This window comes from Streptomyces rubellomurinus (genome assembly GCF_000961885.1).
Taxonomy (GTDB): Bacteria; Actinomycetota; Actinomycetes; order Streptomycetales; family Streptomycetaceae; genus Kitasatospora; species Kitasatospora rubellomurina.
On sequence record NZ_JZKH01000026.1, the window covers coordinates 1 to 90,909 of the forward strand.

The window sequence follows — 90,909 nt, forward strand, 5'->3', positions numbered from 1 at the left end:
GCGTTGGCGCCCAGACCGTAGACGGTCTCGGTCGGGAGGGCCACCAGGCCTCCGGCGCGCAGCACACCGGCTGCCTTCTCGATGTCACTGGGTAGTGCCGTCATACCCGCCATCCTCTCACCCGGTCGAAAGCCATCACGCCGCACCAGGGGCACACGGCTATGGCGACCCGGCTCAGCGTAGAACCCGCAGGGCCCTGCCCAGGCCGGCCCCGGTCACCGCCGGCCGGCCGGGGCCGGCCTCGCATCCCAGGCCGGAGGATCCTGGAGTCGATACGCGGACGGTGACCACATGCGGTCACCCCGGATCCCGGGGATCTCAGCCGGTCGAGTGACCAGTGACGTCGAACGTCAAGCTGAGCGTCACACCGTGGCGTCGGCCGGTACCTCCACGCCGCGGGCGGTGACCAGGTGTGCGGTGCCGTCCGCGAGGCGGTAGGACAGGCCGACCACGGCGGTGCTGCCGGCTTCGACCGCGTGGGCGAGGGTGCGAGAGCGCTCCAGCAGTAGGTCGACGGTGTGCCGGACGTTCTCGGCGATGAAGTCCGCGTCCTCGGTGCGCCCGGCGGCCCTGGCAGCGAGAACGCTGGGGGTGACCCGCTCGACCACGTCGCGCACGTACCCGCGCACGGTGGTTCCGTCGGCCACGGCGGCCCGGGCCGCGGCGACCGCGCCGCAGGAGTCGTGGCCCAGCACCACCACGAGGGGACAGCCGAGCACGCTCACCCCGTACTCGATGCTGCCCAGCACCTCCGGACCCATCACGTGACCTGCGGTGCGGACCACGAACAGGTCGCCCAGCCCGCGGTCGAAGATTATCTCGGCGGCCAGACGGGAGTCCGAGCAGCCGAACAGCACCGCGAACGGCGCCTGCGCGGGCGCGGTCTCGGTACGGCGGGCGGCGTCCTGGTTCGGATGCTCCGGCACCCCGGTGACGAACCGCTGGTTGCCGGCCAGCAGCGTCTCGAAGGCTTCCCGGGGCGTCAGGGGCGGCGTGTCAGTCATGCCCGCAGCCTACGACCCTCCTCCGCACCCCGCACGGGCGGCACTACCTCCGGGCCGATCACTCTGTCGTGGCCATGACCGCGGCGGACTGGGGCCCGGGCGTCCGGCGGCCCAGGGCAGCCTTCGGTGCGTTCTTCCCCGGGTCTCCCTTGGCTGCGCCGAGTTGGTGGTCATGGCCGCTTCAACGGTCGCGGCGGTTACCGCAGTTCCATGCCGGATTCCAGGCTGTTCCTCAGTGCCAGGATCGCCGTCATCGGCACGTTCAGTTCCAGTCGGCCCGCCACCATCCCGGTCGCCCGGCCGATCGGCTCGTCGGCGAACGCGGCCGAGAACAGCCCGAGCATCACGATCGCGACCTCCAGCAGGGTCTCGTCCACCCGGATGCAACGCGCGTCCTTTCCCGGCGCGAGCGGTAGCTGATCAACAAACACGGCGAGTCGATCCCGCTCACCACGGTCCATTGCAGTCGTCATGCGAATGATCCTCGGCACGGCAACCGTCGCCCGCAACACAAAGCTCCTCGACCGGACGCGGGATCGCTCTGCGACCCAGCCGATGTTGATCTGCACCGGGCCGTGACCGACTTATCATGAACCCAACGGATGATGAAGGCATCGGTGTCCGAGTCCCGGGTAGCGGAAGTCAGCCCGAGGCTCGGCAGTAATCGCCCCGACTGGCCTTGCGCCTGGCGGCGTCATCGTCGGCGTGTTGGCGGGACGGTCCCCGCGGTGGGCCGGCGGGCGGGGATACTGCGGTCATGGTGAATCGACTGGTCCATGCCCAGTCGCCGTATCTCCAGCAGCACGCCACCAATCCTGTGGACTGGTGGGAGTGGGGAGAGGAGGCGATGTCAGAAGCAGCAAGGCGGGACGTACCCATCCTCCTCTCGGTGGGGTACGCATCCTGCCATTGGTTACAGCTTCTGCGACGACCCATCAAATGGTGCCACGTGATGGCCCACAAGATGTGTCGCTCGGGTCCGGGGACCCCAGGTGCCAGAGGCACTGCAGAGAACTCCTGTCGAGATCGAACCCAGTGCACGCCCCTTTCGCATCGCGAGCCCAGGAGCGACCGGCGTGAGTCGGCGGCGTGGCGTTGCCACAGGTCAGAGGGGGTCCTGCAGGTCCCTGCGCGAAGGTGTCGTGGGCATCCCGGCTTCGGTTGAGGAGGGGCTGTCGGCGGCAGTTCGTAGGGTGCCCGCATGAACATCGATGATCTCTCTTGGCAGGCGCGCCACCATGGTGGCGTCTACCCGCGGATGGTGCGGACCCTCCTCGACCTGGGGCAGGTGGAACTGCTGGTCCGGGCGGCGCGGGAGCGTGGGGACTGGAACTGCGCGGAGGCAGCGGCCCGGGAGTTGTGTGCGGCGGGCGAGTTCGACCGGGCGCTGGCGCTGGTGGGCCCGTTCGCGGAGGTCGGCTGGCGGCCCGCCGCGTGGGTCACCGCCGAGATAATGATCCACCGGGGCGAGGGTGACGAGGCGCTCGCGATGATGCGCCCGGACGAGGCCAGGCTGGGTGACGGCCACGTGTGCGCCAGCTGGGCCGAGCTGCTGTCGAAAGCCGGACGGGTCGAGGAGGCCGTCGACGTCCTCACGCCCCACCTCGGGGAGTACTGGCTCCGCTCCCGCCTGGTCGAGATCACCGAGGGGCAGGGATGCGACGACCTGGTCCTGGACGTGCTCACGCAGGAGGCGAAGCGCATGGAGCCTGCCGAGAACGCGGCGTGCCAGGGGTGCGGTGAGTCCTCCTGCGGGACGCGCCGGACCGACCGCTGGGAGGTGCTGCTCCTGATCTCCCGGGTGCTGGAACGGGCGGGGCGCACGGACGAGGCCGTCGAGGTCCTGCGCGCCGAGTGGGCCTCGGGCCGGCGGCACCCCGTCAACTTCCCGGAGTACTTCGCGGAGCTCCTCGCCCGGCAGGGCCTGATCGATGAGCTGAGGGCCCTCGCCGCCGAAGACCGCCGTTCCGCTCTCGACGTGTATGCGAAGGCGCTGGAGGACGCGGGGCGGGCGGAGGAGGCGGAGACCGTGCTGCGCGAGGGGATCGAGGCCCATGACCATCCGAAGGACCGGGCGGCGCTGATGCGCCTCCTCGTCCGCCAGGGGAGGGTCGACGAAGCCGTCGAGACCGGCCGGCCCACCTGCGAGTACTACGACTGCTGGAACTTCCTCCACTGGGCGCTGGAACTGCTCGTTGACGACGGCCGACCCGGCCGGGCCCTCGAACTCCTGGAGGGGCTCACCGACGAATACGTCAAGGAGCACCCTGACCAAGTCCACCACCTGCGGCTCTGGCTGCTGGGCGAGGCCGAGCGCTGCAAGGAGGGCATCGCGGAGGCCACCGCCCTCAACGAGCGGGAGCCGGGCGAGTGGGACACCGCGCTGGCCCGGCTGCTGGAGCAGGACGGCCGGACGGAGGAAGCCCTCGCACTGCTCCGCTCCTCCAGCCACTACTTGGTCCACCACGACTTGCCCGACATGCTGATCAGGCACGGCCGCCCGGCCGAGGCCCTCGACTCCATTCCGACGATCGCCGAGAGTCGCGCGGCTGCCGAACGGCGGGAGCGGGAGGCGGCGGAGCAGCGGGAACAGGACGATCCCTGGGCTGCTACGGGCGAGTTCAGCCTGGAGCCCCCGTTCTAGCCAGGGGCGCCGCGGTCGAACTCCGTTGAGAATCGTCGAACTTCGGTGGGACGGGACAATCTTGACCGTTGCCACCCGACCTTGACCGATGCGGGGTTTCTGTCACTTGATCTTGACTGGTGGGTGGGGAGGCAGTGTGGCCGACCTGTGCCCGCCTGCTGTTGCGACTGGTGCGCCGGGCACGGAGGTCAGGGAGTGGTGCTGGGACTGGGGGTGCTGCCGGCGTCGAAGGTGATGGTCTCGGGCTTGGAATCCCCGTAGCAGCCCGCGTCGAAGCCGGCCCGGTCCAGGCTTGCCTGCTTCGACGGCGACAGTTCGTTCCACTCTGCGGCGCAGGTCTCCGCGGACGGCTGGCGGCCGCGGTGGGTGATGGCCGTGAAAGCGGCGGCGCCAGCGAAGGCGGACTGAACCCGGTCCGCCACCACCGGCGTGGCTGCCGCGGAGGGTGACGATGAAACCGGTGCGGACATCGACGGAGCAGGCCGGGTGGCCTCAGGCTGGGTGGCCTCAGGCCGGGCGGATGAGCATCCTGCCGACAGGACAGCCAGGCCGATGATGGATAGGGATGCGGCGAGCTGTGTGATCTTCTGCATGAGGGCAGAGAGTAGCTGACACGTGCCACTTAAAGGTCCTGACAGAGGCACTGGACGTGGCGGTGAGTGATCAAGCAGGTGGCGAGGCCGAGGAAGGCCTCGTGGATGTCGTCGCGTCGTTCCCGGCGGATGCGAAGGCGGCGGAGGGCGCGCACCGCGGCCGGCGCCGGCGAGCCGGGTCTTGCCTGCGCCGGCCGGCCCTGGCGGCCGCACCGGTCCGATTCGCCCGGCCCGCGGACGTCGGCGGACGCCAGCGCGTCGTCCGGCGAGGGGGAAGGCCTCCACAGATCGAGATCAGGACGCGTGGGGGCGTAGCGTGGTGACGGTGACGAGCCGCGCAGAGAGCGGAGCGGAGGTGCGTCTGGCGGAGCTGGTGGCCGCGCTCTCCCTGGGCGTGGACCTGGGCTTCGGCCAGCCGATGGAGCACGTGCTGCGCCAGTGCCTGATCGCGTTGCGACTGGCCGAGCGGCTCGGCCTGGACGACGACAGCCGGATGGTCGTCTACTACACCGCGTTGCTGGTCAACGTCGGCTGCCACTCGGACGCGCACGAGCAGGCGAAGTGGTTCGGCGACGACATCACGCTGAAGTCCGGCAAGTACGCCTACGAGCAGCGCAGTCTGGCGGGCGCGGCGGCGACGCTGCGGCTGATCGGATCGGGCAATCCGCCGCTGCACCGGTTCCGGGTCGGCCTGGAGTTCACGCTCGGCGGGTTCCGCGATCTGAACGGGATGATCAACACCCACTCGGCGCTGGCCCGCGAGCTCGCCCGGAGACTCGGTCTGCCGGAGGCCGTGCAGGAGGCGGTGGCCTGTTCGTACGAGCAGTGGGACGGACGCGGCTGGCCGGGAGAGCTCAAGGGCGAGGCCGTGCCGCTGCCCTCCCGGCTCGCTCAGTTGTCCGAGTACGTCGAGGTGGCGCACCGGATCGGCGGGACCGGCGCGGCCACGGAGCTGGCCAGGCGTCGGGCGGGGACGCAGTTCGATCCCGGACTCGTGGCCGAGCTCTGCCGGGCGCCCGAGGAGATCGTGGGCGGGCTGGACACGGTCCGTACCTGGGAGGCGGTGATCGGGGCCGAGCCCGCGCTCGGCGTCCGGCTCGGCGAGGAGGAGTTCGACGCGGCGCTGCTCGCGGTCGCCGACTTCGTGGACCTGAAGTCCCCCTACACGCTGGGCCACGGCCGTGCCGTGGCGGCGCTGGCCGAGGCGGCGGCGCTCGGGCTGCGGATGGATCCGGCCGAGGTGACGACGCTGCGCCGGGCCGGCCTGGTGCACGGCCTGGGCCGCCTCGGCGTCTCCAATGCGATCTGGGACAAACCGGGACCGCTGGGCGCGGGGGAGTGGGAACGGGTGCGGCTGCAGCCCTATCTGACGGAGCGGATGCTCCGGCAGTCCCCGGCACTCGCCCCCCTGGGCGAGGTCGCCGTGCAGTACCGCGAACGGCTGGACGGCTCCGGCTACCCGCGCGGGCTCGCGGGCGGCGCGATCTCCTGGCCGAGCCGGATCCTGGGCGTCGCGGACGCGTACCAGTCGATGATCGAGCCGCGCCCGCACCGGGCGGCGCTCCAGGCGGCGGAGGCCGCCGCGCAGCTGCACGCCGAGGTCGCCGCCGGACGCCTGGACGGCGAGGCGGTCGCCGCGGTCCTCGCGGCCGCCGGGCACCGCAGGCCGCGGCGCGGCGCCGGACCCGCGGGCCTGACCACCCGCGAGATCGACGTGCTGCGGCTGCTGGCCCGCGGCTGCTCCAGCAAGGAGATCGCCGCACAGCTGGTGATCTCGCCCAAGACGGCGCGCAACCACATCGAGCACATCTACGCCAAGATCGGGACCTCGACCCGGGCCGCGGCCTGCCTCTTCGCGGTGCAGAACGGTCTGCTCTGAGAGCGGGGCCGACTCCGGAACGACGGCCCGACGGAAGGTGCCGAAGATGAGGCATCCGCCCCATGTGCCGGGCACGGCACGGGCCTAACGTCGAGGCAGAACGTCGGACCGTGAATCGAGGCAGTCATGGGCGTCAGAAGCACACTGCTCGCGGTGACCTACGACCGGATGATGGCCAAGGCCGAGCGGCAGGGCTTGGCCGACCTGCGCCGCCGGTTGATCGCCGAGGCCAGCGGCCGGGTACTCGAAATCGGCAGCGGCACCGGGGCCAACCTCGCCCTCTACGGCGAGGGCGTCGAGTCGCTCACGGTCACCGAGCCCGAGCCGGCGATGGTCCGCCGGCTGGAGCGGCACGTCGCGGAGCGGGCTCCGCGCACCACGGTCCTGCGGGCGCCGGCCGAGGACCTTCCGTTCGAGGACGACAGCTTCGACGTCGTCGTGTCGACGCTGGTGCTGTGCGGGGTGAGCGACCAGCAGCGGGTGCTGCGCCAGCTCGGCCGGGTGCTGCGCCCCGGCGGGCGGCTGCTCTTCCTGGAGCACATGCGCTCGGAGGACCCGAAGGCGGCCCGCCACCAGGACCGGATGAACTGGCTGAACCGGCTGGTGGTCTGCTGCGAGTGCAACCGTCCGACGCTCGACTCGATCCGGGCGGCCGGATTCGTCGTCGACCACGTCGAGCGCCAGGTCTTCCCCGCGAGTCCGTCCTTCGTCGGCCCGGCCGTGTTGGGCAGCGCCAGGCTCCCCGCAGCGACCCCGCCCGGACCCGACGCGGCCACGGCGGTGCCGGAGACAGCCGTGTCGGAGACGGCCGCGGGTGGCTGAAGGGCTGTGCGGATGCCGTTCCCGTCCCGCGGCGAGCAGGAAGACGACACCCTCGGAACAAGTGATCTCCGCCGGTATGCCGAGCGGTGTCGCACCGGACGCCGGCGGCATGCCGGAGAACCGTCCGCCGGTCACGGCGCCGGGGGTGCGGGGGGATGGTTCCCCGGCGGCCGGGCTCGATGCAGGCCGCCAGCAGGCCACCGCCTCCACCACCGCACCTGTGCTCGCCGCCTGCCCGAGCGCTGGCCGGAGGGCCTGCGGGTGTACCGGATTCCCTCCGCCCTCAGCTGAGCTGCTGGGCCAGTCCGACGATGATGCCCTCGGGGCCGCGCACGTAGCAGAGGCGGTGGCTTTCCTCATACTGCGCCAACTCGCCGACGAGTTCGGCGCCGTGAGTGCGCAGGCGGGCAACGGTGTCCTCGATGTCGTCGACGGCGAACATGACGCGGTGCGTGCCGAGAACGTTGTGCGGCTTGTTGCGCGGCCCGGCGCTGATTGCCGCGGGGCTGCGGTACTTCGCCAGCTCAAGTCGGCTGTGACCGTCCGGGGTCCGGAGCATCGCGATGTCACAGCGGACGCCGTCGAGTCCAGTGCACTGGTCGGCGACTCGGCCCTCGACCTCCGCCCTGCCCTCCAGCTCCATACCGAGTTCTACGAAGAACGCGATGGCGGCGTCCATGTCCTCGACGACGATGCCGACGTTGTCCATCCGCTGAATTGCCATGCTGATTTCTCCCTGTTCCGCCTGCGGCCGGCCCGGAGAGGGCCCTCTCTGGTGAGGGGTCTTCCGTTCCTACAGGACCTGCGTACCTCCCAAAGTATTCGCTGGAACGGACTCCCCCCAGCAGCACGAAGGCCCAGCACGACGTACGGTCCGTGCCATGAAGGGCGACAAGACCGACGTCCAGGGTCGACCCGCGTCGCTGGCGGCCACGGCGAAGGCCGTCACCGGGTACCTGCTCTGGATGCGCGATGATGCAGGACGCAGCCGGACGGTCCCGGTCGCGGTGACCGGCCGCCTCGGCCCCGCCGGCCACCCGGTGTATGCCGACCAAGACGGCACGGTGCAGGTCGAGATCACCGACGACGGTCGTCACCGCGCCCTCACGGTGAGCCCCTCCCCGATCATCGTTGCCAAGCCGTTGGTCTAGCAGCGCTCGGGCCGGTACTGCCCCGCGCCGTGCGGTCATCGAAGACATGGTCGCCGCTGGTCGTACGCCCGCTGTGCAGTACGTGCAACGGCTTCGCGGTACGACGGCGCACCGAGCCACCTGGCGTGGGCCGGTATCCGCAGGTATCGGCAGCCCGGCCGAGGCGGATCGTGGTGCCGGTGGTGGTGGCGTGCGACGGACGATCGGGGTTGGTCGGATGCGCTGCCTCGCGGTCAGGAGGAGAGAAGGTCGCGCATGCGGGTCCGTTCGGCCCGGGAAGACGCGGCGGGGCGGCCGGCCGTCATGCCGCCGTCGACTGCGAGATCCTGCCCGGTCACCAGGCGGCTGGCGTCGCCGGCGAGCCACAGGACGGCCGCGGCGATGTCGTCGGTGCGGACGGTGCCGGGGAGCGGCTGGCTGGAGTCCAGCATCGGCTTGAACGCCTCGGCCACGGACATCGCCGTCGCGTCAGCAGCCGACGCATCGGCTCCGGAACCCTTGGCGAAGATGCCCGTCGGCACGAAACCGGGGGACACGCTGTTCACGCGGACCTCGTGCTCACCCAGGTCCACTGCCGCGCACCGGGTGAGGTGGAGTGCGGCGGCCTTGGCGGTCGAATAGTCCAGGCCGGACCAGCCGGCGATCTTTCCCGCCAGGCTCGCCACGTTGATGATGCTTCCCGAGCGCTGGGCCACCATCTGCCGTCCGGCGTGCTTGATGCCGTGCATGACGCCCGCGACATGGACCGCCAGTGTCCGCGTGAACACGGCAGAGTCGAAGTCGGTCACCGACGCCATGTTCCCCGGCCCGCCCGCGTTGTTGACCATGATGTCGAGCCGCCCGTAGCGCTCGACGGCGTGGCCGACGAGTGCCTCGACGTCCGCCTCGACCGATACGTCGCAGCGCACGAAGGTCGCCGACTCGCCCAGTGCCGCAGCCCGTTGGTGCCCTTCGTGCTCGCGGCGGCCGGCGAGGACGACGTGGGCGCCCTCGGCGGCGAAGACCTCCGCAATGCGGGCTCCGATGCCGCTCGTCGCCCCGGTGACGACGGCGACCTTGCCGTGCAGACTCTTCATGTCGCAACTCCGGTGTCGGGTCCGAGGCAGATGCGAGCGGACCGGGGACGGCAAATGTTGATCATCATCATTGGCCATCAGGGACCCCTGAACAAATCACGCCGTCCGGCGAACGGGATCGCCGCGCGGCAGTAGCTGTGGCGGCGGGCGGCTGCCGCCGACGAACGGGTGAACGGGTGAACCGGCGGCGCGGCGGGCCGGCGCGGACGGGCGCGCGGACGGGGGAGGGGCATGATCACCGGGTTCACCCCCGACCCGGCCGGAGGCCGCGATGCGGATTCTGCTCCTCGCGAGCGCCTACAACAGCCTCACCCAGCGCGTCCACGCGGAACTGCGGGACCGGCGGCACACGCTGGAGGTCCATCTCGCGGACGGCGACGAAGCGCTGCGGGAAGCGGTGCGCGCCTTCGGCCCGGACCTGGTGGTGGCGCCGATGCTGACGGCGGTGATTCCCCCGGACGTCTGTGCGGCGGTCACCTGCCTGATCGTCCATCCGGGCCCGCCCGGGGACCGGGGGCCGTCCTCCCTCGACTGGGCGATCCACGAGGGGGCGGTCGGCTGGGGGGTGACGGTCCTGCGGGCCGAGGAGGAGATGGACGGCGGCGCCGTGTGGGCGTCGGCCGCGTGCCGGCTCGCGCCGGCCGGCAAGAGCGACCTCTACCGGAACGAGGTCTCCGACGCCGCCATGGAGGCGGTGCTGCTGGCGGTCGAGCGCTTCGCCTCCGGTATCCACGTCCCCCAGCCACAGCACGGGCCCGGCTGGCGGGCGGTGAACCGCACCCGGCCGTTCTTCCGCCAGGAGCTGCGCCGGATCGACTGGGCCGGCGACCCGACCGAGGCGGTGCTGCGCAAGCTGCGCGCGGCCGACTCCAGGCCGGGCGTGCTCGACGAACTGCTCGGCGGCCAGTGGTTCCTGCACGGCGGCCACCCGGAGCACGAACTGCGCGGACGCCCCGGAGAGCTCCTGGCCACCCGTGCCGGGGCGGTGTGCCGGGCGACGGCGGACGGTGCGGTGTGGATCCCCGAACTGCGCCGGCGCCGCGACCCCGGCGGGCCCGCCACCATCCGGCTGCCGGCCGTCACCGCGCTCGGCACGGCCCTGTCCGGCGTGCCCGGACGGCCCGCGCCGCTGATGCCGCCGCCGGACGGCCGGGTCTGGTCGGACCTCAGCTATCGGGAGGAGGGACCGGTGGGCTTCGTGCGCTTCTCCTTCCCCGGCGGCGCGATGAGCACCGACCACTGCCGGCGCCTGCTGGCCGCCTACCGCTTCGCCGCCGGCCGGCCGACCTCGGTGCTGGTGCTGGGCGGCGGGCGCGACTTCTTCGCCAACGGCATCCACCTCAACGTCATCGAGGCCGCCCCCGATCCGGCCCGGGAGTCCTGGGAGAACATCAACGCCATCGACGACCTGGTCGCCGAGGTCCTGACCACCACCGACCGCTTGGTCGTCGCCGCCCTGGGCGGGAACGCGGCGGCCGGCGGCGTGATGCTCGCCCTGGCCGCGGACGAGGTGTGGTGCCGCGGCGGCGTCGTCCTCAACCCGCACTACCGGCTGATGGGCCTGCACGGGTCCGAGTACTGGACCTACAGCCTGCCGCGCCGGGTGGGCGCCGCCCAAGCCGCCCGGCTCACCGGGCGGGCGCTGCCGGTGAGCGCCGCCGAGGGCCTGCGCACCGGGCTGGTGGACCGGGTGCTCGACTGCGGCCCGCAGGAGTTCGGCGGGACGGTCGCCGCCCTGGCCGGCCGGCTCGCCGCACTGCCCGCCCTGCAGTCCCGGATCGCGGCCAAGAAGGTCACCCGGGAGGCGGACGAGCTGCGGCGACCGCTCGCCGATTACCGCCGCGCCGAACTGGCCGTGATGCACCGGCAGTTCTTCGACCCGTGCGCGCCGTACCACGCGCTGCGCGCCGCATTCGTGCGCAAGCAGCCCCCGCGCGGCAGCCGCTGAGTGCGCGCAGTGGGTCATCCGGACGGCCGTCCCGGCTTGCGTCCCCTCGGGGGACCGGCCATGTCCTCTGAACCGGCGGCCCCGCGGAAGTGCTGCTAAGAAGAAGTTCGAGCCGATTTGTCCGGCTCCCGTTTCTGAGGAGGCATCCTCATGGGTGCTGCAGCAACGACCGCCGCCGACCTGGGCGCCGTGCACATTCTCTGGATCAACGCAGGCCTGAGCTGCGACGGGGACTCGGTCTCGCTGACCGCGGCCATGCAGCCGAGCATCGAGGAGATCGTCACCGGCACACTTCCCGGCCTGCCGAAGGTCGCCGTCCACTGGCCGCTGATCGACTTCGAGTGCGGCCCGGTGCAGGGCGCGGACAACTTCGTCGAGTGGTTCTTCAAGGCGGACCGCGGCGAACTCGACCCCTTCGTCCTGGTCGTCGAGGGTTCCATCCCGAACGAGACGATCAAGAAGGAGGGCTACTGGTGCGGCTTCGGTGACGACCCGGCCACCGGCCAGCCGATCACCACCAGCGAATGGCTGGACCGCCTCGCCCCCAAGGCGACCGCCGTGGTCGCCATCGGCACCTGCGCCACCTACGGCGGCATCCACGCCATCGCCGGCAACCCGACCGGAGCCATGGGCGTGCCCGACTACCTGGGCTGGGACTGGACCTCCAAGGCCGGCCTGCCGATCGTCTGCGTGCCCGGCTGCCCCATCCAGCCCGACAACTTCTCCGAGACGCTGACCTACCTGCTCTACCAGCTCGCCGGATCCGCGCCGATGATCCCGTTGGACGACAAACTGCGCCCGGCCTGGCTGTTCGGCGCGACCGTGCACGAGGGCTGTGACCGCGGCGGCTACTACGAGCAGGGCCAGTTCGCCACCGACTACGGCACCCCGGAGTGCCTGGTGCGGCTCGGTTGCTGGGGCCCGGTCGTCAAGTGCAACGTCACCAAACGCGGCTGGACCAACGGCATCGGAGGCTGCCCCAACGTCGGCGGTATCTGTATCGCCTGCACCATGCCGGGCTTCCCCGACAAGTTCATGCCGTTCATGGACCCGCCGCCCGGCTCGCGGGTGTCCACCGGCGCCAGTTCGGCCTACGGGGCGGTGATCCGCCGACTGCGCGCGATCACCGCGCGGACCGTCGACAAGGAACCCAAGTGGCGCCGGACCGGCAGCCGGCTGACGACCGGGTACCGCCCGCCCTGGTGAACCCGCAATCCCCGCGTTCCGCTCGCCCCCGCAACGGGGCGGGCGGGCCGCTGTGCAGACCCCAACTGAGACGCTGAGAGAAGGGCACGAAAGAAACGATGGCACCGACGACCCGGACGGCCGGCGACGGCAGCGGTCTGGTGGAGATGTCCTGGGACCCGATCACCCGGATCGTGGGCAGCCTGGGCATCCACACGAAGATCGACTTCAAGCAAAAGAAGGTCGCGGAGTGCTACAGCACCTCCTCGGTCTTCCGCGGCTACAGCGTCTTCATGCGCGGCAAGGACCCCCGCGACGCGCACTTCATCACCAGCCGGATCTGCGGCATCTGCGGTGACAACCACGCCACCTGTTCGGTCTACGCCCAGAACATGGCCTACGGGGTCAAGCCGCCGCACCTGGGCGAGTGGATCATCAACCTCGGCGAAGCCGCCGAGTACATGTTCGACCACAACATCTTCCAGGAGAACCTGGTCGGGGTCGACTACTGCGAGAAGATGGTCCGCGAGACCAATCCGGGCGTGCTGGAACAGGCCGAACGCACCGAGGCCCCGCACGCCGCCGACCACGGCTACCGGACCATCGCCGACATCATGCGCTCGCTCAACCCCATCGAGGGCGAGTTCTACCGCGAGGCGCTCCAGGTCAGCCGCTACACCCGGGAGATGTTCTGCCTGATGGAGGGCCGCCACGTGCACCCCTCCACGCTCTACCCCGGCGGCGTCGGCACGGTCGCCACCGTGCAGCTGTTCACCGACTACCTGACCCGCCTGATGCGCTACATCGAGTTCATGAAGAAGGTCGTGCCCCTGCACGACGACCTCTTCGACTTCTTCTACCAGGCCCTGCCCGGCTACGAGGAGGTCGGCCGCCGCCGCGTCCTGCTCGGCTGCTGGGGCAGCCTCAACGACCCCGACCACTGCGACTTCACCTACCGCAACATGACGGACTGGGGACGGAAGATGTTCGTCACCCCGGGCGTCGTCGTCGACGGAAAGCTCGTCACCAACGACCTCACCGAGATCAACCTCGGCATCCGCATCCTCCTCGGCAGCTCCTACTACGAGGACTGGCAGGGCAAGGAACTCTTCGTCACCCACGACCCCCTCGGCAACCCCGTCGACCCCCCCCACCCCTGGAACCAGCACACCATCCCCGCACCCCAGAAACGCGACTTCGACGACAAGTACAGCTGGGTGATGTCCCCCCGCTGGTTCGACGGCAAGGACCACCTCGCCCTCGACACCGGCGGCGGACCGATCGCCCGCCTGTGGTCCACCGCCCTGTCCGGACTCGTCGACATCGGCTACGTCAAGGCCACCGGGCACAGCGTCCAGATCAACCTGCCGCGCTCCATGACCAAACCGGAAACCACCTTCGAGTGGAAGATCCCGCAGTGGAGCAACGCCCTCGAACGCAACCGCGCCCGCACCTACTTCCAGGCCTACGCCGCCGCCGCGGCCCTGCACTTCGCCGAGAAGGCACTCGACGAGGTCCGCGCCGGACGCAGCCAGACCTGGGAACGGTTCGAGGTACCGGACGAGTCGATCGGCTGCGGCTTTACCGAGGCGGTACGCGGGGTGCTCTCCCACCACATGGTGATCCGCGACGGCAAGATCGCCAACTACCACCCGTACCCGCCGACCCCGTGGAACGCCAGCGTCCGCGACAGCTTCGGCACCCCCGGCCCCTACGAGGACGCCGTCCAGAACACCCCCATCTTCGAGGAGAACAGCCCCGACAACTTCAAGGGCATCGACATCATGCGCGCCGTGCGCAGCTTCGACCCCTGCCTGCCCTGCGGCGTCCACATGTACGTCGGCGGCGGCCGGACCGTGCAGACCATGCACGTGCCCACCGGGCTGAGCGGACTCACCGCATGAGCCCGGTGACCGCGATGACCCCCGAACAGGCCGGAACCCGCATCCAGCAGGCCCTCGACCGGCTGGCCGGCGCCGACGCCCAGGAGGCCGGCGAACACCTGGTGCGCGAACTGATGACGCTCTACGGCGACGCCCTCGCCCACCTCGTCCGGGCCCTGCCCCCGGCCGCCCTGGCCCCGCTGCTGGACGAGCCCGCGCTGGCCGGACTGCTCGTCCTGCACGACCTGCACCCCGAGGACACCACCACCCGCATCACCCGCGCACTCGCCACCCTGCCCGAACCCGTCGAACTCGTCGGCTTCGACCCCGCGGACGGGATCGTCCGGCTGCGCCGCACCCGCTCCGGCTGCGGATGCGCCGAACAGGACATCGAGGACGCCCTGGCCTGCCACGCACCCGAGGTGACGGCCGTCGAACTCGACCGCGCCCCCCAGCTCCTGCAGATCGGCTCCCGGCCCCCGGCGGAGACGCGATGACCTCCCGTCAGCTCGACCGCCCCGGAACCGCGCTGCTGCGCCGACTGCGCGAACCCGCGCCCCCGCAGCCGCAGCGCTGCGAGTTCTGCGGCCACCGCCTGCCCGCCGGACACCGCCACCTGGTCGACGCCGACCAGCAGGCCCTCACCTGCACCTGCACCGCCTGCGCCCTGCTCTTCCAGCAGCCCGGCGCGGCCGGCGGCCGCTACCTCACCGTCCCCGACCGCTACCTCGTCGACCCGGCACACTCCCTCGGCGAGAACACCTGGACGGCCCTCGGCATCCCGGTCACCACCGCCTTCCTGCTGCGCAACACACGCCGGCAGCGGCTCGTCCTGCTCTACCCGGGCCCGGGCGGCGCGACCGAGAGCGAACCCGACGAGAGCGCCTGGCAGGCCGCGCTCGGCGACAGCCGCCTCGCCGCCGAACTGCGGCCCGACGTCGAGGCACTGCTGCTGCGCCGGACCGCCGACACCACCCGGTGCTTCCTGGTGCCCGTGGACGTCTGCTACGAACTCGTGGGCCGACTGCGGCGCTGCTGGAAGGGCTTCGACGGCGGCGCCGAGGCGCAGGCCGAACTGGACGCGTTCTTCGCCCGCATCGACGGCCGCTCCCGCCCCCTCCCCGAGGACGGCACCCGGTGACCACGATCTCCTTCACCTGCACGGGAGTGCGCGCCGACCCGTACGCCGCCGGGCCCACGCTGGTCTTCCGGCTGCGCATCACCGCCCCCGCCGACACCCGGGTCCACGCGCTGGCCCTGCGCTGCCAGCTGCGGATCGAACCGGCCCGCCGTCGCTACGCCGAGGCCGAAGGGGAACGCCTGGCCGACCTGTTCGGCGAGCGCGAACGCTGGGGCAGCACCCTCCACCCCGTCCAGTTCGCCCACGTGCCGCTGCTGGTCACCGGGTTCACCGGCGAGACCGAGACGGACCTGGTGGTGCCCTGCACCTACGACATGGACGTGTCCGCCACCCGCTACCTCGCCGCGCTCGACGACGGGCAGGTGCCGCTGCTGCTGCTCTTCTCCGGCACCGCCTTCACCGGGCCCGGCGGGTTCCAGGTCACCCCGGTGGCCTGGGACCAGGAGGCCACCGTGCGGATGCCGGTGAAGGTCTGGCGCGAGGCGATCGACGCACACTTCCCCGGCTGCGGCTGGCTGCGCCTGCCCGGCGCCCTGATGGCCGAGCTCCTCGCCTACCGCTCCCGCCGGGCCCTGACGTCCTGGGAGGCGACCGTGCGGGAACTGCTCGCGACGGCCACGGCCACGGAGGCGGTCCGGTGACCGGCACCGCCCGCGAATCCGGGGCGGGATTCGCCCACGCCCGGCAGATCGCCGACGCCGTCCTGTTCGAGGGGTACGTGCTCTACCCCTACCGCGCCTCCGCCGCCAAGAACCGGCTGCGCTGGCAGTTCGGCGTCCTCGCACCGCCGCGCTACGGCGCCGACAGCGGCGAACACTCCCACCAGCGCACCGAATGCGTGATGGAGCCGCGCCCCGGGGACCGGCTCGCTGTCGAGCTGCGCTTCCTGCGCCTGCAGCGCCGCACGGTCCAACAGGCGTGCGGCAACGGCGCCTTCCGGACCGTCGAGGAACTGGAACTGGCGGACCGGGTCCTCGTGCCATGGGACGAGGGCATCGAGGAACGCATCGAACTGTCCATCCCTACCGAGGAGTTGACCGAGCGCGAGGTCGTCCGCGAGTTCGACCTCGCCGCGGGCGAGGAGATGGAACTGCTCACCCGCGACGGCGCCGTGGCCGGCCGTCTGCTGCGCAGACGGGAACAGGCCCGGGGCCGGCTGCGGATCACCGTCCGCGACGTGCCCGGCCCCTACCGGGCACAGCGGCTCACCGTCCTGGTGGAGAACACCTCTCCCTGGGCTCCGCCCCCCGGCACCCGGCGCGAGGCAGCGCTGGCCCGCGCCCTCGTCTCGGCGCACCTGTTGCTCGGCCTGGAGCGCGGCTCCTTCCTCTCGCCGACCGACCCGCCCCAGTGGGCGGCCCAGGAAGTCCGGGCCTGCCGCAACGAGCACACCTGGCCCGTCCTGGCCGGTCCGCCCGGAAGCGCCGGCGTGCTGCTCTCCTCACCGATCATCCTGGAGGACCACCCTCACATCGCCCCCGAGAGCCCCGGTGCGCTCTACGACGCCACCGAGATCGACGAGATCCTCGCCCTGCGCACCGCTGCCCTGACCGAGCGGGAGAAGCGCGAGGCCAGGGGCACGGACGAGCGCGCCGGCGCGGTGATCGACCTCGCCGACTCGATGCCCCCGGAAATCCTGGAACGCCTGCACGGCGCCGTGCGCGGGCTGCGCGAACTCACCGACCCCGCACCACGGGCCGAGCACCCCTGGTGGGATCCGGGCAACGACCCGCAGGTCGACCCCGCACGGGACCGGGTGATGATCGACGGCCGACCGGTCGGCGCCGGCAGCCGCGTGCGCTTGCGGCCCGGGAGGCGCCGCACCGACGCCCAGGACCTGTTCCTGCACGGACGCACCGCGCTGGTGGAGGCGGTGCTGCAGGACGTCGACGGATCGGTGCACCTGGCGGTCACGGTCGACGACGACCCGGGCGCCGACCTGTGGCGCGCCCAGGGCCGCTACCGGTACTTCCAGCCGGACGAGGTCACCGTGCTGGAGGGAGCGTGAGCACCGGGCAGCGGGACCGCACCCTCGTCGCCGGCATCGGCAACATCTTCCTGCGCGACGACGGCTTCGGCGTCGAGACCGTCCGCCGCCTCGCCGCCCGGGACCTCCCGAACGGCGTGGAGGTCCTCGACGTCGGCGTGCGCGGCGTCCACCTCGCCTACCAACTCCTCGACGGCTACCGGACGCTGGTGCTCGTCGACGCCACCGCGCGCGGCGGCACCCCCGGCACCGTCTACCTGATCGAGGCGGACTCCGGCCCCGTGGAACCGCCCATGCTCGACGGGCACCGGATGGGCCCCGACGCCGTGCTCGCCCTGCTCGCCACCTTGGCCGCCGGCACGGGCGCCACCGCACCCGGGCGGGTGCTGGTGGTGGGCTGCGAGCCCGCCTCGCTGGAGGAGGGAATCGGGCTGAGCGCCCCGGTGGCCGCCGCCGTCGACAAGGCGCTCGACGTGATCCTGCAGGTCCTCGCCACGGATCCGCACCCGCACAGAGAGGCATCACCATGCTGAAGAACCTGGCCGGCGCGGCCCTCGCCGCCGCCCTCGCAGCCCTGATCTGGCAGAACCTGCCCGACCTGAAGCGCTACCTGCGGATCCTGCGCATGTGACGGCCCGCCTGTGCGGCTGGGCTGCTGTGCCGCGAACGGCGTAGCCGTCGGCGCGGCTGCGGGCCGCAACCGCCACCAACCCCTGTAATGGCCTTGATCACACGCGAGGCCCAGGACGGGCCCGCGTCTCCAGGGGGTGCCGAACGGCTCCGGCGGCGGAAAACGGGACAGATGCACGAGATGTCGATCGCGGCGGCCATCGTCGAACAGGTGGAACGGGCCGCCCGTGAACACGGCGTCGACACCGTGGCCGCCGTCCGCGTGCAGATCGGCGAACTGGCCGGCGTCGTCCCGGCGGCACTCGACTTCTGCTTCGAACTCGCCTGCGCCGAAACCCTGCTGGCCGGCGCCGTGCTGCAGAGCGAGACCGTGCCCGCGCGGGCACGGTGCACGCCCTGCGGCGCCGAGTGGGACGTCGGCATGCCGCCCGAGCTTGGCTGCCCGGACTGCGCCGGCTCCCGCACCGAGCTGCTGACCGGGCGTGAACTGCAGATTCTCGCCGTCGAGTGGGGCGGGCGGCCGGTGGACGCCCGCGCCGACCAGGGAGGCTGAAACCCATGTGCCGTACCGTCGATCTCCGGCAGGCGGTCCTCGCCCGCAACGACGACGACGCCCGGCGGCTGCGGGCCGAACTCGCCGCGCGCGGCACCGCCGTGGTGAACCTGCTGTCGAGCCCGGGCAGCGGCAAGACGGCCCTCCTGGAGGCCGAACTCGTGCTCGCCCGGGACCGCGCCGTGCCCGTCGCGGCCCTCACCGCCGACCTCGCCACCGACAACGACGCACTGCGCCTGGCCCGTTCGGGCGCGCCGGTCAAACAGGTGCTCACCGACGGCCTGTGCCACCTGGAGACGGCGATGCTGCGCGGTCACCTGGACGGCTGGCTGGCGCCGGGCACCCGACTGCTGTTCGTGGAGAACGTCGGCAACCTCGTCTGCCCGGCCTCCTACGACCTCGGGGAGTCGCTGCGGGTCGTCCTCGCCTCCGTCACCGAGGGCGAGGACAAACCGCTCAAGTACCCGACCGCGTTCGGGCTGGCCAACCTCGTCCTGGTGACCAAGGCCGACCTCGCGGCACCGGCCGGGTTCGACGAGGCGGCATTCCGGTCGAACGTCGCACGGGTCAACCCCGGCGTGGAGGTGCTTCTCACCTCGGCCCGCACCGGGCAGGGCGTCGGGACGCTGCTGGAACGGGCACTCGCGGTGCTCGACGGCGAACCGGTCCACCGGCCCGTGATGGCCACGGCCCCGCGCGCCACCGGCCACGAGCACCCGCACCCGGCCGCGGACCGGACGTGACGACGGCCCCGCCGTCGGCCGCGCCCGAACGCCGCCGGGTGGCCGTGCGCGGACTCGTCCAGGGCGTCGGGTTCCGGCCGTTCGTCTTCACCCTCGCCACCGAACTCGGGCTCGCCGGCAGCGTCACCAACACCGGCGAGGGCGTCCTCGCCGAGGTCGAGGGAAGCCACGAAGCGGTGGCCGCGTTCTGCCGGCGGATCGTCAGCGACGCACCCCCGCTCGCCGACGTCACCGCCGTGGAACACCGGACACTGGCCCCCACCGGCACACCCGGCTTCGTCATCACACCCTCACGCCCCGACGACGGACCGCACCGCACCCTGATCCCGCCCGACACCGCCACCTGCACCGACTGCCTCGCCGAACTGGCCGACCCCGCCGACCGCCGCTACCGGCACCCGTTCATCAGCTGCACCAACTGCGGGCCGCGCCACACCATCGTCACCGCCCTGCCCTACGACCGCGCCAACACCACGATGGCGGCGTTCGCGATGTGCCCCGACTGCACCCGCGAGTACACCGACCCCGGCGACCGCCGCTTCCACGCCCAGCCCGTCGCCTGTCACACCTGTGGGCCCACCCTCAGCCTGTCCGTCCCCGGACTGCCCGTCCTCGACGGCGAGGAGGCCCTCGCCGAGGCCCGGCGCCTGATCGCCTGCGGGGCGGTCCTGGCCGTCAAGAGCATCGGCGGCTACCACCTGGCCTGCGACGCCACCAACGCGGACACCGTCGCCTTGCTGCGCCGACGCAAGCGGCGCGGCGACAAGCCCTTCGCGCTCATGGCCCGCGACCTGCAACAGCTCAGGGCCCTGGCCCGGTCGGGGGCCGTGCGACTGGGGCCCGTCGAGGAGGAGGTCCTCACCGGCAAGGTGCGGCCGATCGTCCTGTTGCGCCGGGGCCCGAGCCGGCCGCCGGAACTGGAGTCCGCCGCCCCGCGCAGCCCCGACCTCGGCGTGATGCTGCCGTACACGCCGCTGCACCACCTCCTCCTCGCGCCCCCCGGTCCCGCACTGCTGGTCATGACCAGCGCCAACCTCTCCGGCGAGCCCATCGTGACGGACGACCAGGAGGCCCTCACCCGCCTCGCCCCGCTCGTCGACGGATGGCTCACGCACAACCGCGCCATTCACGTGCCCTGCGAGGACTCGGTGGTGCGGATGGTGGACGCGGACCTGCTGCCGGTGCGGCGCTCGCGCGGCTACGTCCCGCTCCCCGTGCCCCTGCCCCTCCCGGTACGGCCCGCGCTGGCCGCCGGCGGCGACCTCAAGAACACCTTCGCGCTGGCCCAGGACGGCTACGCCTGGCTGTCCGCGCACATCGGGGACATGGACGACCTCGCCACCCTGAAGGCCTTCGACCGCGCGGTGGAGCACCTCGGCGCCGTCACCGGGGTGCAGCCCGAGGTCCTCGTGGTCGACCGGCACCCCGGCTACCGTTCCGCCCGGCACGTGCGCCGGACCGCCCGGGGCCGCGAGGTCCGGGAGGTCCAGCACCACCACGCGCACATCGCCTCGGTCATGGCCGAACACGGCCTCGACGGCACCCGGCCCGTCCTCGGGCTCGCCTTCGACGGCACCGGATACGGCACGGACGGCGCGGTCTGGGGCGGGGAGGTACTGCTGGCCGACTACCGGGGCTTCCGCCGCACGGCCCGGCTCGGCTACGTCCCGCTGCCGGGCGGCGACGCCACCGTGGCGCGCCCCTACCGGATGGCACTGGCCCACCTGTGGGCGGCCGGACTGCCCTGGAGCGCCGGACTGGCGCCGGTGCGCGCCTGCCCGCCGGACGAACTGCGGCTGCTGTCCCAGCAGTTGGAGCGATCCGTGAACTGCGTGCCGACGTCCAGCATGGGCCGGCTGTTCGACGCCGTGTCCGCACTGGCCGGAATCTGCCAGAAGGCCGGATACGAGGCGCAGGCGGCGATCGAACTGGAGGCCGCCGCCCTGGCGCACGGACCGCAGGACCGCCCGGAGGGGGATTATGCGTTCGAACTCGTCGACGAGGACGGGGTGTTGATCGCCGACCCGGGACCCCTGATCGCGGCAGTGGTGGCGGACGCGCGGGCGGCGGCGCCGCCCGGACTGATCGCCACCCGCTTCCACGCGGCGGTGGTCGCACTGGTGCGTGCGGTGTGCGACCGGTCGCGGCAGCACCACGGCGTGCGGACGGTCGCACTCAGCGGCGGCGTCTTCGCCAACGCGCTGCTCTCCTCGGCCTGCGCGCACGCCCTGGCGCAGGACGGGTTCACCGTGCTGCGCCACCGGCGGGTGCCGCCCAACGACGCCGGGCTCGCCCTGGGCCAGCTGATGGTGGCGGCTCGGGCCGACACGTGAGCACGGCCCGCACGTCCACGCAGATGCAGCTCGGGAAGACCCGGAGAAGACCCGGAGAGGAGGGAGACCGCATGTGCCTCGCGGTACCCGGAAGAGTGTTGGAGATCGCCGAACGCGACGGGACCCGCATGGCGGTCGTCGACTTCGGCGGAGTCGTCAAGGACGTCTGCCTGGAGTACCTGCCGGACCTGGAGGTGGGCGAGTACGCCATCGTCCACGTCGGCTTCGCCCTGCAGCGCCTGGACGAGGAATCGGCCCGCCGCACCCTGGCGCTTTTCGAGGAACTCGGCCTGCTCCAGGAGGAGTTCGGCGATCCGTGGGAGGCCGCGGCGGCCTCGGCGGCCTCGGCGGCCTCGCCGGGACAGGAGGAGGAACGGTGAAATACCTGGAGGAGTTCCAGAACCCCGACCTGGCGGGCGGACTGCTGGCCGACATCCGGGCGACGGTCACCCGCCCCTGGGCGCTGATGGAGGTGTGCGGCGGCCAGACACACACCATCATCCGGCACGGCATCGACCAACTCCTCCCGCCGGAGGTCGAGTTGATCCACGGACCGGGCTGCCCGGTGTGCGTCACCCCACTGGAGATGATCGACCGGGCACTGGAGATCGCCGCCCGGCCCGAAGTGATCTTCTGTTCCTTCGGCGACATGCTGCGCGTGCCCGGCAGTAGCCGGGACCTCTTCCGGGTGCGCGGCGAGGGCGGCGACGTCCGGGTGATCTACTCCCCGCTGGACGCCCTGCGGATCGCCGAGGACAACCCGCACCGCGAGGTCGTCTTCTTCGGCATCGGCTTCGAGACCACCGCACCGCCCAATGCCATGGCCGTCTACCAGGCGAGGAAACGCGGCATCCGCAACTTCAGCATGCTCGTCTCGCACGTGCGGGTGCCACCGGCCGTCGAGGCCATCATGAACTCACCGCAGTGCCGGGTCCAGGGCTTCCTCGCCGCCGGGCACGTGTGCAGCGTGATGGGCACCGACGAGTACCCGGCGCTCGCCGAGCGCCACCGCGTGCCGATCGTCGTCACCGGTTTCGAACCGCTCGACATCCTGGAAGGAATCCGGCGCGCCGTGAGGCAGCTGGAGCGCGGCGAGCACACCGTCGACAACGCCTACGGGCGGGCCGTCCGCCCCGAGGGCAACCCCGCCGCCCGGGCCATGCTGCAGGACGTCTTCGAGGTGACCGACCGCGCCTGGCGCGGCATCGGCGTCATCCCGGACAGCGGCTGGCGCCTGTCCCCGCGCTACCGCGACCACGACGCCGAGCACCGCTTCGACGTCGCGCGGATCACCACCCGCGAACCCGCGCAGTGCCGCAGCGGAGAAGTCCTCCAGGGCCTGCTCAAACCCCACCAGTGCGAGGCCTTCGGCACCACCTGCACCCCGCGCACCCCGCTGGGCGCCACCATGGTCTCCAGCGAGGGCGCCTGCGCCGCGTACTACCTCTACCGGCGCCTCGGCACGCCGGACGCATCCAGGGAGGCGAGCCCCGTTGGCTGACACCGAGACCTTGACCGGGACGGGCGGTGCACCGGACATCCTCGGCTGGAGCTGCCCGCTCCCGCTGCGCGACCACCCCCGGGTCGTGATGGGACACGGCGGAGGCGGGGTGCTGTCGGCCGAACTGGTGGCCAACCTCTTCGCCCCGGCCTACGGCGGACCGCTGCTCGCCGGCCTCGGGGACTCCGCCGTCCTCGAACTCGGCGGCGCCACGCTCGCCTTCTCCACCGACTCCTACGTGGTGCGCCCGCTGTTCTTCCCCGGCGGCAGCATCGGCGACCTCGCGGTCAACGGCACCGTCAACGACCTGGCCATGAGCGGGGCCCGCCCGGCCTACCTGTCCTGCGGGTTCATCCTGGAGGAAGGCGTGGAGACGGCCGTCGTCGCACGCGTCGCCCACGCGCTCGGCGCCGCCGCCCGGGCCGCCGGCGTGGAGATCGCCACCGGCGACACCAAGGTCGTCGAAGCCGGACACGGCGACGGCGTGTACCTGAACACCGCAGGCATCGGACTGGTCCCCGCCGGGGTCGACATTCGCCCCCAACGCGCCACCCCCGGCGACGTGGTGATCGTCAGCGGCGAGATCGGGCTGCACGGCATCGCCATCATGAGCGTGCGCGAAGGCCTCGAATTCGGCGTCGGGATCGAGAGCGACTGCGCCGCCCTGGCCGACCTGGTCGCCGCCATGCTGGCCGTCACCCCCGACCTGCACGTCCTGCGCGACCCCACCCGGGGCGGACTCGCCGCTGCGCTCGGCGAGATCGCGGCGGCGGCACAGGTGGGGGTCGTGGTGAGCGAACGGGCCGTCCCGGTGCCCCCGCAGGTGGCCAACGCGTGCGCCGTGCTCGGCCTCGACCCGCTGTACGTCGCCAACGAGGGCAAACTCGTCGCCTTCGTGCCGCGCGAGCATGCCGACGCCGTCCTCGCCGCCATGCGGGCCCACCCCCTGGGCGCGCGGTCCGCCGTGATCGGCGAATGTGTGGCGGAACACCCCGGCACGGTCGTGTGCCGGACCCCGTTCGGCGGCACCCGCGTCATCGACCTGCCGATGGGGGAGCAGCTCCCGAGGATCTGCTGAAGCGCCGGCGGGCATGGTGATCGTCGGAGGTCAGGGCGACGGTGGCTCGGTGCCCAGGGCTTCGGCGAAGGGGTCGTCGGACAGTCGCCAGTGTTCCATTCCGAGAGCGAGTTCGGAGTCGGTGAGCAGGCAGCTGTTCAGCCGCTCGTGGAGCGAGGGGACGTCGAGGTCGATGCCGGTGAAGGTCAGTTCGCAGCGGCGCTCGCCGTAGTAGGGGTGCCAGCGCAGCGCGGCGAACGTGCGCCGCTCGGCCGACGCCGCCTGCCACGCCTCGTCGTCCTGCTCGGGTAGCCAGGTGCCCGTGGTCTGAATGGCCAGGTGCTCGCCGGCGGACTCCCACCGCTGGATGGACCGGGGCCGGTTGGCGAGCCACAGGTGTCCGTGTCCACGAATGACGCCTGGGCAGATGCGCGCCAGTGCGTCGTACAGGCGTTGTGCGTGCATGGGCCGGCGGGAGGACCAGTGCGTGGTGCGGACGCCGAACTCCGGTGCGCGCGGCTGTCGGGGGACGGGCAGGGGGCCGTGCCGGTCCCGCACGGCGACGGGGTCGAAGTGGTTCTGGCCGATCAGTGCCGAGAGGTTGGGCGTCCAGAGGCCGCCGGTCAGCTGGTCGTGGCAGATGTGGGCCATGGAGTGATACGCGGAGAGGTGGCGCATCAGGGCAACGGCGCGTGCGGAGGTGGCGGGATCCGTGTCGTGTGCGTTCGAGGTCACCACGGTCCTGGCGCTCGCGAGATGGCGGGCGGCGGTCTCGGCGACGGTGCGTCGGTCTGTGGGGCCGAGGGCCAGTCCCCGGTCCAGGAGCCGGTCGCCGCTGCCGAGATCGTCCTCGAGTCGCGACAGGTCGACGCAGCCGGCGACCGTGTCGATGTGCACGTGGTCGGCGAGTGCCTGCCCGTGGCTGTGGCCCTCCGCCAGATCCAGGGCGACCAGGTCCGGCGCCATGCCCGGTGGCAGGGCGAGCAGCAGGTGCCGGTAGCGGGCGGTGCGCGCCAGCTGCAGCAGGACGGAGAGCAGAGCCGGCGGCAGCGCGTCGGAGGAGCAGGGTCGCGCCGGCGTCAGCGTGCCGCCGCCGACCGGTCCGCGGCGCTCGTACACCTGCCAGGAGGCCGTACGGCCGTCGGGCGCGACCCGCACGGTGAGCACCACGAGGCCCGGGACTTCGATGCGCGCCAGGTCGGCGACGCAGTCCCGGACGCCGGTGGCGAGGCCGCCGAGCACGGTGACGGGCAGTGGGCGGGGCGCGCCCTGCGGGGTCAACTCATCCTCCCTGGCCGCAGCTTGAGTTGGCGTTCTGTCAGCTCGCCGGGCCGGGCTTGGAACCGGTGAGGCCGTAGCGGCGCTGGAAGCGCTCGACGCGGCCGGCGGTGTCCAGGACGCGGGCGTTGCCGGTGTAGAAGGGGTGGCTGGCGGAGGAGATCTCGACGTCGATGACGGGGTAGGTGTTGCCGTCCTCCCATTCGATCGTGCGAGTGCTGGTGGCGGTGGAGCGGGTGAGGAAGGCGAGGTCGCCCGCCTTGTCGCGGAAGACGACGGGGCGGTAGGCGGGGTGGATGCCGGATTGCATGCGGATCTCCTGGTGGCAGGCGGGGTGGGTGGTCAGCGCTGTGTGTCGGGATGGCGTGGAGCCCACCCTAGCATAATGGTTTTCATTTTCATCTAGGGTAATGTCAGTCCACCGTTCGCGGCAGCGGCGGCATTTCGTGGGCTGTCGGCCCGCTTGTCGTCGCTACGCCTGACGCGTGCGCAACTCTCCCCAGAAGTAGGGAAGCCGTGATCAAGATCGCCCCCGCCCGCCGGGACCGCAAGGCGCGCCCCAATCCTCCCCCAGCCTCCGGCCGGGGGTGCCCCCATCACGAAGCACGGATCACGTACATCGACTACAAGGACACGAACCTGCTGCGGAAGTTCATCTCCGACCGTGGCAAGATCCGAAGCCGGAGGGTCACCCGCCTGACCGTCCAGCAGCAGAAGGCCATGGCCAGGGCCGTCAAGAACGCCCGCGAGACGGCGTTGCTGCCGTACGGCACCGGCACTGTACGGGCCGGCCGGTGAGCGGCCGGCTGCCGGTCACCGTGCTGTCCGGGTTCCTCGGTGCGGGCAAGACCACATTGCTCAACCACCTCCTCAACCACCGCGAGGGCCTGCGGGTCGCGGTGATCGTCAACGACATGAGCGAGATCAACATCGACGCCGCGCTCGTCCGGGACGGTGGGGGAGCCCTCTCCCGCACCGAGGAGCGGCTGGTGGAGATGACCAACGGCTGCATCTGCTGCACGTTGCGCGACGACCTGCTGGAGGAGGTCGACCGGCTTGCGCGGGCAGGCCGCTTCGACTACCTGCTGATCGAGTCCAGCGGCATCTCCGAACCGATGCCGGTCGCGGCCACCTTCGCCTTCGCCCGCGACGACGGCGCGACCCTCGGCGATGTCGCCCGCCTGGACACCATGGTCACCGTCGTGGACGCCGCCAACTTCCTGCCCGAACTGCGCGGGGGCGACGAGCTGACGGCCCGCGGCCTCGACCAGTACGAGGACGACGAACGCACCGTCAGCGACCTGCTGATGGACCAGGTCGAGTTCGCCGACGTGCTGGTCCTGAACAAGACCGACCTGGTCACGGCCGAGGAAGCCGACCGGCTCGCAGCCGCGCTCAGCCGACTCAACCCCGCGGCCCGGATCGTCCGCGCGACCGGCGGCAAGGTCCCGCCCGCCGAACTCCTGGGCACCGGCCTCTTCGACCTGACCGAAGCCCAGGAGGCTCCGGGCTGGGTCGCCGAGCTCAACGGCGACCACGTCCCGGAGACCGAGGAGTACGGCATCACCAGCCTGGTCTTCCGCGCCGATCGACCCTTCCACCCCGGCCGACTCTGGGAGTTGGTGACCCGGCGGCTCGATGCCGGGGAGTTCGGCGCAGTGCTGCGCTCGAAGGGCTTCTTCTGGCTGGCCTCCCGGCCGGCCGTCACCGGCCTGTGGTCCCAGGCGGGCTCGGTCGCCCGCTTCGAGCCCTCCGGCATGCGCTCGACCATGAGCCCGGCGACGGATCCGGCCGGTCTGACCGACGCCACGGCGCTGACCGGCCTCGGCGACGGGCAAGTGAGCATTCATCCGATCGAGAAGGTCCGTACGAACATCGAGCACACCGCTCCCGCAGGGGAGCCGGTGCTGTCGCTGCGCGGCGCAGCCGTGCGCGTCGGCGGGCGGACCCTCTGGTCGGGTGTCGATCTGGCCGTCGGAGCAGGGGAGTTCACCGCTGTCCTCGGCCCCAACGGAGTGGGCAAGTCCACCCTGGTCAAGGTGCTGCTCGGCGTGCTGCCGGCGGCAGCCGGCGAGGTGCGGGTGCTGGGTGGTGCACCGGGGGCGCGCAACGCGGCCGTGGGGTACCTGCCGCAGCGGCGAAGCTTCGACGCGAGCGTGCGCATCCGCGGGGTGGACGTGGTGCGGCTGGGCCTGGACGGGGACCGGTGGGGGATCCCCGTCCCGGGCCTGGGCCGCGCCAAGCACCGGGCGGCGCGGGAACGTGTCGAGGAGGTCGTCGAGCTGGTCGGCGCAGCGAAGTACGCGCACCGGCCGATCGGGCAGTGCTCGGGTGGCGAGCAGCAGCGGCTGCTGATCGCCCAGGCGCTGATACGGCGCCCGAGCCTGCTGCTGCTGGACGAGCCGTTGGACAGCCTCGACCTGCCCAACCAGAGCGCGATCGCCGCACTGCTCGGCCGGATCTGCCACCAGGAGGGCGTGGCAGTGGTGATGGTCGCCCACGACGTCAACCCGATACTCCACCACCTGGACCGGGTGGTGTACATCGCCGAGGGCGGCGCCGTCGCCGGAACCCCGGGCGAGGTGATCACCTCCGAGACGCTGACCCGCCTCTACCGCACGCCCGTCGAAGTGCTGCGGACGAGCGACGGCCGGCTGGTGGTGGTCGGTCAGCCCGAGGTGCCCGCGCCGCACAGCGACCGGCACTCCGAGCCCGGTGGGGGAGGCGGCCATGTTTCTGGCTGACGCTGGGGTACCCACCGTCTCCTGGAACCTCCTTGCCGACCTCCAGGAGATGTGGGCGTACCCGTTCATGGTCAACGCCTTCCGTGCCGGTGCGATCGTCTCCGTGGTCTGCGCGGTGGTGGGCTGGTTCATGGTGCTGCGGCGGCAGACCTTCGCCGGACACACCCTGTCCGTCGCCGCCTTCCCCGGCGCCTCGCTGGCGATCCTGCTCGGCGTGAGCACCAGCCTGGGCTACTTCGGCTTCTGCGTGGCCGCCGCCCTGCTGATCGCCGCGCTCGGGCGCAAGGGCCGGGACGCCGGCGCGGAGGAGTCCGCCGTCACCGGGACCGTGCAGGCATTCGCACTCGCCAGCGGCTACCTGTTCATCAGCCTGTACAAGGGGCTCCTGGAAGGGCCCACCGCGCTGCTCTTCGGCAGCTTCCTCGGCATCACCACCGGGCAGGTGACGCTGCTGGCGATCGTCGGCGCGGTCCTCCTCGCCGTCCTGGCGCTGATCGGACGCCCGCTGCTCTTCGCCACCGTCGACCCCGAGGTCGCCGCCGGACGAGGGGTGCCCGTGCGCCTGCTGTCCACCGTGTTCCTCGTCCTGCTGGGCGCGGCGACCGCCGAAGCCAGCCAGATCACCGGCACCCTGCTGGTCTTCGCGCTGATGGTGATACCCGCCGCCACCGCCCAGCAACTCACCGCCCGACCGGGCCGCAGCCTGGCGCTCGCCGTGCTGATCGGCTTCGCCTCCTGCTGGCTGGGCCTGATCGCCGCCTACTACCAGCCCTACCCGCTCGGCTTCTTCGTGACCACCATCGCGTTCACCGGCTACGTCCTGGCCCACCTCGGCCGCGCCGTGCACGACGCGCTCGGCCGGTCCCGGCCCCGCGGCCGGACGCCGCTCTCGATCGGAGGTGCGGCATGAACGTGCTCACTCAGCCGTTCTTCCAGCACGCGCTGCTGGCCGGTACGGCGATCGCGCTCGCGGCCGGCCTGGTCGGCTACTTCCTCGTCCTGCGCGCCCAGATCTTCACCGGCGACGCACTGAGCCACGTCGCGTTCACCGGCGCGATGGCCGCCCTGGCCGGCGGCTACGACCTGCGACTCGGACTCTTCGCCGCCACCATCGGCGCCGGACTGCTGATGGGCGGCATCGGTCGCCGCGGCCGTCCGGACGACGTGGCGATCGGCAGCGTCTTCGCCTGGATCCTGGGCCTCGGCGCCTTCTTCCTCACCATCTACACCACCTCCCGCAGCGGAGCCCAGGGCGGCGCCGGCACCACCGTCCTGTTCGGCTCGGTCTTCGGCCTGAGCACCAGCCAGACCCAGCTCGCCGTCCTGATCGCCGCCGCCATCGGCATCGTGCTGCTGCTGATCGCCCGCCCGCTGCTCTTCGCCACCCTGGACGAGGCCGTCGCCACCGCCCGCGGCGTACCCGTACGGCTGCTCGGCTTCGGCTTCCTCGCCCTGGTCGGCGCCACCGCCGGCGAAGCCACCCAGGCGGTCGGCTCCCTGCTGCTGCTCGGCCTCCTCGCCGCCCCGGCAGGCGCGGCGATCCGCCTCACCGACCGCCCCTTCCACGCTCTCGCACTCTCCGCCGGCCTCGCGGTCACCGAGATGTGGGGCGGCCTCCTGCTCGGCGCCGAAGCCCCCGAACTCCCGCCGAGCTTCGCCGTCATGGCCACCGCCGGCGCGGTCCACGCCGTAACGTTCTTGGTCCGTCCCCGTCGTACCGCTCTCCCGGCAGCGGCCTGACCACCATGTCGCCACGGGGGAACAACAGGGACGACCCACGGGTCGCCGCCCTGGCGGCGGCGTTCGACCGCAGGACGGCCAACGCCGCCGCCAGGCCCGGCGGCCGCACTGCCGACCCCGCTCGACCACCGACCCCGCCGGATGACGTCGGACTGATCGGGAGGCCGACGGCGCAGCGCACCGAGATCCTGCAAGCCCTGGCCGACTGCCAGGAATTCATCAGCGCCCAGTTGCTCCACGCCGGGCTGCTCGCGGCCGGCTCGCGTGTGGGTCTGAGCACCGTCTACCGCACCCTCACCGCACTCGCCGCGGTCGGCCGCGCCGACGTGGTCCGCGACGCCAACGGCGAGCGGCTCTTCCGCTACCGCCCCGACGACGACCACCGCCACTACCTGCTCTGCCGCGCGTGCGGGATCAGCATCCCGGTGGACGCGGGCCCGGTCGAGACCTGGGCCGACCACATGGCCCGAACCTCCGGCTTCGCGGACGTCCAGCACACCGTGGAGCTCACCGGGATCTGCACCGGCTGCACCACCGCCGCGCGGGCCGGCAACTGAACACGCGACGAGGCGGGCGTCGCCACCCCGGTGAAACGGACGACGCGGCACCACCAGTGCCCGGTCCCGCGGGCGCGTCCTCGCAGCCGGAGAGTCGGGGCAATCCGCGTCCGGGGCCGTTCCGAATGTCGGGTGCAACGACAAAGCGGGCCGCGCCGCGGCCCTGCCGGGAGGGGCTCTCGTGACACTGTTCGACACCGTCTCCACCGAGCGGACCACCGATTCGGACCGCGGCGAGCGACCGGGCAAGGTGGCGGTCGTGGGATCCGGCGTCGCCGGACTCACCGCGGCGTACGAGCTGTCGCGCGCCGGCGTCGAGGTCGAGCTGTTCGAGGCGGACGAACGCCTCGGCGGCCACGCCCACACCCAGGACGCCGTCGCCCGGGACGGACGGGCACTGGCGCTGGACACCGGGTTCCTGGTCCACAACGAGCGGACCTACCCCCACCTGGTGCGGCTGTTCCGGGAACTCGGTGTCCGGACCCGGGACAGCGAGATGAGCATGTCCGTGCGCTGTGACGGGTGCGGCCTGGAGTACGCGGGAGCACGGGGGCCGGCCGGGCTGTTCGCCACGCCCGGGGCCCTGGTGCGCGGCCGCTACCTGCGGATGCTCGCCGAGGTACCGCGCTTCCACCGGCTCGCCCGCCGCCTGCTCGCCGACCCCGCTGCCGGTGACCCGAGCCTGCGCGAGTTCCTCGCCGCGGAGAGCTTCTCGCCGTACTTCGTGAGCCACTTCATGACCCCGGTGGTCTCCGCGGTGTGGTCGTGCGCCCCCGACCTGGCGGGCGACTACCCGGCCCGGTACCTGTTCGCGTTCCTCTCCAACCACGGCATGCTCTCCGTGACCGGCTCGCCGACCTGGCGCACCGTCGTCGGCGGCTCGCGCACGTATGTCGAGAAGATCGCCGAGCGGCTCACGGCCGTGCACCGGTCCACCCCCGTGCGTGCGGTGCGCCGCCATCCGAACGGTGTCACCGTGGTCTCCGGGGAGGGGCATCGCACCGAGGTCGACGCCGTCGTGGTCGCCACCCACGCCGACCAGGCGCTGCAGCTGCTCGCCGACCCGACCGACGCCGAGCTGGAGGTCCTCGGCGCCTTCACCTACTCGCGCAACCCCACCGTGCTGCACCGAGACCCGTCCGTCCTTCCCGCCGCGCGCTCGGCACGCGGATCGTGGAACTACCGGTTGCCCCAGTGCAGCGCACCCTCCGACCGGGTCCGGGTCAACTATCACCTCAACCGGCTCCTGCGCCTGGACACCACCGACGACTACCTGGTCACCCTCAACGAGGACCGGCAGCGACCGATCCCCGATGAACTGGTGCTCTCCCGCACCGTGTACGAACACCCGGTGTACACGGCGCGCACGGTCGCCGCCCAGCGCCGGCTGCCCGAACTCACCACCGCCCGCACCGTGTTCGCCGGCGCCTACCACGGCTGGGGCTTCCACGAGGACGGCTGCCGCTCCGGGGTCGAGGCCGCACACGCCCTGCTCGGAGTGCCGCGGGTTCGCCGGTCATCGGGCGCCCGGTGACCGGCGCGGAGGGCGGGGCACGAAGCTGCTGGTGCGGGCGACGTAGGCGTCCCAGCCCGGCTTCGTGGAGCCGAGTCGGCGCTCCAGCAGGGGCTTGCCGCTGCCGAAGGCGAGCAGGTAGGTCATCAGGACCGGGCTGAGGACGAACGCCCAGCCGATCGGCTCGGACGCCACGAGCAGGAACAGGGCCCACCAGACGCACGCGTCGCCGAAGTAGTTGGGGTGGCGGGTCCAGGCCCACAGCCCGCGGTCCATGATCCGGCCGTGGTTGGCCGCATCGGCCTTGAACCGGGCGAGCTGCCAGTCGCCCACGGTCTCGAAGAACATCCCGACCGCCCACAGGGCCACCGCGGCGACGGTCAGGGGGCCGAGCCCGGCGGTCAGGTACTGGGCGGCCTGGACCGGGAGCGAGACGAACCAGACGATCGCGGCCTGCAGCAGGTAGACCATGCGCAGCGCGTAGTGGTTGCGGCGTCCGCCGGGGGCCTTGGCGAGCATCCGGTCGTAGCGCGGGTCCTCGCCGTGGCCGCGCGAGCGCGACCGGATGTGGGCCGACAGGCGCAGCCCCCACACCGTGACCAGGATCGTGACGAGCAGGCGCCGCGCCGGGTCGCCGTGGCCGGCCGAGAAGGCGTAGCCGGTCCAGGCCACGGCCGTGAAGGCCAGGCCCCAGGCGACGTCGACGCCGCGGTGGCGGCCGGTGCGCACGCCCACCGCGAACGCGGCCAGCAGGACGGCCAGCGCCGCCCCGGCCGTGGCGGCGAGGTTGACGGCGAACGCTGCGGTGTTCACGCCGGCCCCTGGTACCAGTCGGCCGGGGTGGCGTGGGCGCGGGCGGCGTGCAGGGCCAGCGCCCCCCAGCCACAGCCGACGTCGAGCAGGCGGCTGCCGGGGCGCAGGTCCAGCTTGCGGCAGATCAGGTCGAACTTGGCCTCCTGGGCACTCTGCAGGGTGTCGCCCGGGGCCGTCCAGTAGGCGCAGGAGTAGGCCATCGCCGGGCCGAGCAGCAGGGCGTAGAACTCGTTGGACAGGTCGTAGTGGTGGCTGATCACCGCACGGTCGCGGTCGCGGCTGTGCACGGCGCCCCCGACTCGGGCCCGGCCGCCGGGCGGGACGGGTCGCGGGCCGAGGGCACCCGGGCGTACGGCGGCGGCGAGCAGCTTCGGCCGGTCCCGCAGGCCGGGGCGCACCGGGCCGTGTCCGGCCAGCGCGGCCCGCACCTGTGACAGCGCGGGCCTCAACTCGCCTTCGACGTCGAGGTCGCCGCTGATGTAGGCGTCGGCCAGTCCGGGTTCGCCGGGCTGCCAGAGCAGGCGGCGCAGCGCGCGTCGGTTGCGCAGGACCACGGTCGGCGCTTCGGCAGGGCCGGCGGTCGAGCCCTCCCACGCCTGGATCCGGACCGGCAGGGGTTGGCCGAGCAGGTCGGTGAGCAGGCCGGCGACGCGGGTGGCGGGGGTCATCGGGTCGGCTCCGGGCGGGTGAGGAGGATCTGCTGGACGTCGAGGTAGCCGGCGGCGAACCCGGCCTCGGAGTAGGCCAGGTACAGCTCCCACATCCGCTGGAACACCTGGTCGAAGCCGAGCGCGGCGATCTCGTCGGCCCGTTCGGTGAAGCGCTCGCGCCACAGTCGGAGGGTCTGGGCGTAGTGCGGGCCGAAGGAGTCGCAGGCCGCCACGCGCAGGCCGGTGTGCCGTGCAGTGGCCTGGCGGATGGCCTCGGTGGAGGGGATCTGGCCGCCGGGGAAGATGTACTTGAGGATCCAGGTGTAGGTGCCGCTGCTGGCCAGCATCCGCTCGTGGGGCATGGTGATGGCCTGCAGTGCCACCCGCCCGCCCGGAGCCAGGACACGGTCGATCGTGGCGAAGTAGGCGGGCCAGAACGGCCGGCCGACCGCCTCGACCATCTCCACGCTCACCACCGCGTCGAACTCGCCCTCGGCGGCTCGGTAGTCGCACAGCCGCACCTCGACCCGGTCCGTGAACCCGGCCGCGGCGATCCGGCGCCGGGCCAGCGCCAGCTGCTCCTCGGACAGGGTGAGGCTGACCACCCGCGCGCCGCGCGCGGCCGCGCGGACCGCCAGTTCGCCCCAGCCGGTGCCGATCTCCAGCACCCGGCTGCCCGCCCCGACCCCGGCGAGGTCCAGCAGCCGGTCGATCTTGCGGTGCTGGGCCTGCGCGAGGTTCTCGCTGGAGGCGAGGGGTGCGCCGGCGGGGTCGGTCGCAAAGACGGCCGAGGAGTAGGACAGGGTGGGGTCGAGGAAGAGCGCGAACAGCTCGTTGGACAGGTCGTAGTGCCGGTGGATGTTCGTGCGCGCGTTGTCGGGCGTGCTCAGCTCCCCGGCCGGCGGCCGCTTCACGTACAGGCGGCGCAGCCACTGGGCGCCGGTGGGCACCAGCGTCTCGGGGGCGGTCGCCAGCTCGGTGAGCAGCCCGACCAGGTCGGGTGAGTCCCACTCGCCGGCCTGGTAGGACTCTCCGAAGCCGATCAGTCCGCTCATCCCCACCCGGTGGAAGAACGCGTCGGGCCGGTGAAGGCGCAGCACCGGCGCGCCGGCCGGGGCGGGTTCGAGGAGCCGTCCGTTCGGCAGTTCGACCCGAAGGCCCCGCCTGCGGGCGATGCGGCGCAGCAACCTGCGGGCCACCGTCGCCTTGAGCGGTGTGCGGGGTACGCGGGCCACGTCGGGCCAGTGCTGCGGATCGGCCGTCGCGGCCGCGCTGGGTGCGAGGGCTTCAACGTGCGTGGTCATGGCGGCAGGTCCTGTTCGAGGGGGCGCGGTCGGGGCGGAGGTGGACGGGCAGACCGCGAAGCCACAGCCGCACGCCCTGGTAGCGGATGTGGGCGCTGACCGCGAGTGTGGACAGCGGGTGGGTCGCGGCGGCCCGCAGCAGCGTGGTGCCGCGGGCGGGTCGGCGGGTACCGCGCACGGTCGCCGTGAACGGGCGGCCGCCTTCGCGCTCCAGCTGGACGGCAAGGGTCAGCCGTTCACCGGGCACGGGCAGGAACATCCGGTAGTGCCCGTCGACGGGGAAGAACGGGGAGACGTAGAACTCCTTGGCGGCCCGTGCGCGGCCGCGCTCGTCGGGGTGCAGGAGGTAGCGGTGGCGCTGGCCGTAGGTGTTGTGGACCTCGGCGACCGTGCACACTGCCCGGCCCCGGCGGTCGTAGCACCAGTAGACCGTCAGCGGGTTGAAGACGTACCCCAGCGAGCGGGCGTGAGCGAGCATCAGGACCCGCCCGCCCGCGAGGTCGACCCCCGCCGAGTCCAGGTAGCGGTCCAGGTCCTCCCGGGGCGACCGGCCCGACCCGGCGGTGCGGCCGCCGGCGGGGAAGGAGGCCAGGAGGCGCAGCGGCCACGGCAGGCGCGGGGGCCGGTCCAGGTCGGTCAACCACAGGTAGGTGTGGTGGCGGAAAGCGTGGTGCACCGGAGCGGTGCGCGCGTGGCTGATCCGGCACTCGTACAGCGCGGCGCCCCACGGGCCCGGCAGAGCGGGAGCCGCCGGCGGTGCCGGGGCGAGCGTGTCGGCGCCGACCGCCGAGCCGGCCGTGGGCTGCCGGGTGTCTGCCGCCATGGTGTCCTCTTCTTCGTACGGAAGGGCGCCGTCTCGCGCCCGCGCTCTGCTCGGTGGTCGGCGCGCTCGGGGCCGTGTCAGGTCAGGGGCAGCAGCATGAGGGGCTGCCCGGTGGGATGGGCGGAGCCTCCGGACGGTTCCTGCGTCACCCCGACGCCCACGGCGCCGTTGATGTTGCCGGTGAGGAGGAGCTGCCCGTGGTCTGCGGGCAGCAGGCCGGCCGGGCGCATCGTGCCGGAGTCGTTGAACCACAGTTCGTAGGTGCGGCCCTGGGGCAGGGCGGGCATTCCGCTGGCGAGGAAGGCGGCCTGCCCGCGGTCCGCCGACCAGACCACCGTGGCGACGGCCGGCCCGGAGGCCGTGGTGGTGGTGCGAGCGTCCGGGGCGGTCAGCAGACTTGTGACGGCGGCCTGCTCCTCGCGCAGGCTGCTGGCCTGGGACCGGGCGCGCTGGGCCTGGTCGTGCTGCTGGACGGCGACCGCTCCCAACCCGGTGGCCAGCGCGAGGCATGCCGCGAGCGCCAGCTTGGGCCACTGCCGGGCCGGCCGCGACGTCCCCCGGCGGCGTTCGGCGGGGCCGGTCAGGGGCGGGAGCTGGCGCACGTCACCGATTCCCGCCATCACCGCCGCCTTGAGCCCGGACGGCGGTCGGCCCGACTCGGCGGCCCCGAGCCTAGCCAAGGCCGCCTCGAACTCGGCGACCTCCTGCGCGCAGGCCGGGCACTGGGCCAGATGCTGTTCGAAGGCGAGCCGTTCCTCCTCGGGCAGCGCGTGGGTCGCGTAGGCGCCGGTGAGGGTGTGCGGGTCGGGTGCCGCGTTCATGATCCAACTCCGAGGCAGTCGCGCAGGCGGATCAGCCCGTCCCGCATCCGGGTCTTGACGGTGCCAAGCGGGGTGCCCAGCAGCTCGGCGACCTCGGGGTAGGTGTACCCCCGGTAGTACGCCAGGGTGACCGACTCGCGCTGCAGCTCGGTCAGCGACTGCAGGCAGCGGCGCACCTGCTCGCGTTCGAGGCGGTTCTCGACCTGCTCGGCGACTTCGTCGAAGGCGGGGACATGGGAGCGGGCCGCCGCCTTCTGGTCCCGGTCGGCGGCCGCCTGCGCGGCACGGACCCGGTCCACCGCGCGCCGGTGCGCCATGGTCAGCACCCATGGCAGCACCTCGCCGCGCTGCGGCTCGTACCGGGCGGCGGTGCGCCACAGCTCGAACATCACCTCCTGGGTGACCTCCTCCGACTGGGCGGGGTCCCGCAGCACCCGCCGCACCAGACCCAGCACCGGGCCGACCACCGCGTCGTAGAGCCCGGAGAACGCCTCCTGGTCGCCGAAGGCGGTCTTGGCGACCAGCTCCTTGAGGTCCGGGCCGCGGAACCTCGGGGCCGACAGGTGCACGACCGCGTTCACCGGACCGCCCCCACGACGGGGGTGGCACGTGCGGCCGAGCGCGGTGGCCGCGACCTGCCCAAGGGCCGGCAGCTGTGCATGAGAACCTCCTGGATCGAACAGCGGGCACCGTCAGTCGCTCTGCATTCGCCACCGCCGACCGCGCGGATTGGTCCCACACGCGGTGTCTGCTCGAACAGGACGAACCCGGGTCGGCCCAGGCCCGCACGGGTGGCGGGTGGTGGCCGGGGTCCGCCTGGTGGGCGGGCCCCGGCCCGGGAGTGCTCGGGGTGGGTCAGGAGGCGGGCATCAGGACGGTGTCGACGATGTAGACGGTGGCGTTGGCGGTCTGGACGTTTCCGCACAGCACCTTGGCCGTGCTGTTCACGGTGAAGTCGGGGCTGTTGCCGGTGACGGTGAGGTTGTCGGTCTCCAGGGTCTTGTGGGCGCCGGTGAGGGCGGTGGGGGCCAGGCGCTGGGGGACGACGTGGTAGGTGAGGATCTTGGTGAGCTTGTCCTTGTCGGCGAGGACGGCGTCCAGAGTGGCCTTGGGGATCTTGGCGAAGGCGTCGTTGGTGGGCGCGAAGACCGTGATGTTCTGCGCGGAGTTGAGGGTGTCGACGAGGCCGGCCTGCTTGACGGCGGTGACGAGGGTGGACAGCAGCGGGTTGTTGGAGGCGGCGGTCGCGACGGGGTCCTTGGCCATGCCCGCGAAGGAGCCGGCGCCGTCCTGGGGCACGGCCGCGCAGGCGCTGCCGAACGGCTGGTCGTCCATGGCCCTGCCGGAGGCGGCGCCGCCCGGGGCCGTGCTGCCGGCGGCCGTGGACGGCACGGCGGCGGCCGTGGTGGCGGCCGAGGATCCGGATCCGCTGCTGCTGCAGGCGCCGAGGCTCACGGCGAGCGCGGTGGCGGTCAGGAGGGCGGCGAGGGTGTTGCGGCGGCGGGTGGTGGACATGGGTCGGATCTCCTTGTGAGGTGGTGACGGCTGGGCCGGCGGCCCAGCCGGGTGGGTACGGGGTCGCTTTCAGGTGACCGTGACGACGGCGCTGTGCCAGCCGGTGGCGCCGGCGGGGTAGGGCCCCGCACGGTTCTCGGTCTGGACGGTGCCGGTGGCGTCGGTGGCCCGGACCTCGATCCGGTGGGTGCCGGGGGTGGCCGCGGTCCAGGTGTGGGTCCACTGCCGCCACAGGTCGGGTCCCGGGTCGGCGGTGAGCAGGGCTTCCTGCCAGGGGCCGGCGTCGACGCGGACCTCGACGGCGGCGACGCCGCGGTGGGTGGCCCACGCGGTGCCGGCCACGGTCACGTTCCCGGCGGGCACCCGGGCGAACGGGGCCGGGACCTCGATGCGCGAGGCGGTGCGGACCGCGCCGGTGCGGTCCCAGCCCCGGCGCACCCAGTACGGGTCGAACGCGGCGAACGTGGTGACGTCCAGGTCGACGAGCCACTTGGTGGCGGAGGTGTAGCCGTAGAAGCCGGGGACGACGCTGCGGCACGGGAAGCCGTGCGCCACGGGCAGGGCCTCGCCGTTCATCGCGACGGCCAGCAGCGCGGGGCGTCCGTCGAGCACGGATTCCAGCGGGGTGCCGATGGTGAGGCCGTCCTGGGAGCGGCCGACGAGTTGGTCCGCGCCGGGGCGCACGCCCGCCCGGCGCAGCAGGGCCGGGAGGGAGGCGCCGAGCCAGCGGGTGGTGCCGACGTAGGGGCCGCCGACCTCGTTGGAGACGCAGGACAGGGTGTGGTCGAGCTCTTCCAGGGGTTCGCGCAGCAGGTCGTCGAAGGTGAGGAGGAGGGGGTGGTCGACCATGCCGCGGATGCGCAGGGTCCAGCGGCGCGGGTCGATGCGGGGCAGGGTGAGGGCGGTGTCGACCCGGTAGAAGTCCCGGTTGGGGGTGACGAACGGGGACAGACCCGGGACGCCGGGGTGCAGGGTGGTGGCCAGGGGCGGCAGGGGCCGCGCGGCCGGGGGAAGGCGGACGGCGGTGCGGGCGGCACCGATGTCGTAGCGGCGGTCCGAGAGGACGCGGCCGCCGAGGCCGGCGAGCGCACCGACGGCGATCGTCCCGCCGGTGGCGGCGAGGACGGCACGGCGGGACGTGCCGCCGTCGCGTTCGGCGGGGTGCTCGCCGGGCCCGTCCCCGCTCACCGGGTGTTCCGGTGTCACCCGGTGGGGCGCGGTCGTGGGGGAGGCAGCCGGTGTGGCGGCGCGCAGCATCCGGGCGAGGACGAGTGCGGCCGCCGTGGCGGCCAGGCCGGCGGCCAGAGCGGGCGCGGCATCCGCGGCACCGGCTTCGGGACGGGACAGCGCGGCCCAGGTGCCGAGCAGCCCGAAGGCCGCGAAGACGCCCGCACCGAGCACGGGCCTGCGTGCGGCCAGCACGCCGGCGAGCGCGGCGAGCAGCGCCGTCGTCAGGTAGATCCCGCCGAGCAGCACCGGCTTGTCGTCGGTGCCGAACGTGCGAACGGCGTACTCCTTCAACGGTGTTGGCGTCAGATCGATCGCGGCGGCGCCGACCACGATGACCGGCGCGGTCCCGGGGCCGGTGAAGGCGGCGACCAGTTCACCGGCTCCGAGCGCGGCCGCCGCCGCGGCCCACCCGGTCGCCGCGGCGGCGCCCGCCCGCAGGAGCCGTCCGCGGCGATGCCCGGTACGGGGCGGGGGAGGGGGTACGTCGTTGCTCACGTCCGGGATTCGGCGCATCCGGTGCGGCGGATGGGTGCGAGTTCTCCTCCTGGGCCGACCGATCCGTTCTGGGAGGCGACAGGCGACAGGCGGCAGGCGGCACAAGCGGAAGCGGCCGCGCCGTCGCCGTCCTTCGGTCGCCCTTGGCGCGTCAGCGTCTTCCACCCTCCGCCCACGGCGCCGTGGCCCCTGTCGCACCGGTGGTGCGTCGACCGGGGCCGGCCGACGATTCAGGGGCGGGAGGGCATGCACCCCAGGAGGGCGGAGGCGGCCCGGGCGGGGCCGCGCGGGCGCAGGCGGACGCCGAGTGCGGCGGCGCCGTGCGCCCGGCCGGCGAGCAGGGCGGCGACGGCGCGGCCGGCGGCGGCGGGGGTGAGCGTGTTGGGATCCAGGCATCGGCCGGCCGCGGCGCGTTCGGCGTCGTGGGCGATGGCGAACTGGTCGCTGGAGAACGGCAGGACCAGTGCGGGCACACCGGCGTGCAAGCACTCGGTGAACGAGTTGTTGCCGCCGTGGTGGACCATGGCGGCGGCGTGCGGGAGCAGTTCCTGTTGCGGGATCGTCGCCGCGACGTGGATCCGTTCGGGGTCGGCGCCGCGCAGCAGGGGGTCGGCCGTGACGGCGCCGACGCGTTCGCCCGCGGCCACGACCACCGAGGCCGGGGTGTGCCGGAGGATTCCGGCCGCGGTGACGGCCAGGACGTCGTGACGGGCGGACAGGAAGGTGCCCAGGGCGACGAGGACCACCGGCCGCTCCTCGGCCGTCAGCCGGGTGAGGACGGCCTGCCAGTGCTCGTCCAGCGGCCCGGGGCCGGCCTCGGGCAGCAGGTGCCCGGCGTACAGGGCCCGGGGGCCGGTCGGCGGGGGTGGCAGCCACGGCAGGCGGGGGTAGTTGAAGACGACGGCGTGCGGGGAGCACAGGGCGAAGGCCCGCTCGGGTTCGGGCCGGCCGGGCGCGTGGCGGCGGATGACCGCCCTGAACGCGTCGGTGAACGCGGTGTCGTTGGCCGCCGCCGCGCGGCGTAGCCGGTCGAGGTCGGCGGTGGTGGGGCGCACGGCGTCCGGCCAGGCGTAGGGGAGTCCGAAGTAGGCGTCGGGTGCGGTCGGCAGGTAGCTGGGGTGGCCCGGGCAGAAGGTGGCGTACGGCAACTCGAGGCAGTGCAGGGCGAGGGTCGCGGAGTACGCGAGCTGGTCGACGAGGTACCAGTCGGGGCGCAGCCGCCGGTCGAGGGCGGCGAGGTCCCGCAGGACGTGTTCGGGGTCGGCGAGCATGTCGTCCCGGCGGTGGCGGGCCTGGGTCAGGAGGGTCGCGGCCGGGCCGTGGTGCGTGGCGTCGAGGAACTCGCGCAGGCGACGGGCTTCGGCCCCGTCCTGCCGTGTGGTCTCGGCGACGCCGTGGTTCGCGTTGCGGGTGACCGCCAGTTCGGCGAAGCCGAGGCCGTTGGCGGCGGCGAGGTCGGCGAAGGCGCGTGCGCAGGCGAAGTCGACGCGGGCGCCGTGGCCGCTCAGCGCCGCGCCGAGGGCGGCCATCGGCCGGGCGTGGGAGTGGAACGGCGGGCTGATCACGGCGACGCGGGTCATGCGGTCCTCCCCCGGGGCGGTGCTTCGCGGGCGGCCTCCGATGATGCCAGGCGCCCGGGGGCGGCCGCAGCCGGACGCCCGCCCCGGACCTCCGTGGCGGGCGGGTGGCGAAGGCCGGCGGGCCGGGGCCAATCCGTTTCGTCGGCCGCCTCCGAAGCCGCCCCTGACCGCACGGCGACACGGGAGGAAGCACGATGACCCAGCACGCCACACCGGCCGCGGCAGCTCCAAGCCCCGACGTCGTGGAGGCCGGGGCCCTTGCCGCGTGGCGCAGGTTTCACTTCGCCCGGGACGTCACCGTCCCCCAGGGCGGTGACCTGCTCGGCCGGCTGGCACGGGCCGAGTACGGGGGATCGTGGGTGCGCCCCGACGCGGCGCTGCCGGTGTCCGACCGGCGTGCTGCGCGGCTGCGCCAGCTCGCACGGCGCGAACGCGCCGTACCGGCATGGATCCTGGCCGCCGCCGGTGCCGCGCCCGATCTGGCGCCCAGGGAGCGGACGGCGCTCGCGGAGGCCTGGGAGCGCAGCGCGGGCCCGGGCGGCGGGCGGAGCGCGACCCAGCAGATCCGCCGCAGGCTGCTCGCGGAGCCGGGACCGGCCGAGACCGCCTTCCTGCTCGACGTGGCGGACGTCAACGGTCTGCGACCGCTCTCGCTCCGGGAGGCGGCCGCGCTGGACCCAGTCGGCCGGGAACAGGCCCACGCCCTCTGGCGCTACCTGTCGGGAATCCCCGGCGCGGGCCCCGTGCTCCCGGGGGCCGACGAGGCGAGGGACGGCTACGAAGGGCTCCTGCTGTCCGCCTGCGCCGAGCGGGCGCGACCCGGCTCGCCGTCCGGGCGGCGGTTCCGGGCGGCGTTCGCGGCTCTGGCCGAGCCCTCGCGGGGCTCTCCGGTGGTCGCCCAGTCGATGCTGCAGGGCCGCCTGGAGGAACCAGGCGCCGGACTCAGCGGCGGAATGAGCGTCCTGCTGACCGGGCTGGGGGAGGCGCTGACGGCCCGTGCGGGCGTCGCACGGGTCCTCACGCTGACCACCGCCCGGGCCGAGGAGACGGAACGCACGGACCTGGTCCACCGGTTGGGGCGCGCACACGTGCTGGTGCGGTTGCCCGTGGACGCGTCCGAACCGCTTGATCCGGAGAATGCCGCCGGCCACCCGGCGGCGCTGGCCTGGTGGGCCGGCCGGGTCTTCGAACTCCCGGGTGCCCGACCGGACATCGCGCACGTCAGGTTCGCCGACGACGCCTCCCTCGCCGTCGCCCGGGCCGCCCGTCGCCACGGCTCGAAGCTCGCGTTCACCGTCACCCCCGACCCCCACCGCACGATGGACGAACGGCACACGGGCCTGGCGCCGCAACAGACCGGTGATGCCGCACGCGCGCTGCGCCTGGACCTGCACCGGGTCTTCGTCGCAGACCGCCTCGTGGCCCGCGCCGATCTGCTGGTGGCCATGCCGGGGAGGCCGGGGACGGAGGAACTCACCGCTTACTTCCCGCAGTTGCGGGACCGGCGGGTCCACCTGCAGCCCGAGGGCATCGCCCCGTTCCGGCCCGCGGCGGACGACGGGACGACGGCCCACGGACTGCTCGGCCGTCTCTTCGAGGGCGGCGGGACCGGCGGCGGACTGGATGCCGCCGACCGCGACCTGCCGTTGTTGCTGTGCGTGGGGCGGCTCCACCCCGTCAAGCAGCAGGAGCAACTGGTCCGGGCCTGGATGCAGGCGGGCCTCCACCACCGCACGACCCTGCTGCTGGTGGGCGGGTCTCCCGCGGCCCCGACCGCCGTCGAGGCGGAGGTTCGCCGCCGGCTCACCGAGCTCCTGGCAGCGGACCCGGTCGCCCGGCGTCGGGCGGCCTTGTGGCCCGCGCTGTCCAACCGGCATGTCCGGCTGCTGGAACGGGCGTTGGCGCAGGGCCGACCGGGCTCCGCGCTGTACGTGTGCCCCAGTGCCAAGGAGGAGTTCGGGCTGGCCGTGCTGGAGGCCATGGAAGCGGGCCTCCCGGTGGCCGCCCCGCAGCGCGGCGGGGCCTCGCACTACGTGTGCGACGGCGTCAACGGACGACTGCTGGCCACCGAATCGGCGGGGCGGCTGGCAGACGGCCTGCGCTCCCTGGTCGTCACCCCCGCGCCGGAACTGGCGGCGATGGCGAGGGCAGGGGCCGCGACGGTGCGCGAGCGTTTCGGCATCGACGCCATGGCCGCGTCCCTGGCCGAGGCCTACCGGGCGACGTGCCGAAAGGGCCGCCTCGCGGATCGGCCGCAGGACGGGGACCGCGGAGGGTCCTGTGCCTGACGTGGCGGGACGCGGCTGAACGCGCGGGCGGTGGCGGCACCGTCTTCGGGTGCCGTCACGGGGGTGACTGGCCGCGGGCGCGTTCGGCGGCCAGGACCTCGGGCAGGCCGGTCAGGCGGCGCAGGCCGGCGGCGGCCCGGGCGGTGCGGTGGTTGGCGGCGAGCAGGTCGTGGTGGCGGTGGACGAAAGCCCAGTAGCCGGTGGTGAACGGACAGGCCCGGTCGCCGAGGCGTTCGGTCGGGTGGTAGCGGCAGGGGCCGCAGTGGTCGCCCATCCGGTGGAGGTAGGCGCCGCCCGCCGCGTACGGCTTGGTGGTGACGAGGCCGCCGTCGGCGAACTGGGACATGCCGACGACGTTGGCGGTCATCACCCAGTCGTAGCCGTCGACGAAGCACCGGTGGAACCAGTCGGTGAGCTCGCGCGGGTCCCAGCCGTGCTGGAGGGCCCAGTTGCCGAGCACCATCAGCCGGGGGATGTGATGCACCCAGCCGTGGTCGCGGACCTCGGCGAGGACGCGGGCCAGGCAGCGGGCGGTGACGGCGTCGGCGTCGAGGTCGCGGAACCAGGCGGGCAGCGGCTCGTGGTGGCCGAGGTGGTTGGCGTCGCGGTAGTCCTCGCCCAGGTGCCAGTAGAGCTGCCAGACGTACTCGCGCCAGCCCGCGATCTGCCGGACGAAGCCCTCGGCGCTGTTGAGCGGCACCTGCCCGGCCCGGTATGCGGCCTCGGCGGCGCGCACGCACTCGCCTGGGTCGAGCAGGCCGAGGTTGAGCGGGACGGAGAGGGCGCTGTGGGCCATCCACGGGTCGGCGTGCAGCATGGCGTCCTCGTAGCGGCCGAAGTCGGCGAGGCGGTGGGCGACGAAGCGCGCGAGCGCCCGTTCGGCCTCCGGCCGGGTCGCGGCGAAGCGGCGCGGGCCGTCCCGACCGACGAAGGCGACGTTCCCGTCGCGCTCCCAGCGTTCGAGGTCGGCCCGGACGCGCTCGTCGATGCCGTCCTCCTCGGGCTCGAAGGGCGGGGGGATCGGCAGGGTGGCGGCGCCCTTGGGCGGGGGTTCGCGGTTGTCCCGGTCGAGGTTCCACCGGCCGCCGGCCGGGCTGCCGTCCGGTTCCAGAAGCAGGTGCTCGGCGCGGCGCACCCGGTGGTAGAAGTCCTCCAGCAGCAGGCGCCGTCCACCGGGTTCGCCCGCCCAGCGGCGGAAGTCGGCGAAGGGTACGAGGAAGCCGCGCGGTGGCAGCACCGTGACCTGGGGGAGGGCGTCCACCAGGCCGAGGGCCGCGCGCGACGTCGGGTGGTACACGGTGACCCGGCGGCGTCCGACGGCCCGGGCCAGGCCCTCGCGGTAGGTGTCGGCCTGGACGTAGCGCACCCGGTCGCCCAGGGCGTCCGCGGCGTGGCGCATCGCGGACAGCACCAGGTGGGCCTTCGCCCGGTGGAACCGCCGCCGGCGGAGCACCGAGCGGGCCTCGATCATGACGAGCGGGGCGTCCGGGTCCGGACCGTCCTCGCCGGGGGTGAGGCCGGCGGTGAGGAAGTGCGGCCCGAGCTGGTCGCCGAAGAGCCAGTGCGGGCGCGGCCCGCTCATGCCGGCGGCCCGGGAAGGTCGGCCGGCCGGGAGCCGAGGGGGAGTGCCGGAGCATCCCGGCGGTCGCCGGGCCCCGGGTGGCGTCGGCGCCAGTAGGGGTTGTCGAGCGGGAGCTTGCCGCTCACCCGGCCGTACATGCCGAACGTGGCGATCACCAGGCCCATGACGAAGCTGAACAGCACGTTCTGGATGCGGAAGGCCAGGATGTTGGCCGATGAATCCAGCAGCGCGAGGTTGACGAAGCCGCTGAGGACGAAGAGGGCGCCGACGGTGATGTTGACCGTGGAAGCGATGTTTCCGCCGATCAGCGCGCCGCCGAGAAGTACCGCGGCCGTGACCACCGAGACCAGGCTGAGCAGGCCGTTGCTGGAGAGACCGGCGATCTTCTCGCCATCGGTGCTGAAGAAGGGCAGTCCGTCCGACAGGCCGAGAAAGCCGAAGACCAGCAGGGCAGCGCCGCAGAGGCCGGCTCCGGCGCGGTACACCTGGGACAGTCGGTGGTCGACCGGCAGCTCCTCGTGGAGTTTCATGATCCGCTCCGTTCCTCGATGATCGTGTCGGGCGCGTGGTACACGGCCCTGTCCGGAGCATCGGCCGCGGTGTCCGACTGGAATAGTCGCAGCGATGCCGCATCGTTCGCATCGTTCGCGGACCGACCGGAGGCGGGTCCGGTACCGGGACCTGCTGGCTCAGAGGAGCAGGGCAGGTCAGGCTGCCTGGAGGCCGCTTCCTGCCTACCAGGAACCGAGCGGCGGCCCCGCGTTCTGTCCCGCGCGGGTGGACCGCTGCACGGTGGACCGCGAAACGGCGCGTGCTACCTCGGCCATCGAACTGACCGAGATGCGCCCTCGTTCAGAAGTGGCAGACCGTGCCAATGGCGTCGACCTGCACGGGCAAGCTCAGCGCGCCATGAGGGAGGCGAGGTCCTGCACCTTCTCGCGCAGTTGGCTTTCCCGTGCGTCCTCGCTCTCGCCGGGGAGTGTTGGCGGGCGCGTCGGAACCTGCATGTCCCGGACTCCATCCCTGAGGGTGGCCCGTGGTGTTTCCCAGTGCACTTCGACGCCTGCCCGCTCAGCGAGAGCCAGCACGGTGATGGCAAAGCCTTCGCTCAGGGCACGTATGACGGCGTGGTGGGTTCCCCGGTGCCAGGCCAGCAGGGCGTTGGCGAAGACCTCGAGTGCGGCGGGATCTATCTGGCATTCGTCGGCTTCCATGGGGCCGATGCCCGACCGAAGGCCGATCTCCGCCTCGAAGACCGCCAGCTGCTGCAGGAACAGCCGGGATGCTCCGTTGGCCGGGTTCCACAGTGTCTCTTCGCCCAACTCGTAGTACTGGCTCATCGGTACATCCCCCGCTCGTCTGTCGCTTGATGACCATTCCCTGCCCGTTATGGCTCACCAGTGTCTCCGTATCTTGTATGCCATGGCGAATGAAGCAGGGTCGAAGTCGCAGATCAACCGGTGGGGCGACACGTCGGGCCCGGTTCCGGGCAGCAGCGCGTCCTACCGCGACATCTGTACGTGTTTCGACCAGTCCCGGGTAGCCAGTCGGCGCCGGGTGCGCTTCCACAACGACCGGCAGGACACGTCGTCGTCGGCTTGGCAGCACTTCCTGGCGCTGATCGAGGAAGCGGCCGCAGACGGGCGCGAGGTGTTTCGACCGCTGGTCGACCTGAGTCCGCAGGAGCGGCGGCAGATCGTCACTCTGCCGCCCACCGTCGCGAAACTGACCGCAGTCAAGCACTTCATCCTCTACGGCAGCAACCTGGTTCGGATTCCCCCGGAGATCGGCGCGATGACCAGTCTGCAGGAGTTCACCCCGTACACGTCCTACCGGCTTCACTGGTTCCCGTATGAGCTGACCAGGTGCCCGAGCCTGAAACGGAGCACCGTGAGCACGCGCGCCTTGTACGGAAACGAGAAGCTCCGCCCACCGTTCCCCTCGCTTCGGTCCGGCCGCGCTTCGACGGGCGCCTTCGGCCTCGGGGACGTCGAGCCCGGAGAATGGGGTGCCACCTCGATCAGCGCATGCAGTGTGTGCGACCGGTCATTGGAAGGAATCGAGATCCATCAGGTGTGGATCTCCCTGCGGGTGGCCACCGACGTGCTTCCTCTCCTGGTCAACGCCTGCTCCGAAGCCTGTGTGCAGGCTCTTCCCACCCCTCCGGAGGACTACGTCCGAACCCCCCACGTGGGTGGCCCCGGGATCACCCAACCCGCGGGCGACTACGCCTGACTTCCCGTCACGGGCGTAGCCGGTGACACGGTGGGGAGGTCCGACGTCACTTTCGGACCTCCCCACCGCTCATGAACATGCTCACTGTCAGTGCTTGAAGGCGTCCTTCGCCTTCTGACCCGCCTGGGAGAGGTCGCCCTTGACCTGTTCCCCCTTGCCCTTGGCGGCGAGCCGCTCGTTTCCGACCGCCTTGCCGGCAGCCTCCTTGACCTTGCCCTTCGCGGTCTCGGCGGCGTGTGCGATCTTCTTTCCAGCGCCCACGGCTTCCTCCTCGTCGGTTCGTGGTTTCGTGAGGCGTGTGCCCCGATTCCTCCGATTAATCCCCCCTTCGTAGAAGTCCGGCGGATCCGGTTCGATCGTTCCGCTTCAGGGGCCGGACCCGAGCAGCGGGCCGAGTGGGCCGAGGTCGATGTCGAGGTCCTCGGGCGCGAGGCCGAAATGGTCGCGCAGCTCGTCCATCCGCCGTTCCAGGGCCATCAGCGTCACCCCCAGGGCCTCGACCTGGTCCTCGCTCAGGTCGCCCTCGTCGATGCGGCGCAGCGCCTGCCGCTCCATGAGCTCCCGCAGGAGCTCGACCACGGTGAGGACGAGGCAGGCGAGGTCCCGGCCCACCGTCTCCGGGTCGACGGCGACGCGCCGGGCGAGGCGGGCCCCGTGGGGCTCCTCCGGCGGCCGTGCGGTCACGGTGGCTCCTCCTCCCGTGCGGTGATGGTGCCTTCGACGGTCCGGGTGGCGGCGCGCACGGAGGCCACCAGCGCACGGAGGCTGATCCGCACCAGATCGACGTCGGCGATCCCGAGGGTGATCTCGCCCGCGATGACCACACCGCCCGCCAGGACGCGGTCGAGGAGGTCGACGAGCGCGACGCGCTCCGCACCGGCCGGCGAGAGGGCGTCGGACCGGTCTTCGGCCCGTCGGTCGGGGGTGCTGGGGGTGCTCACCCCGCCTCCTCCGGGTCGGCGAACGAATAGGGCGGCCAGGGACCGGTCAGCTCCAGCCGGAGGTGAGGGTGGCCGTCCGCGAGGGCGGCCACGGCATCCTCCAGGCGCTTCCGGTCGGCGTGGTCGACGAGGTACGAGCCGTTGAGGACCATGGGCTCGCCGCGCCCGCTCGCCTCTGCGGGCTGGAGCGGGTGCAGAGCCACCGCGGCTGCCAGCCCGGCGAGTTGTGCGTGGACGCTCCGTGCGTCCTCCGAGGCCTGTCGCACCGTTTCCTCACGCTGCTGCCGCTGGGCCCTGCGGCGCAGCAGGTAGGCCGTGCCGGGCCGGTCCGCGGCCTCGGGGCCGGTCTCCTCCTCCCGTGCCGACGGTCTGCCGGTGAGGTATGCCTTGACGCCCCATTCCGTCCGCCTGTCGATCCGCCGGAGCGCCTCGGTGAGCTCGTCGTGGCGCGCGCGGAGGAGCTCCTGCGCGCGGGCGTCGTCGTGGTAGAGCGTGGCGAAGCGCAGGGGCAGAGTCGGGCCCGCGCCGGCGAGGGCCTCGACCACGCGATGGTGGGCCCGGACGGCGTGCTCCAGCCAGACCGGGTCCTCCAGGTGGGCGTGCAGGGGCCCCTCGTCGAAGTCCGCCTGGGGCACCGAGCCGACCACGACCGCGAGACCCGGCCCGCTCAGCGCGCGGAGGGGTTCCGCCGCGACGCCGCGCAGGTCGTGCAATTCGCGCGGTTCGGGGCGTCGGTCGGCCGGGACGACGGCGTAGAGCCAGGTGACGTGGCTCATGACTCCCTCCCCGCGCGCGGGGGACGACGGCGGGTGGGTGGGGCCGACGCCGACGACTCATCGGGACGGCCGCCGGGTGCCGCACGCTCCGGTTCGCTCGCGGCTGCCTCCAGTTCATCGATCCGCTCGCGCAGGCGCCGGTTCTCCACGGCGAGGTCGCGTCGGCCGGAGGAGAGCCCGGGATCGTGCTCCCACCAGTCGATCCCCATCTCGCGGGCGCGGTCGACGGAGGCGACGAGGAGTCTGATCCTGATCGTCAGCAGCTCGATGTCGAGCAGGTTCACACGGATGTCCCCCGCGATGACGATGCCCTTGTCGAGGACCCGTTCGAGTAGATCGGCGAGGTTGGCCGGCTGCGGGGCGGGCGCGGTGCGGTAGTTCGCCGGCAGTGGCGGTCCGAAGTCGCGGCCGTTCACGGTGTCTCCCCAGGGTCGAGGCGGCCGCGGTGGTAGCGGCGTTCGCGGTGGTAGGACACGAGCCCGCCCCGTTCGTCCAGGACGACCCGGTAGAGGGCCAGGATGTCGGTGGAGTCGGGGATGCGGCGGGATTCCAGGACCTCGACCCCGACCCGCCAACCCTCCTCGTTGTGCTCCAGCGAGGTGACGACTTCGGGCAGGTTTCCCGTGAGCTCCTGCACCTGGCGGGCCGCCCGGGCGGCGGCCTGGCGGGCGCCAAGGCGGGTCCGGGTGCGCTTCTCGGTGTCTGGCCGGTCCGGTTCGGCGGACGAGCGCCCGTCACGCCCGGGATCGGGGTGGCGATGCTCGTCGTCGGCGCGGCTGGCGGCGGTGCGGCGACGTGGCACCGCCGTGTGGTCGGCGGGCCGGCGCGCACGGGGCTCGGGTTCGGGCACGGCTCACACCTCCCGCCCACCGCTCGTCCTCCGGGCCTCCCACAGCCGTCCGACCAGTTCCTCCTCCTGCCGGTCGGCCTCCTCCGGGCTGAGGGCGCCGCTTTGACGGGCCTCCTCCAACTCGGCCAGGCGCCGACGGACGGTCGCCGGGTCGTCCAGCTCGCGGCGGGCCTGGGCGTACAACTGCTCGGCCACCCAGACAACGCCGCGCACGGGCGCGAGCGGCAGGGTGAGGAGTCCGGTGATCAGACCCATGGACCGGGCACCCCCTCGGAAGCGCCGTCGACGGCCGTGGGCGCGAAGTCGTACGGCGCCAGCGGCCCGAGGAGGCGGATGCCCACCCGCCCGGACCAGCCGCGCGCCAGGTCCTCCGCCTCGGCCTCGAAGCGCGCCCAGCGGGTGTGGTGGACCAGGAAGGACACGTCGATCGGCTGGTCCGGGTCCGGGTCCGGGCCCCTGGCGACGGCGACTGCGAGCGGGCCGAGTGTGTCGACCAGGTGGCGCACGTCGGCCTCGCCGCGGTCGCCGATCTCCCGGGCCACCAGTTCACCCAGCCGGAGCCGGTCGTAGTGGCCGGTATCTTCCGGCAGCGACGCGGTCCGCTCCCGGAGGGCGGCGATGTCGGGACGCGCGGCGAGGACGTCCCGCAGCACGCGGACCTCGACGTACGACCCGCGGAGCGTGTACTGGGCGAGGCCGCGCAGGCTCGCCAGCGCGGTGGCGAAGCCCTCCTCGGACGGGCCGAGCAGTTCGTCAGCCACGGCCCGGCGGCCGTCGACCACCGAGCCGAACCGGAACGGCAGCACGGGAACCAGGGCGGAGACGACCGAGTCCAGCACCCGGGCATGCGCGCGGAGGTCGTCCGGCGTTCCCAGGGGCTTGGTCGGATCGACCTCGCTGACCAGCGCGGCGACCCGTCCGCCCGGGAGCAGATCGACCGCCGCCGGGGGTGTGCCCACCCCGCGGACGCCCGTGGGTGCGGCGGCGTCGGCGGGGACGATTCCGTAGACGTAGCAGGCCGCTCCGGTGTCACCGGCGGCCGGTGTGTCGCGGTTCACCGTTCACGCTCCCTGCGTTCGCCGGAGGACCGGGGCCGGCGCCGGGGCCGTTCCTGCGGTTCCTCCTCCTCGTCCTCGTCCTCGCCGCCACGGCCGCGGACCTGGTCGATCACCTCGCCGACGGTCTCCTTGACGCCCTCCAGGGCGCCGCGGGTCTTTCGGCGGGCACCGCCCTGCCGCATGTCGTCCATCAGTTCCGGCAGGCCCTCGGTGCGGTCCTGCTTCAGATCGAGGCGGTTGACCGCCTCCGCGAAGCGCAGATAGGTGTCCACGCTGGCGATGACGATCCGCGCGTCGATCGTGATCAGCTCGATGCCGACGAGCGAGACGCGCACGTAGACGTCGATGACCAGGCCCTTGTCGAGGATCAGGTCGAGAACGTCCGCCAGGCCGCTCGGGGAGGGACGGTCCAGGTAGTGGCCGGTCCTGGGGGCTACCGTCATCGTCATCACCTGCCGCTCCGGGCGAGGGCCCGGCGGCGGCCACGTGGCCGTTCGGCGTCTTCCTCGTCCTCGGGTTCGTCCTGGTCCAGTTCGTCCTCGTACTCGTCGTCGTACTCGTCGCCCTCGTCCTCTTCGGGTTCCTCCTCGTCCTCGGCGTCCTTGTCGGCGTCGTCCTCGTCGTAGTCGTCCTCCGCGTCCTGCTCTTCCTCGTAGTCCTGGTCGTCGCCCTCGCCCTCGTCCTCGTAGCCCGGCTCCTGCTCCTCGTCGGCAGCGCCTTCGGCGTCCTCGGCCTCATCCGCCTCCGTCCCCTCGTCGGACTGCTCCTCCTCCATGGCGTCCTCATGCGAACGGACCACCTCGCTGTCGCGGATCTCGCCGCGCCAGCCCTCGACGCCGTCGGGGTCGAGGATCGTCCGGGTCATCACGTGCCGGCGGAAGTGCTTGAGCTCCAGGCGGGCGCGCCGGCCTTGGGCGCGCCAGAGGTTGCCGGTCCGCTCGAACAGGCCCTTCGGGTGGTACTCGAGGACCAGGAGGATCTTGGTGAGGTTGGGCGCGAGTTCGTGGAAGGTCACCGTGCCGTCGACGTGACCCTTGTCGCCCTTGGAGCGCCACACGATCGTCTCGTCCGGGACCTGTTCGACGATGGTCGACTCCCAGGTGCGGTGGGAGAGGAAGATCCCCGCCTTCCACGTGATCTTCTCGTCGGATTCCTGGGACACCTGCTCCAGCCGCTTCGCGAACTTCGGGAAGTCCTGGAACTGCGTCCACTGGTTGTAGGCGACCCGCACCGGCACGCCGACCTCGATCTCCTCCACGATGTTGGTGACCTTGGTCTCCTTGCCTCCGCCGCCCTGCTTCCCGCCCCCGGAGAGCGAAAGGCTGTTGGACACGAGGTTCTTCACCCCGGCCGCGCCCGCCCCGAGCAGCTTGCCGACCGGGAGACCCGCGCCGCCACCGCCTCCGTTCTCGGTGTAGTCGACCAGCCGGTCCGCGAGGTCGGCGACCCGGTCGCCGGCCGCCGCGATGGCCCGCTCGCCCAGTGCGGACACGAACTCCCTTGCCTGCTCCATCAGTTGGTCGGTTGGCAGGGCGTCCACGAGATCGCCGATGCCGCCGATTTCGGGCTCGGCTGATTGCCTGGCCATCGTCCTCACCCCGACTTCCGTGCGGACGCCCGCGATCCGGTCGTCCTGCGGGCCGGGGCACTCGTCTTCTTCGTGGCCGAGGAGGCCGCGGTCTTCCGGGCGGCCGCCGCGCGCGGGGCGGCCTTCTTCGCCGGCGCCTTCGCCGTGCTCTTGCGGGTCGGGGTGCTCTTCGGGGCCGCCGCGCTCTTGCGGGTCGACGTGCTCCTGGGAGTCGCCGTGCTCTTGCGGGTCGACGCACTCCTGGGAGTCGCTGTGCTCTTGCGGGCTGCCGTGCTCCTGGAGGTCGACGTGCGCGTGTCGGAAGGCTTGGCGCTCGTCCGGGACCGCGACGAACCACCGCTGGACGAGCTCGTCCGGGACGACCTGCCGGAGCGGGTGCTCCGGGTCTTCCCGGAGTCCTCGGTCTCCTCCTCCGGTTCTTCGTGCTCGTCGCGGGGTTCCTCTTCGTCGTCGAGGGGTTCGTCGTTGTCGTCCCGTTCGTCGTCCTCGCGCCGCTCGTTCGCCTCGCGCAGGGCCTCGGTCCGTTGTGCCAACTGGTCGGTCAGCGCGCCAACGCGCCGGGACGCGGCGGCCACGGCCGCCTTCTTGCCCGCACTCGCCAGCTCGCCCCGCACGTCGCCGACCACCCGCCGCAGCTGCGGCGAGGATTCGAGGAGTTGCGCGACCGCGGTTCCCGGGCTGGCACCCAGTTTCTTGCCGGCCGCCATGCCGGCGAGCGCCAGCGCCCATCGGGCTTTGTGCAACCGCCCGAGGACATAGCCGACGCCCACCGCAGCGGCGAGTTTCACGTTCTTCATGGTCCGTCCCTGGTGGGTGTGGCCGGGACGCATCGGTTCGCAGGCCAACGGCCCGGCTCGGTGACCCCTCCGCCTACCCCTCCGGACCAGCGGGAAACAACGTAGGGTGACCACGTTCCGCGCGGCTCCCGTCCCGGTCAGGCCCCGTTCGGCCTCGACGCGTCCTCACCCGGTCTACGGGGTGGTCACGGGTGGTCACCGACTGGAGTCGCCAACCCGACGACGAGGGCGGCCGCGTCGGCATGCGGACACTGTTCCGCTGCCGCACCCGGATCGGGTGGATGACCCTTCCGCCGGGTGCGGGAACTCCACGACGTCCGGCTCGCCCTCGAAGCGGGCGTGCATCGCGGCCACCGCCCGGCTCTTCGCGCCGAGTGTGCGGTACAGGGATGCGAGCGTCTACGCGGTGCGGCCGGCGGGCGGTGCGGGCGGCGGACCGGGCCGCTCCGGTGCTGCGTCGGCGGGCAGGTCGTCGAGCAGGTCGAGCACGTGGCTGGCGAGGTCCTCGATCACCGGGTGCTCGAACACCACCGTCGCGGGCAGGCGCGGGGTCGGTGATGAGGGCCGAAGCGCCGCTGTCCTTGAGGAAGTAGTCGAGTTCGGCGTCGGAGGAGCGGGGATTGAGCAGGACGCCGACCGCCCCGCCCGCAGCACGGCGAGGCAGCCCTCGACCAGCTCCACGCAGGTGCCCAGACAGAGCGCGACCCGATCGCCGCGCCGAACCCCCGCCCGCGCGAGCGAACCGCCCAGCCGCCCGGTCCGCCGCTCCAATCGGCGTAGCTGACGCCACGTGAGAAGTCGTGGAACGCCACCCGATCCGCCGACCGCTCGGCGTGCCGCTTCAGCAGCTCCGGCAGCGGCCGCAGCAGATCGTCGTACCGCACTTCTCCACTCACGCCCGAGCTCCGACCTCTCGCGGTCCCGATCCGCTCCCCCTCCTGCGTACCCAGTAGCACGGGAACACAGGCCGAGTCGGGCGGACTCGCCGCGGCGGCGGCGCTGCGCTCCGATGCGGAACGTCAGAGGATTCCGTCGGCCAGCGCGGCATCCCTGTACGGCCTCGACATCTGATGCGGTCCGGTTCTCGACGATCACCGGCCGGCTACGAGCGGCGCCAGGCGCCTGCTGAGCCTGAGCACGTCACGGACCGTCCGAGGGTCGGTGCTCCCGCGGAAGGCGGGGACGGGGTGAACCTGAGGCCCGATGAGCAGGCCGGTGCGCCCATCGAGCGAGGTGTCGGTGGCGGCGAAGACGGACGGCCGAGCGGCCACCGACGCGGGGCCGGCCGTGGAGCGTTCGAAGGTGCGCCGCACCAGCGGCCACAACAGGCGCAGCCCCGGCGAGACGATCCGCGGTGAGTTCATGGTGCCGTCGGTCATGTCGGTCGCCGCGCCGCCCGGGTCGGCCGCGAAGACCGTGACGCCGCTGTCGCGCAGGCGCTCGGCCAGGTCCAGGGTGTAGGCGAGGTTGGCGAGCTTGGCGCGGCCGTACCAGTGGAAGCCGTAGTAGCCGCCCGGTGGTTCGACGGCGTCGAAGGTGCGCTTGGCGACCTTGATCGCGCCGGAGCTGACGTTCACGATCCGGCTCGGCCCGTCGGCGCGGAGCCGATCGAGCAGCAGCTCGGTCAGCAGGTACGGCGAGAGGTGGTTGACGGCGAACGTCGCCTCGATGCCGTCGACGGTCTGCTGCCGGTCCGCGAACATCGCGCCCACGTTGTTCACGAGGACCTTGAGCGGTCCCTCGGCCGCCAGCCGGGCGGCGAGCGCTCGAACCTCGCCGAGCGAGGCGAGGTCGGCCGCCAGGAACCGCGGCTCGCCTCCGGTCGCAACGGTCGCGATGCGCTCGACGGCGCGGACACCGCGCTCGGGGTTGCGGCCGACCACGGTGACGGCGAGCCCGTGCGCCGCCAGTCCCATTGCCGTCTCCAGGCCGATTCCCCCGGTTCCCGCCGTGACCACTGCCCGCTGTTCCACTGGTCCGCCCTCCATCGCTTCCTGCCGTAAGCGGATATCTATCCGTTTTCGTGGGGGCACGCTAGCACAATCGGATAGTTATCCGGTTAGTTGTCCGGTGAATGTCGACGTGAGGGCGGCGGTGCCTGGCTCCCGGGTCGTCGGCCGCGGTCAGCGCGGCGGGCGCAGGCCCTCGAGGAGGACATCGAGGTAGACCTCGGTGCGGGTGGGATCGCAGGCGCCGGAGCGCAGGGCGTGTTCGACGCCGCAGAGCAGGCGGCGCACGTCGTCGGCCTCGATGTCGCGCCGGACGGCGCCGAGACCGCGGGCGCGGTCAAGCAGATGGGCGACAGCCAGGTCGAGCTCGGCCTTCAGTGCCGAGGTCTGCGCCTCGGCATCGTTGGCGGATTCGAGCACGGAGGCGAATCCGCTGTCGTCCAACGCGCGCGCCAGGGTGAACCGCAGCAGGCGGCGCAGACCTGCCAGGGCGTCCACGTCGGCGGCCGCGGCCTGGGCCTCGTCCACCAGCTCCCGGAAGCGCTCGGCAGACAGCGCCTCCCGCAGCGCGTGCCGGTTGGGGAAGTGCCGGTACACGGTTCCCACGCCCACACCGGCGAGCCGGGCGATGGCATTCAACTGGAGCGAGTCGTCACCGGCAGCCAACTGCTCGCGGGCGACCTGCAACACCCGGGTGCGGTTACGTGCGGCATCCGCCCGCAGTGTCGGTCCCTGCTCGCCCTTCGGTGTCACGGGCCCAGCATAGAGGGCCGGCAACCGCGGCCCGGCGGGCTCGCCTTCCTGCCCTCCTGAACCGTCCACGCCGGTGCGGCGTCCCGCCGCCGGAAGGCGGCAGCCGGGGCTCTCTGGAATCCTGGCCGTGAAGCGCGGGCCGGGCACACAGCGAGGAGCCGCCATGTCCGGATTGTTCGAGGTGAGCGTCGAGGTCGATCGCCCGGTGGAGGAGGTCTTCGCCTACCTCGCCGACGGGCGCCATGATCCCGAGTTCAGCCCCCGGGTCCTGGAGATCACGAAGGTGCCGGACGGACCGACCGCTGTCGGGACCGTCTTCCGCAGCACCGTGAAGGATGCCGGGCTGAAGACCTCCCGCCAGTTCCGCATCACCAGGATGGAGGCGCCGCGCACGATCCGGTGGAGCGAGCAGAGCAAGAACCTCATCACCGCCGAGGGCGGCTACGATCTCGAACCGCTGCCGGGCGGCCGTACCCGGGTGCGGATCTTCAACGTGCTGGACGGCCACGGACTCGGCAGGCTCCTGCTCGGCCCGGCGCTGCGTGCGGCCCGCAAGGACGCTCCCGACTTCGGCCGCCGGATCAAGGCGGCCGTTGAACGGTTCTGACCTCGCCGCGGTCCGGGACAGGTGCGCGAGCATGGCGATGTCCCGGCCGCCGGCCGGGCGGCGGGCAACCGGTCCGCCGGCGATTCTGAGCAGGGCGATCGCACCGCAGGCCGTCCTGCCGTTCACCCCTACGGAGTCTCCGATGGATCTGCAGCTCTCAGGCAAGGTCGCCGTTGTCACCGGTGCCAGCAAGGGAATCGGCCTCGCCGTGACGCAGGCACTCGCCGCCGCGGGCGTGAACGTGGTCGCGGTGGCGCGCGGTGTCTCCGGCCCGCTGACGGAGCTCACCCCGCAGGTGCATCCGGTGTCGGCCGATCTCGCCACCGCGGACGGCCCCGTCTCTGCGGTCGAGGCGGCGATCTCCCGGTTCGGTGGACTGGACATCCTCGTCAACAACGTCGGCGCAGTCCACCCCCGTCTGGCCGGGTTCGCGGCCGTCACCGACGACGAGTGGATCCAGGGGCTGACGGTCAATTTCCTCGCCGCCGTCCGCACCACCCGGGCGGCCCTGCCCCACCTGATCGACCGTGGCAACGCTTCGATCGTGACGGTGAGTTCGGTCAACGCGTTCCTGCCCGACCCGATGGTCATCGACTACTGCGCGGCCAAGGCGGCGCTCACCAACTTCTGCAAGGCCCTGTCCAAGGAGGTCGGTCCGCGCGGGGTGCGCGTCAACACGGTCAGCCCCGGGCCGGTGTCCACGGCGCTGTGGCTCGGCGACGGCGGCGTCGCCGCGACGGTCGCGAAGGCGTCCGGCGGCGAGCCGGAGGACATCGCCCGGAGTGCCGTCGCACAGTCCGCCACCGGCCGCTTCAGCCTGCCGCAGGAGGTCGCCGACCTCGTTCTGCTGCTGGCCAGTGAGCGGACGGGCAATGTCACCGGGAGCGACTTCGTCATCGACGGCGGCCTCGTCCAGACGCTCTGAACTCCGCCGGGCCGCCCATCCGATCACCGACGCAGGCTCCGAACCGACGGCCGCCCCCGCCGTCGCCCGCGGAAGCAGCATCGGGCGCTGTCCGGGCAGACACGCTGACCCGGCGGCCGGCTCCCCGTCCTGAACCGCGCAGGTCAGCGGACGCGGCCGCGCGGCTTGAGGGGGGTGCCGGGGAGCTCGGGGGCGGGGAGGCGGTCGCCCGGGTAGCCCTCGACGGCGCCGAAGCGGGGGGAGGCGGCCTGCCAGGCGGCGCGGGCTTCGGCGATGTCCTCGTGGGACCGGCCGATGAAGTTCCACCACATGACGAGCTGTTCGTCGAAGGGGGTGCCGCCGAGGAGGATGGCGCGGGCTTCGGTGGGGGTGGGGTTGGTGAGGGTGAGGGTGGTGGGGCCGGGGGAGAGGTGGCCGAGGTCGCCGGCGTGGAGGGGGGTGTCGGCGAGGAGGATCGTGCCGCGGTCGACGAGGAGGCCGTGTTCGAAGGCCGGGTCGACGGTGAGGGTGACGGTGGCGTGCGGGCGGAGGGTGAGCTCGGCGCCGAGGAGGGGGGTGAAGGTGGGGACGGGGGAGGTGTCGCCGGCGAGGGTGCCGAGGAAGACGCGGGCCTCGCCGCCGTCGAGGGGGACGGGCCGGGGCACGTGGTGGTGGAAGTCGCGGGCGCTGTGGCGGTGCTCCTCGGGGAGGGCGACCCAGAGCTGGACGCCGTGCAGGACGGTGGTGGCGGGGGTGGAGACCTCGGAGTGGCAGATGCCGTGGCCGGCGCTCATGAGGTTGAGCTCGCCCGGGCGGACGAGGGCGTGGACGCCGAGGCTGTCGCGGTGTTCGATCTCGCCGCTGAACAGCCAGCTCACCGTCTGCAGGCCGGTGTGCGGGTGCGGGGCGACGTCCATGCCGCCGCTGCGGGCGACGTCGTCCGGGCCGTAGTGGTCGACGAAGCACCAGGCGCCGATCAGGCGGCGGTCGCGGTGCGGGAGGGTACGGCGGACGGTCATGGCGCGGGGGCCGCCGAGCGGGACGTCCCGGGGGGAGAGGATGTCGACGGTGCTCACGGTGCTCACGATGGGCCCTTTCGCCTGCCGGGTGGTTCTATTTTCAACTATTATGCATGATGGAATGATCATCGAGAAGAGTAGTGGTCGAGCACGGCGGAAGGAGCTCAGGTGAGTGACGTGACGGTGGTCCCGGCGGAGCGGCGGGTGTTCATCGACAAGCAGACCCCGCAGGCCTACCGGGCGCAGGCGGCGGCCGCCGAGGTGGCGGGCGCGGCGGCGGCCGAGGCCGGGCTGGACCGGGGGCTGGTGGAGCTGGTCAACCTGCGGGTCTCGCAGATCAACGGCTGCGCGTACTGCCTCGACGTGCACACCAGGGCCGCGCTGCGGGCCGGCGAGACCGCCCAGCGGCTGGGGGTGCTGCCGGCGTGGCGGGACACCCAGGTGTTCACGGAGCGGGAGCGGGCGGTGCTCGGGCTCGCGGAGGCGACCACGACGCCGAGCGACGCCGCGCTGCAGGAGGCCGCGTACGGGGCCGCCCGGGCCGTGCTGACGGACCAGGAGATCTCGGCGGCGGTCTGGGTCGCGATCGCCATCAACGCCTTCAACCGGGTGTCCATCATGAGCAAGCACCCGGTGCGGCGCACGGCCGCCAACTGACCGTCAGGGGAGTTTGGGTACGACCGTCTCCTCCGCGCGGCGTAGGCGTTCCTCGGCAGAAGGGCGGAGAACTGCCTCCTCCGGGTGGTGGATGACCGGCCGGAGGGGGAGCGGAGAGGCTGGGCGGAGGCGGCGGGCGCGGCTCGCCACGGGGAGTGGGGGGTTGGGCGATGGCACGTCGTCGGGTGTCCGTACTGGTGGCGGCGATCTGCGTGGCGCTGGCCGCGCCGGTCGCCTCCGCGTCGGCGACACCGGTCGCGGGCGGGGCGGGCGGGCCGGGGGCTTCGGCGGGTTCGGGAGCCGTGGGCCCCGGCGTCGTGGTCGGCCTCGTGCCGGGCGACGCCCGGGTCGACGAGCAAGGGAGCGTGCAAGGGGGCGCGCAGGGCGGCGATCGCGCCGACGTCGGGGCCCGGCTGCGCGCCGGGCTGCAGCGGGTGACCGGGGCCGGGGCGGCGGCCTCCTTCGGCGAGGTCGCGGACGAGCACGGCACCGTGCGGGCCGGCTCGGGCGTCGCGGACCTCGCCACCGGCGCGCCGGTGCGGACGGACGGCCGGTACCGGGCCGGCAGCATCACCAAGATGTTCACCGCGACGACCGTGCTGCAGCTGGTCGGCGAGCACCGGATCGGCCTGGACGACCCGGTGGAGCGCTACCTGCCGGGGCTGGTCCCGAACGGCGGGAACATCACGATCCGGCAGCTGATGAACCACAGCTCGGGCCTGTGGGACCCGACCAACGAGCCGGACGGCGGCGTCTTCCCGGCGTTCAAGACCGCCGAGGAAGCCCGGACGTGGTACCGGGAGGGCGGGCCGTCGCACAGCGTCCCCCGCTCCCAGGTGGTGGCCGCCTCGGTCGCGCACGCGCCGTACTTCCCGCCCGGCACCTCGTGGCACTACTCGAACGTCAACTACACGTTGCTCGGCATGGTCGTCGAGAAGGTGACCGGGCACGGCTACGCGCACGAGATCGAGGCCCGCATCCTGCGCCCGCTGGGGATGACCCGCACCTACCTGCCCGGCGCGGCGACCGACATCCGCGGCCCGCACGCGCACGGCTACGTGACGCTCGTCGAGGGCCCCGGACCGGACCAGCGGACCGACTTCGACCTGACGGTGCAGAGCGTCACCTGGGCCAACTCCGCGGGTGAGCTGATCTCCACCACCGACGACCTGCTCCGCTTCGAACGCGCGCTGCTGGGCGGCCGGTTGCTCTCGCCGGAACTGATGAAGGAGATGTCCACCACGATCCCGGTCACCGCGGACGGCTCGCCGAGCCGGATGACGTACGGGCTGGGGCTGGCCCGGGTGCAGCTGTCCTGCGGGCCGGTCTACGGGCACGACGGCTCGATGCCCGGGTACCAGTCGCAGCTGTGGTCCTCGGGCACCCGCTCGCTCGCGGTGTCGACCACCCCGAGGGGCGACGGGCCGCAGCAGATCGCGCAGTACCAGGCGCAGGGGCAGCTGCTGGAGGACGTGTTCTGCGGCGGACGGTGAGGGCCGCCGTACGACGCCCGAAGCGCCCGCCGAGCCCGACCGGTTGGCAGGGGCCGGTCGGGCGCGGCGGGCGGCGGTCAGGACTCCGGGTCGTCCTCGCCGAGGAACTCCTCGATGGCGCTGATGAGTTGGAGCGGCGTCTCCTCCATCGGGTAGTGCCCGGTGGAGGGGAGGCGGACCTCGGTCGCGTGCGGATAGTGGCGCAGCCAGGTCTGCCGGATCAGCTCGGGGGTGATCGCCTGGTCGAGCTCGCCGGTGAGGACCCGCACGGGCAGTGCGAGGCCGGCGATCTCCTGGTGGAAGTCCTCCAGGGCCCAGGAGTCCAGCCAGGCACGGAAGGCCTTGGCGTCGCTGCGCTCCAGCGACTGCTCCGTCATCCGCCGCACCCAGGCGCGCGGGCGGACGCCGCTGGTGGTGAAGTCGATGATGGCGCTGCGGCTCTCCGCCAGGTCGCCCGCGGAGGCGAAGAGCTCCCACTGCTCGGGCGGGAACGGGATGCCGATGGCCGGGACGGGCGCGATGCCGACCAACCGGCGCACGCGCTCGGGTGCGGCGACGAGCGCGCGCTGGACGACGCAGCCGCCCATCGAGTGCCCGATCAGGGAGAAGCGCTCCCAGCCCAGCGCGTCGGCCGTCGCCACCAGGTCGGCGCCCGCCTCGGCGGTGGTGTAGCGGCCGGGCAGGTCGCGGGCCTCGCCGTAGCCGCGCAGGTCGACGAAGGCGTAGCTGAAGGCGTCGAGGTCGAGGTCGGGCAGCAGGCGGTCGTAGGCGGCGCGGTCGGCGAACCAGCCGTGCACCACGAGCACGTGGTGCGGGCCGTGGCCGATCAGCGTGTGGGGGAGCGGGACGGGGCTCAAGGGCGGCTCTCCTCGGGAGGGTTGTCGGGCACGGCAGGTCCTGCCCCCGGGGGGCGGGGCGCCAAACGTCGGCCGGCCGAACGCCACTCCGCCGAGGGCCGCCCGGCCCCTTCGGCGGCGTGCCGGCCCGGCCCCGGCCCCGGGCTCGGCCCGCCCGTAGACTGGGCGGCCGAGGTGGGCGGCCGAGGTGGCCGGGCCGCCGATACCCGAAGGGCGGACGCATGGGCGGCGACGGCGACACCGTGCTCAACCTCTGGCGGCAGCCGCTCACCGAGGTGCCCGCCGAGGTCTGGGACCGCACCGAGCTCACCGTGCTCATTCTCGCCGATACCGGCCTCACCGAACTCCCGCCCGGCATCGGCCGGTTGCGGCGGCTGCGCACCCTCGACCTCGGACACAACCGGCTCGCCGCCCTCCCCGCCGAGCTCGGCGAACTGACCGGGCTCGGCGACTTCCTCTACCTGCACGACAACGCGCTGACCGCCCTCCCGGCGGAACTCGGCCGGCTCACCGCGCTGCGCTACCTCAACGTCGGCGACAACCCGCTCGCCGAACTCCCGGACACCATCGGCGAGATGACCGCCCTGATCGAACTGCGCGCCCAGCGCGGCCGGCTCACAGCCTTGCCCGACTCGCTCGGACGGCTCCGCGCACTGCGCGAACTCTGGCTGCGCGGCAACCAGTTGAGCACCCTGCCGGAGACAGTGTCCGGGCTCGGCGAACTGCGCGAGCTGGAACTGCGGGAGAACGCCCTCACCGAGATCCCCGCCGCGCTCGCCCGACTGCCGCTGCTGCGCCGCATCGACCTGCGGGCCAACCGGATCACCGCGCTGCCGGCCTGGCTGGCCGAGCCGGGCGCGCTGCCCGCACTGGAGAAGCTGGACCTGCGCTGGAACGACGTCCGGCCGCCCGCCCGGCTGCTCGACGCGCTCGCGGCCCGCGGCTGCGCCGTCCTGTACTGACCGGACGGGGCCATCGTGCCAGCGGAAAAAAGATCACCACGCGGCCGGTCGGCCTGCTACCGTGGACGGCATGAAGCGCGCTGCACTCGTCACGACGACGCCGGAGAGAGTCCCGGCGCGCTGACTGCTGACCAAGTCCGAAGCCCCGGGGCGAGTGCCCCGGGGCTTCGGCGTTCCCGGCTCCACTCGCCCGGCGGCCCACCCGAGCGGAGACCACCCTCATGAACCACCCCGTGAACCACCACGAGCAGTCGAACGGCCACAAGCAGTCGAACGGCCGTGTCCAGGCGGACCCGCACGACCACCGCCGGCTCGGCCGGGAACTCGACCTCTTCGACAGCGACCCGCTGATGGGCGCGGGCCTCCCGTACTGGCTGCCCGGCGGCGCCGCCGTCCGGCACGCGCTGGAGGAGTTCATCCGCGACCGCGAGCGCCGGGCCGGCTACCGCCACGTCTATTCGCCGGTGCTCGGCAAGCGCGAACTGTACGAGATCTCCGGCCACTGGGAGCACTACCAGGAGGACATGTTCCCGCCCATGCGGCTCGGCGCCGAGGAGGTGGTGCTGCGTCCCAGCCTCTGCCCGCACCATGCGCTGATCTTCCGCTCGCGCTCCCATAGCTACCGCGAACTGCCGCTGCGAATGGCCGAGTTGGGTGGGATGTACCGCTCCGAACTGTCCGGTGTGCTGGGCGGGCTGACCAGGGTCCGGGCGATCCAGCTGAACGACGCGCACGTGTTCTGCACTCCCGAACAGGCCGCCGACGAGGCCGTCGCCGCGCTGGAGCTGATCCGCGCGGCGCACCGCGCGCTCGGCATCGAGCCCGTCCGCTACCGGCTCTCGCTGCCCGGCGCGGGCGGCAAGTACGTGGCCGACCCGGCGCTCTGGGAGCGGGCGGTGGCGCTGCTCACCGAGGTGCTGGAGCGCTCCGGGGTGCCGTTCGAGGCGGCGGAGGGCGAGGCGGCGTTCTACGGGCCGAAGATCGACGTCCAGATCGCCGACGCCGCCGGGCGGGAGTCCACCCTGTCCACCGTGCAGATCGACTTCCACCAGCCGCAGCGCTTCAACCTGCACTACATCGGCGCGGACGGCGCCAAGCACCGGCCGGTGATGGTGCACCGCAGTGTGATCGGCAGCGTCGAGCGGGTGGTCGCCCACCTGATCGAGCTCTACGGCGGGGCGTTCCCGGCCTGGCTGGCGCCCGTCCAGGTGGTGCTGGTGCCGGTCTCCGAGGCCCAACTCCCGCAGGCCGAGCGGCAGCGGCAGCGCTGCCTGGACCTCGGCTTGCGGGCCGAGGTGGCCGGGCCGGAGCAGGGCAGCCTCGGCGCCCGGATCCGGGCGGCCCGGCTGGTCCCGTACCAGGCGGTGATCGGGGCGAAGGAGGCCGCGGACGAGCAGGTCGCGCTGCGGCTGCGGGACGGGCGCAAGCTGGAGCCGATGGCGGCGGAGGCGGCCTGGGCGCGGATCGGCGAGCAGGTGGCGGACTGTGCGCCGGAGTTGTGGGCGGACGGCCTTGAGGCCGTCGGGCCCGCGGCTCGGTAGGGCGAGCGGCGGGCCGGGTTGGGCCGGTCGGGTCGCGTACCTGCCGGCCCGGCGCACCTGCGGGTCAGTACGACTGCAGCTCGATCAAGTGCCCCTCCGGGTCGCGCAGATGGGCGCTGCGCAGGTTCGGCCCCCAGTGCGGGCGGTCGGTGGCCCCGACGACGAGGCTGCCGCCGTTGCGCAGGCAGAGGTCGAGCGCCACGTCCACGTCGTCGACCCGGAGGACCAGCATCGCGGTGTCCTGGACGGCGGCGCCCGGCCGGGCGGGCAGGTCGGCGGTGCCGAGGTCGGCGGCCATCGCGGCCCGGTCGTAGAGCACCAGCACGGCCTGCCCGTCGACGTCCCAGTTGGCGTACGGGCCCTCCGGCGTGCCCTTGACCAGGGCGGCGCCGGTGAGGGCGGGCAGGACGGCACGGTAGAAGCCGAAGCACTCGGCGAATCGGGTGACCAGCAGGCGGGGGTAGAGCGCGTCCACGGGTGAACTCCTGGGCTCGGAGGGGGCGTTGGGGGGCGTCGGGGGAAGGTGTGGCCCGGCGCGGCCCGGCGCCGAATTAGTGGGTCGGCACCCACTATAGGGAGGGACCCTAGACTGGCGCCATGGTTTCCGATCTTCCGCCGCTGCCGCCCGGCCACGCCCTGCCGCCGACCCTGCTCGACCTCAGCACCTACCTGCTGTCCCGGATCGGCAAGTCCTCGCGCGGCCGCCTCGCCGAGCTGCTGGCCGAACGCGACCTCCGGCTCTGGGACATGGCGGTGCTGGCCGCCCTCTCCGACTTCGGGCCGCAGGCCCAGCGCGACCTGGTCCGGCGCCTGGGCATCGACCCGAGCGACCTCGCGAAGGTCGCCGACCAGCTCGCCGCCGCCGGCTACGTCGAGCGGGCCAGGGACGCGGCGGACCGGCGGCGGGTCTCGGTCACGATCACCGCGGCCGGGCGGGTGCTGCTCGCCGAACTGGACGAGCAGGCGCGGGCGGTGCAGGACGAGGTGCTGGCGCCGCTGGACGCGGGCGAGCGGGAGGTGCTGCACGGGCTGCTGCTGCGGCTGCACCGGGCGCAGGGGGAGCGGCGCGGCGCCATGTAGCGCGCAGCCGGCGGCGGGCCGGAGAAGCGAGGGGCCCGCAGAAACGAGGGGCCCGGGGAAACGCGAGGGCGAGGAGAATCAACTCCCCGCCACTACCAAGCTATAGCGCACCGGGGGGCTTGCGGCAAGGCCCCCGTCATGCCCCAGGATGGTCGGCCTCAGCCGGAATCGAGTGGGAACAGGGTGAATTGCGGCATGCGCGTGGTGTTGTCGACCTGGGGATCGCGAGGGGACGTCGAGCCGCTGGCGGGGCTGGCGGTGCGGTTGCGCGAGCTCGGGGCGGAGGTCCGGGTGTGCGCGCCGCCGGACGAGGAGTTCGCGGCGTTGCTGGCCGGTGCGGGCGTGCCGCTGGTGCCCTGCGGCCCGTCGGTGCGCTCGGTGGTGACCGGCACCAGGGCGCCGACCATGGAGGACGCGTTCCGGCTCGCCGGCGAGCTGGTCGCCGACCGGTTCGAGGTGCTCGCCGAGGCGGCGGCGGACTGTGACGCGGTGCTGGCGACCGGCCTGATGCCCGCCGGTGTCAGGTCGGTGGCCGAGCAGTTGGGGATCCCGTACGTGTTCGCGTGCTTCCACCCGTTCGGTCTGCCGTCGCGGCGGTTCGCGCCGCAGCGGCGGCCCGGCAAGCCGTCGCCGGAGGGGGAGACCGACCTGAAGGTGCTGTGGGAGCAGGACGCCGAACGGGTGAACGCGCTGTACGGCCCGGCGCTCAACCGCCACCGGGCGGCGATCGGCCTGCCGCCGGTGGCGAACGTGCGCGACCACGTCTACACGGAGCGGCCGTGGCTGGCGGCGGACCCGGTGCTGGGGCCGTGGCAGGACGCGACCGAGCTCGACCTCGTGCAGACCGGCGCGTGGTTCCGGCCGGACACCCGCCCGCTGCCGCCGGAGCTGGCGGCGTTCCTGGCGGCCGGCCCGCCGCCGGTGTACGTGGGCTTCGGCAGCATGGCCATGCGGACGGCGCCGGAGCTCGCCCGGGTGGCCGTCGAGGCGGTCCGGGCGCACGGACTGCGGGTGCTCCTCGGCCGTGGCTGGGCCGAGTTGGCGGCGGTCGACGACCGGGGGGACTGCTTCGTCGTCGGCGAGGTCAACCAGCAGGAGCTGTTCGGCCGGGTGGCCGCCGTCGTGCACCACGGCGGCGCCGGCACCACGGCGACGGCCGCCCGGGCCGGAGCGCCCCAGGTGATCGTGCCGCAGATCGTCGACCAGCCGCACTGGGCGGCCCGGGTGGCCGAGTTGGGCATCGGCGCGGCGCACCCGGGCCCGGTGCCGACCGTCGACTCCCTGTCCGCGGCGCTCGCCACCGCGCTGGCGCCCGCGACGGCGGCGCGGGCGAGGGCCGTGGCCGGTACCGTCCGCACCGATGGGGCGGCGGTGGCGGCGAAGCTGCTGCTCGACGTGGCCGACCGGGGGAGGCGGCCCGCCGCCGGGTGACGCACGCGGCGGCCGGGGACGTCACGGAGTTGCGGCACCCGGGCGGCGGGCACCCGCGAACTCCCCGGCCCAGCGCGGCACTTCCAGCACCCGCTCGACCCGGGCGACCGGCGTGCCGGTGCGTTCGGCGTGGATCATCGCGCCGTCGCCGACGAAGATCCCGACGTGGTGCAGCGGGGCGTCCGGGCGGGAGAAGAACAGCAGGTCGCCCGGGGCGAGTGCGTCGCGCTCGACCGGTGCGGCGCGGTGGTACTGGGCGACGGTGTAGTGGCCGAGTTCGACGGTGCCGTGGCTGGCCCGGTACCAGCAGTGGAGGGCGAGGCCGCTGCAGTCGAAGCCGACCGTGGTCTCGCCCAGACACTTCCCGTTCAGGTAGCCGTTCTCGTCGTCGCAGAAGCCGAGGCTCGGGCCGAGCCGGTCGCCGCCGCCCCACGCGTACGGCACGCCGAGCTGGGAGGCGGCGACGGCGGCCACCCGGCGGCCGAGGGCGGCGGCGCCGGCGGTCGCGGGGAGCCCGGGGCCGGGGCCGGGCCTGGGGCCGGAGGAGTCGGCGCGGGCGGGTGCGGCGACGGCCGGTACCAGCCCGGCGCCGAGGGCGAGGCCGAAGAGACGGCGGCGGCCGAGCCCGGGGAAGCGGTCGCGGCGGGGCGGTGGGGACTCCATCGGGTGACTCCCGGTTCGGTGCGGTGCGGTGCGGTCGGTGCGGTTCGGCGGGCGCCGCTCGGAAGGTTCCAGGATTCCGGTCGAGTGGGCCCCTCGCCATCACCCGCACCGGTGAATCGCGGACCGGGTGGATCGGGGAGGGTGATGGACCATCGGGCAGGAACCAAACCGATCGTCCGGTTTGGCCTGGGAGTGAACGCCCCGGCCGCGTCGAGCCGTTGGCGGTGCGAATTAATTCCACGCTGGCACAAATTCGAGTTGACCGAATATCGAACACGCGGGTGGGGGAAGGGGCGCGCGCACGGACGAATTCCTGGCGTCTTCTCATCCCGACTTCTTGTCGCCCCGAGGACGCCCGTCGCTAGGATGCGGGGTGTTCGGTTCGGTTCGGGGACGGGCGCAGGGCGGGGTGGTTGCGGTGGTGCGACAGGAGCGGGCGCTTCGGACGCGAAGGCTGATCCTCGAGGCGGCGGCCTCGGTCTTCGACGAGTTCGGGTACGAGAGCGCCACCATCGGCGAGGTGGTCGCCCGGGCCGGGGTCACCCGCGGCGCGGTGTATTTCCATTTCGCCTCCAAGCGGGACCTCGCGCGCGGTGTGCTCGAGGAGCAGTTCTCCCAGGACGGCGTGCCCGAACGTTGCAGCAAGCTCCAGGAGTTCGTGGACACCGGAATGGTGGTCGCGCATCTGATGCCGCGTGATCCGCTGCTCAGCGCGGGAGCCCGGCTCTCGCTCGGCCAGGACGCCTTCGACGACCTCGGCAGCGGGGCGATTCCCGGCTGGATCCGCCGGATGGAGGCGCTGCTGGTCGCGGCCGGCGAACGCGGCGAACTGCTGCCGCACGTCGTCCCGGCGGACACCGCGTGGCTGATGACCGCGGCGTGGACGGGCGTGCAGATCCAGTCCCAGAAGCTGTCCGGGCGGGCCGACTTGGAGCAACGGGTGGCCGCGCTGTACCGGCACCTGCTGCCCAGCATCGCGGTGCCGGGCGTACTCGCCGCGCTGCGGATCGGGTCGGGCCGCGGGGCCGAGGTGGTGGCCGAAGTGGCGGCGGCCCGGGCGGCGGCGGGGGACTCCGAAGCGCAGCCCGCGGTGGTGGCGGGCGGGGTCGGCGCGCACTGAGTGCGGGCCCCGGTCGTGGCGTCAACTCGGCGACGCCGCAAGGCTGGTGGGGTTCGGGGTGCTGCCGTCGCCGGGCCGGGATCGGTCGCAAGGCCAGTGCCCGTGCGGAAAGATGCAAGGCGTTCGGTTTGTGGTGGCGGACCAGTCCGGGTCGGTGGATCCTCGCGGCCACTCCTGGGGCGGCTCCGCGTACGGCCTGAACTCGCCGTGCTCGTCGACCGTTGCCCCGCGCCTCCGTGCCACCCTGGTAAGGGAGTTGGGGGAGTCGTCCGGGGCCGGATTGTGTCGGCCACCACGCGCCGTCCTGCTTGCCGGGCCGCCGAGGGGGCCGGACCGGCTCGGGGTCAGGTCGTGTTCGTCATCGGGAGGGATCGATGGACCAGGTGCGGCAGGAGAAGGCGCGGCGCACGCGCGGACGGCTACTGGAGGCGGGAGCGGAACTGTTCGACCGCTCCGGCTACGCGGGCGCCACCCTCGGCGAGATCGCCGCGGCGGCCGGCGTGACGAAGGGGGCGCTCTACTTCCACTTCACCTCCAAGGAGGAGCTGGCCGGCGCCGTCTTCGCCCAGGCCGAACGTTCCCTGCGCGCCGCCTGCGGCTCCCGGCGCACCGCCACCTCGCCGCTCCAGGCCCTGATCGACGCCGGCCACTGGCTCGCCGACGCCCTCGGTTCCGACCCGCTGATCCGGGCCGCCTTCCGGCTCGGCCGGGAGGGCGACTGGCAGTGTACGGGCGGGTCCGGACCCGGCTCAGGCGCCGGCCCCGCATCCGACTCAGGCGCGGGCCCCGGCTCAGGCCCCGCGCCCGGATCCGGCCCCGGATCCACCGATCCGCACGGCTTCCACGGCTTCCACGGCTTCCACGGCGTCTGGGCCGGCATCACCGGCGACCTGCTGGCCGCCGCCCGCCGCGCGGGCGAACTGCGCGGCCGCCCGGACGCCCCCGGCCCCGGCCCCGACACCCTGGTGGTGACCGCCGCCTGCGGCCTGGAGGTGGTCCTCGCGGACGGCTGCCCGCCCGAGGAACGGGCGCGCCGGGTCGGTGCCCTCTGGGACTGGCTGCTGCCCTGTCTCGTCCCCCCGGGCGCCGTCGGCGGCTACCGGACCGGCCCCCCGGCCCTCGGGCCGGCCTGAGCCCCGGCGGCGCGGTGCCGCCCGGGACGCCACCCAGGACGCCACCCGCTCCCGCCGCGACGGCCGAATGTCAGTACTACTCGCCATGATGGCGGTATGAAGGACGCAGCCAGCCCGGCCCTTTCCGCAGCCCTGGCCTCCCCCGAGGCCTACGCCGACGCCGTCGCCACCGCCGTGAGGGCGGCCGCGGCCTACTACGCCGACGGCGCCACGCCGCTCGGCGACGACGAGTACGACGCCCTGGTGCGCGCCGTCGAGGCGTACGAGCGCGAGCACCCCGACGAGGTGCTGCCCGAGTCGCCGACCGGCAAGGTGGCCGGCGGCGCGGCGGTCGGCGACGTCCCGCACAGCGTGCCGATGCTCTCCCTCGGCAACGTCTTCTCCGCCGAGGAGCTGGAGGCCTGGGCCGCCGGCCTGGAGCGCCGGCTCGGCCGGCCCGTCGCCGCCTGGTGCGTCGAGCCGAAGCTGGACGGCCTGGCCGTCGCCGCCCGCTACCGGGCCGGCCGGCTCACCCAAGTGCTCACCCGGGGCGACGGCCTGGCGGGCGAGGACATCACCGCCGCCGCCGACGCCGTGCTCGGCCTGCCCGAGCGGCTCGCCGAGCCCGTCGACGTCGAACTGCGCGGCGAGGTGCTGCTCACCCACGAGCAGTTCGAGCAGGCCAACGCCGTCCGCACCGCCCACGGCGCCACCCCCTTCGCCCACCCGCGCAGCGGCGCCGCCGGCACCCTCCGGGCCAAGGACCGCGCCTACCGGGTCGAGCTGACCTTCTTCGGTTACGACGCCCACGGCCTGCCCGGCCTCGACCACGCCGCGCTGCTGGCCCGGATCGCCGAACTCGGCGCCAACACCGCCGCCGCCACCGAGGCCGCGCCCCGGCGCTGCGCCACCCTCGCCGAGGCGCAGCAGCGGATCGACGAGATCGCCGCCCTGCGCGCCGAACTGCCCTTCGGCATCGACGGCGTGGTGGTCAAGGCCGACGCGGTCGCCGACCAGGAGGCGGCCGGCTCCGGCTCCCGCGCGCCGCGCTGGGCGGTGGCCCGCAAGCTGCAGGCGCAGCACCAGGTGACCACCCTGCTCGGGGTCGAGTGGAACGTCGGCCGCACCGGGATCATCGCGCCCCGCGCGGTGCTCGACCCGGTGGTGATCGACGGCGTCACCGTCACCTACGCGACCCTGCACAACCCGGCCGACATCGAGCGGCGCGGTCTGATGATCGGCGACCGGGTGTTCGTCTACCGGGCCGGCGACGTCATCCCGCGCGTCGAGGCGCCGCTGGTCGAGGAGCGCACCGGCGCCGAGCGGCCGATCGCCTTCCCCGAGGTCTGCCCGCGCTGCGGCGACGCCATCGACACCTCCGAGCAGCGCTGGCGCTGCGTGCGCGGCCGGGGCTGCCAGGTCGTCGCCTCGGTGATCTACGCCGCCGGGCGCGACCAGCTCGACATCGAGGGCCTGGGCGGCACCCGGGCCGTCCAACTCGTCGAGGCCGGGCTGGTCGGCGACCTCGCCGACCTGTTCACCCTCACCCGGGAGCAGCTGCTCACCCTGGACCGGATGGGAGAGACCAGCGCCGACAAGCTGCTCGCCGCGATCGAGACCGCCCGTACCCGCCCGCTGGGCCGGGTGTTCTGCGCGCTCGGCATCCGGGGCACCGGCCGCACCATGTCCCGCCGGATCGCCGCCCACTTCGGCAGCATGGCCGCGATCCGCGCCGCCGATGCCCAGGCGCTGGCCGCCGTGGACGGCATCGGCACCGAGAAGGCGGCCCTGGTGCTCTCCGAACTCGCCGAGGTGGCAGCGTTGTTGGACCGGCTCGCCGAGCAGGGCGTGGGCACGGCGGTGACCGAGCCGCCGGCCGTCCGGACGAATCCGGAGGGCGTGGCGGAGGGCGCCGGGGGCGGGGCTGCGGACGGCGCTGCGGACGGTGCGGCGGGCCCGCTGGCCGGGCAGAGCGTGGTGGTCACCGGCAGCATGACCGGCGCCCTCGCCGAGCTCTCCCGCAACGCCATGAACGAACTGATCGAGCGGGCCGGCGGCAAGGCCTCCTCCTCGGTGTCCAAGCGGACCAGCCTGCTCGTCGCCGGGGAGAAGGCCGGCTCCAAGCGGGCCAAGGCCGAGGAGCTCGGCGTACCGGTCATGGCGCCGGAGGAGTTCGCCGAGCTGGTGCGCGGCTTCCTGGGCTGAGGCTGAACGGGGTGAACGGGACGGGCTGAACGGAACGGGCTGAACGGAACGGAGTGATCGTCGGCGCCGCCGGTGCGGTAGGGTGTGCGGCGCCGAGTACGACCGCGACCGAGGGAGGTGAGCCCCATCAACGGAATGTCCGAGCGGGTGCTCCCGGAGCGCGGCCGCGTGGGCGCCGTGCGCGCATAGCGCGCACGCGCCGGCAACGCGACGACCCTGACGGGAGCCCTGGCGGAGTCCATCTCGCCTCCTCCCGAATTCTCCCCAAGGGGTCCCCTGTGCCGGTCTTCTCCTCCTCCGCCCTCCGATCCTCCGTGGTCACCCGCCTGCGCGCCGCTGGCTGCGTGTTCGCCGAGGACGAGGCGCGCATCCTGCTCGCCTCCGCCGCCACCCCGGCCGACCTGGCCGCCATGGTCCGCGCCCGTGCCGAGGGGCGGCCGCTCGAACACGTCGTCGGCTGGGCCGAGTTCGCCGGGCTGCGGATCGCCGTCGACCCGGGCGTCTTCGTACCGCGCCGCCGCAGCGAGTTCCTGGCCGCCACCGCGGCCGGGCTCACCGCGCCCGGCGCGGTCGTCCTGGACCTGTGCTGCGGCAGCGGCGCGCTCGGCGCCGCCGTCGCGGCCGGCGCCGGGCACCCGGTCGAGCTGTACGCGGCCGACCTGGACCCGGCGGCCGTCCGCTGCGCCCGCCGCAACCTCGCGCCCGCCGGCGCCCGGGTCTTCGCGGGCGACCTGTTCGCGGCCCTGCCCGCCGCCGAACTGCGCGGGCGCGTGGACGTCCTGATCGCCAACGTCCCGTACGTCCCGACCGGCGACGTCGCCCTGCTGCCGCCCGAGGCCCGGCTGTACGAGGCCCTTCCGGCGCTCGACGGCGGCTCGGACGGCCTGGACGTGCTGCGCCGGGTCGCCGCCGAGGCGCCCGGGTGGCTCGCGCCGGGCGGCTCGCTGCTGTTCGAGACCAGTGAGCGGCAGCTGGCGACCGCCCTCGCGGTGGTGCGCGCGGCAGGCCTGGTGGCGGAGGCCCACGAGGACGAGGAGTTGGACGCGACGGTGGTCACCGCGCGGCTGACGACGGCCGGTTGACGACGGCCGGTTGACGACGGCCGGCTGACCGTCCGGTTGACCGCCCGGCCCGGCCGTCGCCGTGTTGGCGACGGCCGGGCCCGGTCGGCCGGCCCCGATTGTCCGGCGGGCGCGCTACCGGGTGGAGAAGGCGCCGCCGTTCACGTGGACGGTCTGCGCGGTGATGTGCCGGGCGCCCGGGGACGCGAGGAACCAGGCCGTCTCGGCGATGTCGTCGACCGTGCCGGGCCGCTTGTTGTGCGTCTCCTCCACCAGCGCCCGGTGCCGCTCGTCGGCCAGCGGACCGCCGAAGAAGTTGGTGCCGGCGACGTAGCCGGAGGAGATGACGTTGCACGTCACCCCCCGGGGAGCGAGCTCGGCGGACAGCGAGGCGTTCCAGGCGGCCAGCGCGGCCTTGGCCGCGCCGTAGGAGCCGCCGCGCCGCTCGGCGCCGATCGAACCGATGCTGAGGACGGCGCTGCCGTCGGCGAGCCGGTCCTGGAGCGCGGCCGTGGTCAGCACCGCGGTCAGCAGGTTCTGCGCGAGGTTGGCCTGCCACTGGGCGAGCAGCGCCTCCAGTGGTGCCCGGTCGGCCGGCGCCGCCCCGGGCAGGCCGCCGGCGGCGTTGACCAGCACGTCCACCGCCCCGAGGCGGGCGGCGAGCGAGGCGACCTGGCCCGGGTCGGTCGCGTCGCAGACGACGCCGTGCACGCCGAGCTCCTCGGCGGTCGCTTCGACGGTGTCCGCGTGACGCCCGGTGACGACGACCTCGGCCCGCTCGGCGGCGAACCGCCGGGCGATGGCGCGGCCGATGCCACTGGTTCCGCCGGTGACGAGCACGGTGCGAGAAGTCATGGGTCCCCCTGTCGGCTGATACGTTTAGACCTAAACATAGCCGAGACCGACAGGGGATCACACCGTGGCCGACGCCCCCGCAGCGCAGGACCCGGAGAACGCGGAGGAACCCGCACCCGCCCACTCCGCCGCCGAGATCGCCGCCGCCTGGCGGCGGGAGCGGCCGGGCGCCCCGACCGGGTCGATCGAGATCGTCACCCCGATCTGGTGGCTGGCCAAGCTCTTCACCGACGACCGCGCCCGGGCCCTGCGCGCGGCGGGCATCGACGCCGCCACCCTCGACCTGCTCTCCGTCCTCCGGCGCTCGGGCCCGCCCTACACCCTCAGCACCCGCGAGATAGCCCGGCGGACCCTCGTCACGGCCGGAGCGGTCTCCCAGCGCATCGCCCGGGCCGAACGCGACGGCCTGGTCCGGCGCACACCGGCGGGCAGCGGCCGAACCGTCCTGGTCGACCTCACGGCCGAGGGCCACGCGCTGATCGACCGCTCCGTCGACACCGTGCTCGGCCGGGAGGCCGCACTCGTCGGCTGCCTGTCGGACGACGAACGCACCACCCTCATCGCGACCCTGGACAAGCTGCTGGCCGACGTCCGCCGCCGAACGGCCCCGACCGCGGGCGGTCAGGGCGGGTAGCGTGGCCCGACCAGCCGACTGCGGTCGGGCGGGGGCGGAAGGCGATCGACACCGGGGGAGTGCGATGACGGCCGATCAGGTCGAGGATGCCGGCGCGGGGCTGCGCCGGCCCTCGCAGCTCCTGCAGCCGGTTCTCTTCTCCCTCGACGAGGACCGCGGCGGTTCCTTCCTCAGCGAAGGCACCCGGGTCAACTTCCGCTGCTGGACCCGGCCCCATGAGGACGACCACTTCTCGGTCCCGTACTTCATGGATGTCGTCGTCCTCGGCCGGGCGGCCGGTTACGGGAAGGGCCAGGGGCGGCTGAGCCCCCACCGGCGGCGGCTGCTGGCCGATTCGGCCCTGAGGCTGGCCGAGGTGGTCTCCACCGAGCTGCGGTGCGATGCCGGTGTCCGGCTTCCGCCCGAGCCGCCGGCGGACGCCTACGGCCCTGCGACCACCGAGTGGTTGCGGCCGGTGGAGTGACCTCCGAGTGACCGGAGCGATGCGTCAGGCGGGCTCGGCGGCCCGGGGCAGCTCCGCCCGGCGGACGGCGGGGGAGGCGAGGGCGAGGACCAGGCCGAGGCAGCCGAACGCGCCGCAGGCGACGAACACCGGGCCGGCGCCCCAGGCGCCGATGGCGGCGCCGACCAGGGGGTAGGCGAGCGGGGACAGGCCGAGCATGCTGAGCATCACGACGGAGGTGACCCGGCCGAGGTAGGCGGGGTCGGTCGCGGTCTGGATCAGGGTGTGGGTCAGGCTGCCGACCGTGCCCGCCGCGAGCCCGGTGAGGACGGCGATCGCCACCGCCGCCCACAGGCTCGGCACCAGACCCAGTCCGGCGGCGCCGGTGCTCCCGAGCAGGAGGGCGCCGCACAGGGTCAGGCCCGCCCGGGGCAGCCGGCCGACCACCGCCAGCAGGGCGGCGACGGCGGTCGCGCCGGCGCCGAAGCCGCCGACGATCCAGCCGTAGCCGGACGCTCCCCAACCGCGTTCGGCGTTGAGCAGCACCATGCCGACGTTGAGCGTGCCGTTGAGGCCGAGTTCGGTGACCGCCGCGGCGAGGACCAGCGGGCCGATCAGCGGGTGGCGGCGCAGGTAGCGCAGGCCGTCGAGGAGGTCGGCGCGGGCCGGGCGGGCGGCGGGCGCGCCCCCGGCGCCGGCCGGGGTGTCGAGCGGCCGGATCCGGACGGACAGCAGCAGCGGCAGGGAAAGCGCGAACAGCGCGCCGGAGACGGCGAAGGCGGCGGCCGGGCCGCCGAGCGCCATCGCCACGCCGCCGAGCGGCGGGCCGGCGATCTGGCCGACGCGCGTGGCCAGCGAGCGCAGGCCGCTGACCCGGGCCAACTGGTCGGGGCGGGTGATCCGGGGCGGCAGCGCGCCGACCGCCGGGACGAACAGGGCGTCGACGGCGCCGAAGACCAGGGCCACCGCGACCAGCAGCCAGAGCGCGGGCGTGGTCAGCGCGACGGCGGCGGCCACCGACAGGATCAGCAGGCAGCGCAGGGCGTCGCTGCCGAGGATCACCCGGCGCGGGTCGAAGCGGTCGGCGAGCACACCGCCGCCGAGCATCAGCAGGGCCCGGGGGATCCCCCCGGCGGCCATCACCAGGCCGACCTGGGTCGGGGAGAGGGCCCGCTGGGCGGACCAGCCGAGGGCGAGGAAGTAGGCGGTGTCGCCGACCAGCGAGGCGGTGTAGGCGGTGAGCCACCGCAGCACGTTGGGGTCGCGGTGGGCGGGGGCGGTGCTGGGCGGTGGTGCGGTCTCCAGGGTGGTCAGCGCGGTCATGGCGGGCTCCGAGTGGTCGCGGTGGCCCCGTGCGGGCGCACGGGGGCGTCGCCCGGCGCTGGATACGGACAGCCGGGTCGGGTGGTGGAGCGATGGGGGCCTGGTGGACGTGCGGAATCGTCACCCGGCGCGCGGGGCCCGGGCGTGGGGACGGGATGCGGCCGGTTACGGGCGGAACGGGAAGCCGTACAGGTAGACGGACACGTGCTCGCGGTCCCCGGTGTCTCCACCGGCTCCGGCGGATCCGGCGGCCCTGGCGGCCTGGCCGCGCTCCCGCCAGCGCCGGGTGACCTCCGCCAACTCCTCGCCGAAATCGGCGAGTTCGGCGGGGGTCAGGTCGAGCATCCACTCCGAGGCGAAGGCCGCGTCGGTCCACACCGGGCCCCAGTCCCCGGTCTGGGAGAGGTAGGCGCGGTACTGGGCGGCCCGGGTCTCGAAGACGCTCCGGCCGACCGCCTCGACGACGGCCGCGCCCTCGGGGGTCTGCGTGAAGTCCGAGTCGCGGAAGCCCCAGCCCTCCTCGGAGGCCACCTGCCACCACCGCTCCCGCGCGTCACCGCTGCGGCCCGCCGCCTCGGCGACGAAGCCGAGCTCGGCGAGCTTGCGCAGGTGGTAGCTGACCAGCGAGGGCGCCTCGCCGACCTGCTCGCCCAGCTGCGAGGCGGTGGCCGAGCCGGCGGCGTAGAGCAGCCGGTACAGCTGCATCCGCAGGGGATTGGTGAACGCCTTCAGCCTGGTCAGGTCGGTGATCTGGTCGGCCTTGCGCACGGGCCGCGGTTCGGAGGGCATGACACCACGCTAGATCCGAAAGATAAGTTGCGCAAGAAAAATTTCAGATCTTCAGAGGTCAGACGCGGAGCCCGTGTGACTGGACTCGCTTGTTGGCCACGGGACGGCCTCTCCCTCGACCTCCAAGGCCTGCCCCAGCTATCCCCGAAGGCCCGGCGGCGGAGAGCCGTCGGTGGAACCTGAGACACTCTGGTCCGTGCTGATCAAGGGATACGACTACGGACCGCTTGTCGCGGGTGAGCGGCTGCTTCAGTGCGCCGGGTTCTGGTCCAGTCACCTGCTGGCCATGTGCCGGTTCACCCCGGGTGAGACCCGGCCAGCACCCGAGTGGTTCGGTGACGACGGCGCCGACACAGACGCCCTGGCCGAAGTCCTCCTGGACGACCAAGCCTGGCCGGCGTTCCGCATCCCGTTTAAGGGCGGTCACAGCGCCGTCGTCGTCTACCGGAACCTCATCGGCGACTTCGGGGTCGACTACCTGCTGACCCAACCGGTTTGGCCTCGGAAAGAGGACCTGTCGAGCTATGACGGCGACTGGTACGGCCCAGGCCTGTCCTGGCGCGACATCGCGCACATCGCCGAGGCTCCGAACCCGACCGAACCCGGCGTGCACGACACCGCGGCCCGACTCCTGCTTCTGCTACCGCTGCTCGCCGATGACGAGTTGCCGCCGGAAGCGCCAGCATGGGTGAACGCCGCTCTGACGGTCATCGGAGCACCCGAGGACTCTGCCCAGGACACGGCTGACCATCTCCTTCGGAACAGACGGCCTGCCGCCAGGCGCCGTGGTGGTGTCGACTCCCCTCTGAGTGGTCTCAGTCACCAGCACACTGAGCCAAGCTCAGATGAATCGGCTGTGTTGTGGGCACTCAACCTCACTCGAACCCAAAGCAATGCCCTCGCCGAAGCCCTCGGGAGCAGGCCTCTGCCTGCGCCGGCGTCCTGAGGGCTTCTTGCTGGCTCCCAGACCCTTCCGAGATCAATGACAGGACGGCCCTTTAGGCTGCCCAGGTGCGCTACCTAGTCGAGTCCCTTTCTATCGGTGCCCTGACCCGCGGTCGATCGGTCGAACAGTTCCTCGGCTCGGCCGGTGATGCTCATGTTCCCGGGGTCCGCTGGGTCGAGGTCGTTCCGATCGGCTCGGAGTTCAAGGTCGTTCTCCACACGTCGGTGGACGTCGGGAGCGAGAGCTTTCTGCGACCTCGTCGAGTTCCCGCCGCTGGACCCCGAGAACGAGGACGACGAGTTCGGCCTGGAGATCGCCGTGGCAACAGAGGCGCATGACGTCCTCGCCCTTGCGGAGCACCGGACTGGAGCCGTTCGTGGCCGCTGGGTCAACCAGGGGATGGCTCAGGACGAGTACCGCGACTTCGTACTCAGCGGCCGGCCGCGCCACGGGTCACCGAGTTGACGACCGCATGCTCGCTGAACGGGAACCAACCGTCAGCTTCCTTGCTGGTTCACCGGCAGTTGCCATACTGACCGACCCGGAGAGCTGCACGTCGAATGGCGCTGTTGGCGACAAGTAACGTGCTGAGTCGCAGTAGCGTGCTGGAGCGCGGTAGGTGCCACCTTTCACCACCCCGGTGGGAGCAATTGTCAAGAGTTGTGGTTGAGTGCCTGGGCGGCGACTGCTGACCAGATCTGTTCGGCCAAGGTCTCCGGGGACAGCGTGCCGTCGACGATCACGTCGCATTCGTCTCGTAGCGGCTCGATGTGCCGCTCGTGGGCGGCCCGCCGGTGCTCCACGTAATTCTGCAGGAGAACCTCAAGCGGGAAGCCGCCCCTGACGCATTTCCGTTCGATCTTGCGGGCCAGCCGGAGGTCCGCCGCGAGGTCAATGAAGACGTCGAGGCGGAGGCAAGGCCGCTGTGGGGTGACCCGACGAGCGAGGAGGCCGTCGACGATCACAACGGGGGCGCTGGCGAGCGCGGCGTCGGTGTCGGCGTCGAGCCGCTCGATGTCGACCGAGCGAGGATCCCCGACGTCCAGGCGCGGTATCCCGGCCTCGTCGCGTGTCCAGATTCCTCGCCCCGGAGCGGTGAAGTAGTAGTCGTCGCCGTGCAGCACGCTTGCCGGGCCTTCCACCGCGAACGACACGAGCGCATCGGCCAGTGTCGTCTTAACTGCCCCTGCACCACCGGTCAGCGTCAGTAGCACGTAACCCCCCTCTTTTGATCGACAGACCGAGGATCGCACGGCGGATCCGCGTTCATGCCACAGTCCGTGTACGTTCGACGAGTTGGCCCCGCTCGAAGCGAGCTCCGGCGCGGACCAGCGGGACGAGATGGGCGCCGTTGACGGCCCGCCAGCGGCCTGGGCGGACTCGACGAGCTTGAAGACCATGGCGAGTGCCGCGACGCGGGAGCCGGCGCCCTTGGTGACCTTGGTGCGGAGCCGGACGGCGGCGAAGGTCGACTCGATGGGGTTGGTGGGTCCGCAGGTGGATCCAGTGCTCGGCCGGGTAGTCGTAAAAGGCCAGCAGCACGTCCTGGTCGTCGATGATCTTCTTGACGGCCTTGGGGAACTTGGCTCCGTAGATCTTGGCGAAGGTCGTGATGGCCCGCTCCGCACGTCGTCCACGTCGAGGACAAGCGGGGCTCAGCCGACTCGGCGTGAGTGCTCATGTTTCACCGCTGGTGGTCACCCGGGGCGTATCGGCTCCAGGTGCCGCCAGCCTCGGCGACGAACCGGGTGGCGGTTTTGTCGTGGTAGCCGAGGGCCTTGGCGATGACCGGCGCGGGGGCCTGGAGGACGAGGTGCCGGATGGCGAAGGTGCGGGCTCGTTGGGCCGGGCCACCGAGGTCACGGAGGGGGCCGAGCATGCTGGTCGGGTTCATCGGCTGATCCGGGCGGCGGCCGGGGAAGAGCCAGTGGGTGGAGAGGTCTGTCCGGTCACAGCCCGCCCTGGCATTCTGGCCGGATGGACGCTGACGACCTGACTCCGGCGCACCTCGACGAGGTGATGGACGGTTTGGCGAGGAACCCTGCCCTGCCGGCGCCCCTGATCCGGCGGCTGTTCGGATGGCGGCGGGGTGGGGGGAAGGTGGCGAAGCGTCCGGACCTCACCGAGGCGATGGTCGCCGAGATCATCGCGATCGACGACCACTGGCTCCTGCACAGCCTGGCGCTCAACGGTCGGCTGCCGGACCGGTTCCGCATCCAGCTGGCCGCCCATCAGGACGGTGCGGTGCGGGCCGCGCTCGTCGTCCACGCCGAGTCCGCACCGAGGGAGGTGCTGGAGCGGCTCGTCGACGATCCCGATCCGAGGGTCCGCGAGTACCTGGCCCAGAACCCGCGCACGCCGTCCGACCTGCGGGCCCGCCTGGCCGGCGACTCCGACCCCGCGATCCGTGCCACGCTGGCGAAGCACTGGAACCGAGCACCGGAAGCGGTTCGTCGCATCCTGCTGACCGACCCCGACGCGACGGTCCGCGCCGCGGCCTGCTCGACCTACTTCGCGCGCCGGCCGCATCCGGTACCGCCCCCGGACCTGCTGCCGGCACTGCTGGCCGACCCGGTGACCCGGGCGGGCGCGGTGATCCACGCCGCTCTCGACGCGGACACCGTCCAGCGGCTCGCCGAGGACCCGGACAGCCGCGTGCGCGCCGAGCTCGCCCGGCATCCCGACCTGCCGTCAGCGGTCCGCGACGTCCTCGCCGTCGATCCGGCCCCGAGCGTCCGGGTGACGGTCTTCGCCCGGCCCGACACGCCGGAGCAGGTGCGGGCACGGATCCACGCCTCGGTCTCGCGCCCGACCGAGCCTGGCCCCGGCGCCGACGACGAAGCAGTCCTGCAGTGGTACCTGGACGCCTTCGCACCCACGGAACTCCGGTTCCTGCGCCTGCCCTGGGTGACGGCCGATCCGCTGCCGCACGTCGACTCGCCCTACGTCAGCTTCCGGGCCTCCGCGGCCGCCAGCAAAGCCCTTCCCGCCGACGCGGTGGCCCGACTGCTCGACGACGAGGCGGAGATCGTCCGCCTCACCACGGCCTTCAGCGCCCCGCACCTGGTCGACGCCGCGACCGCCGAGAGCATCGAGCGCCGGTACCGCGGGCGGGACAAGTTCACGTTGTGGTGGGACGAGGCGGAGGTCCTGACGTTCCCGCCGGCCGCCCTGCGCCGCACCGCAACCTCCCGCTCCCCTCGCTGCTCCGGCTCCTCGTCGACTCCTCGGAGCGCGTCGCGGAGGCCGCCGCCGCCTCGCCGTACCTGCCCGTCGAACGCATGGAGTGGCTGCTCACCCGGGCGGGCCTGTAAGCCGCCGCTGCGACCGGCCGGAAGCTCGGCGCACGCGGGTGGCGGGCCGTCACGCCTCGGGTTTCGGGCCTCGGCCATCCGGCCCTCGTCGCATCGCCATCGGCCAAGCGTGCGGCCAGGGTTGGTCGCATGAACCGACCTCCCCGTTCACTCCTGCGCTGCGCGCCGCGCGCGCCCGGGCGCCGCCGGCCGGCGGCCCTGCTGGCCGGCCTGGCGCTGCTGGCGCCGACCGTCGCGAGCGCGCTGCTCGCCCCTTCGCCCGCACGGGCCGACAACCCGACCGTCTCGGTGAACAACCTGCGGACCGGCTGGGACGCGGCCGAGCCGAACCTCGGGCCCGACCAGGTGTCGGCTGCGGACTTCGGCCGGCGCTGGTCCACCGCGATCGACGGCGGGGTGCACGCCCAGCCGCTGGTCGCCGGGTCGACCGTGGTCGTCGCCACCGAGACCAACCACGTGTACGGCGTCAACGCGGCGGACGGCCGCATCCTCTGGCAGCGCGCCCTCGGCACCCCGGTGCCCTCGTCGACCGACTGCCTCTCGCCCGGCACCGGCATCACCTCGACGCCGGTCCTCGACGCCGCGAGCGGCACCGTCTACCTGGTGTCGAGGTCCAACGACGGGGGCGCCCACTTCTCGGCGCACGCCCTGGACCTCGCGACGGGCGCCGAGCGCGGCGGCTGGCCGGTACCGGTCCAGGGTGCGCCGGTGAACAGCCCCGGCGTCCCGCTCAACCCGGCCACGTCCGTGCAGCGCGCCGGGCTGCTGCTCCTCGGCGGCGCGGTGTACTTCGGGTTCGCCTCGGACTGCGGGAGGAATCCGTACGTCGGGATCGTCGGCGGCGTCGACACCAACACCCGGAAGGTGACCCTCTGGTCCACCGAGGCCGGCTCCGACTCCCAGAACGGGGGAGTCTGGATGAGCGGCGGCGGGCTGATGTCGGACGGCGACGGCCGGATCTTCGTCGCCACCGGCAACGGCGCGAACGGGGGCTCGCCGCCCACCGGCCCGGGCAACGCGCCGCCGGCCCACCTCGCCGAATCGGTCGTACGCCTCGGCGTCAACGCCGACGGCAGCCTCGTCGCGAAGGACTTCTTCAGCCCCACCAACAACAGGGACATGGACCACGCCGACCAGGACCTCGGCTCCGGCGGCCCCGCGGCGCTGCCGGACGGCTTCGGCACGTCCGCCCACCCGCACCTGCTGGTCCAGGTCGGCAAGGACGGCCGCATCTTCCTGCTGGACCGCGACAACCTCGGCGGCACGGGGCAGGGCCAGGGCGGGACGGACAACGTGGTCGGCATGACAGGCCCCTACAAGGGCGTGTGGGGACACCCGGGCGTCTGGGGCGGTGACGGCGGCTACGTCTACCTGGTCGAGAACAACGGCGTGCTGCGCGCCCTCAAGTACGCGGTCGACGGCTCCGGCACCCCGCAGCTGACCAGCACCGGCACCAGCGCCGAGGGCTTCGGCTACGCCTCCGGCTCCCCCGTGGTCACCTCGAACGGCACCGCCTCCGGCTCGGCGCTCGTCTGGACCGTCTACTCCGGCACCGGGCCGAACGGCCAGAACGGCGAACTGCGGGTCTACGACCCGGTACCGGTCAACGGCACGCTCTCCATGCGCCGCAGCTTCCCGCTCGGCACGGTGTCCAGGTTCTCGGTGCCCGCGACGGACAGCGGACGGATCTTCGTCGGCACCAAGGACGGCTACCTCGTCGCGTTCGGCGGGGCCGGCAGCTGAGGCCGGTCACCCGGCTCCGGGAGCGGAGCAGTGGTGCTCAAGTGCTGCTCAAGTGGTGCTCAAGGGGTCGGGTCGAAGCCGTCCGCCGCGGCGTGGACCCGGCCCGGCAGTGAGTCCTGCGGCCGACGCGTGCGGCCGGTCACGGGGTGTCGGTGCCACGGGTCATACTCGTGCCGCGGCGCCGTCCGGGCGCCGCGGCACGAGGGGGAGAAGCATGGCTGAGGTGCTGGTTTTCCATCACGGGTACGGGCTGACCGAGGGCGTCCGCGCATTCGCCGAACGGCTGCGGCTGGCCGGGCACGTCGTCCACGTCCCGGACCTGTTCGAGGGGACGGTGTTCGACAGCCTGCGGGAGGGCATCGGCCACGCGGAGAGCATCGGCTTCGGCACGATCGTCGAGCGCGGCACCGCCGCCGCCGAGGGGCTGCCCGCGGAGCTCGTCTACCTCGGGTTCTCGCTGGGCGTCCTGCCGGCGCAGAAGCTGGCCCAGACCCGCCCCGGGGCGAAGGGCGCGCTGTTGCTGGAGGCCTGCGTGCCGGTCGCGGAGTTCGGCGGTGCCTGGCCGCAGGGCGTTCCGGTCCAGGTCCACGGCATGGAGGCGGATCCGTACTTCGCGGGGGAGGGCGATGTGGACGCGGCCCGGGCGCTGGTCGCGACGGCGGCGGACGCCGAGCTGTTCCGCTACCCGGGTGAGCGGCACCTGTTCACCGACAGCGGCCTTCCGTCGTACGACGAACCCGCCGCACGACAGGTCACCCAGCGGGTGCTGGACTTCCTCGACCGCATCGACCGCATCGACCGCCTCGACCGCCTCGACCGCATCGAACGGCCCGGCGCCGTCGCGGCCGTCCGCTGAGGTCGCGGGAGTCAGCGAAGGCCGAGCGTGGGTACCGACCCTCCGGAGGCGTGCTCGACCCGGACGCCGGGCAGGCCGCGGGACCACGCGGCGGCGATCGGCGCCAGCCGCGCCGCCGGGAGCGGATCGGGCCCGAGGCCGATCGCGAGGTGCGGGCGCCCGCCGGAGTGGAACGGGCGCGGCCAGGCGTGCACCCGGGTGGCGCCCGCCTCCTCCAGGGAACCGAGCAGGGCGCGGATCCGGCCCCGGACGGCGCCGAGCGCGGCCGGCTCGGCGCTGACCACGGCCCAGCCGGCGTGGCGCCGGTGCAGCGGTGGCGGGGCGAGCAACTCGGGCCATGGATCGGGGTGTTCGGTGGCGAGCTCCCAGGCCCGGTACAGCTCCTCGGCGAGCAGCTCGCGGGCGGCCGGGCCGACCTGGGTGGTGCAGCTGCGGACGGGCGCGGAGGGAGTGAGGACGGTCAACCCCCCGGCCGCGCCGGCGGCGGGGTCGCCGAGCAGGGCGACCGGGCGGCGCCAGTCCCAGCCCGCCCAGGTCTCGGCGAAGCGCGGGAACAGGTCGCAGGCGGCCGTGTCCGCGTCCCGGACGGTCCGCGCGGCCAGCACCGACCAGGCCAGCGACGGCAGTTGACCGAACGGCGCGGAGTCCAGGCCGCGCGCCCGGGCCCAGGCCTTCACCTGCCGGGCCAGCCGGACGAAAGCCGCGTGCCGCCCACCGACCGCCGCCACCAGTGCCTCGGCGTCCGTGACGGCGCTCAGCGCGACGGCCGCCGCCTCGCCCAGTTCCGCCCGGCGCTCGACGGCCTCGGCCGGATCCAGCGCGCCGGTGAAGACCACCACGAGGTCCACCGCCAGGCCGTCCGCCGTCAGTCGCAGCCCTGGCACCCGCGCCCCGCGCACCTCGTGCAGCCCCTGCGCGTGCGGCAGGGCGGCCGCCACCCGGGCCCGCACCCCGGCCAGGTCGGCGGGGCCGGGCAGCGCGGCCACCAGGTCCAGGTCGGCGCCGTCCAGCTGGCAGCCCAGACGGCGTGAGCCGACCGTCCGGACCACGCCGCCCGGCAGGGCCGCCGCGATCCGCTCGGCCAACGTCTGGGCGGCAGCGGTACGTCGGGGAGGCTCGGTTCGGAGCGCTTCGGCCCCGGTCGGGTCGGCCCCGGTCGGGTCGGCCGGTGCGTCCGGCAGGTCCCGGATCTCGCCGGTGCCCAGCGCGACCGCGGCGCGCACCCGCATCGGCTCGTCGCCCCGGCGGGAGAGCACCACCAGCTCACCGACCCGGGCCGAGGCCCCGGCGGCTCCGGCGAGGCCGGCCGCGCACTCGGCGGCCGTGCGCTGCGGGTCGGCGCTGCGGCCGAGGATCAGGTGCGGGGTGTAGCCGTCCGCGCGGCCGCGGCAGCGGGGGAAGCGGCGCACCAGCGCGGCCCGCAGCGCCGCCCACGGCTCGGGCGAGTCGGCTGCCGGGTCGAGCCAGAGGGTGGCGTCCTCGCGGTGGCCGAAGGTGTGCACCCCGGCCAGCCGGGCGGTGAACGGCGCGACCTCGGCGGCGGCCCGGCCCAGCAGCGGCAGGGCGCGGTCGAACTCGGCCTCCGGGACGAAGCCGAACAGCAGGTTGACGTGCGGCGGCCAGCGGCGCAGCTGCGGGTCGTGCGCGGCGCGCAGCCGCTGGATCGGCGGCCACAGCTCCTCCGGCGGCAGCCAGGCGACGGCGGTGCGGGTGGTCGGCGCGGCCTCCAGGGCGTCCGGCGACGCCGGTTCCCCGGAGGACAGGTCGAGGTCGACGGCCACGCCGTAGTGGTCCGAGGGGTGCAGCCCGTCCGCGGTCGGGCGGTCGCCGAGGAGGTGGGCGGCGGTGGCCCGGGCGCGTTCGGCGCGCAGCAGGACGCGGTCGAGCCGCCCGGCGCGGCCGGTGAGCGAGGAGACGGCGGCCAGCGGGTTGCCGACCGGGTCGAAGGTGGGAGTGTCGTCGGCGGGGCCGCGAGCCTGTGTCCAGGCGTCCCGCAGGCCGAGCGCGGCGGCCGGGCCGGCCGGGCCGGAACGGGCGTCGTTGAAGTCCCCGAGTACCAGCAGTTCGCCCTCAAGGGCGGCGAACCCCTCGGCCAGCCGGGCGAGTTCGGCCTGACGGCGGGCCGGGCCCTCCGGCGAGTGATCGCTGCTCAGGTGAACGGCGGCCACGGTCAGCGGCGCTGCGGCGGTCCGCACGGTGACGGCTGCCACCGCCTTGTGCGGGCCCAGCACGTGCCGCCCGGCGGCCAGCACGGGCAGGCGGCTGAGCAGCAGCAGGCCGTACTCGGCGATGTCCGGGCCGCCCGGGTCGAGGTGGAGGGTGTAGCCGTCCCGGACCCAGGACGCGGCGAGCAGCCCGTCGACGAGTGCGGGCTCGACCTCCTGGAGTGCGATGACGTCGGCGTCGGCCGCCGCCAACGCGGCGAGCAGCAGCGGGCGGCGGCGCGCGGTGGCGATGAGCGGGGCGTCGTAGCGGTCCCACAGCGTGTTCCAGGTGACCACGCGCAGCCGCCCGGCCCCGGCCCCCGCCGCTGCCTCGGAGGCGGGCCGCCAGCCGTCCCCGGCCCGCCAGGCGTGCGGTGCGGCGGCGGTGAAGAACGGCGTGGGCAGCCGGTGCGGGTCGGTGCGCCGCCCGGCCTCGGTGCGGTCCAGCTCGTCCAGGCCGGTGTCGCGGTCCCAGACCGGCACGCCGTCCGCCTCGACGTAGCGCACCCGGTGCCAGGGGACGTCGCCGGAGGCGGTGAAGGCCTCCAGCGGGACGCGCTTGACCCGGTCGTCGCGCTGGCGCACGCCCAGGGTGAACCGGGCCGGGTCGAAGCGGGCGTCCCAGCGGATCCGCTGACAGATCTGTTCGATCGGGCGCATCAGTCCTCCCGGGAGTCGAGCGAGCCCGCCGTGTCCTCCACGGTGCCACGCGCGCCGACGTACCAGGTGCGGTGGGCCTCGCCGGGGTACGGCGGGCGGTAGCGGTGCAGCTGGGCGGTGAGCACGTCCGGCGGCACCGGGTGCGGTCGGGTGGCGTTGCGGCGGCGCAGTTCGGTCTCGTCGACGGTCATGACGGCGTGGGTGACCAGGGCGTCCCGGCGCTCGGCGACGCCCGCCACCAGGGAGCGCTGGTGGTGGTTGAGCGAGGTGGCGTCCCAGACCACGGTGGCACCGGGGGTCAGGGCGGCGGACAGCCGGTCCAGGCCCTCGCGCAGTACGTCGGGGTTGTCGCGCTGGTCGGCCCGGGAGCCCCGGGCGGCGCGCAGCCCGTCCAGCGAGACCACGGTGTCGACGCCGTCGAGCGCGCCGGTGAAGGTGCTCTTGCCGCTGCCGGCCGGGCCGGTGAGCTGGATCAGCCGCGGGAAGGCGCCGTCGCGCCAGCGCCAGGTGGCGGCCTCCGCCTCGTCGGTGGTGCGGATCCGGCCGAGCGCGTACGCCTCGCGGGCCTGGGCGTAGCAGCGGTCGGCGGCCTCGCGGCCGAAGCCGGCGAACCGCTCGCGCAGGCCGCGGCGCAGGGCGTCGAGCGGGTCCTCGTCGAGCAGGCCCTCGGTGTCGGCGTGCAGTTCGGACCAGGCGACCTGCTGCTGCTCCTCCGGGCCCGGCGCGGCCACGGCGGCGAGGGCGTGCAGCACCGCCAGGTCGGCGGCGACGGACATCCGGACCAGCCCGGCGGGCCGGGCCTCGTCCGGGTACGGCAGGTGCAGCCGCGGGTGCAGGCCGACCAGGTCGGCGACCCGGCGGGCCAGCGGCAGGCCGAGCGACCCGGCCAGCCGGGGGGCCAGCTCCTCCCGGCGGATGGTGCGCAGCGCGGTGGCGAGCACGCCGACCAGGCGGCGGTCGCCGGTGCGGCCGAGGGCGTCGAGCTGGTCCGAGATATCCGCCAACTCGTACTCGGGGCCGGGGAGTTCGTCGAGGCCGAGGGCGGCGGCGAGGGCGCCGGGGGCGGGCCGGGCGCCGCTGCGCACCGCCCACAGGGCGGCGGCCGGGCCGAGGCCGTTGGGCACGACGGCGGCGTGCATCCAGTGGGTGTCGGTGCGGACGTGCCGGGGGCGCACCCACTTGGCGACCCGCTCGCCGAACTCGGCCCGGGGGAAGCCCCGGACGGTGCGGACGACGTACCCCTCCTGCCGCTCCAGGTCCAGGCCCGCCGCGAGGGAGCGCAGCGCCCGCTCGTCGTAGCGGCCGCGCCACAGCACCCGGGGCGTCGGGACGCCGATGCGGTGCAGGAAGCGGACGGTGCTGTCCCAGTCCAGGCAGGCATCCTCGGCGTCCCACACCGAGAAGCCGTGGAACCAGCTCTCCAGGTCGGTGTACGGGATCGAGTGCCGGGCGTACGTGTTCTCGCCGCAGATCCGCCAGCCCGGCGGGATCAACCGGCCGATCCGGCCGTGCAGTTCCTTCACCCAGGCCCGCGACGGGTGGTGGGCGGAGTCCAGCGAGCGGGCGTGCAGGCCGTCGCGGTAGAGGGTGGTGTTCTCGCCGTCCAGTTTCTCGGTGACGACGACCTCGGCCCCGGCGAGGCCGGAGAGGTCGCCGGTCCGTACGTCGTCCGCCGCGGCGCCCGGCGACCAGGGCAGGTGCGGCGTCCGGGGATACTGCACGCGCATGTCCGGCTCCCGGGTCGGTCGGTTGTGGTCCGCCGACACAGTAGGAGCGCGCCGATCTTCCTGACCAGCGATTTATCCGGGACGGGGCCCGCAGTCGGGCCCCGTCCCGGTGGGGTGTCAGTGCCCGCCGCGGATCAGGTGGAGGGCGAAGCCGCGGTCGGTGGACATCCGCGGGGTCTTGACCTCCGTCACGCCGGTGGCGTCGTCGTGGAACCAGCCGGAGCCGGCCGCGTCGAGGGCGGCCGCGGAGCCGAGCTTCGGCAGCGGGCCGCCCTGGGTGACGACCAGCCGGGGCGCGGCCTGGCCGTGAACGGTGAAGCGGTAGCCGCGGGCCTCCGGCTTGCCGCTGTAACTGCCCTCGCTGGCACCGACGTCGACGGTGGTGACGGCGCCGTTCGCGTGCACGTCGACGCGCTGGGTGGCGGCGGAGCCGCCCGCGTACTGACGGGTGACGCCGTCGTCCTCGTACAGGGTGTAGCTGGAGTCGCCCTGCGGGTAGAGGTCGTAGTCGAGCTCGCCGCGGTCCCTGGTCTCCCAGGAGAGCGTGCCCTTGGGCCACATCGGGACGATCGCGCCGCCGCGGACGAACAGCGGCAGGGTGTCGAGCGGGGCCGAGTAGTTGTCGATCGTGGTCGGGCCCTGGTAGGTGCGCCCGGTCCAGTAGTCGGTCCAGGTGCCGGCCGGCAGGTGGATGCCGTTGCGGACGGCGGTGTCGGAGTAGACCGGGGCGACCAGGAAGTCCGGCCCGGCCAGGAACTCGTACTTCGCGTCCGGGCCGAGCGCGGCCGGGTCGTCCGGGTACTCCAGGGCGAGCGGGCGCACCGCGCCGATGCCGGTCCGGGTGGCCTCCGCCGAGAGGGTGTACATGTACGGCAGCAGCCGCTCCTTGAGCTGCAGGTACTTGCGGTTGATCGAGGTGTACGGCTCGCCGTCCAGCCACGGCTGCTGGTCGCGCTGCTGCTTGCCGGTCATGTCCTTCGCCCAGCCGTCCATCGTCATGATGGTCGGGATGAAGGCCTTCCACTGCAGGTCGCGGGTGTACATCTTCGGGTCGCGGCGGAAGATCGAGCCGACGTCGCCGGTGTCGTACGCGATGCCGGACATGGTGGCGCCCGCGTAGGTGGGGATCTGCCAGCGGATGTAGTCCCAGGACAGGCTCTGGTCGCCGCTCCACAGCACGCCGCAGCGCTGCGCGCCGGCCCAGGAGACGGGCAGCCAGACGAAGCCGCGGGCGTCGCTGTTGTCCTCGATGCCCGCCTTGGCCTGGTCGCAGGCGTTCAGCGCGAAGTCGTAGCCGTTGCCGACCCAGGCGACGTCGAGCTTGCGCACCCGGACGCCGGCCTTGACCTCGGCGGCCTGGTTGGGCAGGCCGTTCTGGGTCCACAGGCCGAGCTGGGCGTGGTCCTTGCGCAGGCCCGTGCCGGTCTGCGGCAGGTTCTCGTAGCCGCAGCCGTAGCCGTCGTTGACCAGCATCCAGCCGAGCGGCATCTGCTGCTGGACGTAGCCGTCGGCGATCTTGAGGGCGTCGAGGGTGTGGCGCTCGCCGCGGTTGGCGTTGTGCAGGTAGCAGTCGGAGTCGCCGGGTTCCAGGCCGTACACGGGCGGCATGAACGGCTTGCCCACCAGGGCCGTGTAGCGGCCGATCACGGACTTCACGTCGCCGGTGAAGTAGTAGGCGTCCAGGCGGCGTTCCTGCTGGCCGGTGCGCACGGGCGAGCCGAAGTCGTAGATCCCGGGGGCGAAGGTGTTGCGGAAGACGCCGTAGCCGGCGGTGGAGACGTAGAACGGCTGCGAGTTGTTGTAACCGCCCTCGTTCCAGTCGAAGCTGTTGGCGACGTGGACGGTGTGGTCGCGGTGCGAGAAGCTGCCGTTCTGCTCGCCGCCGCCGAAGAACTGCTCGTCGGCGCCGCGCCGCAGGCTCTGCCGCAGGCCGCTGGTGCTCCAGCGCAGCGGGGCGTCCTCCTGCCAGATCGCGGTGCCGTCGGCGTGGTACAGGCCGAAGCGCAGCGGGTGCTTGTAGACCCGCAGGACGGTGTCGCCGGCGCGGATGCCGTAGTAGTCGCCGGCGTCGAACGAGCTGGTGTCGCGCCGGGGTTGGGGCTGGGTGCGGACGATGGTGCTGCCCGCCGGGTCGGTGAGCACGCCGTCCGGGGCGGCGCGCAGGCGCAGCTGGTCGTCGGCGAGGAAGTCGACCTTGGCCCGGAGGGTGCCGGCGGCGATGTCGTAGCTGCCCTGGCCGCCGCTGAAGGAGGTGAGGTCCCCGGCGTCGCTGGTCTGCGGGAGGTAGGCGCGGCCGGTGAAGGAGCCGCCGTGCACGTCGTAGGGGACGACCAGGACGTGGTAGGTGCCGGAGGCCTTGGGGATGACGGTGGCCTCCGGGTCGGCGGTGCCCGCGCTGGAGGCGACCTGCTTCCCGGCGGCGTCGAAGACGTACAGGTCGAAGTCGTCGGTGGGGTTCTGCCACTGGACGGAGACCGGGACGCCGCCCTCCGGGTTGTCGTCCCAGTAGCCGGCCGGCACGTTCACGGTGACGTCGAAGCGGCCGCAGACGGCGCCGCCCGGGTCCTGGTCGGCGCTCGGGCAGCTGGTGGCATCGCCGAGGGTGCCCTTGGCGTACTGCGGGCTCTGCCAGGTGGCGCTCTGGTGGTCGCGGTCGAGGACGGCGGACGGGGTGGTGGCGGCGTGGGCCGGGAG

Annotated in this window: 91 protein-coding genes and 4 pseudogenes; 47 read left to right on the forward strand and 48 right to left on the reverse strand. The window is 73.3% G+C overall.

All coding sequences use genetic code 11. The features are described 5' to 3' along the window. The 3 genes from VM95_RS44345 to VM95_RS14755 all read right to left on the reverse strand — a co-directional run. The coding region (locus tag VM95_RS44345) for a Sua5/YciO/YrdC/YwlC family protein (protein ID WP_244178775.1) at positions 1–104 on the reverse strand (104 nt) is incomplete at its 3' end. Between the two features lie 258 nt (positions 105–362). Beyond that, entirely contained in the window at positions 363–1,004 is a 642-nt protein-coding gene (locus tag VM95_RS14750; RefSeq protein WP_045696603.1) for a carbonic anhydrase, read from the reverse strand. A gap of 197 nt (positions 1,005–1,201) precedes the next feature. Further along, a complete protein-coding gene (locus tag VM95_RS14755; protein ID WP_157882108.1) occupies positions 1,202–1,477 on the reverse strand; it encodes a hypothetical protein in 276 nt (91 codons plus the stop codon). A gap of 284 nt (positions 1,478–1,761) precedes the next feature. Between VM95_RS14755 and VM95_RS45630 the strand changes: the two are divergent. Together VM95_RS45630 and VM95_RS14760 are read left to right on the forward strand one after the other, a co-directional pair. Then, a pseudogene (locus VM95_RS45630) lies at positions 1,762–1,968 on the forward strand (DUF255 domain-containing protein); the annotation flags it as partial. Between the two features lie 237 nt (positions 1,969–2,205). Further along, a complete protein-coding gene (locus tag VM95_RS14760) occupies positions 2,206–3,648 on the forward strand; it encodes a tetratricopeptide repeat protein (RefSeq protein ID WP_045696607.1) in 1,443 nt (480 codons plus the stop codon). A 188-nt stretch (positions 3,649–3,836) separates the two neighbouring features. On the opposite strand, the gene VM95_RS42565 is transcribed toward VM95_RS14760, so the two are convergent. Beyond that, positions 3,837–4,241: a hypothetical protein gene (locus VM95_RS42565; RefSeq protein WP_157882109.1), complete on the reverse strand. Its 405-nt coding sequence runs from the start codon at positions 4,239–4,241 to the stop codon at positions 3,837–3,839. Positions 4,242–4,566: 325 nt separating this feature from the next. On the opposite strand from VM95_RS42565, the gene VM95_RS45170 reads away from it, so the two are divergent. After that, positions 4,567–6,120, forward strand: a complete 1,554-nt coding sequence (locus tag VM95_RS45170) for an HD domain-containing phosphohydrolase (RefSeq protein WP_208615453.1) — start codon at positions 4,567–4,569, stop codon at positions 6,118–6,120. 126 nt (positions 6,121–6,246) lie between these two features. Further along, positions 6,247–6,942, forward strand: coding sequence for a class I SAM-dependent methyltransferase (locus tag VM95_RS14775; RefSeq protein WP_052707376.1), 696 nt, complete (start codon positions 6,247–6,249; stop codon positions 6,940–6,942). 283 nt (positions 6,943–7,225) lie between these two features. Here VM95_RS14775 and VM95_RS14780 read toward each other — a convergent pair whose 3' ends face one another. Then, a complete protein-coding gene (locus tag VM95_RS14780) occupies positions 7,226–7,666 on the reverse strand; it encodes a VOC family protein (RefSeq protein WP_045696614.1) in 441 nt (146 codons plus the stop codon). 157 nt (positions 7,667–7,823) lie between these two features. Here VM95_RS14780 and VM95_RS14785 point away from each other — a divergent pair, with 157 nt between their 5' ends. Next, complete coding sequence (locus VM95_RS14785) at positions 7,824–8,093, forward strand: DUF6296 family protein (protein WP_045696616.1); 270 nt, start codon at positions 7,824–7,826, stop codon at positions 8,091–8,093. A gap of 233 nt (positions 8,094–8,326) precedes the next feature. Here the strand turns inward: VM95_RS14785 and VM95_RS14790 are convergent, their stop codons facing one another. Beyond that, a complete protein-coding gene (locus VM95_RS14790) occupies positions 8,327–9,169 on the reverse strand; it encodes an SDR family NAD(P)-dependent oxidoreductase (protein WP_045696622.1) in 843 nt (280 codons plus the stop codon). A 271-nt stretch (positions 9,170–9,440) separates the two neighbouring features. On the opposite strand from VM95_RS14790, the gene VM95_RS14795 reads away from it, so the two are divergent. The 15 genes from VM95_RS14795 (at position 9,441) to hypE (ending at position 24,151) form a co-directional block, all read left to right on the forward strand. Further along, positions 9,441–11,117, forward strand: a complete 1,677-nt coding sequence (locus tag VM95_RS14795) for a hydrogenase maturation protein (RefSeq protein ID WP_045696624.1) — start codon at positions 9,441–9,443, stop codon at positions 11,115–11,117. 150 nt (positions 11,118–11,267) lie between these two features. Next, positions 11,268–12,323 carry an NADH-quinone oxidoreductase subunit B family protein gene (locus VM95_RS14800; RefSeq protein WP_045696626.1) on the forward strand — a complete coding sequence of 352 codons (1,056 nt, stop codon included), beginning with the start codon at positions 11,268–11,270 and terminating at the stop codon, positions 12,321–12,323. A 98-nt stretch (positions 12,324–12,421) separates the two neighbouring features. Then, positions 12,422–14,206: a nickel-dependent hydrogenase large subunit gene (locus tag VM95_RS14805; RefSeq protein WP_045696628.1), complete on the forward strand. Its 1,785-nt coding sequence runs from the start codon at positions 12,422–12,424 to the stop codon at positions 14,204–14,206. Beyond that, complete coding sequence (locus VM95_RS14810; protein ID WP_045696630.1) at positions 14,203–14,682, forward strand: hypothetical protein; 480 nt, start codon at positions 14,203–14,205, stop codon at positions 14,680–14,682. The genes VM95_RS14805 and VM95_RS14810 overlap by 4 nt, the downstream gene beginning before the upstream one ends. Beyond that, positions 14,679–15,326: a DUF5947 family protein gene (locus tag VM95_RS14815; RefSeq protein ID WP_045696632.1), complete on the forward strand. Its 648-nt coding sequence runs from the start codon at positions 14,679–14,681 to the stop codon at positions 15,324–15,326. Before VM95_RS14810 ends, VM95_RS14815 begins: the two co-directional genes overlap by 4 nt. Continuing rightward, a complete protein-coding gene (locus tag VM95_RS14820) occupies positions 15,323–15,967 on the forward strand; it encodes a DUF6084 family protein (RefSeq protein ID WP_045696635.1) in 645 nt (214 codons plus the stop codon). The genes VM95_RS14815 and VM95_RS14820 overlap by 4 nt, the downstream gene beginning before the upstream one ends. Next, positions 15,964–17,334 carry a hypothetical protein gene (locus tag VM95_RS14825; protein WP_045696637.1) on the forward strand — a complete coding sequence of 457 codons (1,371 nt, stop codon included), beginning with the start codon at positions 15,964–15,966 and terminating at the stop codon, positions 17,332–17,334. The genes VM95_RS14820 and VM95_RS14825 overlap by 4 nt, the downstream gene beginning before the upstream one ends. Further along, a complete protein-coding gene (locus VM95_RS14830) occupies positions 17,331–17,846 on the forward strand; it encodes a hydrogenase maturation protease (RefSeq protein ID WP_045696639.1) in 516 nt (171 codons plus the stop codon). The genes VM95_RS14825 and VM95_RS14830 overlap by 4 nt, the downstream gene beginning before the upstream one ends. Beyond that, positions 17,840–17,944 (forward strand): DUF6893 family small protein, encoded by a 105-nt coding sequence (locus VM95_RS45635; RefSeq protein ID WP_425265310.1) that lies wholly within the window; start codon positions 17,840–17,842, stop codon positions 17,942–17,944. The genes VM95_RS14830 and VM95_RS45635 overlap by 7 nt, the downstream gene beginning before the upstream one ends. A 171-nt stretch (positions 17,945–18,115) precedes the next feature. Then, entirely contained in the window at positions 18,116–18,496 is a 381-nt protein-coding gene (gene hypA, locus VM95_RS14835) for a hydrogenase maturation nickel metallochaperone HypA (protein ID WP_045696641.1), read from the forward strand. Between the two features lie 5 nt (positions 18,497–18,501). Next, complete coding sequence (hypB, locus tag VM95_RS14840; protein ID WP_045696643.1) at positions 18,502–19,239, forward strand: hydrogenase nickel incorporation protein HypB; 738 nt, start codon at positions 18,502–18,504, stop codon at positions 19,237–19,239. Then, positions 19,236–21,572: a carbamoyltransferase HypF gene (gene hypF / locus VM95_RS14845; RefSeq protein ID WP_045696645.1), complete on the forward strand. Its 2,337-nt coding sequence runs from the start codon at positions 19,236–19,238 to the stop codon at positions 21,570–21,572. The genes hypB and hypF overlap by 4 nt, the downstream gene beginning before the upstream one ends. Positions 21,573–21,643: 71 nt before the next feature. After that, positions 21,644–21,952 carry a HypC/HybG/HupF family hydrogenase formation chaperone gene (locus VM95_RS14850; RefSeq protein ID WP_045696647.1) on the forward strand — a complete coding sequence of 103 codons (309 nt, stop codon included), beginning with the start codon at positions 21,644–21,646 and terminating at the stop codon, positions 21,950–21,952. Next, a complete protein-coding gene (hypD, locus tag VM95_RS14855) occupies positions 21,949–23,073 on the forward strand; it encodes a hydrogenase formation protein HypD (protein ID WP_045696649.1) in 1,125 nt (374 codons plus the stop codon). Before VM95_RS14850 ends, hypD begins: the two co-directional genes overlap by 4 nt. Next, positions 23,066–24,151, forward strand: a complete 1,086-nt coding sequence (gene hypE, locus VM95_RS14860) for a hydrogenase expression/formation protein HypE (protein WP_045696651.1) — start codon at positions 23,066–23,068, stop codon at positions 24,149–24,151. Before hypD ends, hypE begins: the two co-directional genes overlap by 8 nt. Positions 24,152–24,181: 30 nt before the next feature. Here the strand turns inward: hypE and VM95_RS14865 are convergent, their stop codons facing one another. Together VM95_RS14865 and VM95_RS14870 are read right to left on the reverse strand one after the other, a co-directional pair. Beyond that, positions 24,182–25,411, reverse strand: coding sequence for a GTP-binding protein (locus VM95_RS14865; protein WP_045696653.1), 1,230 nt, complete (start codon positions 25,409–25,411; stop codon positions 24,182–24,184). Between the two features lie 37 nt (positions 25,412–25,448). Then, complete coding sequence (locus VM95_RS14870) at positions 25,449–25,718, reverse strand: type B 50S ribosomal protein L31 (RefSeq protein ID WP_045696655.1); 270 nt, start codon at positions 25,716–25,718, stop codon at positions 25,449–25,451. A gap of 206 nt (positions 25,719–25,924) precedes the next feature. Between VM95_RS14870 and rpsR the strand changes: the two genes are divergently transcribed. From rpsR to VM95_RS14900, 7 genes and pseudogenes are all read left to right on the forward strand, one after another. Then, entirely contained in the window at positions 25,925–26,206 is a 282-nt protein-coding gene (rpsR, locus tag VM95_RS14875) for a 30S ribosomal protein S18 (protein WP_063773505.1), read from the forward strand. After that, positions 26,203–27,174: pseudogene (locus tag VM95_RS14880) on the forward strand (GTP-binding protein); the annotation flags it as partial. The gene rpsR and the pseudogene VM95_RS14880, both read left to right, overlap by 4 nt. A 3-nt stretch (positions 27,175–27,177) precedes the next feature. Then, on the forward strand, positions 27,178–28,152 hold the full coding sequence (locus VM95_RS40335) for a metal ABC transporter ATP-binding protein (RefSeq protein WP_078859931.1): 975 nt from the start codon (positions 27,178–27,180) through the stop codon (positions 28,150–28,152). Then, positions 28,139–29,062: a metal ABC transporter permease gene (locus tag VM95_RS14885; protein WP_045696747.1), complete on the forward strand. Its 924-nt coding sequence runs from the start codon at positions 28,139–28,141 to the stop codon at positions 29,060–29,062. The genes VM95_RS40335 and VM95_RS14885 overlap by 14 nt, the downstream gene beginning before the upstream one ends. Beyond that, on the forward strand, positions 29,059–29,892 hold the full coding sequence (locus VM95_RS14890; RefSeq protein ID WP_045696656.1) for a metal ABC transporter permease: 834 nt from the start codon (positions 29,059–29,061) through the stop codon (positions 29,890–29,892). The genes VM95_RS14885 and VM95_RS14890 overlap by 4 nt, the downstream gene beginning before the upstream one ends. Positions 29,893–29,897: 5 nt before the next feature. Next, positions 29,898–30,449: a Fur family transcriptional regulator gene (locus VM95_RS14895; RefSeq protein WP_078859916.1), complete on the forward strand. Its 552-nt coding sequence runs from the start codon at positions 29,898–29,900 to the stop codon at positions 30,447–30,449. Positions 30,450–30,636: 187 nt separating this feature from the next. After that, entirely contained in the window at positions 30,637–31,983 is a 1,347-nt protein-coding gene (locus VM95_RS14900) for an NAD(P)/FAD-dependent oxidoreductase (protein WP_244178776.1), read from the forward strand. Here the strand turns inward: VM95_RS14900 and VM95_RS14905 are convergent. From VM95_RS14905 to VM95_RS14945, 9 genes are all read right to left on the reverse strand, one after another. Then, entirely contained in the window at positions 31,966–32,775 is an 810-nt protein-coding gene (locus VM95_RS14905; protein WP_078859918.1) for a DUF1295 domain-containing protein, read from the reverse strand. The genes VM95_RS14900 and VM95_RS14905 overlap by 18 nt on opposite strands. After that, a complete protein-coding gene (locus VM95_RS45175) occupies positions 32,772–33,443 on the reverse strand; it encodes a class I SAM-dependent methyltransferase (RefSeq protein WP_078859920.1) in 672 nt (223 codons plus the stop codon). The genes VM95_RS14905 and VM95_RS45175 overlap by 4 nt, the downstream gene beginning before the upstream one ends. Further along, positions 33,440–34,729, reverse strand: a complete 1,290-nt coding sequence (locus tag VM95_RS14915) for a class I SAM-dependent methyltransferase (protein ID WP_045696657.1) — start codon at positions 34,727–34,729, stop codon at positions 33,440–33,442. Before VM95_RS14915 ends, VM95_RS45175 begins: the two co-directional genes overlap by 4 nt. Further along, positions 34,713–35,552 (reverse strand): DUF1365 domain-containing protein, encoded by an 840-nt coding sequence (locus VM95_RS14920; protein WP_078859922.1) that lies wholly within the window; start codon positions 35,550–35,552, stop codon positions 34,713–34,715. The genes VM95_RS14915 and VM95_RS14920 overlap by 17 nt, the downstream gene beginning before the upstream one ends. A 77-nt stretch (positions 35,553–35,629) precedes the next feature. Further along, positions 35,630–36,373, reverse strand: a complete 744-nt coding sequence (locus tag VM95_RS14925; protein ID WP_045696659.1) for an anti-sigma factor — start codon at positions 36,371–36,373, stop codon at positions 35,630–35,632. Beyond that, complete coding sequence (locus tag VM95_RS14930) at positions 36,370–36,954, reverse strand: sigma-70 family RNA polymerase sigma factor (RefSeq protein ID WP_107072968.1); 585 nt, start codon at positions 36,952–36,954, stop codon at positions 36,370–36,372. Before VM95_RS14930 ends, VM95_RS14925 begins: the two co-directional genes overlap by 4 nt. A gap of 274 nt (positions 36,955–37,228) precedes the next feature. Next, the gene (locus VM95_RS14935; RefSeq protein WP_045696661.1) at positions 37,229–37,888 is read right to left on the reverse strand and encodes a fasciclin domain-containing protein; all 660 of its coding nucleotides are present in this window, start codon (positions 37,886–37,888) and stop codon (positions 37,229–37,231) included. A gap of 69 nt (positions 37,889–37,957) precedes the next feature. Then, positions 37,958–39,613, reverse strand: a complete 1,656-nt coding sequence (locus tag VM95_RS45180) for a molybdopterin-dependent oxidoreductase (protein ID WP_279616829.1) — start codon at positions 39,611–39,613, stop codon at positions 37,958–37,960. Positions 39,614–39,843: 230 nt separating this feature from the next. Next, positions 39,844–41,193: a glycosyltransferase gene (locus VM95_RS14945; protein ID WP_045696666.1), complete on the reverse strand. Its 1,350-nt coding sequence runs from the start codon at positions 41,191–41,193 to the stop codon at positions 39,844–39,846. Positions 41,194–41,387: 194 nt separating this feature from the next. Here VM95_RS14945 and VM95_RS14950 point away from each other — a divergent pair, with 194 nt between their 5' ends. Continuing rightward, positions 41,388–43,481, forward strand: a complete 2,094-nt coding sequence (locus VM95_RS14950) for a glycosyltransferase (protein WP_052707377.1) — start codon at positions 41,388–41,390, stop codon at positions 43,479–43,481. 55 nt (positions 43,482–43,536) lie between these two features. On the opposite strand, the gene VM95_RS14955 is transcribed toward VM95_RS14950, so the two are convergent. The 3 genes from VM95_RS14955 to VM95_RS14965 form a co-directional block, all read right to left on the reverse strand. Next, positions 43,537–45,063: a cryptochrome/photolyase family protein gene (locus VM95_RS14955; protein WP_045696669.1), complete on the reverse strand. Its 1,527-nt coding sequence runs from the start codon at positions 45,061–45,063 to the stop codon at positions 43,537–43,539. Beyond that, positions 45,060–45,593, reverse strand: coding sequence for a DUF4383 domain-containing protein (locus VM95_RS14960; protein ID WP_045696671.1), 534 nt, complete (start codon positions 45,591–45,593; stop codon positions 45,060–45,062). The genes VM95_RS14955 and VM95_RS14960 overlap by 4 nt, the downstream gene beginning before the upstream one ends. Before the next feature lie 369 nt (positions 45,594–45,962). Then, positions 45,963–46,403: a DUF6086 family protein gene (locus tag VM95_RS14965; protein WP_045696673.1), complete on the reverse strand. Its 441-nt coding sequence runs from the start codon at positions 46,401–46,403 to the stop codon at positions 45,963–45,965. A gap of 82 nt (positions 46,404–46,485) precedes the next feature. Between VM95_RS14965 and VM95_RS14970 the strand changes: the two genes are divergently transcribed. Next, a complete protein-coding gene (locus VM95_RS14970) occupies positions 46,486–47,298 on the forward strand; it encodes a leucine-rich repeat domain-containing protein (RefSeq protein WP_244178772.1) in 813 nt (270 codons plus the stop codon). Between the two features lie 87 nt (positions 47,299–47,385). Here the strand turns inward: VM95_RS14970 and VM95_RS14975 are convergent, their stop codons facing one another. The 15 genes and pseudogenes from VM95_RS14975 to VM95_RS15035 form a co-directional block, all read right to left on the reverse strand. Continuing rightward, on the reverse strand, positions 47,386–47,559 hold the full coding sequence (locus tag VM95_RS14975; protein WP_045696676.1) for a CsbD family protein: 174 nt from the start codon (positions 47,557–47,559) through the stop codon (positions 47,386–47,388). A gap of 105 nt (positions 47,560–47,664) precedes the next feature. Further along, complete coding sequence (locus tag VM95_RS14980) at positions 47,665–47,982, reverse strand: gas vesicle protein K (RefSeq protein ID WP_045696678.1); 318 nt, start codon at positions 47,980–47,982, stop codon at positions 47,665–47,667. After that, a complete protein-coding gene (locus VM95_RS44370) occupies positions 47,979–48,239 on the reverse strand; it encodes a gas vesicle protein (RefSeq protein ID WP_045696680.1) in 261 nt (86 codons plus the stop codon). The genes VM95_RS14980 and VM95_RS44370 overlap by 4 nt, the downstream gene beginning before the upstream one ends. Further along, positions 48,236–49,015 (reverse strand): GvpL/GvpF family gas vesicle protein, encoded by a 780-nt coding sequence (locus tag VM95_RS14990; protein ID WP_045696682.1) that lies wholly within the window; start codon positions 49,013–49,015, stop codon positions 48,236–48,238. Before VM95_RS14990 ends, VM95_RS44370 begins: the two co-directional genes overlap by 4 nt. Next, positions 49,012–49,404 carry a gas vesicle protein gene (locus VM95_RS14995; protein WP_045696766.1) on the reverse strand — a complete coding sequence of 131 codons (393 nt, stop codon included), beginning with the start codon at positions 49,402–49,404 and terminating at the stop codon, positions 49,012–49,014. Before VM95_RS14995 ends, VM95_RS14990 begins: the two co-directional genes overlap by 4 nt. 23 nt (positions 49,405–49,427) lie before the next feature. Beyond that, positions 49,428–49,865: a gas vesicle protein GvpO gene (gene gvpO, locus VM95_RS15000; protein WP_244178773.1), complete on the reverse strand. Its 438-nt coding sequence runs from the start codon at positions 49,863–49,865 to the stop codon at positions 49,428–49,430. A 3-nt stretch (positions 49,866–49,868) separates the two neighbouring features. Continuing rightward, entirely contained in the window at positions 49,869–50,120 is a 252-nt protein-coding gene (locus VM95_RS15005; RefSeq protein WP_045696684.1) for a gas vesicle protein GvpG, read from the reverse strand. Next, positions 50,111–50,923 (reverse strand): GvpL/GvpF family gas vesicle protein, encoded by an 813-nt coding sequence (locus VM95_RS15010; protein ID WP_045696686.1) that lies wholly within the window; start codon positions 50,921–50,923, stop codon positions 50,111–50,113. Before VM95_RS15010 ends, VM95_RS15005 begins: the two co-directional genes overlap by 10 nt. Then, the gene (gvpJ, locus tag VM95_RS15015) at positions 50,920–51,366 is read right to left on the reverse strand and encodes a gas vesicle protein GvpJ (protein ID WP_078859935.1); all 447 of its coding nucleotides are present in this window, start codon (positions 51,364–51,366) and stop codon (positions 50,920–50,922) included. Before gvpJ ends, VM95_RS15010 begins: the two co-directional genes overlap by 4 nt. A gap of 5 nt (positions 51,367–51,371) precedes the next feature. Then, positions 51,372–52,511 carry an SRPBCC family protein gene (locus tag VM95_RS15020; protein ID WP_045696691.1) on the reverse strand — a complete coding sequence of 380 codons (1,140 nt, stop codon included), beginning with the start codon at positions 52,509–52,511 and terminating at the stop codon, positions 51,372–51,374. 5 nt (positions 52,512–52,516) lie between these two features. Next, entirely contained in the window at positions 52,517–53,308 is a 792-nt protein-coding gene (locus VM95_RS42570; RefSeq protein ID WP_157882110.1) for a hypothetical protein, read from the reverse strand. A 399-nt stretch (positions 53,309–53,707) separates the two neighbouring features. Then, a complete protein-coding gene (locus tag VM95_RS45185) occupies positions 53,708–53,839 on the reverse strand; it encodes a hypothetical protein (protein WP_279616830.1) in 132 nt (43 codons plus the stop codon). 168 nt (positions 53,840–54,007) lie between these two features. Further along, positions 54,008–54,403, reverse strand: a pseudogene (locus VM95_RS44375) (hypothetical protein); the annotation flags it as partial. Next, complete coding sequence (locus VM95_RS15030) at positions 54,400–55,266, reverse strand: SDR family NAD(P)-dependent oxidoreductase (protein ID WP_052707378.1); 867 nt, start codon at positions 55,264–55,266, stop codon at positions 54,400–54,402. The pseudogene VM95_RS44375 and the gene VM95_RS15030, both read right to left, overlap by 4 nt. A gap of 165 nt (positions 55,267–55,431) precedes the next feature. Continuing rightward, a complete protein-coding gene (locus tag VM95_RS15035; RefSeq protein ID WP_045696696.1) occupies positions 55,432–56,010 on the reverse strand; it encodes a TetR/AcrR family transcriptional regulator in 579 nt (192 codons plus the stop codon). Positions 56,011–56,173: 163 nt separating this feature from the next. Between VM95_RS15035 and VM95_RS15040 the strand changes: the two genes are divergently transcribed. Next, positions 56,174–56,617, forward strand: a complete 444-nt coding sequence (locus tag VM95_RS15040; RefSeq protein ID WP_045696698.1) for an SRPBCC family protein — start codon at positions 56,174–56,176, stop codon at positions 56,615–56,617. Between the two features lie 142 nt (positions 56,618–56,759). Then, the gene (locus VM95_RS15045; protein WP_045696700.1) at positions 56,760–57,542 is read left to right on the forward strand and encodes an oxidoreductase; all 783 of its coding nucleotides are present in this window, start codon (positions 56,760–56,762) and stop codon (positions 57,540–57,542) included. 143 nt (positions 57,543–57,685) lie between these two features. On the opposite strand, the gene VM95_RS15050 is transcribed toward VM95_RS15045, so the two are convergent. After that, positions 57,686–58,540, reverse strand: a complete 855-nt coding sequence (locus VM95_RS15050) for a pirin family protein (RefSeq protein ID WP_244178777.1) — start codon at positions 58,538–58,540, stop codon at positions 57,686–57,688. A gap of 168 nt (positions 58,541–58,708) precedes the next feature. Here VM95_RS15050 and VM95_RS15055 point away from each other — a divergent pair, with 168 nt between their 5' ends. Then, a complete protein-coding gene (locus VM95_RS15055) occupies positions 58,709–59,197 on the forward strand; it encodes a carboxymuconolactone decarboxylase family protein (protein WP_045696704.1) in 489 nt (162 codons plus the stop codon). A 170-nt stretch (positions 59,198–59,367) separates the two neighbouring features. Then, positions 59,368–60,690, forward strand: a complete 1,323-nt coding sequence (locus VM95_RS15060; protein WP_157882111.1) for a serine hydrolase domain-containing protein — start codon at positions 59,368–59,370, stop codon at positions 60,688–60,690. Between the two features lie 77 nt (positions 60,691–60,767). On the opposite strand, the gene VM95_RS15065 is transcribed toward VM95_RS15060, so the two are convergent. Next, the gene (locus tag VM95_RS15065) at positions 60,768–61,547 is read right to left on the reverse strand and encodes an alpha/beta fold hydrolase (RefSeq protein WP_045696706.1); all 780 of its coding nucleotides are present in this window, start codon (positions 61,545–61,547) and stop codon (positions 60,768–60,770) included. A 221-nt stretch (positions 61,548–61,768) separates the two neighbouring features. On the opposite strand from VM95_RS15065, the gene VM95_RS15070 reads away from it, so the two are divergent. Both VM95_RS15070 and thrS read left to right on the forward strand, forming a co-directional pair. Continuing rightward, a complete protein-coding gene (locus tag VM95_RS15070) occupies positions 61,769–62,509 on the forward strand; it encodes a leucine-rich repeat domain-containing protein (protein WP_045696708.1) in 741 nt (246 codons plus the stop codon). Between the two features lie 221 nt (positions 62,510–62,730). Continuing rightward, positions 62,731–64,050, forward strand: a complete 1,320-nt coding sequence (gene thrS, locus VM95_RS15075; RefSeq protein ID WP_078859927.1) for a threonine--tRNA ligase — start codon at positions 62,731–62,733, stop codon at positions 64,048–64,050. A gap of 64 nt (positions 64,051–64,114) precedes the next feature. Here thrS and VM95_RS15080 read toward each other — a convergent pair whose 3' ends face one another. Continuing rightward, positions 64,115–64,525 carry a VOC family protein gene (locus VM95_RS15080; protein WP_045696710.1) on the reverse strand — a complete coding sequence of 137 codons (411 nt, stop codon included), beginning with the start codon at positions 64,523–64,525 and terminating at the stop codon, positions 64,115–64,117. Between the two features lie 122 nt (positions 64,526–64,647). On the opposite strand from VM95_RS15080, the gene VM95_RS15085 reads away from it, so the two are divergent. After that, on the forward strand, positions 64,648–65,130 hold the full coding sequence (locus tag VM95_RS15085) for a MarR family winged helix-turn-helix transcriptional regulator (RefSeq protein WP_045696712.1): 483 nt from the start codon (positions 64,648–64,650) through the stop codon (positions 65,128–65,130). A gap of 195 nt (positions 65,131–65,325) precedes the next feature. Next, positions 65,326–66,561 (forward strand): glycosyltransferase, encoded by a 1,236-nt coding sequence (locus VM95_RS15090; protein WP_045696714.1) that lies wholly within the window; start codon positions 65,326–65,328, stop codon positions 66,559–66,561. A gap of 21 nt (positions 66,562–66,582) precedes the next feature. Here VM95_RS15090 and VM95_RS15095 read toward each other — a convergent pair whose 3' ends face one another. Beyond that, complete coding sequence (locus tag VM95_RS15095; RefSeq protein ID WP_052707380.1) at positions 66,583–67,224, reverse strand: C40 family peptidase; 642 nt, start codon at positions 67,222–67,224, stop codon at positions 66,583–66,585. A 418-nt stretch (positions 67,225–67,642) separates the two neighbouring features. Here VM95_RS15095 and VM95_RS15100 point away from each other — a divergent pair, with 418 nt between their 5' ends. The 4 genes from VM95_RS15100 to VM95_RS15115 all read left to right on the forward strand — a co-directional run bounded on the left by VM95_RS15100 (position 67,643) and on the right by VM95_RS15115 (position 72,743). Next, entirely contained in the window at positions 67,643–68,344 is a 702-nt protein-coding gene (locus VM95_RS15100; RefSeq protein ID WP_045696716.1) for a ScbR family autoregulator-binding transcription factor, read from the forward strand. Between the two features lie 374 nt (positions 68,345–68,718). Beyond that, positions 68,719–69,477: a TetR/AcrR family transcriptional regulator gene (locus VM95_RS45190; RefSeq protein WP_045696719.1), complete on the forward strand. Its 759-nt coding sequence runs from the start codon at positions 68,719–68,721 to the stop codon at positions 69,475–69,477. A gap of 96 nt (positions 69,478–69,573) precedes the next feature. After that, positions 69,574–71,661: an NAD-dependent DNA ligase LigA gene (gene ligA / locus VM95_RS15110; protein WP_045696721.1), complete on the forward strand. Its 2,088-nt coding sequence runs from the start codon at positions 69,574–69,576 to the stop codon at positions 71,659–71,661. Between the two features lie 278 nt (positions 71,662–71,939). Then, positions 71,940–72,743: a putative protein N(5)-glutamine methyltransferase gene (locus VM95_RS15115; RefSeq protein ID WP_107072969.1), complete on the forward strand. Its 804-nt coding sequence runs from the start codon at positions 71,940–71,942 to the stop codon at positions 72,741–72,743. A 114-nt stretch (positions 72,744–72,857) separates the two neighbouring features. On the opposite strand, the gene VM95_RS15120 is transcribed toward VM95_RS15115, so the two are convergent. After that, positions 72,858–73,577, reverse strand: coding sequence for an SDR family NAD(P)-dependent oxidoreductase (locus VM95_RS15120; RefSeq protein ID WP_045696723.1), 720 nt, complete (start codon positions 73,575–73,577; stop codon positions 72,858–72,860). A gap of 64 nt (positions 73,578–73,641) precedes the next feature. Between VM95_RS15120 and VM95_RS15125 the strand changes: the two genes are divergently transcribed. Further along, positions 73,642–74,211, forward strand: a complete 570-nt coding sequence (locus VM95_RS15125) for a MarR family winged helix-turn-helix transcriptional regulator (protein WP_045696726.1) — start codon at positions 73,642–73,644, stop codon at positions 74,209–74,211. A gap of 64 nt (positions 74,212–74,275) precedes the next feature. After that, entirely contained in the window at positions 74,276–74,674 is a 399-nt protein-coding gene (locus VM95_RS15130) for a hypothetical protein (protein WP_045696728.1), read from the forward strand. A 24-nt stretch (positions 74,675–74,698) separates the two neighbouring features. Here VM95_RS15130 and VM95_RS15135 read toward each other — a convergent pair whose 3' ends face one another. Next, positions 74,699–75,976, reverse strand: coding sequence for an MFS transporter (locus tag VM95_RS15135; protein WP_045696730.1), 1,278 nt, complete (start codon positions 75,974–75,976; stop codon positions 74,699–74,701). 165 nt (positions 75,977–76,141) lie between these two features. Further along, on the reverse strand, positions 76,142–76,765 hold the full coding sequence (locus VM95_RS15140) for a winged helix-turn-helix domain-containing protein (protein ID WP_045696732.1): 624 nt from the start codon (positions 76,763–76,765) through the stop codon (positions 76,142–76,144). 196 nt (positions 76,766–76,961) lie between these two features. Between VM95_RS15140 and VM95_RS15145 the strand changes: the two genes are divergently transcribed. Next, entirely contained in the window at positions 76,962–77,711 is a 750-nt protein-coding gene (locus tag VM95_RS15145) for a hypothetical protein (RefSeq protein WP_208615454.1), read from the forward strand. A 653-nt stretch (positions 77,712–78,364) separates the two neighbouring features. On the opposite strand, the gene VM95_RS15155 is transcribed toward VM95_RS15145, so the two are convergent. The 3 genes and pseudogenes from VM95_RS15155 to VM95_RS15160 all read right to left on the reverse strand — a co-directional run bounded on the left by VM95_RS15155 (position 78,365) and on the right by VM95_RS15160 (position 79,605). Further along, positions 78,365–78,925 (reverse strand): uridine kinase family protein, encoded by a 561-nt coding sequence (locus tag VM95_RS15155; RefSeq protein WP_045696737.1) that lies wholly within the window; start codon positions 78,923–78,925, stop codon positions 78,365–78,367. A gap of 52 nt (positions 78,926–78,977) precedes the next feature. After that, a pseudogene (locus VM95_RS40345) lies at positions 78,978–79,340 on the reverse strand (transposase); the annotation flags it as partial. A 55-nt stretch (positions 79,341–79,395) separates the two neighbouring features. Continuing rightward, positions 79,396–79,605 carry a hypothetical protein gene (locus tag VM95_RS15160; protein WP_045696738.1) on the reverse strand — a complete coding sequence of 70 codons (210 nt, stop codon included), beginning with the start codon at positions 79,603–79,605 and terminating at the stop codon, positions 79,396–79,398. Positions 79,606–79,811: 206 nt separating this feature from the next. Here VM95_RS15160 and VM95_RS15165 point away from each other — a divergent pair, with 206 nt between their 5' ends. The 3 genes from VM95_RS15165 to VM95_RS15175 all read left to right on the forward strand — a co-directional run bounded on the left by VM95_RS15165 (position 79,812) and on the right by VM95_RS15175 (position 83,624). Next, positions 79,812–81,158 (forward strand): hypothetical protein, encoded by a 1,347-nt coding sequence (locus VM95_RS15165; protein ID WP_208615455.1) that lies wholly within the window; start codon positions 79,812–79,814, stop codon positions 81,156–81,158. After that, a complete protein-coding gene (locus VM95_RS15170) occupies positions 81,155–82,768 on the forward strand; it encodes an outer membrane protein assembly factor BamB family protein (RefSeq protein WP_052707381.1) in 1,614 nt (537 codons plus the stop codon). Before VM95_RS15165 ends, VM95_RS15170 begins: the two co-directional genes overlap by 4 nt. A 214-nt stretch (positions 82,769–82,982) precedes the next feature. Continuing rightward, a complete protein-coding gene (locus VM95_RS15175; RefSeq protein ID WP_063773507.1) occupies positions 82,983–83,624 on the forward strand; it encodes a dienelactone hydrolase family protein in 642 nt (213 codons plus the stop codon). Positions 83,625–83,635: 11 nt separating this feature from the next. Here VM95_RS15175 and VM95_RS15180 read toward each other — a convergent pair whose 3' ends face one another. The 3 genes from VM95_RS15180 to VM95_RS15190 form a co-directional block, all read right to left on the reverse strand. After that, on the reverse strand, positions 83,636–86,488 hold the full coding sequence (locus VM95_RS15180; RefSeq protein ID WP_045696739.1) for an RNA repair domain-containing protein: 2,853 nt from the start codon (positions 86,486–86,488) through the stop codon (positions 83,636–83,638). After that, complete coding sequence (locus VM95_RS15185; RefSeq protein ID WP_045696783.1) at positions 86,488–88,215, reverse strand: RNA ligase family protein; 1,728 nt, start codon at positions 88,213–88,215, stop codon at positions 86,488–86,490. Before VM95_RS15185 ends, VM95_RS15180 begins: the two co-directional genes overlap by 1 nt. A gap of 117 nt (positions 88,216–88,332) precedes the next feature. Then, positions 88,333–90,909, reverse strand: a 2,577-nt coding sequence (locus VM95_RS15190) for a glycoside hydrolase family 31 protein (RefSeq protein ID WP_052707382.1), incomplete at its 5' end; no start/stop codon positions are given.

Excerpts from the sequence above, each read along its gene's own strand:
- VM95_RS15070 (WP_045696708.1), top strand. The coding sequence starts at position 61,769 with ATGGGCGGCGACGGCGACACCGTGCTCAACCTCTGGCGGCAGCCGCTC.
- VM95_RS14805 (WP_045696628.1), top strand. The coding sequence starts at position 12,422 with ATGGCACCGACGACCCGGACGGCCGGCGACGGCAGCGGTCTGGTGGAG.
- VM95_RS15140 (WP_045696732.1), bottom strand. The coding sequence starts at position 76,765 with ATGCCCTCCGAACCGCGGCCCGTGCGCAAGGCCGACCAGATCACCGAC.
- VM95_RS15160 (WP_045696738.1), bottom strand. The coding sequence starts at position 79,605 with ATGAACCCGACCAGCATGCTCGGCCCCCTCCGTGACCTCGGTGGCCCG.
- VM95_RS15060 (WP_157882111.1), top strand. The coding sequence starts at position 59,368 with ATGGCACGTCGTCGGGTGTCCGTACTGGTGGCGGCGATCTGCGTGGCG.
- VM95_RS14890 (WP_045696656.1), top strand. The coding sequence starts at position 29,059 with ATGAACGTGCTCACTCAGCCGTTCTTCCAGCACGCGCTGCTGGCCGGT.
- VM95_RS14780 (WP_045696614.1), bottom strand. The coding sequence starts at position 7,666 with ATGGCAATTCAGCGGATGGACAACGTCGGCATCGTCGTCGAGGACATG.
- VM95_RS14750 (WP_045696603.1), bottom strand. The coding sequence starts at position 1,004 with ATGACTGACACGCCGCCCCTGACGCCCCGGGAAGCCTTCGAGACGCTG.
- VM95_RS14925 (WP_045696659.1), bottom strand. The coding sequence starts at position 36,373 with ATGAACGCGGCACCCGACCCGCACACCCTCACCGGCGCCTACGCGACC.
- VM95_RS15005 (WP_045696684.1), bottom strand. The coding sequence starts at position 50,120 with ATGGGTCTGATCACCGGACTCCTCACCCTGCCGCTCGCGCCCGTGCGC.
- ligA (WP_045696721.1), top strand. The coding sequence starts at position 69,574 with ATGAAGGACGCAGCCAGCCCGGCCCTTTCCGCAGCCCTGGCCTCCCCC.
- VM95_RS15130 (WP_045696728.1), top strand. The coding sequence starts at position 74,276 with ATGACGGCCGATCAGGTCGAGGATGCCGGCGCGGGGCTGCGCCGGCCC.
- VM95_RS15050 (WP_244178777.1), bottom strand. The coding sequence starts at position 58,540 with ATGACCGTCCGCCGTACCCTCCCGCACCGCGACCGCCGCCTGATCGGC.
- VM95_RS14965 (WP_045696673.1), bottom strand. The coding sequence starts at position 46,403 with ATGAGCCAGTACTACGAGTTGGGCGAAGAGACACTGTGGAACCCGGCC.
- VM95_RS14800 (WP_045696626.1), top strand. The coding sequence starts at position 11,268 with ATGGGTGCTGCAGCAACGACCGCCGCCGACCTGGGCGCCGTGCACATT.
- VM95_RS15040 (WP_045696698.1), top strand. The coding sequence starts at position 56,174 with ATGTCCGGATTGTTCGAGGTGAGCGTCGAGGTCGATCGCCCGGTGGAG.
- hypA (WP_045696641.1), top strand. The coding sequence starts at position 18,116 with ATGCACGAGATGTCGATCGCGGCGGCCATCGTCGAACAGGTGGAACGG.
- VM95_RS15170 (WP_052707381.1), top strand. The coding sequence starts at position 81,155 with ATGAACCGACCTCCCCGTTCACTCCTGCGCTGCGCGCCGCGCGCGCCC.
- VM95_RS15175 (WP_063773507.1), top strand. The coding sequence starts at position 82,983 with ATGGCTGAGGTGCTGGTTTTCCATCACGGGTACGGGCTGACCGAGGGC.
- VM95_RS45175 (WP_078859920.1), bottom strand. The coding sequence starts at position 33,443 with ATGACCCCCGCCACCCGCGTCGCCGGCCTGCTCACCGACCTGCTCGGC.
- VM95_RS15090 (WP_045696714.1), top strand. The coding sequence starts at position 65,326 with ATGCGCGTGGTGTTGTCGACCTGGGGATCGCGAGGGGACGTCGAGCCG.
- VM95_RS14955 (WP_045696669.1), bottom strand. The coding sequence starts at position 45,063 with ATGAGCGGGCCGCGCCCGCACTGGCTCTTCGGCGACCAGCTCGGGCCG.
- VM95_RS14960 (WP_045696671.1), bottom strand. The coding sequence starts at position 45,593 with ATGAAACTCCACGAGGAGCTGCCGGTCGACCACCGACTGTCCCAGGTG.
- VM95_RS15095 (WP_052707380.1), bottom strand. The coding sequence starts at position 67,224 with ATGGAGTCCCCACCGCCCCGCCGCGACCGCTTCCCCGGGCTCGGCCGC.
- VM95_RS14795 (WP_045696624.1), top strand. The coding sequence starts at position 9,441 with ATGCGGATTCTGCTCCTCGCGAGCGCCTACAACAGCCTCACCCAGCGC.
- VM95_RS14935 (WP_045696661.1), bottom strand. The coding sequence starts at position 37,888 with ATGTCCACCACCCGCCGCCGCAACACCCTCGCCGCCCTCCTGACCGCC.
- VM95_RS14785 (WP_045696616.1), top strand. The coding sequence starts at position 7,824 with ATGAAGGGCGACAAGACCGACGTCCAGGGTCGACCCGCGTCGCTGGCG.
- hypB (WP_045696643.1), top strand. The coding sequence starts at position 18,502 with ATGTGCCGTACCGTCGATCTCCGGCAGGCGGTCCTCGCCCGCAACGAC.
- VM95_RS15120 (WP_045696723.1), bottom strand. The coding sequence starts at position 73,577 with ATGACTTCTCGCACCGTGCTCGTCACCGGCGGAACCAGTGGCATCGGC.
- VM95_RS14970 (WP_244178772.1), top strand. The coding sequence starts at position 46,486 with ATGGCGAATGAAGCAGGGTCGAAGTCGCAGATCAACCGGTGGGGCGAC.
- VM95_RS14775 (WP_052707376.1), top strand. The coding sequence starts at position 6,247 with ATGGGCGTCAGAAGCACACTGCTCGCGGTGACCTACGACCGGATGATG.
- VM95_RS42565 (WP_157882109.1), bottom strand. The coding sequence starts at position 4,241 with ATGCAGAAGATCACACAGCTCGCCGCATCCCTATCCATCATCGGCCTG.
- VM95_RS14815 (WP_045696632.1), top strand. The coding sequence starts at position 14,679 with ATGACCTCCCGTCAGCTCGACCGCCCCGGAACCGCGCTGCTGCGCCGA.
- VM95_RS14760 (WP_045696607.1), top strand. The coding sequence starts at position 2,206 with ATGAACATCGATGATCTCTCTTGGCAGGCGCGCCACCATGGTGGCGTC.
- VM95_RS14755 (WP_157882108.1), bottom strand. The coding sequence starts at position 1,477 with ATGACGACTGCAATGGACCGTGGTGAGCGGGATCGACTCGCCGTGTTT.
- VM95_RS14885 (WP_045696747.1), top strand. The coding sequence starts at position 28,139 with ATGTTTCTGGCTGACGCTGGGGTACCCACCGTCTCCTGGAACCTCCTT.
- VM95_RS40335 (WP_078859931.1), top strand. The coding sequence starts at position 27,178 with ATGAGCCCGGCGACGGATCCGGCCGGTCTGACCGACGCCACGGCGCTG.
- VM95_RS45190 (WP_045696719.1), top strand. The coding sequence starts at position 68,719 with ATGGACCAGGTGCGGCAGGAGAAGGCGCGGCGCACGCGCGGACGGCTA.
- VM95_RS14870 (WP_045696655.1), bottom strand. The coding sequence starts at position 25,718 with ATGCAATCCGGCATCCACCCCGCCTACCGCCCCGTCGTCTTCCGCGAC.
- VM95_RS42570 (WP_157882110.1), bottom strand. The coding sequence starts at position 53,308 with ATGAAGAACGTGAAACTCGCCGCTGCGGTGGGCGTCGGCTATGTCCTC.
- VM95_RS14790 (WP_045696622.1), bottom strand. The coding sequence starts at position 9,169 with ATGAAGAGTCTGCACGGCAAGGTCGCCGTCGTCACCGGGGCGACGAGC.
- VM95_RS15180 (WP_045696739.1), bottom strand. The coding sequence starts at position 86,488 with ATGCGCCCGATCGAACAGATCTGTCAGCGGATCCGCTGGGACGCCCGC.
- VM95_RS14810 (WP_045696630.1), top strand. The coding sequence starts at position 14,203 with ATGAGCCCGGTGACCGCGATGACCCCCGAACAGGCCGGAACCCGCATC.
- VM95_RS14915 (WP_045696657.1), bottom strand. The coding sequence starts at position 34,729 with ATGACCACGCACGTTGAAGCCCTCGCACCCAGCGCGGCCGCGACGGCC.
- VM95_RS45635 (WP_425265310.1), top strand. The coding sequence starts at position 17,840 with ATGCTGAAGAACCTGGCCGGCGCGGCCCTCGCCGCCGCCCTCGCAGCC.
- VM95_RS14945 (WP_045696666.1), bottom strand. The coding sequence starts at position 41,193 with ATGACCCGCGTCGCCGTGATCAGCCCGCCGTTCCACTCCCACGCCCGG.
- gvpJ (WP_078859935.1), bottom strand. The coding sequence starts at position 51,366 with ATGACGGTAGCCCCCAGGACCGGCCACTACCTGGACCGTCCCTCCCCG.
- VM95_RS14850 (WP_045696647.1), top strand. The coding sequence starts at position 21,644 with ATGTGCCTCGCGGTACCCGGAAGAGTGTTGGAGATCGCCGAACGCGAC.
- VM95_RS14920 (WP_078859922.1), bottom strand. The coding sequence starts at position 35,552 with ATGGCGGCAGACACCCGGCAGCCCACGGCCGGCTCGGCGGTCGGCGCC.
- VM95_RS15135 (WP_045696730.1), bottom strand. The coding sequence starts at position 75,976 with ATGACCGCGCTGACCACCCTGGAGACCGCACCACCGCCCAGCACCGCC.
- thrS (WP_078859927.1), top strand. The coding sequence starts at position 62,731 with ATGAACCACCCCGTGAACCACCACGAGCAGTCGAACGGCCACAAGCAG.
- VM95_RS14950 (WP_052707377.1), top strand. The coding sequence starts at position 41,388 with ATGACCCAGCACGCCACACCGGCCGCGGCAGCTCCAAGCCCCGACGTC.
- VM95_RS15020 (WP_045696691.1), bottom strand. The coding sequence starts at position 52,511 with ATGGCCAGGCAATCAGCCGAGCCCGAAATCGGCGGCATCGGCGATCTC.
- VM95_RS14990 (WP_045696682.1), bottom strand. The coding sequence starts at position 49,015 with ATGAGCCACGTCACCTGGCTCTACGCCGTCGTCCCGGCCGACCGACGC.
- VM95_RS14895 (WP_078859916.1), top strand. The coding sequence starts at position 29,898 with ATGTCGCCACGGGGGAACAACAGGGACGACCCACGGGTCGCCGCCCTG.
- VM95_RS15185 (WP_045696783.1), bottom strand. The coding sequence starts at position 88,215 with ATGCGCGTGCAGTATCCCCGGACGCCGCACCTGCCCTGGTCGCCGGGC.
- VM95_RS15045 (WP_045696700.1), top strand. The coding sequence starts at position 56,760 with ATGGATCTGCAGCTCTCAGGCAAGGTCGCCGTTGTCACCGGTGCCAGC.
- VM95_RS15085 (WP_045696712.1), top strand. The coding sequence starts at position 64,648 with ATGGTTTCCGATCTTCCGCCGCTGCCGCCCGGCCACGCCCTGCCGCCG.